The following is a 115,343-nucleotide window of genomic DNA, read 5'->3' as shown; positions in this document are numbered from 1 at the left end:
AGATGATGCCATCCAGCGCGCATTAAATAAATTTGAGGGAATCGGACGAAGGTTCGAATACCATGGTGAGTGTCGAGTTTCCGGTTGGTCAACCGAGACACCGGATGGTGTGATGGTGGTCGATGATTATGGTCACCACCCGTCCGAGGTTGATGCGACTATTAAAGCGGCGCGTCAAGGCTGGCCTGATAAACGTCTGGTCATGGCTTTTCAGCCACATCGATATTCGCGTACGCGAGACCTGTATGAAGATTTTGTCAACGTACTATCGCAGGTTGATACGTTATTACTACTTGAAGTTTATGGCGCCGGAGAAACTCCTATTTCAGGTGCTGACAGCCGTTCGCTCTGTCGCTCTATTCGTCAGCGCGGTCAGCTCGATCCAATCTATGTTTCTGACACGGATGCATTGCTGGAAATTATTGGCGATGTTTTACAACCGGGAGACCTTCTCCTGACTCAAGGCGCAGGTAACGTTGGGCAGTTAGCTAAACGACTGACAAGCGAAGTATTTGATTGTCGAAAGGAGGCTCTATGAAGTCTTCCGACTTTGGTAAGGTAGCTGTGCTGATGGGCGGAAACTCTGCGGAACGAGAAGTTTCGTTGAAATCGGGTCATGCGGTACTGAATGCGTTAATTGCCCAGCAAATTGATGCGTTCGCCTTCGATCCGGCGGAGCGTCCAATTACTGATTTATTGAGTCTTGGTGTCGACCGTGCATTTATCGTTTTACACGGTCGTGGAGGCGAGGATGGCGCAATGCAAGGCGCGCTGCAATCGTTAAACGTACCTTATACCGGTAGCGCCGTTTTAGGTTGCGCATTGGCGATGGATAAAGTGCGTACAAAGCAAATCTGGCAGAGTTTGCACTTGCCTGTTGCTCCGTCAATCGTCATTCGCGTCGGCAGTGCCCAGTGGGATGCAGCACAAATATTGAAACAGCTGGGTGATAAGGTCATCGTCAAGCCTGCCTTAGAAGGCTCATCAATTGGTATGAGCGTTGCGTCCGAAGCCGGCGAGTTAGATGCGGCGATAAGAGAAGCATTGCGCTACCAGAGCGACGTACTGGTCGAACGTTGGATCAACGGGAAAGAATACACCGTAGCACTGTTAAATGATGAGGCATTACCCGTCATACGGTTACAAACGCCGCATCAGTTTTATGATTTTTCTGCCAAATATCAGGCAAACGATACCCAGTATCACTGCCCGGCCGGATTATCTGACGAAGATGAGGGGTATCTGCGTCACTTAGCTGTGTTGGCATTTTCAGCCATCGATGGTCGCGGTTGGGGACGCATTGATGCCATGCGTGATGACGAAGGTCAGTGGTTTTTACTAGAAGCCAATGCAGTTCCAGGAATGACCGAGAAAAGTTTAGTACCTATGGCTGCAAAACAATATGGTCTGTCATTTGAACAGTTAGTCTGGAATATTTTGGCACAGACACTGGAGCAGTAAATGAGCCAACATGCCAAGCTACCCCCGCTAACGCAGTGGAACTTTTGGCTCGGGGTGGTGATTTGTGTGGTGACCATAGGGGGCTTTGTATTTGGCACCTGGTATTTGATGGATGTGCTAGAAGATGAGCAACAAGTACCGTTAGCGCGATTCAACGTACAAGGTCAATTGCAGCAAACGGACGTGGCGGCCATTAGAGAAGCTATATTAGCGCAGCCGCTAGGCAGTTTTTTTACGGCCGATGTGGACCAAATTAGAGCGCGCATTGAGGCGTTACCGTGGGTTAAGCAAGCCTCACTGCGCAAAGTGTGGCCCGATCGATTATCGGTCCATGTGACGGAGCAGACGCCGATCGCTCATTGGAATGGCGACCGGTTATTGAATGCAGAAGGGGATGTATTTAGTGCTGAGCTCGATACCCGCAAGCTACCACAAGCGCTGCCTCAATTGTTTGGGCCAGAGCGCGAGGTAGAGCAAACGCTTACGGCGTATCGTGATTTACAAGGGCTACTGTCGTTAAATGGTCTAAGCATCTCAGCATTACGACTAACGGATAGATTTTCTGTCAATGTCGTATTGACGTCGGGTATCGAGTTAAAACTAGGACGCGAAGCGACGGCAGAACGGATAAAGCGCTTTATTGATTTATTACCGAAGATTAAGTCGCATCCGAACAATGAAAAGCAACGCATAGAAGCCGTTGATTTACGGTATGATACAGGGGTTGCCGTGAGTTGGCAGCCAAAGGAAGCAGAAGAGAGTTAAACAACTATGTCGAAGACCACTGAACGACAAATGGTCGTTGGATTAGATATCGGAACTAGCAAGGTCACTGCCTTGGTAGGAGAGTTGTTGCCTGATGATGATATCAGTGTCATTGGCGTAGGCGTAACAACAGCGCGCGGTATGGATAAGGGTGGCGTTAACGATCTTAATTTGGTTGTGCAGTCGATTCAGCGTGCAGTGGATGAAGCTGAGTTGATGGCTGACTGTCGAATTGCTTCGGTATACCTTAATATTTCGGGTCGTCATATTTCATGCCAGAACGAAAGCGGTATGGTGCCGGTTAATGAGGCAGAAGTAACACAAGATGATGTGGACAATGTTATTCACGCGGCACAATCCGTACCGATTGCGAAAGAACGTCGAATACTACACGTGCTACCACAGGAGTACGTGATCGATTCGCAAGAGAGTATTCGTAGCCCCATCGGCATGTCGGGCGTTCGCATGGAATCAAAGGTTCATATCATCACCTGTGCCAATGATATGGCAAAGAATATCACTAAAGCGGTTGAACGCTGTGGCTTGCAGGTTGATAAGCTGATTTTTTCAGCGTTAGCGTCCAGCATTTCCGTGCTGACCGATGACGAAAAGGATCTGGGTGTCGCCTTAGTTGATATGGGCGGTGGTACCATTGACATTTGTATTTATGCTGGCGGTGTACTGCGTCATACCGCAGTCATTCCGGCGGCGGGCAACCAAGTAACGAGTGATATCGCGAAGATATTCCGTACGCCGACTAATCATGCCGAGCAAATAAAAACCGAGCACGCCTGTGCATTGCGCGGGTTGGTCAGTATGGAAGATACCATCGAAGTCCCCTCTGTCGGCGGGCGACCCGCTCGGATGATGTCTCGTCACACGTTGGCAGAGGTGGTCGAGCCGCGTTACCAAGAGTTGTTCGAGTTAGTTCGCGAAGAGATAGTGCAGAGTGGCCTGGATGAGCAAGTGGCCGCCGGCGTTGTGCTAACGGGCGGCAGTGCAAAGATGCAGGGTTGTATTGAGTTCGCAGAAGAGATTTTTCAGATGCCAGTGCGCATAGGTAAACCGCTCCATATAAAAGGTTTAAAAGATTACGTAGAGGATCCGGTTTATGCGACCGCTGTTGGACTGTTAAAGTACGGTCAAGAAGACGCGACGGCATCGCAACAAGAAAGCAGTAAAACTGACGTGATCGGTATGTGGCAAAAGCTGCAAAACTGGTTTAAAGGTGAGTTTTAATCGCTGGGGTAGCAAGTAAAAGCAGGTAGGGAGAAGAAAAATGTTTGAACTGATGGATAATTACGAAAGTGAAGCCGTCATCAAGGTTATTGGTGTCGGCGGTGGTGGCGGTAACGCCGTCCAGCATATGGTTAAAGAGTCAATCGAAGGTGTGCAGTTCATCGCTGCAAACACCGATGCGCAAGCACTCCGAAACCATAGTGCCGATGTTACTATTCAGCTCGGCTCTGATATTACTAAGGGCTTGGGTGCAGGCGCGAATCCAGAAGTCGGGCGCCAGTCGGCGGAAGAAGACCGCGATAACATTCGTGCGCAACTTGAAGGCGCCGACATGGTCTTTATCGCTGCGGGCATGGGCGGCGGCACCGGTACGGGTGCGGCACCGGTGGTCGCTGAGGTAGCGAAGGAACTGGGCATTTTAACCGTGGCTGTGGTGACCAAGCCGTTCCCGTTCGAGGGTAAGAAGCGTATGGCGGTAGCCGAAGAGGGTATCAACGCCTTGGCACAGAGTGTCGATTCATTGATTACCATTCCTAACGAAAAGCTATTAAAAGTGATGGGGCGTGGTACCACCTTACTCGATGCGTTTAGCGCGGCTAACAATGTACTGCTAGGTGCCGTACAAGGTATTGCCGAACTCATTACTCGTCCGGGTCTGATTAACGTCGACTTTGCCGATGTGCGGGCGGTCATGAAAGAAATGGGTACGGCTATGATGGGCACAGGCGTAGCCAGTGGCGAAGACCGAGCGCAAGAAGCCGCTGAAATGGCTATCAATAGTCCATTGCTAGAAGATATCGACCTTTCCGGTGCGCGTGGCGTTCTCGTCAACGTGACTGCGGGCATGGATATGAGTATCGATGAGTTTGAAACGGTTGGTAATACCGTCAAGGCGTTTGCTTCTGATAATGCAACCGTCATTGTGGGAACCGTTATCGATACTGAGATGTCTGATGAATTACGTGTCACTGTTGTTGCGACCGGTATTGGTGCAGAGCGCAAGCCAGATATCTCCTTGGTCAATAACGCAGCACAAGCACCTAAGCGCGAACCGGCAGCAACTTATCGACGCGATTTAGATCGTAGCTCGGCAGCACCGCACTACGACGAGGAGCAAGAGCCAGCAGCTGAACACAAAGCAGAGCCAGCGCGCAAGCCAGCACCTAAGCAAAGCGCAGAAAAAGAGCTCGACTATTTGGATATCCCAGCGTTTTTGCGGAAGCAAGTGGATTAATGCGTAAAAATTAAGCAAAATTTGCGTCATACATGACATTTATCGTATAATGTCAGACCGCGTTTCGCGCAGCAGATTTGATTGGATAGGTGAATTCGATTAATGATTACACAACGTACACTTAAAAAAGCGATTTCAACCACAGGTGTGGGTCTACACCGCGGCAACAAAGTGAACTTAACTTTGCGCCCCGCGCCGGCCAACACAGGGTTGATATTCCGCCGTGTCGATTTAGACCCGGTGGTGGACATCCCAGCTCGCGCTGATTGGGTACGAGATACCCAGTTGTGTACGTGTTTAATCAACGAAGACAACGTTCGAGTGTCGACGGTTGAGCACTTGCTCGCCGCATTAGCGGGCGTTGGCATCGACAACTTGATTATCGAAGTTGATTCGCACGAGATCCCGATTATGGACGGAAGCTCTCACCCCTTTGTGTACCTGCTACAAAGCGCGGGCATTGAAGAGCAAGCGAGTGCGAAGAAATTTATTCGAATCAAACAGCCTATTCGTGTCGAAGACGATGGAAAGTGGGCGGAACTGCTACCCCATGATGGTTTCCGCATCGACTTTGCTATCGATTTCGACCACCCTGCGATCTCTGAAACCGGTCAGACGGTCTCGATGGATTTCAGTAGTTCGGCGTTTATCAAGGAAATAAGTCGTGCGCGTACGTTCGGCTTTATGAAAGACATCGAATACTTGCGTGCAAACAACCTGGCTTTAGGTGGAAGTTTTGATAACGCAGTGGTGTTAGACGAGTTTAGAGTCCTGAATACAGATGGTCTGCGTTACGACGATGAGTTCGTTAAACATAAAATGTTAGACGCGATTGGTGATTTGTACATGGGTGGCCATAGTATTTTAGGTCACTTGAGAGCTTATAAATCAGGCCATGCGTTAAATAATCAGTTACTACAAGCGTTGCTAGCACAGCAGTCAGCTTGGGAGTTCGTGACATTTGAAGATAAAGCGTCTGAAGCACCCATTAAATATTGGTCACCTTCACTCGCTTGATGTCGAAACATAGCCTGTGCGTATTTGAAAAGGTGCTTAGTGAAAACTATGCACCTTTTTTTATTCGTCTGGCGTTAATTTAGTGCTGTTAGCAATTTGTTCTGCGAGCTTAAGCAGCTGAGTCTTAAGGGGTTCACTGCTTTCCTCAGCGAGCCTTAACAAGCGCTGCTGGCGGCTCATTTCGGGCGAGGTTGGGTCACGCCCCTGAGAGCGGTTGGTAGGATCAATATCGACGCTAAGTGAGTGAACGCTGGTGCCCGTCTCGCAAAAAGTCTTGATTAACCGGGGCGCTAATGCTCGCAACTGAGTCCCTGCTGATGCAGAGCGCGTGCGTACGATAATCTTGCCGTCGCGAATATTAAGCAAATCGCATTCAGCGGCAAGGTTTGCGGGTAGGCTACGTGCAAAGAGTAGTTGCCAATCACGGAGTTGAACGGCAAACTGTGCGTATTGGCTCAACGTGTTATGATCGCGTTGATTATCTAGCCACTGTTTGGTGGTCTTAGGTTTAGAGTTCATGTGCGCTTAGTCGTTGCTGTAAACCCATAATAAGAGAGTACTAATGAGTTTATCAGTCTTTTATAAAGGCTCCAAAATTCGTTTTAGTTTCCGGCTATCGCGGCGTCGATTTTTTTCTTATATCGGCTTAGCTGCGTTAGTGGGTGTCGCTTATTTCAAGCCTTGGAGTTATCAAGGTGTCGATCCGCGTGTGGCACAAGAGAAAATTAGCGAAGAGCAAAAAAACTTGGCGTTACAATCTAAGGCGGTCGCCGATCTGTATAGCGAGACTGAGAAACGTCTCGGCGCGATGACCGTTTATTTGGGCGAGTTGAGAGCGCACATGCGTCGTTTAGACGCGCTTGGTGAAAGGCTCGCGCAAAAGGCGAACCTAAATAACGGTGAGTTCAGTTTTGAATCCGGCATTCCTTTAGGGGGGCCAGAAACTGAAGCGGTCGCGTTGCCCAAATCAAATAGCACAGAAGTTTTAACTGATATTGAGCACATGCTGTCAAAAATTGCTGACAAGCAAAAACAACTCTCGTTACTTGAATCTGTGATGATGAATCACAATGTTAATAGTGAAAGCTTCATTGCAGGTAGTCCTATCAGTAGTGGTTGGCTCTCATCGCAGTATGGTGTGCGTAAGGATCCGTTTAATGGCAAACCCGCGATGCACAAAGGTCTAGACTTTGCCAGTTATGACGAGGATGTAAAAGTCATCGCCACAGGTGCAGGCGTGGTGACTTGGGCCGGTGAACGTTGGGGCTATGGAAACTTAGTCGAAATTGACCACGGGGGTGGTTTGAAGACGCGCTATGGTCATAATGAGACGATCAATGTGCAGGTTGGAGATGTGGTCACCCGTGGACAAGTCATTGCCGAGATGGGTAACACAGGTCGTTCGACCGGACCTCACGTCCATTATGAAGTGCTCCGTAATGGAAAGCAGATAGACCCGAATCGTTTCGTATATCGTTCAGCGGATTAACGGTTCAGTTTGAATCATTAGATGCGGTGGCCTGCAGCTGCCGAATTTTTTAATTTTGAAAAAACAGGATAACTCGTTCTCATGCTAGGCAGTTTGTTCAGAAAAGTATTTGGGAGTCGTAACGACCGTATTTTAAAAACGCTTCAAAAACGCGTGAATCGAATTAATCAACTCGAACCAGAGTTCGAGGCGTTATCAGACGAACAACTAAAAGAAAAAACCACAGAGTTCAGAAAACGTCTTAACGAAGGTGCCAAATTAGATAGCCTTCTTGAGGAGGCATTCGCCACCGTTCGCGAAGCAAGCAAGCGTGTGTTTAAAATGCGCCACTTCGACGTGCAGATGGTGGGTGGTATGGTTCTCGATGAAAACCGTATCGCTGAAATGAAAACCGGTGAGGGTAAAACCCTAACGGCGACTTTGCCTGCGTATCTTAACGGATTGACGGGCAAAGGCGTTCATATCATTACGGTTAACGACTATCTCGCTAAGCGTGATGCTGAGTTTAACCGCCCATTGTTTGAGTTTTTAGGCATGTCAGTAGCTTTCAATATCCCCGGCATGCAGCCGCAAGATAAGAAGGCGGCTTATCAAGCTGATATCACCTATGGCACAAACAACGAGTTCGGTTTTGACTATTTACGTGACAACATGGCATTTTCGCCAGAGGAACGTGTACAACGCGAACTACATTATGCGCTAGTAGATGAGGTTGACTCGATCTTGATCGATGAAGCGCGGACTCCGTTAATTATATCGGGTCCCGCGGAAGATAGCTCTGAGATGTATAAAAAAATGAATGAGCTCGTACCTTTGTTGGTGCGTCAAGAAAAGGAAGACACCGAAGAAGAACGTGGCGACGGTGACTTTACCATCGATGAAAAAGCAAAGCAGTTGCATCTCACTGAGAATGGCCAAGAGCATATTGAGTCATTACTGAAAGAGCGTGGCATGTTGGGCGAGGACGACTCGCTGTATTCAGCCGCTAATATTACTTTACTGCACCACATTAATGCTGCGTTGAGAGCGCACCATTTATTTAGCCGCGATGTTGACTATATCGTTAAAGATGGAAAAATCATCATCGTTGACGAACACACTGGGCGTACGATGGAAGGCCGTCGTTGGTCGGAAGGTTTGCACCAAGCGATGGAAGCCAAAGAAGGCGTTGAAATCCAAAATGAAAACCAAACCTTGGCATCGATTACTTTCCAGAATTATTTCCGATTGTATGACAAGCTTGCCGGTATGACCGGTACAGCGGATACCGAAGCGTTCGAGTTCCAGTCCATTTATGGCTTAGAAACGGTCGTGATTCCGACCAACCGTCCGATGGTGCGCGATGATCGTGCCGACTTGATATATCTAACGACCCGCGAAAAATATGAAGCCATCGCTGAGGATATAGAAGAGTGTCGAAAACAAGGCCGTCCCGTCTTGGTTGGTACCGTCTCTATAGAAAACTCAGAATTGCTTTCGAGCTTGCTGAAGAAGAAAAAGATCCCTCATGCGGTACTTAATGCGAAGTTTCACCAACAAGAAGCCGACATTGTTGCCCAAGCGGGTCGTCCCGGCGCGGTGACCATCGCCACCAACATGGCGGGTCGTGGTACGGATATCGTATTAGGCGGCAACTGGAAATCAGATGTTGAGAAGCTAGAAGAGCCGGACAACGATAAGATTGAGAAAATCAAACAAGAATGGCAAGTGCTTCATGACAAAGTCATAGAAGCGGGCGGCTTACATATCATCGGTACTGAGCGCCATGAGTCACGCCGTATTGATAACCAGCTACGGGGACGTTCAGGTCGCCAGGGTGACCCAGGTTCATCGCGTTTTTACCTCTCTTTAGAAGATCCATTGATGCGGATTTTCGCCTCAGAACGTATGGCGACTATGATGAAGCGCCTTGGAATGAAAGAGGGAGAAGCGATTGAGCACCCATGGGTGACTCGTGCAATTGAAAACGCTCAGCGCAAAGTCGAAGGTCGAAACTTTGATGTGCGTAAACAGTTGCTTGAATATGATGATGTTGCGAATGACCAGCGCCGTGTGGTGTACGAACAGCGTAACGAATTACTCGATGAAGGCGATATTTCAGCGACGATTGATGTAATACGTGAAGACGTTATTAACGCGGTAATTGATGAATACGTGCCGCCGCAGTCGCTTGCTGAGCTTTGGGATCTGCCGAGTTTGGAAGAGCGTCTTCGTGCCGACTTTGATATCGAAGTTGAATTGCAAAAGTCGCTTGATGAGGATGAGCACTTCCACGAAGAAGTATTACGCGAGCGTGTTTTAAATGCGCTAGTCGATGCCTACAAAGAAAAAGAAGCGCTTGTGGGTGCAGAAGTTCTGCGCCGCTTTGAAAAGTCGGTGATGCTACAAAGCCTTGACCAACATTGGAAAGAGCACTTAGCAGCGATGGATCATCTGCGCCAAGGTATTCACTTACGTGGTTACGCGCAGAAGAACCCGAAACAAGAGTACAAGCGCGAGGCATTTGAATTATTCAGTGAAATGCTGGAAAACCTAAAACTTGATGTTGTCACGTTATTGAGCCGCGTCCGTGTGCGCGCGCCTGAAGATGTTGATGCGGTTGATCAGCAACGTAAAGCAGCAGACAGCGCACCGCGAGAGTTCAAGCATGAGCAAGCGAGTGCTACTGCATCAGCCGATACCAATGCAGAATCGGGCGATCAGCAACAACCGGCTCAACGCGGAACGAAAGTGGGCCGCAATGAGCCGTGTCCATGTGGCTCGGGTAAAAAATATAAACATTGCCACGGTAAACTCTAATTATGTCTGATAGTACGACGCCCACAGTTCACGTAGCTGTGGGCGTAATTAAAAATGAGCAAGGCGAGATATTTATCGCCAAACGACTGAACCATCAGCACCAAGGTGGTAAATGGGAATTTCCTGGTGGAAAAGTCGAGCAGGGTGAGTCAGTCACCGAAGCACTCATTCGCGAACTAAAAGAAGAGTGTAATATCGCCGTGACGGACTGTGCACCACTCACGGTTGTCGAACACCAGTACCGTGATAAGCGCGTATTACTTGACGTGTGGTGGGTGCTGTCATATACCGGGACTGCACGCCAGATGGAAGGGCAAGAATTTGTTTGGGCTGATATCGCTCAGCTCGATGCTTATCAGTTTCCTGATGCGAATCAACCCATCGTCGACTGCCTTATGGACGCACAATCCCATTAATAATCATCGTTGGCTGACTGCTCGGGTATTTGAGCCGGCTCGCCAGGAATAGCTTTCTCTTCATTTGCCCACTCTCCTAGGTCGATAAGCTTACAGCGCTCGCTACAAAAAGGACGGTAGGCGGCCTTTTCTGACCATTGGACTGTATCGCCGCAAGTTGGGCAATCGACGTGAGTTGGCATACGCTGTTCCTCTTGTTTACTGCTCATAACATCGAGCAAGTTGAATATCTAAGTCGTGCTGATACGCGTTACTCTGACCACTGTTTAATGTCATCAAACGTACTGTAAAGCGTTGACGGTGACCAGACACAACGGGGTAAACCGCGTCATCGGCGGTTATTTTCATGCGTAGAATAGCTAATGGATCGGCACTTTCCTGCCAAAAACCTTTTTTTGCTCGAACGGTTTCGAAAGGGGCACGCTCTCTCAATAAACCCAGTAGCTGCGACAGTGCGTGTTGAAAATCGGCAAGTTGAGTGCGCCAATGTTCTTGGTGTTCAATTTGACTCGCTGGGCTCTGACTCAGCCATGTTTGTAACTGCGGGAGATCAAACAATGCTTGGTATCCAGGTTGGGAAAATCGCTGTCTCATGCTTGATAAAAACGCATCTTCTTTCAAGGCTTTGACAGATTGAGCCGCAGTGCCAAGTTGTTCTTGAGCCTCTCCAAGCCGATGTAGGAGCAGTGCGACCATCTCCTTATCAACTTGTGGGTGCTTCGACCACTGTTGCACGAATTGTTTCTGCGTGTCGAGATCACGGTTCAGTTCGGTTTTAAGATCAAAGCGTTCAAATAGTTCGAGCAAACCAAATAGGGTATTAAAAAATGGCAGCGCTTGTTGTTCAGAGCCATCGAGCGGCATTTTGATTTGTGAAAACCCTTGCTCAAGCCTCAAGTAGGTACGAAACCGTTCTTGCAAAGGGTATTCATAAATCACGTATGGCACTGATTCCGACATGGGGCTCTCATCCTATTAATCCGACCGACCATGATAATGATTTCGTCGCGGGGTGCAAACAGATTCATTTTTGTGAAGCCAATTCGAGATAGTGTGCGTGCAATTTATCCAACTGATGGTATAAAGCCCGAAGGTCGTCTTCATTGCTAACAATGTCATCGGCTTTGCTAAGGCGTGTCGCGCGATCTATTTGCGACGCAATGATCGCAGCGACTTGTTCTTCGCTGGCCTGATCGCGCTTTTGCGTTCGCGCTAACTGAGTTTGCTCATCGACATCGATAACCAGCACGCGATCACATAATTCATCTAAGCCATTTTCTAGCAGCAAGGGCGCAACTAATACAACATAAGCAGATTGTGCCTGCTCAAGCTGAGCCAGGATTTGTTGACGAATGAGCGGATGCAGTAACTGATTAATCCATGCTTTTTCGTCCGGGTTATCGAACACGCGTTGACGCAATTGACTACGGATAAGGGCACCCGATTCATCGATGACTTCTGGCCCGAAATGCGCCTTTATTTCCTTCAGACCTTCGGTTCCGGGCGCAACCACTTCTCGTGCAATGACATCCGCATCGACGATGGCAATACCTTGCTCCGCAATATAGTCGGAAGCCGCGCTTTTTCCGCTACCGATGCCGCCCGTTAGACCTAAAATAAAACGACTCATTACATGACTCCAAGCCATTGCCAATAGGATTGAAGCAGCGTCTCTCCCCACAGATAACTGATTACCCCCCCGATAGCCAAAAAAGGACCAAAAGGAATGGGCACAGATTGCTTATGCTTAATCGCCACAGCCAGGCCAATCAAAATACCAGCGACGGCGCTAAAAATGACGGTGACAGGGAGTAGGGTAACACCTGTGAAGGCACTGAGTGCGGCTAATAGCTTAAAGTCGCCGTAACCCATCCCTTCTTTGCCAGTAAGTAGTTTAAATACCCAATAAAGGCTCCAAAGACTTAGATACCCAACCACGGCACCGATGATGGCCTGGCTTGGAGTTACAGTGCTAAGTGGGCTGATAGACCAAAGTAAAGCCAACCATAACAGCGGGTAGGTTAGGTTATCCGGTAATAGTTGATGCTGGTAGTCAATCACTGTCATGGCAATCAGTAAGCTGAGAGCCGTGCCGAATACCCAGAAGCTAATCGTTAAACCGAACTGCCAACTGAGCGCGAGAAAAATAAGCGTCGTTGCGACTTCAACTAACCAGTAATAAATTGGAATTGGTGTATTGCAATGACGACACTGGGCGCGCAACACTAAATAACTCAAAATCGGAATGTTGTCATACCACGCCACCGCATGCTGACATTGAGGACAGTGGGAGCCGGGGACCGCAATATTAAACTGTGTTTTCTCGCGTACTGGCTCGCCGGCAAGTTCAGCACATTCATACTTCCACTGTAATTGCAGTTGTTTTGGCAGGCGCGCGATGACTACGTTCAAAAAGCTCCCAACTGATGCGCCGAGTAACCCTGCGATAAGGAGCGCTTGCCAAGAAGTAGCCGCTAATAATACATCCATTTTATGAGTCCTAAGCTAATTGTTGTGTCAGCGAAAAAATCGGTAAATACATCGCCAACAACATAAATCCTATAATGCCCGTTAGTATGATCATCAGTAAAGGGTTTAGCCACACCCTCAACTGCTCACAATAACGTTCGATACGCTGGCTAAAGTCTTGGCTTAAACGTTCTACAGCGTGATCGACGCGACCAATATGTTCTGCTGTTTGCAGGTACGCCTGGATCGTTGGATCGTTAATTTGTACCGTGCTAAAAGATCGAGACCAACTGTTACCTTGATTAAGTGCTTGTGCAATCTTCAGTAATTTACTTTGCATGGGCAGCCACGTTGAGTGATTCGCAACCATTTGCGTAGCGTTGACCGCAGACATACCACTTTGCATCCCTAAGGCAAGGTATTCGAAGGTTGACTGATACACGCTTAGGCGCTTCAGTTTACCCCAAATCGGTAAACGCTGCATTACTGCCTGAACGCGTTGTTTCTGTAACCGATAAAGCACCGTGAAACTTAGTAGCAAAATACCTGTTACGGCGAGTAGGTTAGCGGCAGATTGACGCAACCAAGTAACACATGTAATTAAATACTGGGTTAATGCAGGGAGCGGTTGGCTGTCGAATAGTTGTTGGATGGTGGGTAGTACCCAGGTGACAAACACCGTAATAATAATGAGTGCCATAAAAAGTAGTGCCACTGGATAGCGTAAGGCATTCTTGACCAACGCGCTGATATGCCGTTGTCGTTTCCAACTAGCCACTAGGCTTTGCATGACCAGAGGTAGTTGCCCGGTTTGTTCTGCAACCGCGATACCCGCCTGAGCTGCTTTTAACGCTCGACGCTTCTCAATGCTCAAGGCCTCGGCCAGGCTGATTCCTGCCTGTACGCTGTGCTGCAGGTACTGATAATGTCTTTTGAGTGCTGGTTGATGCGTTTGTTTGGCGACAACCCCCAGTGCTAACGCGAGCGGCAATCCGCCCGTTATCAGCTGTTCTAGGCGATTGAGCGCGAGATACCATTGAGTCGTTGAAAATTGATTATAACGTCGAAAAACGTTCATCTTCGTGACTCCGATAACTTGCCTGAATGAGTGCCTGTAAACTCGGTAACTGATAGTGTTTTAGAATAGTATCGCGATGCGTTTGCGCTAATGACTCGCTATAGCCGCGCAGACGCTCAGGCCACGGCAGTAACTCAAATATGACTTTGACACCGCCTTGCGCCTGCGCGAGCAGTCGCTGGCTTATTAACAGTCTTAATGCGGCGGTCACATCGGTTTGTTGCGCACCTAACTGAACTAAACGACGAATCACATCAATTGCAGTATCGGCATGTATTGAAGCAATGACTAAATGACCAGTTAGCGCAGCTTGTACAGCGATTTTAGCGGTTTCTGCATCGCGGATCTCACCGATCATGATGACGTCAGGATCTTGTCTCAAAAAGGCACGCAAAACCTTTGCAAAACTTAAATTGCGTTGCGAGTGTACCTGCGTTTGCAAAATTCCATCGAGCTCAACTTCAATCGGATCTTCGACACTACATACCCGAAGCCCTGACTCACTTAGCTGTTTGATAATACTGTACATGGTGGTGCTTTTGCCGCTACCTGTCGGGCCGGATACGAGGATGAGTCCTATCGCAGAGGAGAGTTGCTTAATTAAATGATGAAACTGTCTATCGGTGAATCCAAGTTGGTGCAGCGAGGGCAGTTGTTCGGCACTGTATAAACACCGTATAACAAGACTTTCGCCACGATTACCGGGGCATGAGTTGAGGCGAAACCGGGCGCTTGAATCGGGTAACTCCAAGTCAATGCGCCCGTCTTGAGGTTGTTTGCTCTCCGTGACATCAACCTCTGCCATCACTTTTAGCTGAGCAACCAACGTGTCGACATCGTGCTGTGATAAACGGCGTTGTTCAATTAGTCGACCTTGAATACGCAGGCGAATGCGACCACCTTCGCGGAGCGACTCAATATGAATGTCCGAGGCGTTAAGACGGCGTGCATTAGCAAGCACGCTCTGAGCGTTAAGCGCTGAGAGATGAACAGTAGATTGGGTGCGTGCATAGACGCACAGGATGGACTTGGCGTTCATCGCTTTTAAACGAAATGTAATCGTATCGCGTTGCGGCCACGCATCGCGAGTGAGTATCAGAATTCGACCGTGCTGAGTATCAATAAGTTCGGTCAAGGAGCCTTCCGGAAGCCCTAGTTGGCTTATAAGACGTTGGCAGGTTGATGAGTTAGCAGGTAGTTCAGTGTGCCAATAGGAGCCGATATGATGTGCAACAATCATTGCGCGACTCCTTCCACGCATTGGGTTGCAAGGGGTTGGCCCGAGTCGTAGTCCGAGCAACCAAGACGCCAATCAAATACCAAACCGCGGGTATCCGGTGATAAACTTAGTTTAAGCGGTGCTTGATCGACGACAACATTAGCTAAGGTTAGCTGAATGATGCCGCTTGAGGTGACTTCAAGCGACGTTAGCGCCTTAGGTAAAGGATCGGGGATTGGGGGAATACCGCGCTGCCCAGGTCGTGAACAACGGCTCATGTCACTTTCAGTTTGCCAGCACAGTGCCATGGCAAGCTGTAAGCTTTGGGTATGATTTAATGCGGCAGTGACGCGAGCTTGCTGGACATAACGCTGATATGCAGGCACCGCGAGCGATGAGAGAATAGCAATAATGGCAACAACGACCATTAACTCTATAAGACTAAAGGCGGACGAGTACTTTTTCATAATGGCTTTCGAGTAAAGCCAAAACTATGGTATCGCCCGCGCCGTTTGGCAAACGGATTAGTTTGTGCGAGGTTGCCCTATCCGCATCGATAAGTCGATAGCAGTGACGTGTTTAGTCAAAGCACCGCTGGAGATGAAATCGACGCCTGTTGCGCCGAGTGATTGCAACGCTTCATCAGTAATATTGCCCGACACTTCTAACTTGAGTGGTGAACCTGCGGCTTTGTTTTGTGCCACAGCCGCTTCGATATCGCTGATAGTAAAATTATCTAACATGACAATATCGGCACCGGCATCCAGTGCTTGTTGAAACTCCGCCAAGGATTCGACTTCGACTTCGACGGGCTTGCCTGGGTTTAATTCACGCGCCGTTTTGACGGCAGGCACAATACCACCACAGGCGGCGATATGGTTTTCCTTTATCAGATAGGCATCAAATAAACCGATGCGGTGGTTAGTGCCCCCGCCACAGCGAACCGCATACTTTTGCGCCATACGAAGACCTGGAATTGTTTTGCGCGTGTCTAATAGACGCGTATTGAACCCTGCCAATTTACTGACATAAAAAGCCGTTTGTGAGGCTGTCGCTGACAGTGTTTGCAAAAAGTTAAGTGCACAACGTTCGCCTGTTAGTAAGCTGCGGCTGTTGCCTGATAAGTGGCACAAGGTTGTGTTAGCTTGCACCTTGTCGCCGTCGGTGACACACCACTCGATAGCCACATCGGCATCCACCTGACGAAACACCTCTTCGACCCAAGCAGTGCCGCAAACCACCATATCTTCACGGGTGATGATAGTCGCTTCGCTCAGATGATGAGCCGGAATCAACTGTGCCGTAATATCCAGTGTGGGATCCGCCGCTGACAAATCTTCCTCTAGGCTATGAGTGACTTGCGACGCAATAGCATGGCGTTCGGCTTCGGTGAGCTGCATGGGATACTTTACCTTTTGACTGACAATGACGATACTAGGGCACAAACTTTACCGTTTTGCTGAGCCCGTGAAAAGACACACAATAAAAAATCACTGGATTCGAGACGTAAAACACTGTGCTTCACCGCACTATGATGAGCGCCCCGATAAACAGGACATTTCGCTATTGGTCATCCATTGTATCAGCTTACCCGAAGGTTGCTATGGGACGCCCTATATTGAGAAACTATTTACCCAGGGTTTGAGCCAGCAAGAGGGTGATTATTTCGCGCCTTTGACGGGCTTACGCGTATCAAGCCATTTGTTGATTAGACGTGATGGTACTATCGAGCAATACGTGCCTTTTGACAAACGCGCCTGGCATGCCGGCGTGTCCAGTTACGACGGGCGTGAACGCTGTAATGACTTTAGCATCGGTATTGAGCTTGAAGGCACCGATCATTCCCCTTACAGCAAACGCCAGTATCAGAGCTTGGTTGATGTTAGCCAGACAATATTAGACTATTACCCTAAACTGACATTAGACAGAATCACAGGCCATCAACATATTGCGCCCGGCCGAAAGACGGATCCCGGACGCTGTTTTGACTGGTCGTATTATTTGAACGCATTGTCGCGCAAGGACTCTCTATGACACTCATTGCTTTGCTCATAGCACTTAGTATCGAACGGCTTTACCCATTACCCGCGGTATGGTCGATCGACTTTTACATGCAGCGCTGGATGAATTGGAGCCAAACTAAAGTCCGTTACTTCCGGGGACAGTCGGCTTGGGCGTTACTGCTTCAAATATTATTACCTGCTGCTTTAGCTTGGTTATTATTTCATTGGCTTGATAGTGGTTTAGTTAATTTTATTGGCGGCATTATCGTGTTGCTATTGGTGATGAATGCAGGGCCAGAACGACTCGCGTATAAACAGCTATTAAAAACAGCAATGCGAGCGGATAGTGCAGGTTATCAAGAAGCCGCTGAGCAACTAAGTCACTATGCCCATTTACCCGAGGGCACTCCAGTTGAACGCGCCGTAGTATGGCTGAACTTTGTCCACTTTTTGGCACCGATATTCTTCTTCGTCACCTTTGGAATTGCAGGTGTTTTAGCTTATGGCTGTTTGCGGAGTGTCTACCGCGGCACAGTCCAACAGGATTTTGATGAGACCGCACGGGCTCAGGTAGAGCGAGCACTGTGGGCGCTTAATTTTATTCCAGCACGTTTTGCGGCGCTCGGAGCCGCCTTGGTGGGTCACTTTAGTCATGCTCTGCCTGCTGTCATGGCAATGGCGACGAACACTCAAGATGATAACCCCGAGCTATTGCACCAAGTGGTCGAGAAGGCAGAAGGGCGGTCACACCACCCCGATGATCGATCCGATGCTGTCACTCACCAGCTTAATCTGATGAAACGACAACACCTATTCTGGTTTGTTGTCATCGCAGTATTAACCCTGACAGGGACTATCGTTTAGCTTTAATGCCAGTAAACAAAGGTCTGACCAGCTAAATTAATTTGGGGTTTACCGCTGAATGATTTAGAATATCGGGCAACTTTGGTCAGACCAATTTACCGAGGGTGGACAGCACATTGCCTTTTGAACGCATAAAAGTGGCAAAAATTTCCGATCAAATCGTTTCTCAAATCGAGGCGATGATCGTTGATGGCCGTTTTGAAGCCGGGCAAAAGCTGCCCGCCGAACGAGAGCTTGCGCAACAGTTCAGTGTTTCGCGGCAATCGTTGCGGGAAGCGATTCAAAAGCTCGAAGCGAAAGGGTTGTTAGAACGTCACCACGGTGGTGGCACCTTTGTCACCGACAGTGTGAATGAGTCGGTGACAACGCCGTTGTTCGAGTTATTGGCAAAACACCCCGAATCACAATTCGACCTTCTCGAATTTCGTCATGCTCTGGAGGGCATTTCGTCGTTTTATGCCGCTTTACGAGGCACAGATGCCGATCTAGATCGTATCGAATTCAGTATCAATAGCATAATGGATTCACAAACGCGGGCTATCGACGAGCAAGTGCAGTCGCTCGTTAATTTCTATTTACGCATTGCCGAAGCATCACATAATGTGGTGCTTTTGCATGTGGTGCAGGGCATGCGCGAGCTCCTTGCAGAAAACATAAAGCAAAACTTAGAGGTGTTGGCTAACAATCCCTCGGTAGTGGAGCAGTTAAACCAACACCGTTTGCAAATTGCCAAGGCAATTATCAACGGTCAACCGGAGCAGGCACGAGATGCGTGTCATCAACATTTGTCCTATATTGAACAGGCATTGATGGAGATGACAAAAGAGCAATCTCGCATTCGGCGCTCGCTTCGTCGTTCCTGATTGAAACATTGAATGAAAGGAATAGCTATGAGTGAAGAAAACAAACAAGATGTTGACCAGCAAGAAACGCAGGAGTGGCTTGATGCGCTCGAAGGCGTTCTGGACGCCGAAGGTCCGGATCGCGCACACTTCTTGTTGGAGCAACTGATTGATAAAGCGCGTCGTAACGGTGCGTATTTGCCTTACCGTCCAACCACTTCCTACTTAAATACTATTCCGGCAAGTCAGGAACCGACCATGCCGGGCAACCAAACCATGGAAGCGCGCATTCGTTCAGCGATCCGTTGGAACGCGGCTATGATGGTACTAAGAGCCTCGCAAAAAGGCGAAGAGCTCGGTGGTCACATTGCTAGCTTCGCGTCTTCAGCGATGCTTTATGATGTCGGCTTTAACCACTTCTTCCGCGCACCAAGCGACGGTGACGGAGGCGACTTCCTGTTTATTCAGGGTCATGCATCACCGGGCATTTACGGCCGTGCGTTTATCGAAGGTCGTTTGACTCAAGAGCAATTGGATAACTTCCGTCAAGAAGTCGATGGTAAAGGTTTACCGTCATATCCTCACCCGAACTTGATGCCTGATTTCTGGCAGTTCCCGACCGTATCAATGGGCTTGGGTCCAATTCAGGCGATCTACCTCGCCCGTTTCTTGAAGTATTTGACTGACCGTGGCATTAAAGACTGCTCAAATCAACGCGTGTATTGCTTTATGGGCGATGGTGAAACCGATGAGCCAGAAAGCTTGGGTGCGATTAGCCTGGCGTCACGCGAAGGCTTAGATAACTTGACCTTTGTTATCAACTGTAACTTGCAACGCTTAGATGGTCCGGTGCGTGGTAACGGTAAAATTATCCAAGAGCTGGAAGGCACCTTCCGCGGTGCAGGTTGGGAAGTTATCAAGGTAATATGGGGTCGCTACTGGGATCCACTACTTTATCGCGATACCGAAGGTAAGTTGCGTGAGTTGATGGAAGAAACCGTGGATGGTGACTACCAGAACTTTAAAGCAAAAGGTGGCGCATATACGCGTGAACACTTCTTCGGTAAATATCCAGAAACCGAAGAAATGGTTGCTAACTTATCGGATGAAGATATCTGGCGTCTAAACCGCGGCGGTCACGATCCCGTTAAGGTTTACTCGGCCTATCACAAAGCGGTGAACACCAAAGGACGTCCGCAAGTTATCTTAGCGAAGACCGTGAAAGGTTACGGCATGGGTGCGGCAGGCGAAGGTAAAAATATCGCCCACCAAGTTAAGAAAATGGATATGGATGCCATCAAGCATCTACGTGATCGCTTTAACATCCCGTTCAAAGATGAAGAGCTACAAGATCTGCCTTACTACAAGTTTGAGGAAGACAGTGAAGAGCTGAAGTACATGAACGAGCGTCGCGAGGCATTGGGCGGTTACATGCCGACTCGCCGCGCCGAGAGCGATGTTGAGCTCGAGCTACCGTCGTTGAAAGCGTTTGATGCGGTGCTGAAAGGTTCAGGCGACCGCGAAATTTCATCAACGATGGCGTTCGTCCGCGTACTGACGGCATTATTGAAAGATAAGAAAATCGGTAAGCGTGTCGTACCTATCATTCCGGACGAAGCACGTACTTTCGGTATGGAAGGCTTGTTCCGTCAAGTGGGCATTTATGCGCACCATGGTCAAAAATATACTCCGCAAGATGCCGATCAAGTGGCCTACTATCGTGAAGATAAGAAAGGTCAGGTTATTCAAGAAGGTATCAACGAGCTGGGCGCAATGGCGTCGTGGGTGGCAGCAGGTACAAGCTACTCACTTAACAATGAGCCGATGATTCCGTTCTACATCTATTACTCGATGTTTGGTTTCCAACGTGTGGGTGACTTAGTGTGGGCCGCTGGCGACAGCCAAACACGCGGTTTCTTGATTGGCGGTACAGCCGGTCGTACAACGCTGAATGGCGAAGGGTTGCAGCACCAAGATGGACACAGCCATATCTTGTTCGGTACGGTGCCTAACTGTATTACTTATGACCCAACCTACGGTTATGAGATTGCAGTGATTGTACATGACGGTCTGAAGCGCATGTATGAAGACCAAGAGAACGTGTTCTATTACCTAACTGTAATGAACGAAAACTATCATCAGCCAGAAATGCCAGAAGGTGTCGAAGAAGGCATCTTACGTGGTATTTATAAGCTCGACGACGTGAAAGCTAAGAAGAAAGCTAAAGCCGATGTTCAGCTGTTAGGTAGCGGTACGATCTTAGAGCAGGTGCGCAAAGCCGCTGACATCTTGGCAGAGGACTTCGATATCAACTCGACCGTGTACAGCGTAACCTCATTTAACGAGCTGGCGCGTGATGGTCTAGATGTTGAGCGTCACAATATGCTCAATGCTGATAAAGAGCCGAAAGAAGCCTTTATCACTAAGGCAATGAAAGATGCGAAAGGTCCAGCGGTTGCAGCGACGGATTACATGAAGTTATACGCTGATCAAGTGCGTCAGTGGGTGCCGACTTCGTATCGTGTCTTGGGTACCGATGGATTTGGTCGTTCGGACAGCCGTGCAAATCTGCGTAAGCACTTTGAAGTGGACGCTAACCACGTGGTGGTTGCTGCACTTAAAGAGCTTGTTGATGCCGGCGACATTGACGCAAAAGTGTTGAGCAAAGCGATCAAAGACTACGGTATTGACGTCGACAAACTTAACCCACGTAACGCATAAGGAGTATTGATATGGCGGATAAGATTGAACTCAAAGTCCCCGACGTGGGCGGAGAAGAAGTCGAAGTCATTGAGATCCTCGTCAGCGCAGGCGACACCATCGAGAAAGAAGATGGTGTTGTCACAGTCGAGAGTGACAAAGCTTCTATGGATATTCCCGCCTCTGAGGGCGGGAAAATCGTCGAGTTAAAAGTAAAAGAAGGCGACACCATTAAAGAAGGTGACGTCCTCGCTATCATCGAAGCGGCGAGTGATGACAGCGCCGATGAAGAAGCGGACGACAGCGATGATGACAAAGCCGAAGATACGGCTGAAGAATCCTCTTCTGACGGCTCATCTTCTGACGCTTCGGACGACGATGACGATGCACAGGATGACCAGCAGCAGGAAGCAGCCAGTGGTGGCGAGAGCGAAGTCATTGACGTAGAAGTCCCTGATATTGGCGATGAAGAAGATGTCGAAATTATCGAGATCTTGGTCAACAAAGGTGATTCGGTCGAAAAAGAAGATGGCTTGATTACCTTAGAAACTGACAAAGCCACCATGGATGTGCCATGCCCCGAAGATGGCGAAGTGGAAGAAATGCTGGTCAAAGTCGGCGATAAAGTATCGCAAGGTTCTAAGATCGCGAAGTTGAAAGTCACGCGCAGTGGCGGTAGTTCGAGCTCAACCAAAGACGAGTCTAAATCAGCATCGAAATCCGAAGATAAGGCTGAGCAAGCACCCTCGAAGTCTGAGAGCGACGACAAAGAGTCCGCTAAGTCGAACTCTACGCCGACCAGCGAACGTCAGCCGCCTGTGCCGGATCATCCGACCGAGCGTAAAGATGGTTCACCGATTCATGCATCACCGGCCGTGCGTCGTGTTGCACGTGAATTCGGCGTCGACCTATCGCAAGTCAAAGGGACTGGGCCTAAGAGCCGTATCCTCAAAGAAGATGTGCAAGAGTACGTTAAGTACGAGTTGTCACGTCCGAAGGCAGTCGCTGGACAAACGTCCCAAGGCGGTGGTGGTCTGCAAGTAATTGATGGACCTAAAGTCGACTTCAGCAAATTCGGTGAAGTGGAAGAAGTTCAGTTATCGCGCATTCAGCGCAAGTCAGGTCCTAACCTGCATCGTAACTGGGTGACTATCCCACACGTGACGCAGTTTGATGAAGCGGATATCACTGAACTTGAGCGGTTCCGTAAATCGGAAAACGAAGTCGCTAAGAAGCAAGACCTGGGCTTTAAGATCACGCCATTGGTCTTCATCATGAAGGCCTGTGCGAAAGCATTGCGTGAATTCCCGAATTTCAACTCATCGTTGTCAGAGTCGGGTGAAGCCTTAATCATGAAGAAATACGTGCACATCGGTATTGCGGTGGACACGCCGAACGGTCTCGTTGTACCGGTCATCCGTGATGTCGATAAGAAAGGCATTTACGAGCTGTCAGAAGAGCTTGTTGATGTCAGTGCGCGTGCGCGTGACGGCAAGTTGAAAGCAGCCGATATGCAAGGCGGGTGTTTCTCAATCTCAAGCTTAGGTGGTATCGGTGGTACAGCCTTCACACCTATCGTTAATGCACCAGAAGTGGCTATCTTAGGCGTATCGCGTAATGAGATGAAGCCGAAGTGGAACGGTAAAGAGTTTGAACCTAAACTCATGTTGCCATTGTGTCTGTCTTACGATCACCGCGTGATCGATGGTGCAGATGCAGCGCGTTTCACAGCGTATTTGAGCCAAGTTTTAGGTGATATTCGTAAATTGGTGCTTTAAGCACCAATTTTACCGAGAAATACGATCTAAATGGCGTTACAATAACCGCACATTTAGCGTTGACGGACCTCGGTGGGTAGCTCAACCCGCCGTGAATAACAAGGGGTTATCATGAGCGACAAAATTAAAGCACAGGTAGTAGTGTTAGGTTCTGGCCCAGGTGGCTATTCAGCAGCATTCCGTGCCGCTGACCTTGGTTTAGAAACGGTTCTAGTTGAACGTTACAGCACCTTAGGGGGTGTTTGTTTGAACGTAGGCTGTATCCCTTCAAAAGCTTTGTTGCATTTAGCAAAGCACATTGAAGATGCCAAAGTATTGGCGAACGAGGGCGTCGAATTTGGCGAGCCTAAAATCGATTTAGACAAGATCCGTAAGCACAAAGAAAAAGTCGTGGGTCAATTGACTGGCGGTTTAGGTCAAATGTCTAAAATGCGTAAAGTGAAAGTCGTCAACGGTTACGGCAAATTCACGAGCAGCAACACTTTGAATGTAGAAGGTGAAGACGGCAACACCGAGATTGAGTTTGAAAACGCAATCATCGCAGCCGGTTCACAACCTATCAAATTGCCTTTCATCCCACATGATGATGAGCGTATTTGGGACTCTACCGATGCACTGGAGCTGAAAGAAATCCCTGAAAAAATGCTTCTTCTAGGTGGTGGTATCATCGCTCTAGAAATGGGCCAGGTATACAGCTCGCTGGGTTCTAAAGTTGATGTTGTTGAAATGACGGACCAATTGGTACCGCCTGCTGATGCAGACATCATGAAGAGCTTCAACAAGCAAGTGAAAGGACGTTTTGAAAACGTCATGCTAAGCACTAAAGCGACTAAAGTTGAAGCGAAGAAAGACGGTATCTACGTGACCTTTGAAGGCAAAGGTGCACCAGAGAAACCCGTTAAATATGACGTGGTATTGACCGCAGTCGGCCGTGCGCCGAATGGTAAGAAGATCGACGCTGATAAAGCGGGCGTTAAAGTCACCGAGCAAGGCTTCATCGAAGTGGACAGCCAAATGCGTACTAACGTGGACAACATCTTCGCGATCGGCGATATCGTTGGTCAGCCGATGTTAGCGCACAAAGCCGTTCACGAGTCGCACGTAGCGGCCGAAGTGATTGCAGGCAAGAAACACTTCTTCGAGCCGAAGGTAATTCCTTCGATCATGTATACCGATCCAGAAGTAGCATGGGCCGGTGTAACAGAGAAAGAAGCGAAAGAAAAAGGTATCGAATACGAGGCAGTAACCTTCCCATGGTCTGCATCAGGTCGTGCTATCGCCTCAAATGCTCAGCAAGGTATGACTAAGCTTATCTTTGATAAGAACAACCGTATCATCGGTGGTGCAATGTGTGGTTCTAACGCAGGTGAGTTGTTAGGCGAAGTTTGCTTAGCGATCGAAATGGGTTGTGATGCAGAAGATATCGCATTAACCGTTCATGCTCACCCAACCTTACATGAATCAGTTGGCTTAGCTGCTGAAATTCAAGAAGGTTCAATCACTGATATGCCTAACCCGAAAGCGAAAAAGAAAAAGTAACTTTTCGTTTACGGTAAATTATCAGCAAAACGGCAACATTCATCGCGAATGTTGCCGTTTTTCTTTACTTGTCGCCTAATTTTGCGCTAATTTGTTCGAACTTGTAGATATGAGTCGACAAAAACTAAATAACAGGTGACAACCAATGAATAAATTAACTACCGTTGCTCTGAGTGTCTCTATGGCACTTGCTTTAGGCGCATGTTCGCCGCAACAAGAAGCGCAATCGGAACAGTCTAGCCAACAGAAGCCCGCAGCCGAGAAACAACAAGAACAGCAATTAAGCTCGGGTATCGTGCTAGAGAACTTTGATAAAAGCGCGCGTCCTCAAGATGACCTAAATCAGTACGTCAATGGCGCGTGGATGGAAAAAACCGAAATTCCTGACGATCGCTCGTCCGTCGGTTCTTTCTTTGACTTGCGTGAACGCAACCAAGAGCGTCTACACAATATTATTGAGAAATCAGCCAACATGAATGCGGCTGCAGGCACTAACGAACGTAAAGTGGGTGATTTCTTCAACGCGTATATGGACGTTGAGACGTTGAATGAGCTCGGTGCCAAGCCAATCCAGTCGGATCTTGAGTCGATCAACGCGCTTGATAGCTACGAGTCCGTTGCTGAATACTTCGCACACATGAGCCGCATGAGCACGTCAATTCCGTTCGGCTTCTACGTTTATCCGGATGCAAAAGACCCACAAACTAACGCGATGTATGTATCGCAAAGTGGTCTTGGCTTGCCGGATCGTGAGTACTACTTAAGCGACGAAGACAAATTTAAAGAGTTCCGTACCGCGTATGTTGAGTACATCAGCGATGTGATGGAAATGGCTGGCGTTGACAATGCAAAAGCGGCGGCGGAACGTGTGCTAGAGCTGGAAACAAAATTAGCCGAAGCACAGTGGACGCGTGTTGAAAGCCGTAACGCTGACAAAACTTACAACAAAATGACGGCAAGCGAAGTCGATGAATTGCTTGGTAGCTTTGACTTTGCGCGTTATTTGAAAGCCGCTGACTTGAACGATGTCGACAACATGATTGTCAGTCAACCATCGTATTTCGAGAAACTCGGTGAGATGTTCACGGATGTCGATCTGCAGACGTGGAAGGACTATTTATCGTTTAAAGTGATCAACGATGCCGCTTCAATCTTAAGTGAAGACTTCTCCGATCGCCGTTTTGCATTCTATGGTACTACGTTACGTGGCATTCCAGAGCAAGAGCCGCGCTGGAAGCGTGGCGTGGATGCGACTAACAGCGTGTTAGGCGAAGTGTTAGGGCAGGTATACGTCAAAGAATACTTCCCGCCCGAAGCTAAAGAGAAGATGGAAGGCTTGATTGAAAACTTGCGTGCTGCTTACGCAGATTCAATCCAAGGCTTAGATTGGATGACCGACGAAACTAAAGAAAAAGCGTTGGAAAAGCTCGCCAAGTTCGATCCAAAAGTAGGCTATCCAAACGAGTGGCGTGACTACTCAGATTTAGATATTTCTTCGACTGACCTCGTTGGTAACTACAAAGCGTACGCTGAGTTCAATTACAACGAAGAAATCGAGAAAATCGGCGGTCCAGTCGATGAAGAAGACTGGGGCATGACACCACAAACGGTTAACGCTTATTACAGCCCGGTGCGTAACGAGATCGTTTTCCCAGCGGGTATCTTGCAGCCTCCATTCTTTGATATGAATGCTGAGATGGCTGTTAACTATGGCGGCATCGGTGCCGTTATCGGCCACGAAATGGGCCATGGTTTTGATGACCAAGGGTCTAAATATGATGGTGAAGGTAACTTGAACAGCTGGTGGACTGATGCCGACCGTGAAGCCTTTGATAAACGGGGTAAAGCATTGTCAGCGCAGTACAGCGCTTATGAGCCTATCGAAGGTGTGAACATCAACGGTGATCTGACGCTGGGTGAAAACATTGGTGACCTTGCAGGATTAACTATCGCATATAAAGCTTACATGAAATCGCTCGACGGCGAACAAGCGCCTGTGATGGATGGCTTTACAGGTCCTCAGCGTGTATTCATCGGCTGGGCACAAGTATGGCGTGGCAAGTATCGTGAAGATGCGATTCGTCAACAAGTGTTGAGCGATCCGCATTCGCCGGCCGAATACCGTGTAAACGGAACTGTCGTCAACGTACCTGCGTTCTATGAAGCCTTTGACGTGAAGCCTGGTGATGAGCTTTACGTGGCACCAGAGAACCGTGTTACCATTTGGTAATAACTTGAGGATAGGTAGTCGTATACAGTTATGAGAACTATCGTATTGTTGCTATGTATGGCTCTGACAATCGTGAGTGGGGTATTACCCGCTACTCACGCTCAAGCCATGCCGATGACAACAGCGATGACGCATCATGATTGCTGCGACTCTGGTGACGCTCAGCCTAGTGCTGAGCGTCACGCATCTTCATCCGACTGTGAGCAGGACACACACGCCTGCGATAATTGCACACAGCATTGTTTCGCGCATGCGGGACTTCTTTCTATCTCTTCCAATATTCAAGTAACCGCTTACCAAGGTGTTTTTGCAGCACCCATCGCCCAGTTACTTGATGCCTCCGAAGGTATTCTGCGCCCACCTAAGGCTTAACCAACTTTAAATAAAATAGCGTTGGTTTTTTTAATTAGGTGGAAACATGAATACTCGTATTTTATGGATCGTTTTGATCCTATTAACCCCGTTTGTCTCTGCACAAGAGCCGGTTTATGTGTGCCCAATGCACAGTGAAGTCACTCAACACGAACCAGGTAAGTGTCCTATTTGTGGCATGGATTTGGTGCTAAAGGAAAGCCAAAGCATGGATATGAATATGAACCATGCCAAGCAAAGTCCGATAACATCGCCATTATTTGAAATACCCGCCGCTCAACAGCAGGCGATTGGCGTGACAACGACTTCGGTGACCCGAAAGTCGCTTCAACCTGAACTGAGTGTGCAAGGGAAACTGCAATGGGCTGAAAATGAACAGATTCATATTCATCCACGCGCGAAAGGATGGGTTGAGAAGCTGTATGTGGACGTCGAGGGAGAGGCTGTTAATAAAGGCGACCCGCTTTATCAAGTCTATGCGCCAGATTTAGTTGTCGCTCAAGATGACTATTTGCAGTTACTTGATTCTCTGCAACAAGTTGGCTCAGCTGAAAAGCAAACGAGTTTTAAAAACCGTGGTCGCAAGCGGCTCAAATTACTCGGTATGACCGACGAACAAATTGAACGATTAGAGCGAACAAAAGAAACGCGCTACACGGTTGATTACTTTGCACCTCAGTCGGGTTTTGTGAGTGCGCTCAATATTCAAGAAGGTATGTATATCGTGCCAGAACAGTCAGTTATGACCATCAGTGGTGAACAGTCACTTTGGCTCATGCTTGATATACCACAGCGGTATAGTGCGCTGATTAAGTCGGGGCAGATGGTGCATATCGCTTCAAACACTGTGCAAGGTCACTGGATGGGGCATGTTGATTACGTTTATCCAGAGATAGACGAGGCATCACAAACGCTTCGCGCCCGAGTGCCGCTCAGCGTATCAAGTGACACCCTCGCGGTCGGTAGTTGGTTAAATGCTCATGTTGAGCTACCAAAACTTCCCGCAACGCTGGTGGTGCCTGTCTCAAGCTTGATTCAAGTTGCTAAGCAAAACCGAGTTGTGGTTAAAAGCAGTGACCATGAATTCACTGTAAGGGCGGTGAAAGTCGGTCAAATGGTGGGTGATGAAGTCCAGATATTAAGTGGACTCGAAGCGGGAGAAGAGGTGGTCACTAATGGCCAGTTCATGCTCGACTCTGAGGCGTCTTTAAGGGGCCTGTTGCCCGAGCAGTCAGCAGTGATGCCGATGAATCAGCATCAGCATGGAGGCGCGCATGATTAACTTTCTGATAGGACTCAGTTTACGACATCGTTGGCTTGTGCTGTTACTCGCCGCGGCGATAGCACTCGTCAGTCTTCAATCGTTACGCGATACGCAACTCGATGCGATTCCCGATCTATCGGACGTCCAGGTTGTCGTGAAGACCAGCTACCCAGGTCAAGCCCCTGCGGTGGTTGAAGAGCAAGTAACGTACCCCTTGTCGAGTACTTTATTGTCCGTCCCTAACACGAAGTCAGTGCGTGGCTTTTCATTTTTCGGCGACTCATATATTTATATCGTATTTGAGGAGGGCACAGACCCCTACTGGGCACGAAGTCGAGTACTCGAGTATTTGAATCAGGCACAGGCACAGTTGCCAACAGGAGTTCAACCGATGCTGGGACCGGATGCGTCCGGTGTCGGCTGGATTTATCAATATGCACTGGTGGACCGAACAAATACGCATGACTTAGGCGAGTTAACGCGAATCCAAAACTGGTACTTAAAGCAAGGATTGCAGAGTGTTAAAGGTGTAGCTGAGGTAGCCCGAGTGGGGGGGATGGTTGAGACATACCAAGTGGTCGTTGATCCGACGCAACTGCAACGCTATCAAATCAGCCTAGGGGATGTCACAGCAGCGATTCGAAATGCTAATTCAGAGGTCGGTGGCTCAGTTATTGAAATGGCTGAGGCCGAATACATGGTGCGTGGATTCGGTTACTTACAATCTATCGAAGATTTTCAGAGGCTACCGATTGGCCCAGCTTCCTCAAATGATGGTGTTGTTACCTTAGGGGACGTTGCACATATTCGAGTGGGACCTGAATTACGAAGAGGCGTGGCCGATTTAGGTGGGCAGGGTGAAGTGGTGGGGGGCATTATTGTTATGCGCTATGACAGTAATGCGTTAAAGACGATTAACCGCGTAAAGGCTCAATTAAAACAGCTTGCTCAAGGTCTTCCCGAAGGCATCGAGGTCGTAACGACCTATGACCGCTCTGAATTAATCAATGCATCAGTTGATAACCTCAGTAGCAAGCTCATTGAAGAGATGGCGTTTGTCGCCGTGATCTGCTTTATCTTCTTGTTGCATGCTCGCTCGACGCTTGTCGCCGTGATCAGTTTACCGTTATCGGTGTTGATTGCCATTTGGATTATGAACCTGATGGGAATTACAGCGAATATAATGAGTTTGGGTGGTATTGCGATAGCCATTGGTGCTCTAGTCGATGCGGCTATTGTAATGATTGAAAATGCGCATAAACATTTGCAATTATTTACCGACAAGCAACAGCGACAACCTGATTCGTCTGAACGTCAGAAAGTGATACTCGATGCGTGTCGCGAAGTGGGTGGCTCACTGTTCTTTTCGTTGCTCATTATTACCGTTAGTTTTCTTCCTATATTCGCGTTACAAGGGCAGCAAGGGCGCTTATTTGAACCATTGGCATATACTAAAACGCTTGCGATGGCGTGTGCAGCGCTGTTATCGATCACTTTGATTCCAGTGCTCATCGTTTTTTTAATACGCGGTAAAATCCCATCAGAGGAAGGTAATTTTATTACTCGCGTATTAGTTTGGTTCTATCGACCTGCGCTTAATATGTCATTGAAGTGGCCTAAAGTAACGGTGTTACTTGCCATCGCTATCACTGCAAGCGCGGTCTATCCTTGGCAAAAATTAGGCTATGAACTGATGCCTCCCTTATATGAAGGGGATTTAATGTATATGCCGACGACGATGCCTGGCATTAGCGTCGAAGAGGCGTCTGAACTGTTACAGCAGACGGATAAATTGATAGCTCAACACCCTCAAGTTGAGCGAGTATTCGGTAAGATTGGCAGAGCGGATACAGCAACTGATCCGGCTCCTCTTACGATGATTGAGACAAGCATAACCTTAACTCCCGAATCGGAATGGCCCGCGGGAAAGACCATTGAGGATATTAAAGCTGAACTTGACCAGTACGTACAAATTCCAGGCGTAACTAATGCTTGGGTCATGCCGATTAGAACTCGTATAGAAATGCTAGCAACGGGGGTGAAAACACCTTTGGCGATTAAAGTCAGCGGCTCTGATCCGAGCCAGCTACAGCATATTGCGACGCAAATCGAAAACCAGCTGAAGCAGCATCCTGCAACAGGCTCTGTCATAGCCGAACGTGCGCAGTCTGGTCGATATGTCGAAATTTCGCCCAAATTAAAGGAAGCGGCTCGCTATGGGGTTTCGCAAAATGAGCTACAACAACTTATTTCGCAAGCGATAGGGGGGCAGCAAATAGCAACATCTATTCAGGGTGATCAACGGTTCCCGATCAATATTCGTTATCCACGTGCGACACGGGATCACATTGAAAAGCTTAAACAACTTCCTTTTTTCAGTGAGTCTGGTCGTTGGTTAGTGTTGAGTGATATCGCAGATATTCAGCTGACCGCAGGTCCTGCCGTGCTAAAAAGTGAGAACGCACGGCTCAGCAGCTGGATTTTTATTGAGCCGAAGGCGGGCGTGACGACTTCGGAGTTGATTGAAAAAACGACACCTTCTCTTCAATCATTGTCGCTCGCTGACGGTTACAGCTGGAACTGGACAGGGCAATTTGAAGCGATGCAACAGGTTGAGCGAGACTTGCAACTAATCATTCCAATTACATTGGTACTCATTCTTTGCCTGCTTTACGGCGCTTTTAACTCGCTATCGCAAGCGTTAGTTGTTATCGCGACCCTACCTTTGGCGCTAGCAGGTAGCCTTTGGTTTATTTATTTACTCGATTACCAATTATCATTAGCTGTAATTGTCGGAATGATTGCTTTAGCGGGGGTCGCTGCAGAATTTGGTATTGTCATGTTGCTTTACCTTAACCAAGCCTGGAAAGCCCGTAATAACGATGCTTCGCAATTGCTACAGGCAATACTGGATGGGGCGTTAAAACGCGTCCGCCCGAAAGCGATGACAGTATCTACAATCATTGTGGGATTATTACCTATCATGCTTGGAGCCGGTATTGGTAATGACGTTATGCAACGCATTGCCGCTCCGATGGTGGGTGGGATGGTATTGGCGCCGTTGGTGTCGATGGTATTAATCCCAGTTGTATTTTTGGTGTTAAATCGACGTCAAAAAAGGTAGTTAATCAGCGAACCGTTGTTGGCAGATGTGCGGTATTTACAAAATGCTTACAAAATAAACTATTAACAAACAATGGTTTAACAATCGATTGCAATAAAACGTTGCAATCGTTATGGCAAATACTAAAACGCTCATCTATTATTTTTTTCGACTCAAGTGGGTTGCCACTTGAGTCGGCCAAACCCTCCGTGAGGCGGGGACGGAAAGCTTCGGGTCTTCTAAAAATAAAAACGAAGATAGCCGGGTTGCGGAACTTAGGAATTTCGCAAAATGAAAACTTCAGTAAAAACCCTCTTAGTTGCTAGTCTATTCACCACCACCGCAGCAGTCGCTGAACAAATGGATTTAAGCAACACCGATACCACGTCATTTACTGTCAACGGTACCGTTGAGAAAGTCTGTAAAGTGGATAACAGCAGTGGTCCATCAAAAACTATCGCTCTCGACGGCGTTGCTACAGCTGGCTTTGGTGTTGGTTTCTGGTGTAATACTTCTGCAATGCCTACCATCACCTACAGCTCACAAAACGGTGGTGTGTTGGCACTAAACAACGATCCACAAGCCGGCTTCATTCCATACACTATGGATCATGGTTCAGCAGTGGGGGTTTCTCTCACCTCACCTTATTCAATGACTGGCAACGGAAACATGGTCGGTAACAACACCAATGGTGACCTCCATCGCCGTACCTTGAAGGTCTCTCCTGCACCTACAGGTTATGAGCGCGCCGGTGACTATAGTGACACGATCACTGTCACTGTGACTCCGAACTAATTGAGTTTTTCCATATAAGCCATCGCTTTAGGGCGATGGCTTAATTTTCCCGAATAATCTCATGAGTTCAGCCATGTTAAAAAAAGCAATGTTGTGGCTGCTAGTACTGGTTGCTGTGCTGGTAGATGCCTACGAAGTGGAGCCGATGATCGCTGAAATCCAGGCGACCAGCGGTCATAACCGTGTGACTTATCGCGTCGCAAATCCGAGCGACACCACCTTGCCGCTTGAAGTTGAAGTGTACAAACGAAGCTTCGATGACAACCAAGTTGAACAGTTAGTCGAAACCGATGACATTATCGTACTGCCACCGCAGATTGAAGTGGGCGCCCAGTCCTATCAAGTTTTTCGAGCGCAATTTATTGGTGACCCACGTTTAGCTGAGACGCAGTCTTACCGAATTGTGTTTAAGCAATTGCCGCTAAAAAGTGAACCCGATGGCCAACCTGAAATTAACATGGTGTTTAATTTCGCTACACTGCTATTCGTCAATCCTCAACAGGGGGTTGAGGACCTACAACAGAAACTCGAGTGTAATGATGCCGAGATAGGTTGTCAGTTAGTGCTTACTAACAATGGTAACCAAGTGGTTAATCTTAATGGCAGTCAATTGATTATAGATTCAGGTAATGAGCATGCTGTTGAATGGACAATGTATCGCGAGTTACTACCCGTTTCCTATTTAATGCCATCGCATACCATTCGATTAGCTTTGGCGTCGCTTAATGAGCAAGGACGAGTCCAAGATGCGCGCATTGAATTGGCTGATGATCGTTAGTGCGTCTGCTTCGGCTTATGCATTACCTGCTCAATCTCAACAGTATGCCATTGACCTGCCGGTCAGTTATAACGAACGTGATATCAAGGATATTGCAGCGACCATTCAAGCGGGTCAAGTCGTTGCTGTCGTGAAACAGTCATTGCTGAGCTCAATGGGCCGTATGCTGAATGACGACACCATGCATTGGGTAGAGGCTTATCCTGACAGTTTAATCCCCATCACTGCACTGCAAGATCGTGGGATTTTCATCGACTTTTCACCGCAAAATATGAGTCTAACGGCAAAGTTAGCGGGTAGTGCTCTGCGTCCAACTGAGTTAAATTACGGTACTGCGGATTATGTCGTAATCCCCGATAGCACTGCGACTATTGCGAGCTTAAATCGATTTAACCTACTGACGGAGACTGTCGACTCAGACACGCGCTACGCCCTAGAATGGCTCGGTTCGGCAAACGTCGGTGGATACGATGGTGTGAACGCGCGTTGGTCTGCCTTTGCCGATCGAAACGATGAGGGCAATAACGAGTTCTATCGTGGAGAAGTCACACTATTTCACGATAACCCTCAATTGCCATTGCGCTATGAACTCGGCGATTTGACTACCTTTACGAGTGGGCATGTCAGCGGTCTCAATATGGGGGGTATTGGTGTTTCGCGCGCCTACCGTGAGCTTCAACCGCGTCGTGAAATCAGTCCAGGCAACAGTCAGCAGTTCTATCTACCGTCGAGCGCCGATGTTGAGATCCAAGTCAACGGCTTTACCGTCTTACGACAACAATTTAATCCAGGTCGTTATGAGTTAAATGATCTGCCCTTCACAGCAGGCGCCAATGAAGTGCTCGTCGTTGCGACTTTTGAGGACGGCTCCACACAGACATTTCGCTTTGACAACTTTTACAGCGGCGCATTGTTACGCAAAGGTCTTTCAGATTTCTCTTTTCAGCTCGGCTATGCATCGGAATTTGAAGAGTTTTCATATGACTATGGGGATGAACTGACATTCTCTGGCTATTACGATTACGGTTTCTCGGATAGTTTCACTGCCGGTGTGAACCTCGAACTTAGTAGTTTGGGCCATATTGTGGGCACGACGGTCTCCTATGGCTTTGATATCGGTGTCATTACATTGCGTGGCTCACAATCTAAGTTGGATGAATTTAATGGTTATGCAGCGTCTGTGGATGTCGGGTTCTCAGTCTGGGGAAGTGGTTATAATAGCTCGCCTAACCTGCGCTTCAGTTTTGAGAAAAGAGTTGAGTTTGCCCCCACAGTCGCCACGCAGCCACTGACGTTATTTGATGACCGTCGAGTAACGGCAGACTATACTTATTTCTTCAATGATGAATTTGATTTAACCGCCAGTGTGTCGCGCTACGAAGCGGTCGATGGCACAACAATTAACACGGATTCGCTTCGATTCAGTTGGCGTCGTCGCGGCTGGTTACTGAGTGCCGAATATTATCGCAGTAACTTTGTCGATCCATTAACGCAGCAGCAAGATGGCGTGTTTTTGAGCGTTTCATGGAATAGTTATGATTCACGTAGTCAGTTGCGTACGAGGGTTGAATACGATCACCGTAGAGAACAGGCGCAAGCGAGCTTTGGTCGCATTAACCGCAACCGTGTGGGCAACTATGGCTACGAAATCTATGGTATCGATAATCCACAACTACGGGATATTCGCGCCAGCGGTAGTTATACCGGTAACCGCATACGCGGCGAACTGACGGCGTCAAAACTAGAACTCGAGTCGGGCGCTCGTTTTGACATCTATCGAACCTCATTGAGTACAACGCTCGGTTTTGCTGATGGAAGCCTTGGCATGTCGAGTATTGTTGATGCTCCATTCGCGCTGATTAAAAAGCATAAGACACTCGCCGATAGTGATGTCGAGATTAATCCAGATTATTTGGGTGAAATTGAGGCTCGCGCGGGAGAGCATTTAGCAGGATTAGTGACATTAGGCGCGCCGTTTAGTGAAACCAGCCTTGTCGTTAATGTACCTAATGCACCGCTCGGTTATAACTGGGGCCCAGGATTGTATGACTCAAGTGGTGGTAGTGTGACTGGACGCGTCATTACTGTGGGTTCGGATGCCGCTTATTTAGTCTTGGGTTATATCCAAGATGAGTCGGGTCAGCCACTCAGCTTGGAGCGCGGCGAATTGATTGGAAATGGATTGGTGTTGGATGTATTTACCAATCGCAGGGGCCGTTTTGCGGTCGAGGGCATTGCGCCAGGTACTTACCAGTTAGTGATAGGTAAGTATCAAGCAAAAGTAAACTTTAAAGCAGCGGAAGAAAATTTAATTGACGCGGGGGGTATTACCGTAAGCGAGGTGCAACCATGATCAGGTTCATAATCGTACTTATTTTTCTGGGATCAGCTGTGGCACAAGCTGATAGTCGTTACCCACACCAGTGTACGGGTGACTTTGATGTGCAAGTTAATCAATACAACTCGGTAAGGTTTGACGATGAAATTTTACTACCCATAAAAGTGCAGGCATTTCGAGAAGGACGTCCTTGTATCGATAGTTTGATTTTTAGCGCTGTGGATAACGGACCTTTTAAACTCATCGGTGAAGGAGGTGTACAACTCGACGCCACCTTATTGAACACTAACCGCAAGCCTTTGCCCGTGCGTACGGTCGATGGACGTCGTTCTTGGATTGTTGATTACAATGGTCATCAGCATTTAAACCTATGGTTACGTATTGACGCGCACCGCGTGATCACGGCAGGCGCCTACGCCGCTGCCCTGGTGGTTCAATCAAAGGATGGTCATCGTACATTAATGGACAAAGTGGTCGATCTTGGGTTTTACATGCCTGCCGTTGTCAGTATTGAAGTCGCTCGGTCGCACAGTGATTCGGTGCGCGGTCATGGCGGCCACTACCAAGTAGATTTAGGCAGCCTTAATGACGGGCCGCGTGCCGATTGGCGATTAAAAGTGTTTAGTAACAGTCTTTACGACGTATCGATTTATTCGGAGGACCGTGCGTTAGTACATCAGCAAGACAGTAGCAGTCGTATTGCGTATGAGATCCTTTTTGATGGCAACCGTTTTCCCGCGACCACCACCTACCAACGCAGCTACCAGCAAAGTTACTCAGGCAAGCGACGTTTTGATATGGGTATCGTCGTGGATGATGTGAAGTATCAACGCGCGGGTCGGTATCAGGATACCGTTTATGTGACCGTAACAGCAAGGTAGGATCCCTTTTGAGTAAACAGACGTTAAATGCAGGTTTTACCCTGATTGAGTTGATTATTGTTATTGTGGTCATTGGTGTCTTAGCGGTGACGGCGGCGCCTAAGTTTTTTGACTTTGGTACCGCAGCACGGACCAATGCGGTTAAGTCGATGTCGGGTACCTTGACGGAAGCCTCCAAACATATTGATGCTGCGTTGCAGCTACCTAACCGCGTTATATACGTGAATGGCAGTCCGTGGTTAGATGTTAATGGTGACGGCATTATTGAAGCCGATGCCACGTCAGACCAAGAGAATCCGCGTAATAATGTCAGCCGTGACATCAAGCTAATAAAAAATGACGTGGGTCAATTGGGGCCTGATAACTTTGAGGTGGCAAAAATGGTAAGTTTCTCAGAGGATGTCATTATTGAAGTCGGTGAACGTCATCAAACCTATATTGGTTTTGATCGTGATGATGACGGTGAGATAGCCGATGACAACTGTCGCGTTTACTTTACCCAACCGATTAATTCACGCGGCACATTTGTCGCAAATAAAACTGACGGCTGTTAATTGATCATTAAAAAAGCCTCGCAGCAAAACTGCGAGGCTTTTTACTTTGATTTAATCAGGCGCTGCGATTAAGCAACGTTGATAGTCGGGATAATGTTCTCTTTCGCTGCTTTTTCAGCGTCACGGAACGCATCCATTTGGTCAAAGTTTAGATACTTATAAACTTCGCCAGCCATCGCATTAATATCCTGCGCGTACTCGAGGTACTCTTCTGGTGTCGGTAAACGACCCACGATAGCACCGACTGCTGCAAGTTCTGCAGAAGTAAGGTAAACGTTTGCGCCATCACCTAAACGGTTAGGGAAGTTACGCGTTGAGGTCGATAACACTGTTGAGTTTGGCTCCACACGTGCTTGGTTACCCATGCACAGTGAACAACCCGGCATCTCAGTACGAACGCCATTACGTTCGTAAATGTCGTAGTAACCTTCAGTCTCAAGCTGAGCCTTATCCATTTTCGTTGGCGGCGCAATCCATAAGCGCGTGTTCAACGGATCTGAGTTCTTCTCAAGCAACTTACCGGCTGCACGGAAGTGACCGATATTGGTCATACAAGAACCGATGAAGACTTCGTCAACTTTATCGCCAGCGACTTCACTCAAGAATTTAGCGTCGTCAGGGTCGTTCGGACAACAAACGATAGGCTCTTTGATTTCATCAAGGTCGATTTCAATCACTTCTGCGTATTCAGCGTCTTTATCTGCACGCATTAACGACGGGTTCTCAAGCCATTCTTCCATCTTACGCGCACGGCGTTCAAGTGTACGTGCATCACCATAGCCTTCGTTGATCATCCAACGCAACATAGTGATGTTTGAGCGTAAGTACTCACCCACTGACTCTTCTGAAAGGTTGATAGTACAACCTGCCGCTGAACGCTCTGCAGAAGCGTCTGACAATTCGAACGCTTGCTCAACAGTTAGATGCTCAAGGCCTTCAATTTCTAAGATACGACCCGAGAATGCGTTTTTCTTACCGCGTTTCTCGACTGTTAACAAACCGTCTTTAATCGCAAACGCTGGGATCGCATGAACAAGATCACGTAATGTGATACCTGGCTGCATCTTACCTTTAAAACGCACCAATACAGACTCAGGCATATCCAGTGGCATAACGCCCGTTGCTGCAGCGAAAGCGACCAAACCAGAACCCGCAGGGAAAGAAATACCCAGAGGGAAACGAGTATGAGAGTCACCGCCAGTACCTACTGTGTCTGGTAATAACATACGGTTTAACCAGCTGTGGATGATACCGTCGCCTGGGCGCAGTGATACACCGCCACGGTTCATGATGAAGTCTGGCAACGTGTGCTGAGTCTCAACATCAACCGGTTTAGGGTACGCAGAGGTGTGACAGAATGACTGCATGACCAAGTCAGAGTTAAAGCCAAGGCACGCTAAGTCTTTGAGTTCGTCACGGGTCATTGGACCGGTGGTATCCTGTGAACCTACGGTTGCCATTTGCGGCTCACAGTAAGTACCTGGGCGTACGCCCTCCATACCGCATGCTTTACCGACCAGTTTCTGAGCAAGGCTGTAGCCCTTACCACTGTCTTGTGGTTGCTCAGGCGTTAAGAATAAATCGCTTGCGCCTAAGCCCAATGATTCACGCGCTTTTGCAGTCAAACCACGACCGATGATCAAGTTGATACGGCCACCTGCACGCACTTCGTCTAGGATAACGCGCGATGCGTAATCATATTCAGCGATCACTTCGCCCGTTTCGTTTTTGATTTTGCCTTCGTATGGGAAGATGCTGATCACATCGCCCATGTTCATTTTCTCAACGTCGGCCTCAAATACTAATGCGCCCGCGTCCTTCATCGTGTTAAAGAAGATAGGTGCAACTTTACCGCCGATACAGATACCGCCTGCACGCTTGTTTGGCGTACCTGGCATATCTTCACCGATGTTCCACAGTACAGAGTTAGTCGCTGACTTACGTGAAGAGCCAGTACCCACAACATCGCCTACGAATGCAACGGGGTGACCTTTCTTCTTAAGTTCTTCAATTTGCTCGCCGGCATTGGTGATGCCTTCACGCGGCATTTTGTACATCGCCTTAGCGTGCAAAGGAATGTCAGGACGTGACCATGCATCCGGTGCAGGTGATAAATCATCGGTGTTGGTCTCACCCGTTACTTTAAATACAGTCGCTTTGATTTCGTCCGCCATCTTGTCACGGCTAGTGAACCACTCACCTTCAGCCCATGATTCAACGACTTCTTTTGCAAGCGCGTTGCCTGCTTTCATTTTTTCTTCAACGTCGTGGAAGGCGTCGAACATCAAGATGGTGTGCTTAAGCTCTTCAGCCGCAAGACGACCTAATTCAGCGTCATCTAACAACGCGACTAAAGTCTCGATGTTATAGCCACCGTGCATGTTGCCCAACAATTTAACGGCTTGTTCTTTACTGATAACAGGGCTTTCGACGTCGCCTTTAACAACTGCGCTCAAGAAGCCTGCTTTCACATAAGCCGCTTCATCGACGCCTGGAGGTACACGCTCTGAAAGGAGCTCGACTAAAAACGCTTCTTCACCCGCGGGTGGGTTTTTTAGCAGCTCAACTAAATCTGCAACTTGTTCAGCCGTTAATGGCTTCGGAGGGATGCCCTCAGCGGCACGCTCTTCAACGTGCTGACGATATTCTTTTAGCACTCCAGTTACCTCTTGTGTGTTTGCATGAGAAATAATGACTTCACTAGTGGCGGGCATTATACGCATTTTCCCGCTAATTCACACGGCACGCGGCTATAAATCAGACAATGTAGGGTATAAATACTATGAATAACAGAAGGTTTTAGCTATCAACGGTCTTTTCGGCAAATGCTTGCCAAATGGCCTCAGCCGCAGGACCCGGACTGCGTATTGCCGAACGTATAATGTGTACTTCTAAATTGACCCGTTGCACGAACCCCGGAATTTCGATTTGTACCAACTCGCCACTGGCCAAATAAGGTGCGGCCATGTGCATAGGAATCGCCCCCCAACCTAGACCAGCAACGAGCATATCTCGTTGTGTCGCCACGTCACTGGTTTGAATACGTCGCTGACTCGGGAGTTTGAGGATAGCGTCGACATTAATACCGACTTCGAGTACTTGCGGCACCAACATCGGTAGCCCCAACAGTTGCTGCCGATTATCAGGCACACCGCCATTTTCTTTGCCAAGTTGACTATGCATTACAACGACAAGTTGAAAAGGGCTCACTTTGAGTGTCTCAAATTCGCCGTACTGTCGAAACAACGGCAGCCAAGGACAAATCGCGAGATCGGCTTCACCCTGATTAATGCGTCGCAAGGCTCGTAGTTGCGATTCGCCTTCAAAGCGTAATTCGGTGGCGGGAAATTCGCTTTGTACTAAGGTTATGGCATCGAACCAATAACGCGCATCGCAGGTGTGGTCAAAACAAAGCGTTAAATGGGGTTCAGCGCCGGTGCGCAAACGACTGGATAACGTATCCAAGCGCTCATGCTGGCGCAAGACTTCTTCAGCTTGTCGTAAAAACTGTTGACCGTGCGCTGTCAGTTGCAGACGGTAACCGTCCCGATTAAATAGTGCAAAGCCAGCCTCTTGCTCGAGCTTTTTGAGTGCCATACTAATGGCTGACTGGCTACGGTGCAGTTGCTGAGCACTTTTTTGAAGCGAGCCCGAAGCGGCGACGCTCGCCATCATTTTAAGATGCAGTATATTCATTAAAATTGAAGTAGTTAAAAAGATTTTTTCAATATAACTAAATTAAATTTAACGCTAAACTAAGCGATAAGCAAAGTTTTTCCTATTAACTTGCGCCCAATGGGAGTTCCAAAATGAATCGAATGATTGGCTGCATCACGCTATGCACGGCGTTTTTGTTAACAGCATGTTCCGAACCTGCATCCAGCAACGTCTCGGCAGAGAAGCCACCTCGCCCAGTGCGGATCGTCACGGTGCAAGATGCCGGCGGGGAACAACTACGCCAATTTCCAGCCGTCGTTGAAGCCGCCGAAGTGGCACAGTTGACCTTTCGTGTTGCGGGTGAGGTCAAGGAGCTACCAGTAAGGGCGGGCGCCCAGGTCAAAAAAGGCGACCTCATTGCTCGCCTTGACCCGACGGACTACCGTCTGGCGATGGAACAAGCAAAAGCGCAATTCGACTTGGCGTCGTCACAGTATCAACGCAACAAGAAGCTGGTTGCGCAGGGGCTGATGTCCGAGGCGCAGTTCGATCAAATTGAGTCGCAGCTGGCTGTTGCCCGAGCGAATTATGAAACCACCAAGGCTAACTTAGGCTATACCGAGCTACGCGCACCTTTTGATGGTGTAATAGCTCAACGACCTGTTGAGCGCTACGAAAATGTTCAAGCAAAGCAACCCATTGCGACTTTGCAAATAGCCAACGCAGTGGATGTTTCTATCCAAGTGCCGGAAAATCTCTTTGCGCAAGTGAATAAAAACCTTAATTATGAGCCGACGGTAGTATTTGATGCTGCGCCACAAAAACGCTTTGTCGGTCATTTGAAAGAGTGGGACTCCCAGGCAGATCCCGCTACCAACACCTATGAGGTCGTGTTTACCTTACCTCGCCCCGATGAATTGAATATTCTGCCAGGCATGACTGCAACGGTTATTGTCGATTTACGGCAAGTTATGCGCGGCACTCTGGAAGGCGTGTTAGTGCCTTCGACCGCCGTGTTTGATGAGCAAGATAACCAACATTATGTATGGGTCGTCGATGCGCAAATGCAAGTCGAAAAGCGAAGCGTCGAAGTCGGGAACATGACCAACGAGGGTCTACTCGTCACTGATGGGCTCGCAGCGGGTGAGCGTATCGTCAGCGCGGGTGTATACCAACTACAGCCGCAGCAGCAAGTGCGTGAATGGCAGCGTGAGCGGGGGCTGTAATGAATATAGCTCAATACAGTATGGAGCGAAAAACCAGTAGTTGGCTGTTGCTTATTGTTCTACTGGTTGGGGGCATTGTCAGTTTATTACAGCTTGGGCGACTTGAAGACCCCAAGTTTACTATTAAGCAAGCCATGGTAATCACCGCCTACCCAGGCTCATCGGCACAACAAGTCGAAGAAGAGGTTACTTACCCACTTGAAAATGCCATCCAGTCGCTCAGTTACGTCGATAATATTCGCTCGATCTCGAAGCCCGGCCTGTCGCAAATAACCGTTGAAATGAAGTCCACTTATCGCGCTGATGATCTAGAGCAAATTTGGGATGAATTGCGCCGTAAAATCAATGACAGCGCGCGTAATTTACCGCCAGGAACACAACAACCGATCATTCGTGACGATTTCGCTGATGTTTATGGTGTGCTGCTCGCCATTACCGGTGACGGTTATGATTATCAAGACATCGAATATTACGCAGACTTCCTACGTCGTGAATTGGTGCTGGTGGAGGGCGTCGGCAAAGTGATCGCCAGTGGCGAACAGCAAGAGCAGGTGATTGTTGAAGTATCACGGTCTAAGCTCTCAAATGTTGGTATTCCCACGAGTCGTATCGCTAACTTGCTAACCACACAAAATACCGTGGCCGATGCTGGGCGAGTCACGGTAGACGAGGAGCGTTTTCGGATTGCCACAACAGGTGAATTTGAATCCGTGGAAGAGCTTGCTAATTTGGTGATTAGTAATCCGGGAGCCGAGCAACGGATTTACTTACGTGACGTCGCACAGATTTACCGTGATACCAAAGAAATTCCCAGTCATATTGTACGCTTCAATGGACAGCCCTCAATTTGGCTAGGCGTCTCATTTGCAGATAATGTCAACGTGGTTGACGTAGGACAGCGTATTAACCAACGTTTGGACGAGTTGAGCTATGCTCAACCCGTGGGCATGAGCGTGGAGCGTATTTACGACCAGCCACACGAGGTCGAAAACTCGGTCGATAATTTCTTGATGAATTTGGTCGAAGCCGTAGTCATTGTGATTATCGCTCTTTTACTGAGTATGGGCTTTCGCAGTGGGATTCTCATTGGTGGCGTGCTGCTATTAACCGTATTGGGCACGTTCATCTTCATGAATATTTTTGATATCAACCTCCAGCGGGTGTCACTAGGAGCGCTCATCATTGCGCTGGGTATGCTGGTGGATAACGCCATTGTTATTGCCGATGGTATGATGGTCGGTATGCAACGCGGACAAACCAAGCTTAAAGCCGCGGTGACCGTGGTTCGCCAGAATCAATGGCCACTGCTCGGTGCCACCGTGATTGGCATTATCGCCTTTGCACCTATCGGGTTATCTTCTGATGCGACGGGGGAATTTGCCGGAAGCCTGTTTTGGGTGTTGTTGATTTCGTTACTACTCAGTTGGATAACCGCGCTGACACTTATTCCATTCTTAGCCGACCGAATGTATAAAGAGGGGGATAAATTGGCGGCGGATGGTGATGATGTGTATGGTCATCCGGTGTTTAAAGGTTATCGACGTGTATTATCGTGGTGCTTGCAGCATCGTTTGCTGACCATGTTAGCGATGCTGGCGCTCTTGGTCACTTCGGCGGTGGGCTTCAAACAAGTTAAACAGGCATTTTTTCCACCGTCGACGACGCCCATGTTTTACGTCGACCTTTGGTATCCAGAAGGCACTGACATTCGTTTTACGTCTCAGGATGCAAGACGTGCTGAGCAATACTTATTGGCGCAACCAGAAGTCGCCTCAGTTGCGACCACCGTTGGTCAGGGAGCGCCGCGCTTTACCCTGACTTACTTGGTCGAAAAGTCTTACGAAAGTTACGCGCAGTTGATCGTAAGGGTCGCTGACAAAGACACCATGATGAATGTCATGGCAGAGACACGTCAGTATTTAAGAGAACATCACCCTCAGGTCGAAGATAAACTCATACGTGTCAATATTGGTCCAGCAACGCCCGCTAAGATAGAAGCGCGCATCAGCGGTCCTGATCCGGAGGTCTTACGCAAACTGGCTCAGCAAGCTGAGACAATTTTACGCGACGATCCTGGGGCGATGAATATTCGTCATGATTGGCGCCAAAAGACCAAGTTGCTTCGACCGCAATTTGATGAAGCGGCCGCGCGTCGTTTGGGTATTACTAAACAAGATGTAGACCATTTACTCAAAACCAATTTTGAAGGTCGCACCGTTGGCATTTATCGCGACGGAACTGATTTATTACCGATTATCTCGCGCGCGCCGGCGCAAGAGCGAGTTGACTTGGATAACTGGCGCGAATTGCAAATATACAGTCCTGTGCTTGATCGCTACTTACCGCTAGGACAAGTGGTTCAAGATATTAATGTGGTCTGGGAAAACGCCCTGATTATGCGTCGTGATAGAAAACGGACGCTGACAGTGATGGCCGATCACGACGTGCTCGGTAACGAAACGGCGGCGGCTGTATTTGCGCGAGTAAAACCCAAAGTTGAACAGATGGAACTACCACTCGGTTACTCTATCGAGTGGGGCGGTGAGCATGAGGCATCCAATAAAGCGCAGAAAGCACTATTTGGTTCTTTACCACTCGGATTTCTCGCGATGTTCATTATTACCGTATTGTTGTTCAATTCGATCCGTCTAGCGACTGTGTTGTGGACTACAGTGCCCTTATCGATTGTGGGTGTCACCTTAGGCTTGTTAGTGCTGAATATGCCTTTCGGGTTTATGGCACTGTTAGGTTTTCTCAGTCTTTCCGGCATGCTAATCAAAAACGGTGTGGTATTACTTGAGCAGGTAAATGTTGAGCTTGAGGAGGGTAAGCCTGCGTATCAAGCTTTAGTGGATGCTTCGGTCAGTCGTGTAAGACCGGTATTTATGGCCGCTGCAACCACGATATTAGGCATGTTACCGCTATTACTGGATGACTTCTTTGCGAGTATGGCGACGGTCATTATGTTTGGTTTAGGTTTTGCAACGGTACTGACATTGTTTGTCGTCCCAGTGATGTATGCCGTTGTGCAGCGAGTTAAAACACCTAAATCATCGTAGTCGATAACATCGGCTCATAAAAAAGGCTTGCCGTATTTGGCAAGCCTTTTATTTATCTATCAGTCGTCTTGGTTAGGCCGACTTTTGGTCATCAATCCATTGATTAATATGCTGCTCTAACACATCCAGTGGCACACTGCCGTTCTCGAGTATCGCATCGTGGAACTCGCGTAGATCAAAATCACTACCAAGCTCGTCTTCTGCTCGCTTGCGCAGTGCTTTGATTTTCAACTCACCCAGCTTATAGGACAGTGCCTGAGCGGGCCAAGTGATATACCGATCAATTTCAGTTTTCACGTTATGCAACGATAGGGCGGTGTTGCTCGCCATAAAGTCAATTGCGCGTTCACGGCTCCAGCCCATGGCATGCATACCGGTGTCTACCACTAAACGTGCCGCACGCCACATCTCATAGCTTAGGCGACCAAAGTTGCTGTATGGATCTTGATAAAAACCGGCTTCTAAACCCAAATATTCAGAGTACAAGCCCCAGCCTTCACCAAAAGCAGAAATATAAGTTTGCTGGCGATACTCTGGCACATTTTCCATCTCTCCGGCGATTGCATTCTGCAAATGGTGACCTGGTACGGCCTCGTGCAAGGTCAATGCGGGGATTTGATACAGTGGACGACGATCCAATGCATAAGTATTTACCCAATAATAGCCCGCTTGGTCAGCACGGTTTGAGCCTTTATAACGACCGGTTGTGTACTTGGGAGCAATCTCGTCTGGTACAGGCGCAATACCATAGGGCTTACGTGGCAACGTTTTGAATAAGCCCGGTAGTTTACCATCCATCTTTTTAGCGACCAGCGCAGCGGTTGCGAGCAACTCTTCCGGCGTGTCTGCATAAAACTGATCATCGGTACGCAAGAATTCAACGAATTCATCAAAATCACCGTCAAAGCCTGATTCCGCAATTACTTCATCCATTTCTGCACGAATACGCTTAACTTCGCTCAACCCAATTTCGTGGATTTCTTCGGCGGTCATGTCGGTTGTCGTGTAATGCTCGATACGGTTCTTATAAAACGCTTTTCCATTAGGTAAGTCATAAGCGCCGATTGAATCACGTGAGTTCGGCAAGTACTCGGTGACCATAAAAGTAAAGTAGTCATCGTAAGCTGGCATAATCTGGTTATCGATGACGTTTCGCGCTTGTTGTTGCAGTTCAGCCCAAGTGGCATCATCAACAAAGCGAGGTTGTTGTTTGAACGGGTCAAAATAAACACTTTGCTCAGGATCTTGCACAATATAGGCAAGGATACTTTCTTCAAATCCTTCCATCGCTGCTTTCGGTTGCGTGTAGCCTTCCTCAATTGCCTTACGCAGCCAGTTAGTTTGTTGTGTCATGTACCGCTGAATAGTTGCTAGCTTACTAAGGTAGTCGCGATAATCCTGAGTCGACTCAAACCGCGTATTACCTGGCATGAACGCCAATGACGAATGAAATGAGCCCTCTGCAGTGAGTGGCATATAATGAGCTTTAAAGCGATACTCGTCGACGCTATTTTTAAGTGAATATGAGATCATTGCATGGTTAATGCGATCTTGAGAACTGAGCTGGCTGACATCAATCGCATCAAGTTGTGCTAACCACTTTGCGTGCTTCTGATAACGCGCATTAAGTGCCGCTGGGGACATGTCCGGTAATGCCGTTTTGTGGCTTGCTGATAAGTCTTCCCAAACAGTATTGGCCAGTGTATGAAACGACTCGGTCAATGAAGTTTGCTGACTGACTTGATGAGTTTCAGCGTTCGGCGGTGTATGCGATTGGCTTGCACACGATACCAGTGAGACAATACTGGCGGCTAAAATCAATTGGCGCATGATTTTTCCTTGCGATTCTGTGTGATTTACAGGCATTCTATAATGCCTGCAGTTCCGATGAATGTAAAAATAACTAAAACAACGTTTAACTGGAACGGAGATACACTTTGTTTAAAGCGCAATCCGGAATTTGTGACGAGCCTAATCTACATGGACTCACTTTGTTTTGCCATGTCATGACGGATGATGTTGATGTCATGCGTCGCAAAATTGCTCGTATTCCATCGATTATAGATGAACTCAGCGATCGCTTCTCGGAAGCGATGTTGAATGGGTTTATCGCGATTGGCAGTGAGTATTGGGATATTCTTTATCCTGAGCATCGTCCCGAGGGCTTTGGTAGCTTCCCCGAGCTGCGAGAGGGCCATAGAGATGCGCCCGAGCAGGTGTTCGATTTGCTGATTAACCTCCGATCAGATCGCTATGATGCCAATTACTTAGCCGCTCGCACACTTAATGAGTGGTTGGGTTATGATATCGAAATCGCGGAGCATGTTCATAGCTTCCGTTATCTCGATGGCCGTGATCTGATGGGATTCGTTGATGCGCCTGATAATCCACGTGGTTTACGCCGCCGAAATGTAGCGCTAATCGACAAACAACAAAGTGACTTGTTTGAGCACAGTAGTTATCTGTTCGTGCAAAAGTTTAAACATGATTTAAAGCGTTGGGACTATCTCGGTATTGAGCGTCAGGAGCAGGTATTAGGACGTGATAAAGTCACCTCGGAAAAGTTACCCGAGGCCGACATTATCGGTGTCACTCATGCCAGTAAAACGCGCTTGCTTGATAAAAATGAGCAACCTATTCCTTTATTACGGCAAAATATGGCGTGGGGTGATACGCGAGAGCAGGGTATGTTAGCGATGTATTTTACATGCCAGCCAAAGGCCGTAGTGAACTGGCTCAAGCAGCGCTATCAAGAAGATGACTCGAACCAATACGACCCTTTGCTCGATTACACGCAAGCCACAGTCAATTCGGCATTCTTCGTGCCGAGCCGGGCGTTTCTTGCATTGAGTCTAGAACGCTCGGCTTGCTGAGCCCGCGAATCGCTATTTAACTTTCGTTGTCCGGTACGACCGAGTGTGCCTCAAATAACGACTTTACTTTTTCTAAGGTAAAATCGATCTCAGAGACCTTTAACGGCGCGATAAAAATGGTGTCGTCGCCCGCGATGGTTCCAAGTACGCCTTCCTTTTTACCGACAGAATCAAGTAAGCGAGCAATGAGTTGTGCGGCACCCGGGCTAGTACGAATAATGACCATGACATCATTGTGCTGAATATCCAAAACAAGTTGGTTTAATGGTGCTTTAGCCGAGGGCACTGATATTTCGGCGGGTAAACAGTACACCATCTCTTGTTTAGCATTCCGTGTTCGCACTGCACCATGCTTACTAAGCATACGCGAAACCTTGGATTGACTGACATTGCTAAAGCCTTGTTGCTTGAGTGCCTCAACGATTTCACCTTGTGAACCGTAGCGTTCTTCTTTCAATAATGCTTTAAATGCTGCCAGTAGTTTTGCTTGTGTCATGCCCTTCGCCTAGATCAGTTTATTTGTATTTTAAGCCCTATTGGAGTACAGTTTTGCGCCATATCCGCATAACTATTCTATGCTTATGCAGTCACTAATCCAACATAAAAACGGAGTCTGAGATGAAAGTAGCCGTATTAGGTGCGGCCGGTGGTATCGGCCAGGCGTTATCTTTGTTGTTAAAAACTCAACTACCTGCGGGTTCTGAACTGTCTTTATATGACGTTGCCCCAGTTGTTCCTGGTGTAGCGGTTGATCTGAGCCACATCCCAACTGACGTAAAAGTTACCGGTTACGGTAAAGATGATTTAGCGTCGGCGCTTGTTGGTAGCGATATCGTTTTGATTCCAGCAGGTGTTCCGCGTAAGCCAGGCATGGACCGCTCTGACCTGTTCAACATGAACGCCGGCATCGTTAAAAACCTTGTCGAAGGCGTCGCAGATAACTGTCCAGACGCGTGCGTCGGTATCATTACTAACCCAGTGAATACAACGGTTCCTATTGCGGCTGAAGTATTGAAGCAAAAGGGCGTTTATAATAAACAAAAACTTTTCGGCGTAACGACACTTGACGTTATCCGTTCTGAAGCTTTTGTTGCTGAACTGCGTGGTTTGAATCCTGCTAATGTCACTGTGCCAGTAATTGGCGGCCACAGCGGCACGACGATTCTGCCACTGTTGTCACAAGTCGAAGGCGTTGAGTTCACTGAGCAGGAAATCAAAGATTTGACTCACCGTATCCAGAATGCGGGTACCGAAGTTGTTGAAGCGAAAGCAGGCGGCGGTTCTGCAACACTATCAATGGGTCAAGCCGCAGCTCGTTTCTGCTTGTCATTAGTTAACGGATTGCAAGGTCAGGACACTATCGAGTGCACTTACGTTGAAGGTCCTGGTGATAACGCTAAATTCTTCGCACAGCCAGTTCGCTTAGGCAAGAATGGTGCAGAAGAAATCCTATCTTACGGTGAGTTAAGCGCATTCGAACAAAAGTGCATGGATGACATGCTCGACGGTTTGAAAGGCGATATCCAAAAAGGTATCGACTTCGCATCTTAATCGCGAAGCGAACAAAAAAACCGCATGCTTGCATGCGGTTTTTTTATGTTTGATTTATGTGATGAGCCTAATTATGCGACGCGATCAACCGCTAAATGAGTCAGCGCGATCAACGCTTGCTTATAATCTGACTCAGGTAAAACGGCTAAACTCTCCCGCGCCTGCTGCGCCGCCTCAAGCGCTTTTTGACGAGTGTACTCGAGCGCACCCGTGGCGTGCATAGCCGCAAGCACGGTTTCTAAGTGTTCGCGCCCATCACCTTGTTCTATGGCTTCTCGAATCAACTTGCGAGCAGCTTCATCACCATGCCACATCGCGTATAACAGCGGCAGTGTCGGTTTACCCTCAGCGAGATCATCGCCCGCGTTTTTGCCCATGGTTTGACTATCGGATGTATAATCCATCAGATCGTCGACCAATTGGAACGCGGTGCCCAAATAGCGACCATAGTCAGCCAATTGTTCGGTCACTGTGCTGTCTTGTTCGGTAAGCACGCCAGCCAGTTGTGTCGCAGCCTCAAACAACTTCGCCGTTTTGCCATAAATGACATCAAAGTAGCGTGCTTCGGTGGTGTCCGGATCATTACAGTTCATCAACTGCAAAACCTCACCCTCTGCGATCACGTTCGTGGCATCCGCTAAAATACTCAAAATCGTCATTGAGTCGAGCTGAACCATCATTTGGAACGCGCGGGTATATAGAAAGTCACCAACGAGTACCGAGGCTTCATTACCAAATACCGCGTTAGCGGTCTTGCGACCACGGCGCAGTTCCGATTCATCAACGACATCGTCATGCAGCAACGTTGCGGTGTGAATAAATTCGATAATAGTCGCCAGCGATAGGTGGGCACGGCCTTCATAACCGAGTGCACGACATGAGAGAACAGCAAGCAGAGGGCGTAGTCGCTTACCGCCACTATTCACAATATACATGCCCAGTTGATTGATCAGCGCTACATCGGAGCTTAACTGTTCGCCAATGAGCGCGTTAACGCCTTGCATGTCTTTTTGTGCGAGATCGTTAATGGACTTCAGATCCATCATAATATGAGATGCTTTACGTAAATTTAACGGAGATGGGATGTTACAATATATGAGCGTGCGTTGCTAGCCATTGGCAACGACGTTGAATAACTCGAAAAAGTGCGCAAATGAATCATAAAAGAACACCAGAAACTACTTGCGATCCTTTTGTTTATTCAGTAGAATTCGCGACCTATTTTAAATTCGAGTGCCTAATGGCAGTGGAGATTACTATGTACGCAGTATTCCAAAGTGGCGGTAAGCAGCACCGTGTGACTGAAGGCCAAATCGTCCGCCTGGAAAAACTGGAAGCAGCTACCGGAGACGTAGTTGAGTTCGACCAGGTTCTTATGGTTTCTGACGGCAACGATGTAAAAATCGGTGCGCCGTTAGTATCAGGTGGCAAAGTGACAGCTGAGATCGTTGATCACGGTCGTGGCGACAAAGTGAAGATCGTTAAATTCCGTCGTCGTAAGCATTCACGTAAGCAACAAGGTCACCGTCAGTGGTTCACAGAAGTGAAAATCACTGGTATCAACAGCTAATTTAAGGAGTAACGACACATGGCACACAAAAAGGCTGGTGGTTCTACTAAAAACGGTCGTGACTCAGAGAGTAAACGTCTGGGTGTTAAGCGTTTCGGTGGTGAGTCTGTATTGGCAGGCAACATCCTAGTTCGTCAACGTGGTACTAAATTCCACGCTGGTAGCAACGTAGGCATGGGTAAAGATCACACCTTATTCGCGACCGCGGAAGGTAAAGTTTCTTTCGAAACTAAAGGCAGCAAAAACCGTAAATTTATCAGTGTAATCACTGACTAATTTCAGCTGTCTCAAAAGATTTGAAAAGCCCTGCCTTTACGGCAGGGCTTTTTCATATGTGCTAACCTTAGTATCCTCAAGAATTGTTCTAAAAGAAGTCGCTCATGAAATTCGTAGATGAAGTAGAAATCCGTGTGGAAGCCGGTGATGGTGGTAATGGCTGTATCAGCTTTCGCCGTGAAAAATACATTCCCAAAGGTGGCCCCGATGGTGGCGACGGCGGAGATGGCGGCGATGTCTATTTAGAAGCCGACGAAAACCTCAACACCCTTATTGATTATCGTTTTGAGCGCTTTCACCGTGCTGAGCGGGGTCAAAACGGAATGAGTAAAAATTGTACGGGTAAGCGGGGTGAAGATATTACCTTAAAAGTGCCCCCTGGTACGCGTGCGAAAGATATTGATACGGGTGAGGTGATCGGGGATTTAACACGCCACGGTCAGCGCATCATCGTGGCGAAAGGTGGCTTTCATGGGCTAGGTAACACGCGTTTTAAAAGCAGTGTTAACCGTGCCCCGCGACAAAAAACCAATGGTACGCCGGGTGAAGTACGACAACTTCAGCTCGAATTGATGCTGTTGGCTGACGTCGGGTTATTGGGCATGCCCAATGCAGGTAAATCGACCTTTATTCGTTCGGTATCTGCCGCAAAACCTAAAGTTGCGGATTACCCGTTTACCACTCTGGTACCCAATTTAGGTGTTGTGCGACCTGCGGCTCACCACAGCTTTGTGATCGCTGATATTCCGGGTTTGATTGAGGGTGCCGCTGAAGGTGCTGGTTTAGGTATACAGTTCTTGAAGCATTTAGAACGCTGCCGTCTGCTATTGCATCTTGTCGACTTAGCACCATTTGATGAGAGCGATCCCGTTGAACAAGCGCGCGTTATCATTGAAGAGCTGGAGAAATACAGTCCTAAGTTGGCGGAAAAGCCGCGCTGGTTAGTGATCAATAAAGTTGATCTCGTACTCGAGGAAGAACGCCAAGAATTAGTTGATGACCTGGTTGAGCGATTAGGCTGGGAAGGTCCAGTTTATCAAATCGCCGCATTGGAAGGCCGCAATACGCAGCAGTTGTGTCATGATGTCGTCGAGTATATTGATACTTTGCCTTCACCTCATGAAGAAGCGCAAAAAGCGCAAGAGGAAGAAGCCGTCGACTTTAAATGGGATACGTACCATGATGAAGTCTTGGAAGAGTATCAAGATGAAGACGATTTTGATGACGACGATGATGATGACGACGGTGTCGAAGTCATCTACCAAAAGTAATGTCTAAAAAGGGCGACATTCAATGAAAGTTTCTATGATAGCCGCGATGGCGAATAATCGAGTCATAGGAAAGGACAATGCGATGCCATGGCATATTCCTAATGAGCTACAATATTTCAAAAAAGTTACATTAGGTAAGCCGATTGTTATGGGTCGGCGAACGTTTGAATCATTGGGTCGTCCCTTGCCAGGACGTAAGAATATTGTATTAACTTCGCAACCCGATCGACACCAAGACCCCGATAATGGCGTAATTTGGGTGGCAAATGTCGACCAAGCATTTGCCGCCGCTGGGGATGCTGAAGAGTTGATGATTATTGGTGGAGGAAAAATATATGAACTTTTTTTCCCGTATTGCGACCGTCTATATGTTACCGAAATCGAATTAGATGTTGAAGGCGATACATACTTCCCTGATTATCAAAAAGCGCATAGCTGGCAAGAACTTAAGCGGCAATTTGTTGCCGCGTCGGATGATCAAGTACCTGCCTATACTATAAAAGTACTCGACAAAGAAAGTTAATAAAGTGTTGTTTTTTCAAAGCGTTACTCCGACTTGCTTCGTTGATTGGGTCAGCGTTTCATAGTATTATTCGCGGCGAAAAAGTGAACAGTTGTAAGTGATGGGGGTCACACAATGAAATCATTCATCTTAAGTTCGTTAATTGCCGCGACGGCAATTGCGGGCGTATCTTTCAGCGAGCCGGCTAAAGCACAAAATGAACTAGCACTTAGTCTTTGTACGTATGTACAAGGCGATGACACGATGCGTTTGCGGAAGAAGTTACGCGATTCACGTGTACGTATGCGTGACGTATACTCGGGCATTCAGTGCAACGGTCAGTCGTTATTGCAATTTGCAATGACAAACGGCTCAAACGATATCGGCACCTTTATGGTTGGTCGACTTTCAGTTGATGACTTGGCAAGTTCAGGCGATTACGAATGGGCTCAGCAAAATGGTCATGGCAGTTCACCTATTGCGGCGGCGATTAAAGAGCGTGCTGGCTTATAATTATTGAAGCTGTAAAAGATTGCAAAAAGCCTCCACTCTGGAGGCTTTTTTTGTGAACGTTAACAATTTGTTTCGATTCTTCTGTTGCCAAATAGGTGTGATACGAACAGAATATTTGTTCACCGTTATTTCTAGGACTTTTTCATGAACTTAGGTAATGATCGCAGCCCGCATGGAGGGTTAAGTTCGCGCCTGATAAAAACACTTTGTTGCTTGCTGATTGGATTTTGTGCGAGCGTGTCGAACGCGCAGGAGCAGGTCAATTCAACTGACGCGACTCATTGTTTTGTTAAAGGCTTTTCAGAGCGGATGGAGTGTGGTTACATCCAGGTTCCTGAAAATTACGAACAGCCCGATGGCCAACAAATCGATATTCACTACGCGATTATTCCCTCTATCCAAGAGAACGCACAACCGGATCCGTTACTGATTTTAGCCGGAGGGCCCGGTCAAGCAGCGACGGAACTCGCCCCGATGATTGCACGCATTTTCGCCGATGTTAGAAAGCAACGTGACATCGTGTTGATCGACCAGCGCGGCACCGGTAAAAGTAATCCACTGTCATGTGAGGTAAATCGGCCGGATGAGCTGGTGAGATCCGACGATGAGCAAGACCTGTCAGAGCTCGCTGCAGAGTGCTTAGCACAGTATCCTAATGTCGATGTATCGCAATACAATACGCGAAATACTATTCGTGATTTTGAACAAGTTAGACAGGCGCTCGGCATTGGGCAGTGGAATCTATACGGCGGTTCTTACGGAAGCCGTGTTGGGCTGAAATATCTGCAACACGCTTCAAACTCAGTTCGTACTGCGACATTGGATGCCGTCGCGCCCCCCCAAGTGGTGATAGGTCCATTTGGCTTCAACGGCAGTTTGGCATTTGAAAAAATGCTGCAAGATTGCCATCAGCAAAAGCCTTGTATGCAACGGTTTCCTAATCTGAAGCAAGATTATGATCAGGTCATGCAGTCGCTTGATCAGCAGAGTGTTCTTGTAGACACTCAAGATCCGTTATCTGCAGAGCCTATGCAGATTCGCCTGACACCCGGTCGTTTTAGCTCTGTCGTACGGTTGGCGTTGTACAACCCTGCGACTAGACAACTCTTACCTTACGCGATCAGTGAAGCGCGTGCTGCCAACTATAAGCCGATTTTAGGACTTATGGGAGGCACCACCACCGCAGTTCAAAACTCGATATACTTAGGTCTGATGCTTTCAGTGGTATGCCGGGAAGACTTGCCGCGCGCGACTGAGAGCTTGTTAAAGCAGGACGCCAACAATGAGTTTATCGGAGGAAAAACAGGTCAAGCATTTGTCGACTTGTGTCAGGGTTGGCAAACGACGCCAGCGCCGAGCTCCTTTGCGCAGCCGGTTGAGAGCAAAAAGCCTGTGTTACTACTATCGGGTACTCAAGATCCTGTCACGCCGCCACGATGGGCTGATATTGCTGCGCGAACATTACCGAATAGTGTGCATGTAATAGCCCCGTACGCAGGCCATACAATTGCGGGACATACGTGTGCTAATAGGATCGTCGCGCAATTCGTCCGCGCGGGTAGCGTCGAGGCGTTAGATACTCAATGTGTAAAGCAAAGGAAGTTAGCACCTTTTGTGCTCAATGCTAACGGAGAGGGGCTTTAATATGATCGAAGTAAAGTCGATAAGTAAGTCCTTCAAAACAGTAAGCGCATTGAGTGAGCTGACATTCTCGGCTCGTGATGGTGAAATTACCGGTCTCTTAGGGCCGAATGGGGCGGGTAAGACAACTTGCCTTCGCATTATTTATGGATTACTTCGTGCCGACTCCGGGCAAGCGTTAATAGAAAGTGTGGATGCCAACAGATACCCGTTGCAGGCGCGAAGCAACTTGGGTATTTTCCCCGACAAATTTGGTCTTTATGAACGTTTAACAGTACGCGAACAAGTGCGCTACTTTGGCGAGTTACATGGACTACAAGCTGAACAACTTGAGCACAGTGTTGATAACGTTATCGAGCGCCTAGATATCGCCTCTCTGGCTGACAGGAAATCAGCTGGATTCTCGCAGGGGCAACGGATGAAAGTCGCCTTGGCGCAGGCGTTGGTTCACAATCCTAAACATCTGATTTTAGATGAACCAAGTCGCGGTCTTGATGTGATGAGCACGCGGATTTTACGTGATATTTTGCGAGAACAACGTGCGGCAGGCACCTGTATTTTATTTTCCAGTCACGTCATGCAAGAGGTGGCTGCATTGTGCGACCGAGTGGTAGTGATGGCAGCTGGCAAAGTTGCTGCCGAGGGAACGCCGGATGAATTGTGCCAGTTAACCGGTGAAGCCGCCCTTGAAGATGCGTTCGTCAAGATTATTGGCAGTGACGAGGGGATAGCAGCCTAATGAGCGCTTACAAAACGATATGGAAAAAAGAGTTCAAGGATGCGCTCCGCGATAAGCGTTCAGTACTTGCGGCAATGTCGTATGCCTTCTTTGGTCCGATGCTGATGGCGGTTGCATTTTTCTTTTTGATTAGCCAATTAACCGATCCGAGCGATGTCAAAATAAGCATAGACGGTAAGCAATATGCGCCTGAATTGATTGAGCATTTGCGTGAGAATGGAATCGTAGAACGTGACACCGATTGGCCGGCTGAGGTGACACCCATCGAACTCTCGATTCCAGAAAATTGGGCTGAAGCCATTGCCTCCGCCACTCCCATAGCGGTGACATTACGTGCAGACTGGTCCGCGCAAAAGCAGCAAAGTGATATAAAAAGGGTAGAGCAGGCGCTACAAGCCTACTCCGCTCAAATAGCTAATTATCGCCTGATTTTAAGAGGCATTGACCCACGCGTTATACAGCCGGTTCAGGTAGCGAAACAAGACATGGCGACGCGGGGCTCTAAAGCCGCGCTTATTATGGGCAGCGTGCTAGTGTTTATCTTACTTTCGGTATTTTGGTCTGGGATGAATGTCGCGATTGATATTAGTGCCGGCGAGCGCGAACGTAATTCGCTTGAGTTTTTATTGTCTCAGCCAGTGAGTTCGCAGGCGATCGTCATTGGTAAGGTGCTTGCTGCCTCCTGCTTCGCGTTATTTGGAGCCATGCTGTCGCTGATCCTTATTCCTGTTATATTTAGTTTTGTACCGCTCCATCAAATTGGCATGAGCGTTGATTTCAGTTTAGAGATGTTACTAATCATGTTTTTGGCATTAGTGCCATTGGCATTGTTAGCAACGAGTCTGCAACTATTCGTGTCTTTTCGAGCGAAGAACTTTAAAGAAGCGCAAACCTATATTAGTTTTCTGTTGATTATCCCGATGGCGGCGTCGTTCGGTGTTGAGTTCGCGCGTCTGAAAACGCCCGTATTGTACTATTTGCCGCTCACTGGGCAGCATCAAACTTTCTTGTCTTTAATCCGGGGTGAGACAGTGAATTGGTTAGGAGCAGGTGTAAGCGCGGTATTCACGTTAGTAGTGGCCGTGTTATTAACTTATTTAATCGGACGTATGCTAAAGAGCGAAAAAACCGTGTTTGGATTATAAGCATTGTGGGGTGTTAGCCCCACATATCCCGTAGCCGTCCGTAATGATAAAACGCCCACTGTCCAACGCGACGAAAGCCAGCAAACGGAAACGGTTTAAGGTTCGACTGATAATATGGTAGAGCAGGTAACGGCAAACCGCAGGCTTTTTCCGCTAGCCTTTTACCCGCTAAAGCGCTAAAACTAACGCCCGCGCCACAGTACCCCATGCTAGCAAAAACATTGTTGTCGAGTTGCATGATGCGCGGATAATCATCCAAAGACACACTGACCCAACCGCTCCAAAAGTCATCCCAATGCGTGATGTCTTTTAAGGCCGGGAAACTGGCATGAAGTGCGGCGAGTAGACGTTTAGCGTAGCGGGGACTCTCGGCATGGGCGCCTCGAATCGCACCACGACCACCGAATAATAGTCGACCGTCTGGCAGTAAGCGAAAGTAATACTTAAGTACGCGCGTGTCCATGTAAGCGTAGTCGTCTTTGAGCCCCGTCGCATCTAGCTGCGCGCGACTCAGGGGTGGTGTAACAATCACGCTAGAAACCACGGGCAAATTACGTTGTGCAAGGTCAGGGAACAGCTTTTGTGTGGTGTATGCATTCGTAGCAAAGAGTACATCACGCGCCACGATTTCGCCTCGTGCTGTGTGTACTCGCCACCCCTCGTCCGAACGGTGCATTGCGGTCGCCGCACAGTATTCTATTAGCTGTGCGCCTGCTTGATGAGCTTGGCGAGCGACGCTGGCTGCCAACTTTACTGGATTGATCGCAAAGCAATCATCAAACTTCAGACCCGCAAAGCCATGTTGTGTTTTGATGGTCTCGGCAATCTGTTGTTTATTGAGCCATGTCACCGGCTGTTGAATCGAACGCAGGAATTGGTACTGCGAGCTTAGGGCTTTAACCGCCCCTTTATTATGTGCCAGCTTGACGTAGCCACCTTCTCGCAGGTCACATTGATCGGGGCAGTGTTTTACATGCGCTCTGATCCGCTCAAGGGCAAGTTGATGTTCGTTCGCCATTGCGTAGCCGACATCCTCACCGAAGCTATCGTGCCAGTGCTTCAAGCCGAGCCGACCGGTACTTTTCATGACAAAGCCAGCATTGCGGCTTGAACACCCCCAAGCTAGTTGCTCAGCATCGATGACAGTGACTTCACGTCCCTGTGCACGCAGTTCAATCGCTGCATTTAATCCCGTATAGCCGCCACCAATGACGAGTGCATCAGTCGTTTTAGGTAGCTGATTTAAACTCGCTGGCCATTTGACTGAATGACCTGCCCAATAGCCAGCACGTGGCGCTGCGTTGGGGAGCTCGGTGTCATTAAGCGGATCGTACATGGACTAAAGTCGCTCAGATGAAAAATAGAGTATCATTTCACCGGCTTTACAGTAGCAAGTACCATCGCATACCGGGCAGTAATAGCCGTCTTCAATCGAAGCTTGATACCAACGTTTAGCATGCGTAGTTATTAGTTCACCGCCACACGCACTGAAGTAACCATAAGCGCTGTTGTTCGGACTTTGCATCCAGATATGCGCGAGCCCTGCTTCGCAACCGAGCTTTTTGGCGGCTTCAATGCTGGCTGAAAGCAGCTTTTTACCGACCCCCAAGCCACGTGCGTTCTCGGCAACCGCAGCACATTTAAAGTAGCAAATATACTCAGGCGCAACCTGCCATGCGGCAGGTGTACATGCCTCGTCGATAGGCCACTGTCCCGGCGCGACCGTAATCCGAACACCGAGTATTTCGCCTGCCTTTTCCGCTAAGAATGAAAGATTAATGTCACCCGCTGTGCCTGCGTTGAGTAGCGCCGCGAGAGATTCCTCATTCAGGTAGTTATCGCCGTGAACTTCGTTTGCCAAACTAATAACGGCCGCTGAATCAGCGGCCGTTATAGGGCGAATAATCAATTCGTCTTGCATTATTAGTACCGATACTCGTCAGTTTTGAAAGGACCCTCGACCTCAACATGGATGTAATCAGCTTGCTGTTGAGTCAAGCGCGTGATCACACCGCCAAAGCCTTGCACCATGTAACGCGCGACTTCTTCATCGAGCTGCTTCGGTAAGACTTCAACACGCAAGTATTCCTTTTGCTGTTCAATCGACATGTCAGCAAATTTCTGCTGGAACAAGTGCATTTGTGCAAGCACCTGGTTGGCAAAAGAACCGTCCATAATACGGCTAGGGTGGCCCGTTGCATTACCCAAGTTCACGAGGCGACCTTCAGCCAGCAACAATAAGTAGTCGTTGTCGTCATCAGAACGATAGATCTTATGAACCTGTGGCTTAATTTCTTCCCAGCGCCAGTTTTTACGCATGAATGCGGTATCGATTTCGTTATCGAAGTGGCCAATGTTACAGACTACGGCAGTTGATTTGATTGCTGCTAACATGTGGCGGTCACAAACGTTCACATTACCTGTCGTGGTGACCAATAAATCAATGTTACCCAACAGCGCTTTGTTGATCGTGCTACCGTCGTCACTGTTGACGCCATCGATATAGGGCGAGACCACTTCATAGCCGTCCATACATGCCTGCATTGCACAAATCGGGTCGATTTCTGTGACTTTAACGATCATGCCTTCTTGGCGTAAGCTCGCTGCAGAGCCTTTACCTACATCACCATAGCCGATGACCAACGCCTTTTTGCCTGACATTAAGTGGTCAGTCGAGCGCTTAATGGCATCATTCAGTGAATGGCGGCATCCGTATTTGTTGTCATTTTTCGACTTAGTTACCGAGTCGTTGACATTAATAGCCGGTACACGCAACGTGCCTTGCTTGAGCATATCGAGGAGACGGTGCACGCCGGTTGTCGTCTCTTCGGTAATACCGTGGATCTTCTCCAACATTTCTGGGAATTGCTCGTGGATCATCAGCGTTAAATCGCCGCCATCATCCAAAATCATATTCGCATCCCAAAGCTCGCCATCTTTCTTACAGGTTTGCTCTAGGCACCACTCGTATTCTTCTTCTGTTTCGCCTTTCCAAGCAAAGACTGGAACGCCGGCTGCAGCAATGGCAGCGGCTGCGTGGTCTTGGGTTGAGAAAATATTGCAAGAAGACCAACGCACGTCCGCACCGAGTTCAACTAAAGTTTCGATAAGCACAGCCGTCTGAATGGTCATGTGAATACAACCAATAATACGGGCGCCCTTAAGCGGCTTCTCGTCCGCATACTTGCGACGAATAGTCATCAAAGCGGGCATTTCAGATTCAGCAATGGCAATTTCCTTGCGGCCCCAATCAGCCAGGTTAATATCTGCCACTTTAAAATCGGTGAACTTAGGATCGTTTAAACTCATAATGCTACCGTTATCCTTTGCATAAAAAATGGGTGTTAAGCGTAGCTTAGCAGCTTTTCTAAAAGTTGCTGTTGACGCTCTTTGCTCAAGCGCGCGCCGAACTCAGTGACAAGCTCTGCTGCTGCTAAACTGGCGAGTCGACCCGCTTGCTCAAGTTCCATATCTTGAGTAATACCGTATAGCATGGCACCGGCAAACATATCGCCTGCGCCGTTAGTATCGACCGCTTGAACAGGAACGCCTGGAATATGAATCTGACGCTCAGAATCAGCAATTAACGCACCTTCTTTACCGAGTGTGATAGCAACGGTCGATGCGCAGTTTAATAAACGTTGTGCAGCGGCGTGTGGAGCCGTCTCACCTGTCAAAAGTTCGGCTTCTTCTCTATTACAGAACATCAAGTCGACACCGCCATCTAGAATTTCATCGATACCATCGCGGAAGTATTTAACCATCGCGGGATCGGAGCAAGTCATGACAATTTTAGTATCATTTTCGCGGGCAACGCGTTTTGCTTCTGCAATAGCTTCACGGGCGATTTCAGAAGTAATTAAGTATCCTTCGATGTAGAGGTATTTCGCAGCGGCAATTGCCTCAGGATGAAGTTCATGAGTCGACAAATCGGCAGTAATACCAAGATGTGTACGCATTGTGCGCTCGGCATCGGGGGTGACCATCACTAAACAACGACCTGTGGTACCGTCATTATTTTGGCTGGTGAGGTTAGTTTGAATACCGACGTGCTCTAGGTCACGTTGATAAAAATCGCCCGCTTCATCGTTAGCGACTTTACAACAATAAAAAGCTGAGCCACCAAACTGTGCAAATGCGACCAACGAGTTAGCCGCAGAGCCACCGCCACATTGCTTTTTAAGGTCACCCATCGTACTGAGCTCGGCGATCAGTTTATTCTGATCCTCTTCCTCAATGAGTGCCATCATGCCTTTTTCCAAATGGTGTTTGGCTAGGAAGTCTTCGCTGACTTCAAATTCCTGATCGACGAGTGCGTTGCCGATGCCAATTACATCAATGGTTTTCATAATTACTTTCGGTTGCTTATTAGGGCGCACAGTATATACGAACTCGACCTCAGGGTCGATAAATGAACAAAACCAAACACAGAAAAACCTGCATGATTATTATTATATCGAGCCAAATACCTGTTAAATAAAGCTTATTTTGTACTATTTGGGGTGAAAGAGTGCCATCGAAGCGTGTACGACTGAGCCGTTTATGGTGGTATTTTTGCGGGCCACCGAGACTCAAGTTGTACAACCGACTTTGTGAATCTAACCACATAAACGCACCGAGCGACAAGCCTTGACCTTGTCGTAGCGCCACTGCTGGACGTCTTCTTATGAGCCAAAGCCACGGTCGTAAAAGTAAGGCAGGTACGACTAAAACCAGTGATTCAATTGTCTGATAGAGCACTTGAGCGGCGCGACCAAAGTGCTGGTAGCATGGGGCGGGCACAGGCCATAAGTGATGGCATTCGATAATTAGGCGTATCGCGAGTGCGGCGATAGGTCCCGATACGTACCAAGCAAGTAAAGGCGCGAGTACATTAACAACGAGAATCCGCAAACGAACCTCAAAAATTGCCTTGGCGAGGCCTATTTGACTGAGCTGTTCGCAGTCAAAGGGGACGAATCGACTCACGATAGCTCGAGCGGCACGTTTTTGCCCTTTATTCAGCGCCATAGCGGCGAGTTTTGTCTGATTTAATGTACGTTTGTATTTAATTGCAAACCAAAGCCAGACAACACCGGTTAGCTCATGCAATTCGGCACTCATTTGAATGATGCTCACGGGAAGCAAACATATTAGTAGCAAAAGCCCAAGCAACAAGGCTCCAGCGACAGTTTGCTGGGTGTTGCCGTGGGCTTGGTGACATACCTTATCTGTCAGAAACTTGGCAAACAAGCGGAAGATCGTCAGGGGATGCCAATGTTCTGGCAACGAAAAAAAGCGCTCAATAATGAGCGCTAATGTGGCCAGTACGATAGGGTGATAAACCCAAGAGAGCAAGTGTGCATCCATACACGAAGTCTTACAAATGTCGGCTTAAGCTGCAATAGGTGATTCATGACCGTGCTTGCCATGGTGTTCGCCCGTTGCTGGACGTTGTTGATCACCTGGGATAGCCGCTTTAATATGCTCCGCCTGCTGAATTTTAGCGTGTATATACTGCTTTAACTCTGCCACGCGATAACCCGGTTGGGCTTTAAAGCGGAGAAATGGCAGGCCCGCAGCACCGAGCGCATTCTTCAAAAATAGATTACGTTTTTGCTGGTTCAGCTGTGGCGATGCAGGCTCGAGCTCGATCACGGCTTTGATTTCCATTGTCTCAATATCACACAATACGTAATCGAGGATTCGTTGACTTGCCTTGGTCTGCGCATCCTTTTGAGCAGCGCGAGAAAGACCGCTTTTGACGGAAACAAGATCACTCAAGCGAACTTTGGTAAAAATCCTAAAGTCGTCACTGACGGCTTTATCAAGTAATGTCAAAAATTGTGCTTCTTGTGCTGAGCAAAAAGTGACATCCTTCATCTTGTAAGGATAGGGGACATAGCTTTCTGACATGCGACTCGCAACAACAGCTACAGCAATTAATACAACAACGAACAGTAATAGAATAATTTCCATCGTGACACCTCAACAAAAGTTTGACGGATGATTTGCTGAGATATTTACTGCAACTAGTGTGCCAAAAGTAAAAAAGCTTGGCGGTTGCCAAGCTTTTTAATCGCGCATTCGATGATTTTAGCCTTATGAGCTATAACCACCTTTCACACCTTTAGTGGTCACACTCACTGCGTCATGCGCATGTAATGATTCATAATGATTAACGCGTACCCAGAAGTCTTCAAAGATAGGCATTTGAACAAGACGGTGCTGTAATCTGCGTGATGCATCTTCGCAGAACATCAAGTTCTGCCCATTTAGACGCGCAAACTCTTGCTCATCTTCACGCTTAACCGCTGCTTGAACGGGTGTCTTAAGCGCGTCTTCAATCGCATCGATCAGTGCAACAATCGGGAATTCTTCTACGCTATCGCTCAGCGCTACTTTGACTTGCGCTGTGGAGCGCTGACTGTGTGGCGTTGCAACGATGCCTTCGGTAGTCCCAAGCCATTGATGGATAGTCGCCTTATCAATATGCTCTTGCTCGGCAAACTTTGCATCGAATGCTTCTTGGATAAGTTGACGAGCCAATGCGGCCGAGCATGGGCATGTTGACGAATAGGGCACATCAACCGCCAACTCAAGATTCAGGTGACCTTCATCATAGCGACCTGTTAAACTGACCGGATAGGCTTTCCATCCTTTTTTGCGGCTAATCAGTGATTCACGACGAAGGTGATAATCAAAATCAAACTTGATGAAGGCGCGATCACTGATGTCTTGATGGCTTTCAATAAAGTCACGTAACAATTGCTTCAAAGAAGCGTGACTTAACTCACCTTCGGTTGATAGTTGATCCAAAAGAAGATAAAGGCGAGACATGTGAATGCCTTTAGCTTTTGGGTCTTTTAAATTAACAAAAGCTTCAACGTGAGCTGCAACAGGACGCTCTGATGCGTCAGAAGCTGCAACCATCATAGGTACTTCGATATTGCTCATGCCTACCCAATCTAAGGTCCCTTCAGTCTGGGCCTGTGTTTGGTTGGCTACGTCGGGCATACTGTTCGGCATTCGTTTGGAACTCCGCTCTTTCTTCAATTTATCAAGCATAAACTCTAGGTCCGGTAGTATATCTTAGATAGGGGGATCATTTCATTCCCGAAGCTAAAAATTAATCAAATAAAACCGATTAAAGGTATCGGTTGACTCAATGTACGATTACGCACAGGATAAGGTTTTAGATTCGAAATGGATAACTTATGACAAATTCGGATGTAATCGATACCGAACTGCTGCAACAATACTACGAGTCGCTGGGCGAAGATGGATTAGAAATGACGCTAAAAACCTTTGATCAAGTGATACAGGGTTATGCAAGCCTATTGCACGAAGCCGCGACGAAGAAAGACGAGGCACAGTTGCGCTCACAAGCGCACAAAGTCAAGGGAGCCTGTCGTTCCGTAGGACTCAAGGCTTTGGCCGTATATATGGAAAACCTTGAGAAGGAGTCGTGGGGTTGGCCAACCGCGGAGCAGTGGCTAGTAGAGTGGGCTGACAATGTGATCCCACACCGTCAGCAGATTCAACAATGGCTAGAGCAACAGTCTCATTGAGACTCTTGCTCTACCTCGCCTATAAACCGATAACCTTCACCGTGAATGGTGGTGATTAAATTGGGCGTGTCTGGATGTGATTCAAAATGACGACGAATGCGGCGAATAGCCACATCGACAGTTCGGTCATTAGGACGTAAGTCACGGTCCAACATACGTTTTACGAGTGTCTCACGGTCCAGAATACGGCCAGGGTTCGTTAAGAACAGTTCAAGCGCGCGGTACTCACTCTTGGGCAATCTAAACATTTGATTGTCGGGAGAGTATAAGCAACGGCTGTCACTGTTTAAACGCCAGCCGTGGAAGTTAAATTGTACACTATCGTTATCGACGGGGCTGCTTGAACGTGACGATTCGATACGACGGCACAAGTTACGAACACGAATAGTCAGTTCTTTAGGGTTATATGGCTTGATTAGATAATCGTCTGCACCAAGCTCCAGCGCAAGTAGACGATCATCTTCGCTGTCTCTTCCTGTTAAGAAGATAAGGCCAATGTTATCTCTTTCACGTAAAGACTCTGCAAGCTCGAGACCGTTTTTACCCGGAAGGTTAACATCCATGATAACAACATCGATACGCTCTTGACGCATGATATTTTCCATTTGCAAGCCGTCAGCAGCGTCAAACACTTCATAACCTTCTTGCTGAAAAAGTCGTGTTAATGTTTGGCGAGTAACCACCTCATCTTCAACAATTAAAAGTCTGGCGTTCATAAAGCAATGCGTTCCTAGCAATGAGTTCGAGTGACGAATTAAAATGTATTAAATACAGTTCTATTGATGCCACATTATGACTTTTGTTCAAAAATTTTCAACAAAAACCCCAGTTAAGTTTGATTTTCGCACGATTTGACCGGAAAACGAACAATAAATTCAACGCCGTGATTAAGTTCGCTAAAAAAGTGTATCTGACCGTCTAATACCTGGGTCACTAAGTTATAGACAAGGTGTAAGCCTAAACCACTACCGCCAGAGCCGCGCTTTGTTGTGACGAAAGGATCAAATATCTTTTTACCGATCTCATTAGGAACACCTTTGCCATCATCGCGATAAGTGATTTCGAGTTCGCTTTCACGTCGTTCAAATAAAATGTTAACTTTTCCTTGTTCGCGGCGATCAAATCCGTGCACCATCGAGTTGGTAATTAAATTTATAAGTATTTGGTTCAAAGGTCCGGCTTTAGTGACCACACAAAGTCCTGGGTCGAAACTAATCTCAATTGGAAATTTTTCGATGTCAAGTCGACGCGGCTTAACCGAAATCAGCAAATCGCGAGTGAACTGTTCAATATCAATCGCTCTATCGATTTCAGTAGATTGGTCGACAGCCACTTGCTTAAAGCTTGTTACAAGATCCGCTGCGCGATTTAAATTGCGATAGATAATGGATAGATTTTCTGTGCAGTCTTCAAGAAAGCGAGCAAACTCATTGGTTGAAATGCGCTTTTCATCGAACTTTTCACGCATGACCTCCAGCTTATCTTGTAGCAGCGTTGAAGCGGTGACCGACAAGCCGATAGGCGTATTTACCTCATGGGCTATGCCGGCCACTATATCGCCGAGAGATGCCATTTTTTCCGACTCAACCAGTTGTCCCTGATACTTATGCAACTGTTCGAGTGTGGTGAGCAGTTCCTGGTTTGATTCGCGTAGTGCTTTTGTTCGTTGAGTGACTTGTTGCTCAAGCTCTGCGTTCAACTGACTGGCTTCTCGTTCCGCCTTTTGTTGGCGTAAAATATGATGTTGTACACGCTCGAGCATGATATTGAGGGCATTACCTAATTCATTGAACTCATTAACGCGAGATTCCGGCAAGCGAAGACCGTAGTCTTTGTTTCGCGATATCTGTGACACAATGTCAACGATCCTATCAAGCGGTTGACTTAATATACGGCGTAAACGCAGCGCTAATAATGTGCACATGAGCAGCGTTAATACAAAAACAGTGCACGCGACCGCAATCGAACGTAACTTGAAGAGTCTTAATTCGTCGGCACTTGCGCGCAGATATACGTAACCGACGACTTGACCATCCAGCTGTATCGCTTGGGCAACCTCAATATAATCGTCTTGTAAACGGGGTGCGGTTAATCTTTCTATTTGTGCAAACTTAGCAGGAATGGGGGCGAGCCCTTCCTTGTTATAACTTGAGAAAAAGCTCAAGTCGCCGCTGACAGTATCAATTTTATAGATATGCACATGTTGAATAAATTGGTTGTTGCTCAACGTCGCGAGCCGCCGTTGTTCAGCGGTGTTATCGCTAAATGCTAAGTTTTGCACTGCGTGCGCGGCAATCATTCGAGCATCGGATTCACTGCGTTCCAAAAGTGCTTGACGGTATTGGCTAACTTGGCTGAATAGATTGATACTGAAACCGATAGCAAGGGCGACAACGGTAATCAATAGAACAATGTAGATTAAGCCTCTTTTGAGCGAAATGGTTTGCATTATTTTGCTGTATAAACGACTTTGTTATCCTGTTTAGACTATGTTATCAAATGGTTAATGAGTGTGCATCTAAATATCAATGTATTCAGCGCGAAGATTTGTATATTCAACTTAAGCGTTTGCTTAGTAACACTTTAAACTTGCCATTATCAGCCAGTTCATCACAATGACCGAATACCTGCCGCATGTGTTCTGGCCACGGTAAGAACCGGTTCGCAACAATGACCAGTGTGCCGTTCGGTGCGAGTTTCTTAAATGCCTGTTGAATAAATTGCTCACCAATGTCGTAATCGGTGCGTAATCCGGTATGAAATGGGGGGTTGCTAAGGATCCAATTAAATGACCCATCGCTAAGGCTTGATAGACCGTCAGCGAGTATTAAACGCCCGTGGATGCCAAGCTTCTCCCAGTTCATTTGCGTACTCGCAATGGCCATTGGACTAACATCGGATGCTGTCAGTTCGACGGCGAACTTCTGTGCGACGAGTGCGCCAATGACACCGCATCCACATGCAAAATCAAGCACGTTGCCATGAATCGCCTCGGGCAAATGTTCAAGTAACAATGCAGTACCTGCATCCAGCCGGCCTTGGCTAAAAACTCCCGGGTACGCACTGAATGAGGCAGAAACACCTCGCCAATCCACATCGAATCCACTCAGTGCAGGTGCCTCTGAATCCGTCAACGGCTTTGTTAGGACGCGGGTTTGAAATAGTTGGCAATGATTACCCGAGGCAAGTTTTTGTGCTTTTAAAAAGGCGGGAGGCAATTTTTTTACCAAGCTAGTAACACCGCCGCGTTTTTCGCCGACGATCAGAATGCGAGCGGACGGGGCTTGAAGGGACAGTTGGTGCAGTATCCATTGATTAAGAGACTGCTCCTTCGCAACCACCAACAGTATCAACTGATAAGCCTCGAGCTTTGGGGATAGCGCCTGAGTATAGGCATGTGAATAATGCATCGCATGACCCGCATGCAGACACCACGCGTTGTCGAACAGGGTTGCTAATTGGCTGCCATCGGGGTGTATCACTAAACGCTTATCGCGAGGAGTGGACAGCCACTCTGCATCTTGGTGACGGCTGAGTAGCCGAGCTACGGCATCAGAGGTCGATTGAGCGGGCATAAGTTATCTGAGGATATCCATTCGTAGTTCATGATCTTTAAGTAGTAACAGTGTACCACCTCGATGTTCCTTGATGCGCAGTTTTTTATGATCGTATTCGAGTTGAACACCAGGAAATACCTCTTTTGCTGCCATAATACGCAGTGTCGTATGATTTTTTAGCGAAGCGCGCATAACTTTGAGGTCATTCTGTATACTGCGTAACCTTTCAAGCTCCGACTTAGCGCCCGTTACAAGTGAGTGCTTCAGTGACTTTTGTTGCTCACTATTGGCAAGCGACTGGCAGCGTGTAATACCTTTTTCTACTCTTCTTAAGCGTGAGGTTATCGCGCGTAATTGATGATATAACTGGCTCAGTGCCTGTAAGGTGCTGATTGGTGGCGGTGGTACACTGAGTATAAAGCGAGTGAGTGTCCCTGCTCGAGCGCCCAATTGGCCTGCACAGATGTGGGCACAGGTCTCAAAGGTTCCGCCGATGATTTTTCCTCGAGCCGAGTTATCTTGCCCACCGATAAATGCCTCCCCATGACACACAACATGACAGTGAGTCAGTTGTCGGTCGATAGTCAGCGACTGATTACATTTTAAAAAAGCATACTGTGCATAGGCACACCAGATCGAATCATTGGCATGAAGTTTGGATGATAAGTGGGGGATATAAGCCTCATCACTTTGTAAACGTTGCTCATCTTCTGATGAGATGTGGCCAATGCAACCCTTACGAACGGTAATACTGCCACCAGCGAAAAGGTGAGCGGAATCAACATAACCAGCTACGGTGATATCACCCGTGCATTCAACGCGCATGCCTTCTGTGACGTTACCAGTAACAATAACACTGCCTTTGAACTTCACATGGCCGGTAGAGACATCAACGGTTTTCAGGGTAAGTACATCATCAACACTGGCAGAGTTGTGCGTAAACCAAGGCATCCCTGTGCGTGCGGCAATAATTGTCATTGGGTCATTGTCATCAAAGCGAGCGCCTTCCCCAGGCGCCATGTCAGTATCTTCGCCGTCGAAGGCTTCGATGACATCACCTTTTACCGTGCAGCCGTGGCGACCCTTAGTCGGAGGATGTTTGCGCAGTAAAGGATCACCTTCCAACACCGTGATTTGTTCACCTAAATCACGCATGTCCACCGTTCCATCTTCGCGCGCTTGCGGACGTAAAACACGTTGCCGAGCATCGTCGACCAGTCGTTCAAACCAGGCATTATGCCCATTTTTCGCGGTCACGCCTCGGGCAATAATGGCATCAAAATGACTGCCCGGCTCGACGTTTTTGGCATGGTTGATGATTTTGTCGACCATTTTTCGCTTTATACCCGCTACGACTCCAGCGCCTTTGAGCGCTTCGAGGACATCTTGGCGTTCGATGGGCGTACCGCCTTGTGCGGCGTCACAGCTTAAGGTGGCGGTCATGTGGTCATCGCTGATTATCACGTATAGACGGGCGTCTTCCAGCGTTGCGATACGCTCGGAGTACCGGCTAGAGGGTGTCTGTTCACTCAGTTGCCATTGCTTAAAGTTTTTTATGACTTGTTCAAAGACATTTTCATCAACCAACAGCGCCTCAGCAAAACGGCTCATTTCAAAAGCCGTCTTGATCTGCTCCGCGGTCGTGTCCTTTGCCGATTTTAAAACACTGACGTAGACATCATTGGCGGAGCGCTCGAATTGTATCGCTCTGCTGGACTCTGGCATAACATTTTGTTCGAATGTTTATTGTTATTGTTATATCGACTGATAATAGCGAAAAATAAACAAGATTGCGCTTATTTTAATCAGTTATTTTGTGTTAAGTATTCTTTAATCTCATCAAGGACTTTTGATAACTCAAATTGTATACTGTCGAGTGCTTTTATTCTTGAGTCATCACTCATGCTTGTCCAGTTCTTAAATGCGCTTTCTGTTAGCTCGCTAAGAGACTGAGCACCTATGGTCGCACTCAGTCCTTTCAGAGCGTGGAGTTCTTGATAGAGCCCATCACTTGCGATGCTGTGATGCTGACAAAGGCGATTTGCGTATTGTTCACAAAAGGCCTTTAGCACAGCTTGGTAAATATTCACTTGTCCGTCGCAGTGGCGCAAACCGCGCTGAAAATTCATTGAGCAGTCAGTCATTTCATTCATAAGTTTCAGTAAAAGAATCTATAATATCGGTCGCTTCTTCTAAACTGTCTGACTCGAATTGTGCGATGTTAAATAGTGCTTCGCCTTCGTTTGCAACAGGGATGTTAGTACAGCCGATGATAATACCTGGCACGGGGGAGGTGATCACATCGACATCGTCACCATGCGGGCTGGCAATGTGTGCTAAAACTTGTTCAGGTTGCACTGTTTGCCCGAGTTCAACTTTGCGAAGCACCAAGCCATCTTTTTCGGCGCGTACCCAAGTAGAACGGCTTGAAATGACCGGCGATATTCTTCGGCCTTGGCGTCGTCCTTTAAGCATTTTGAGGTGCTTAAGTACATTAATAACACCAACCACGCCTGAGTTTATAGAGGCATCGTCAAATCGCAGCGCCTCGCCCGCTTCATACAAAATAAGTGGAATTCCTAAACTATTGGCTAACGCGCGCAAGGAGCCGTCCCGCTCTTTTGAATTGAGAATGACCGGAGAACCAAAGGCTTTTGCCATTGCCAAAGCACTCTCGTTATCAATGTCGACACGAATTTGTGGCAAATTACTGCGATGGATGGCACCGGTGTGCAAATCCACAATGTGCGAAGCCTTTTGGACAAGTTCCTCGTTAAAGAGGTGGGCAATACGGGAGCCTAAAGCGCCCCGTTCGGAGCCAGGAAAACAACGGTTGAGATCTCTTCGATCCGGTAAGTAACGAGATTGCTGAATAAAGCCAAATAGATTGACGATGGGCACAACGATGAGCGTGCCAGCAAGTTCCAATGGGTTAATGCGCTGAATGATTTGCCGACAAATTTCGATACCGTTCAGTTCATCGCCGTGAATTGCGGCGCTTAATAGTAGTACGGGGCCTGGCTTAACACCATGAAAAACATCGACTCTTAGGTCGAGCGGCGCATCGTTATATAAACGCGCTGCTGGCAAACGTACATGCTGGTGACTACCTGGCTCAACCCGACAGCCTGCCAATTCAAACACCGCCATACGCGGCTTTCTCGCTGCCATTAGCCGCGTCCCTTAGTGCGCGTTTTATGAGCTTTGGCATTCTTTTCCATGAATGCAATAATTTGACTCGCGACATCTTTTTCGGTCGCCGCTTCAATCCCCTCAAGTCCTGGAGATGAGTTAACTTCCATGACCAGTGGGCCGTGGTTAGAGCGTAACAAATCAACACCCGCTACATTAAGACCCATGGTCTTGGCGGCTTTAACCGCTGTTGCGCGTTCGGCGGGTGTCAGTTTAATCAGTGATGCGCTACCCCCACGGTGTAAATTAGAGCGAAACTCTCCCTCTTTTGCTTGGCGCTTCATAGCTGCGATGACTTTATCGCCGATAACAAAGCAGCGAATATCGGCGCCACCGGCTTCGCGAATATACTCTTGCACCATAATGTTTGACTGTAGTCCCATAAACGCCTCGATAACACTTTCAGCGGCTTGCCGGGTTTCTGCTAAAACGACGCCAATGCCTTGTGTTCCCTCGAGCAATTTAATGACTAGAGGCGCACCACCGACCATATCAATGAGATCAGGAATATCCTGAGGCTGACTCGCGAAACCGGTTGTGGGTAAACCGATCCCTTTGCGAGAGAGTAACTGCAGTGAGCGCAACTTGTCGCGGCTACGGGAAATCGCTACCGATTCATTCAGCGGGTAGGTTCCCATCATCTCAAACTGACGCAATACGGCAGTACCGTAGAAAGTCACGGAAGCACCGATACGAGGTATGACACAATCGTAATAAGGTAATTCCACACCATGTTTATGAATTGATGACTCTCGCGCATTGATGTTCATATAGCAGCTTAACGGATTTAGCACGTCGACGTCATGACCACGCGCTTTCGCAGCTTCGATTAAGCGACGTGTCGAATAAAGTTTGGAATTTCGAGATAGAATGGCGATTCTCATGGGCGCTCTCCTAGTTGATGAGCCAGTTCTGGATTTACCATAAACCGCTTCCGCATAGCTTGTCGACCTAGCAGCATGCGAAACTTCATAGTATCGCGGTTGGTTAAAGTGAGTTCAACGGGTCCATCAAACTGACCAAGACACAGTCGTGTTTTTATGACGTAGCGAACTTCCGTATGACCGCCGGAATCAGTGACTTCACGCTGGTCATGAATAGGGGCTTCAAAGACATGCTCCTCAACACTGTCTTGATGCGGATGAACATGGACACGAAGCCAAGGCTGTTCATCCTTTTCAAAAGGCTCTAATTTGAATGCATGCAAACAAGACGTCTTGGCACCGGTATCAACTTTCATGTGAATTGCATCAATCCCGATGTCGGGCAACTGCCCCCATTCTTTCCAACCTAAAACTTCCATTAAAATCTCCATTCGATATACGCAGCGCTTAATTACACTATATTCAAATAAAGGCAAGAAAAATTTGTCGTGGCGCGTGCATTTTTGTATTGATCAAAATCAGCCTATATTCCGTTACCTTAGATCACGCGATAAATAATTGAAACGAGGAACCTAAACATGGCGGCTTGTCCATCATGCGATTGCCAGTCTGAACTAGGCTTTGACATCAAAATGGCTTTTCAGCCGATAGTGAACGTGCACAGTAAAAACGTGTTTGCGTTTGAAGCCCTAGTAAGAGGCTCTAACGGAGAAGGTGCCGGTGAGGTATTATCTCGAGTCAATGATTCGAACAAGTATACCTTTGATCAAACGTGTCGGATGACGGCAATAGAGACCGCTGCTCGCATTCAATTACCGTCGAAAGTGAGCATTAACTTCATGCCTAACGCGATCTATGAACCCGAGACATGTCTTGCGCAAACGCTCAAAACAGCACGTAAAACTGGATTGCCACGTGAAAATATTATTTTCGAAGTGACCGAGCACGAGAAGGTCGAGAATCACAGTCTACTCGTTGATGTATTCAAAACCTATCGTGAACATGGCTTTTTAACAGCCATTGATGATTTTGGTGAGGGGTATGCTGGACTAAACTTGTTAGCAGACTTTCAACCCGATTTACTAAAAATCGATATGAAGTTGATTCGAAATATTCATGAGGATCGCATCAAAAAGGCGCTGTTTGCAGCGGTTCAGCGTGCCGCAGAAGAATTAGACATCACGCTTGTAGCAGAAGGCATCGAAACGATAGAGGAATACTACTATCTTAAGTACAACGGCGTTGAGCTCATGCAAGGCTATTTGTTTCAAAAGCCGGAAGTCGAGGCTTACACAATCCCCGACTTCGAGCGTTTAACGCGTTAACGGGTATTGTCCAGTTTCGCTTCTTGTCGAGATGCCTGCAGTCGTTGCAGATGACTTCTAAATTCATAGATGTCTCGATCAAGTGCGTTTGCGCTGACATAAAGATCGTAACCGAGTAGTTCGCGCATTTGTTCCATGCGGCGACCAAAGACTGCGATAAGCCCCTTATAAACACGTCCCTCTGAGCTGACAAAACGCTCGGGTATATCAAAGTACTCACTGTAGTCAGCTTGTTCTGGACGCTCGTGACGCAACGCCATGGTCATCAACTGGCGTTGCTCAAATAAGATAGCAGACGCTAAGCGGGGCGAAATGGTTTGCAAAATTGCATCGTTGTTGTAAACACGAAAGCCTAAAAACGGCGCGTCCTCGAGCTCCATTAAGCGGTGCACTCGGGGAATATCGAAACGCACTACATTGTCCCAATCCAATTGCCACTCGCCTTTTCGGTGAATGTAACGAATGGTGTCTGGGGTGATGGCTAATGATACGGGGGGCTCAATCAGCTTTCCTACGCCAAGTAGCAACAAAATACCAGCCGCAGCACCGATGACCACAGAAATGCCAACGGGAATATCATCTCGCACTAAATGCATAAAAACCAAAAGTGCGATGAGCCCTATCGCAACAGCACAGAACGTAATGGCATTACGCTTTGCTTGTGGGGTGACGTTAAACTGCATTAAACACCTGTTCTAGTATCGCTCGGGTAAATGTTTTCTTTAAATAAAAGCCCCGCGGACGCACCTGGATCATCTGACCGTTGGGTCCGACCGCCTCAGTGAGCGCGCTACCATCCGCAGCCTTCGGGCGAATTTGCAAAAACTCGCCTTGTCGTGCTGTGATCGATTCGACCTCACCTAATGCAATACGATCCATATGTTCTTCCCAATCCGACTGCAAGGCTTGCTCTTGTTCGTTTGTTGGACGCCACAAAAAAGGCTGACCGACGACGCGTTTTGCTAAAGGAACGGCTCGACGTCCATCGATGGGTAACCATAATACACAGCTTAACTTATTACGTACGTTACTGTTTAACCAGTTCAACCCAGACGTATTTAGCAACGGGGCAACACATACAAAGGTCGTTTCCAATGGTTGGCCTTGTTCATCGACGGGTAATGTTTTTAGCTCTACACCCAGATCAGGAAAGTCCTGCAGCGGCTTAGATCCCGCACTGGCGCCTAAGTGTTGTTCGAGCATCATGCCCACCCAACCTTTATCCTTCTTTAAATCGTTGGGCATGTGTAAGTTGGCTATCTTTGCTAACTGGGCGAATGATTGTCCTGTTAGCCGATTTGCGCGCTGTAATAGTTCGTCTACAGAGGTTGGCGTCGGTACTGTATAACGCATTTGATTTGCCCCAAGTCGCCCTTTATGGAAGAATCACTTTATCAAAGAATAATTGAGGATGCTCGCGTGATAGATGCTGAAGGATTCCGAGCAAACGTAGGAATCGTCATCTGTAACGGGCATGGGCAGGTATTTTGGGCTCGCCGTATTAATCAGCATAGCTGGCAGTTTCCGCAAGGCGGCATAGATGATGGTGAGACCCCTGAACAGGCGATGTACCGAGAACTTTGGGAAGAGGTCGGTCTCAAGCCAGAGCAGGTAGAAATTCTGTACACCAGCCGTCACTGGTTTCGCTATCGTTTACCCAAGCGGTTAATTCGGCGAGAACAACGGCCCATGTGTGTTGGACAGAAACAAAAATGGTTTCTGTTAAAACTGAAGTGTCGTGAAGAAGATGTCGACGTTTTACAATCCGGACACCCGGAGTTTGATGGCTGGCGCTGGGTCAGTTTTTGGTACCCTGTGCGTCAAGTCGTCTCGTTTAAACGTGACGTTTACCGACGCGTGATGAGAGAGTTCGCTGCGTATGCAATGCCCAGTCTGAACACCCCAAAGACCTCGAACCGCCATGCTCGGCATGGTCGTTCAAATAGACGGAAGCGTTAATGATGCTGGTGACGCTACAGCGGATCGTCGAAAGTGTGAATAAAGCGGCTGACTTTCAGCTGGCGCTTCGCACGATGGTGTCTCAAGTGCGCTCGGCACTTGAGACAGACAGCTGTAGCGTATTTTTAGCCGATGCCCAAGCCCATCAATACGTGATGGCGGCAAGTGATGGTTTAGCGGATGCGTCTGGCGAGCCGATTCGAGTTGATTTTGGGGATGGTATTATCTCGCTCGCCGCGCAACGTGAAGAGCCACTGAATATTGCTGATATCAGTAATCATCCAGCTAACAAAGAACTACTAGACTCGAATGAGTCGCAGTACCGCGCGTTACTGGCAGCGCCCATTATCCATCGCCGTAAAGTGCTGGGGATTCTTGTTGTTCATCAAAGTGAGGCGCGTCACTTTACGCGTGAGGAAGAGGCCTTTGTCGTGACATTGGCGGCACAGTTATCGGTCGTCATCGCACACGCAAATACTAAGGGTCTACTCACCGATGAGCACTCGCCTTGGGTGCACAGCATTCAAGCTTTGCCTGGCTCGCCGGGAGTAGCGATTGGGGATGCGTATGTTGCGCGACCCGAGGTCAGTTTAAAGGAAGTATCACCGCAAAAAACCGACCGTCCGCTACATGAAGTACGCAAGTTTCGACAGGCCGTCGCGCGTACCCGTGCTGAATTAAAGCAACTTGCCGAACGTATGTATGGTCAGGTGCCCGACGATACTTTGGCAATATTCGATGTCTATCAAGGTATGTTGGATGCGGCAAGTTTAGGCAATGCCGTTGAAGCAATGATCGGACAAGGGTGGCGAGCACAAACCGCGTTAAAGCACGTGGTCGAAGAGTTTGTTGATCAGTTTGAAGCACTCGAGGACTCTTATCTTCGCGAGCGTGCGACGGACGTGCGAGATATTGGGCAAAGAGTACTCATGCACTTGCAGCAACGTCAACGTAAGCGGCGAGCGTTTCCCGAGCAAGGTATATTGGTCGCCGACGAGGTGACAGCGTCAATGTTGGCGGAGCTACCACGCACCAAAATTGCTGGCATCATCTCTTTACGAGGCTCAAGTAACTCGCATGCCGCGATTATGGCACGAAGCATGGGTATTCCCGCTGTCTTAGGCGTGGATGATATTGAATTACATTATTTCTCCGAAAAAATCCTGATTGTTGATGGATATACGGGCGAAGTCTACATTAACCCGCCGCCGCAAGTGCGCGAGCAGTATCAACACTTAGCTGATGAAGAAGAAGAGCTGAAATCCATCGTTGCAGAACATGCGCATTTGCCAGCACAAACGCAAGATGGACAACGTGTCAGCCTGCATCTCAACTTGGGACTCGATATTCATCAGGAGCACTTAAAACACCTCAATATTGATGGTGTAGGACTGTATCGCTCTGAAATCCCTTTCATGATGCGCGAACAATTGCCGACAGAGGATGAACAGGTTGAAATGTATAAGGAAGTATTGGATTGCTTCCCAGACCAGCCTGTCATTATGCGGACTTTGGATGTGGGGGGTGACAAGCCGCTGCCCTACTTACAATTACAGGAAGATAATCCGTTTTTAGGATGGCGTGGGATTCGACTCACACTCGATCACCCAGAGATATTTTTGGTACAAATTCGAGCGATGTTACGAGCGAGCATCGGGCGCAGTAATTTACGTATTTTGCTACCGATGATTACCAGTGTGAGCGAAGTGGAAGAGGCTTCACGCTTACTTAAACAGGCTTACTTTGAAGTTGCAGAAGAGCAAGGTTGCGCGGTCGGTGTTAACTTATTTCAACCTCAGTTGGGCGTTATGATAGAGGTACCCGCTGCGATTTATCAGCTCCCCATGTTGGCAAGCAAAGTCGATTTTTTCTCGGTGGGCAGCAATGATTTAACCCAATACTTACTTGCCGTCGATCGCAATAATCGGCGTGTTGCCAGTCTGTACGATGCCTACCATCCTGCCGTACTTGCCAGCCTCGATGAAATTGCACGACGGTGTGAAGAGCTCGGCAAACCTGTCAGCGTCTGTGGTGAACTCGCCGGTGACCCGGGTGGAGCTTTGTTACTTGTGGCGATGGGTTATCGACAGTTAAGTATGAACAGTTACAACGTCGATCGTGTCCGCTGGATTTTGCGGAACGTACGTTCGAGTACATTGCAGGTGATGTTGGCTAAAGCATTACAGGCGCGTAGACCTGAGCAAGTTCGAAGCATGATTTCAGAAAAAATGGAAAGCATGGGCTTGGGTGGTTTTGTAAGGGCAGGGAAATAGCATATGGAACTTACAGTCATTGTTTGGTGCCTATTGGGCGGTGTGCTGGCCGGGACCTTAGCGGGTTTACTGGGTATTGGTGGTGGCTTAGTTATTGTGCCGCTGCTCGTCTATCTTGCGCCTGAATTAGGTATTGAGCCGGCATTAGTGATGCCGACTGCAATTGCAACGAGTTTGGCTACGATTTGCATGACAACCGCGAGTTCGGCCTTTAGCCATTATCGCTCGGGCTTACAGGAGCGCTTTTGGGTCGTCCGCGTGTTACCCGGATTGTCGTTAGGCGCGATGGTAGGGGCATTTTTAGTGACTGCTGTCGACCCGCACTGGCTGAAAATGTTGTTTTCGACGGTATTGGTGGTACTCGCCATTCGCATGTCTTTACCGCAAAGTAAACGCGAAGTGAACGCTAAACATATTAAGCAGCGTTGGTTAAGCGTGGGTTCAACAAGTATTGGTGTTATCTCAGGGCTCGTTGGCATCGGCGGCGGTGCATTAACGGTGCCTTTTTTACAGCGTTGCGGGTTGTCTGTGCGACAAGCTATTGCGATATCTTCGCTAGGCAGTTTTATCATTGGTTGTAGTGCGGTACTCATTTTTATTATCAAAGGGTACAGTTCGGGTGTAGCGCATGGTGCATTAGGTATTATTCATGTACCCGCGTGGCTAACCATATCGATTGCGTCAGTCATTTGTGCACCAGTAGGCGCTAAGCTGGCGCACAGTTTGCCGGTCAAACAGTTGCGGCGTATATTTGCAATTTTCCTCATTATTGTGGCTATAAAGCTGATATTTTTTTAAGGAGTGAGTAGTGCCACTAAACGAATACACGCAGTTCCCTGATATTGATCCTGTGATCTTCAGCATAGGCCCGTTAGCCATCCACTGGTACGGTGTAATGTACTTATTAGGGTTCGTTTTTGCTTTGTGGTGGGGTGGACGACAAGCTGAGCAATCGCCAAATTGGACGCGTGACAAATTCTCGGATCTCGTGTTTTGGTGCTTTCTAGGTGTTTTGGTCGGTGGCCGCATCGGCTATGTGATTTTCTATCACTTTGACCTGTTTATGGCTGACCCGCTGTATTTATTTCGAGTGTGGGAAGGCGGCATGTCTTTCCACGGCGGTCTGCTAGGCGTTATTGCAGCGATGTATCTTTATGCTCGCGTAACGCACCGACGGTTTTTGGCGGTCGGTGACATGATTGCGCCACTCGTGCCGATGGGATTATTCTTTGGACGGATGGGTAACTTCATCAACGGCGAACTGTGGGGACGTGTAACGGACGTGCCTTGGGCAATGATTTTTCCATCGGGTGGGCCCGTGCCGCGACATCCCTCACAGCTTTATGAAGCCGCATTAGAGGGGTTACTTTTGTTTGCGCTACTGTGGTGGTTCCAACGTAAGCCACACGGCACCGGCGCGGTCAGCGGTTTATTCTTACTGGGTTACGGTATAGCGCGTTTTACCGTCGAATTTTTCCGTGAGCCGGATGCGCATTTAGGCCTTCTCTCCTTGGGCATGTCGATGGGACAATGGCTTACAATTCCGATGATTATTTTAGGTATCGGACTGCTGATTTACGCGCAAAAAAATAGCTCAAAAGCATAGGTCGATAATGAAACAATATCTTCAACTGTGTCAGCGTATTATTGATGACGGAGAGTGGGTGCACAACGCCCGGACCGGGATCAACTGTTTGACGGTGATTAACGCCGATTTAGAGTACGATGTCGAGCACAATCAGTTTCCTCTCATTACTACGCGTAAAAGCTATTACAAGGCTGCTATCGCTGAGCTACTGGGCTATCTGCGCGGTTATGACAGCGCTGCGCAATTTCGCGATATCGGCTGTAATACGTGGAACGCCAATGCCAATGAAAACGCCAGCTGGCTAGCCAATCCTCATCGCAAAGGGCCCGATGACATGGGGCGTGTTTATGGTGTTCAAGGCCGCGCTTGGCAACGACCGGACGGTAGCCAGTTTGACCAACTGCAAAAGGTCGTTGATGACTTAACTCAGGGCATTGACGATAGAGGCGAGATCGTTACGTTTTATAACCCCGGCGAGCTCGACATGGGATGTTTGCGTCCGTGTATGCATACGCACACTTTTTCGCTACTGAATGGCAAATTGTATTTGACGTCCTATCAGCGCAGTTGCGATGTCCCACTTGGGTTGAACTTTAATCAAATTCAGTGTTTTGTGTTGTTAGCGCTAGTAGCGCGTATTACGGGACATAAACCGGGTAAAGTGTTTCACAAAATCGTCAACGCGCACATTTATGAAAATCAACTTGAGCTTATGCGCGATGTGCAACTAAAGCGGGAGCCGTATCCATCGCCACAACTGCATATTAATCCCGATATTAAAACGCTGCAGGATATTGAAACTTGGGTGACGAAAGACGATTTCTCGATTGAGGGTTATCAGCATCATCCGCCGATTAAATATCCATTTGCAGTCTAATGACCAAAGGTTAAACAAATGACGTTGAAGGTGACCCTATGTGATGACTCACGGATGGCGCGCAAGCAGCTGATAAAAAGTTTACCCAAGGACTGGGATGCAACCGTGTATCAAGCAGAGCATGGCGAACAAGCATTGCAGCGGATCGAGAACGGCGAAGCGCAATTACTGCTGCTCGATCTGAATATGCCGGTGATGGACGGCTATGAGGTGCTCGAGCATTTAGCGCAGTATGAACGTGACTGCGTCGTCATTGTCATTTCTGGTGATATTCAACCCGAGGCCTATCAACGCGTAATAAAACTCGGTGCACTCGCTTTTGTAAAAAAGCCATTCAAAACGACAGAAATAGCTCAACATCTACAACAGTTTGGTCTGTATCAGCCCGGCAGCGGTCATTTGCAGGAGGCGAGCGAAGTTGAAGTGGCAGCCAGCGCGTTGGACGTCTATCGCGAAGTGGCCAATGTTGCCATGGGCCAAGCAGGTGATCATATTGCCCGCGTATTAAATCAATTTATTGAGCTACCGGTGCCCAATGTTAACTGGATAGCCCCGTCAGAGCTACACATGGCGCTGCAATCCATTGATCAAGCGGAGCGTGTATCGGCGGTCAGCCAAGGATTTGCAGGGTCGGGTATTTTAGGCGAGGCGCTCACGTTGCTCACTGATACGTCAGTGGAAGACGTGCGTAAGTTATTGGGCGAACAGCTTTCGGGTACTGAACAGCAGCAGCGCATTGAAGCATTGATGGATATTGCTTCGATTATTACCTCCGCGTGTCTCAACGGTTTAGGTCATCAATTGCACGTCGAATTTACCGCATCGCAACCGGTGTTACTGGGGCAGCATAAATCCTTAGCAGATCTGCTGAGTCAGCCACAACAGCGTTGGCAAAAAGTACTAGCGATAGAGATTGGTTATCAGCTACCCAAACATCGTATTGGTTTTGATTTGCTTATTTTGCTGCCCGAAGATGCGGTGCTACGTCTCGACCAGCAGGTCGCCCACTGGTACGCGGACTGAGGAGACAGCGATGAGTGAGATGGATGAATTACACGCTAAATTAAGCCTGCTAGGCGCCATTGATATCGGTATCGTAGTACTAGACCGTGATTATCGCGTACAAATGTGGAATGAGTTTATGACCAACCACAGCGGTCTGCGGCCCAGCCAAGTTCGTGATAAAATCTTGTTTGAATGTTGTCCCGAGATCGATGAGCACTGGTTTCGCCAGAAAGTGGAGCGCGTGTGGAACTTAGATGCTCGCGTGTTCATTACTTGGGAACAGCGACCCTATGTTTTTCGATTTCGACATAGTCGTCCCCTGAGCGGTCAGCAACAGTGGATGCAACAGAATATTACCCTAATGCCACTGCATGATACGCGTGGCGAGATATTTCAGGTAGGACTGATACTTTATGACGTCAGCGAGCAAGCAACCCGCACCGAATGACCAAGCCCAAGGTGGCGTTGAGCGCGTCTACGGACGCAAAGCACTGAATACATTTCGTAACCAACACATTGCTATTGCCGGACTCGGTGGCGTAGGTTCGTGGGCCGTTGAAGCGCTCGCACGCAGCGGCATCGGTGAGTTGACGTTGATCGATCTGGATGATGTCTGTGTGACCAATATTAACCGCCAGCTTCCAGCAGATTTTAACACCATTGGACAGCTTAAAACCGAGGTATTGGCGGATCGGGTACGTGCGATTAACCCCGCATGCAAGGTCAATATTGTTGACGATTTTTTACTAGAAGAAAACTTTGCTATTCATTTACGGGGCGTTACCGCGGTATTGGATGCTATTGATAGCGTTAACACCAAGGCTGCTTTAGTAGCGCACTGTAAGCGTAATAAACTGCCATTAGTGGTCTGTGGCGGTGCGGGAGGACAAATAGATCCAACCCAAATTCGTGTAGCGGACCTGGCAAAAGCAAAACAGGACCCGTTGTTGGCTAAGGTGCGCTCTAAACTGCGCCGTGATTTTAATTTCTCCAAGAATCCTAAGCGCAAATGGGGCGTTGACTGCATTTATTCCGAGGAGCAGTTACGGTATCCCTGGGTCGCGGGAGAGCATGAGGGTGAGGTTACGCTTCAAAAACCCGGTAGCGGCACCATGCAAATGAACTGCAGTTCTGGTTTTGGTGCAGCCATGGTGGTGACTTGTAGCTTTGCCATGTTTGCCGTATCAACTTTGCTCAAGCGCATTGAGCGACGCGCTGCTTGAGTACTTTACTCACGTTGTATAAACCATTGGCTCTAGACGGCGTCAGTTGTTGTGTGAGGCCGTAGTTGGCGAATAATTCATCAATGTCGAATTGTGCAATGTCCGTTGCGCTATGGCCATCGAGCTCCGCTTGAATCAGAGCGAGCAGGCCCTTCACAATGCGTGAGACACTGTCAAACCGCACGGTAATACGACGGCTATCACTGCAGTCTAAATAGAGCCATACCGTTGCTTCACAGCCCCCAACTTCATGGGCTTTATCACGATATTGTTCGGGCAACGCTGGCATCGTTTTGGCAAGTTCGATAAGCTCACGATAGCGCTTTTCCCAACCGATAGGTTTGCGTGAAGGCTGTATCACTGTGTAAACTCCTGATTACAACAAATTTCTGTTATTGTCGCATAACTTGTGAGATAGCCTCCAGTCTAGGATAATAGCGGAGTTAACAAATTTTAAATCCAGGTAACTTAGATCAGTTCCAACAAAAGGAAAGTGACATGAAAATACTTGTCGCGGTGAAGCGCGTCATTGACTACAACGTCAAAGTACGTGTGAAGCCAGATCAGTCAGACGTCGATTTGGCTAATGTCAAAATGGCGCTTAATCCGTTCTGTGAGATTGCAGTCGAAGAAGCTGTGCGCTTGAAAGAAGCAGGTACAGCCGATGAGGTTGTAGTGGTATCTATTGGACCCAAAGCAGTGCAAGAGCAATTGCGTACCGCATTGGCGTTAGGTGCTGACCGCGCTATCCAAGTTGAAACCGACGATATGCCGGATTCACTTTCAGCCGCAAAAATTCTTAAAGGCGTTGTTGAGCGTGAAGAGCCTGACATGATCATTTTAGGTAAGCAGTCGATTGACTCGGATAATAACCAAACCGGTCAAATGCTAGCTGCACTTACTGATATGCCTCAAGGCACATTCGCATCGAAAGTAGAAGTGGCTGATGGTCACGTTTCTGTAACGCGCGAAGTTGACGGAGGCTTACAAACGGTGAAGTTGGCTCTGCCTGCAGTCGTCACGACTGACTTACGTTTAAACGAACCGCGTTATGCTTCGTTGCCGAACATCATGAAAGCAAAGCGTAAGCCACTTGAAACTGTTTCAACCGACGACTTGGACGTTTCGGTAAAACGTACTGTGAAGCTACTCAAAGTTGAATCGCCAGCAGAACGTAGTGCGGGCGTTAAAGTGGCAGACGTAGATGAGCTTGTCGATAAACTGAAGAATGAGGCCAAAGTCCTATGAGCATCTTAGTGGTTGCAGAACACGACAATACCGCCGTAAATCCTGCCACGCTGAAAACCTTGGCGGCGGCGAAAGCCATTGGCGGTGATATTGATGTATTAGTCGCAGGTAAAGACTGCGCAACGGTCGCTGATGAGCTCGCAAAAGCTGAAGGCGTCAACAAAGTAGTGTTGGCCGACAATGCCGTGTACGAACATCAGCTCGCAGAAAATGTAAGCAAGTTAGTTGCCGATTTGGGCAACGACTACAGTCACGTGCTCGCGCCGGCCACAACAACGGGCAAAAACTTTATGCCGCGTGTGGCTGCATTGCTCGATGTGGCGCAAATTTCTGACATTATTGCGGTTGAATCTGCGGATACGTTTAAGCGTCCGATCTACGCAGGCAACGCGATTGCGACCGTGCAAGCCGAAGATGCCATTAAGGTGATTACGGTGCGGGCGACTGCTTTTGATGCGGTGGCAAGCGAAGGCGGTTCGGGCTCGGTTGAAGCGATTGATGCGGTCTTTGATAACGACAAGTCTGAATTTGTCGGAGAACAATTAGCCGAATCAGAGCGTCCAGAATTGACCGCCGCCGAAATCGTTATTTCGGGTGGTCGTGGTATGCAAAATGGCGAAAACTTTAAATTGATCGAAGATATCGCTGACAAACTAGGCGCTGCTGTGGGTGCGTCGCGCGCCGCTGTAGACGCAGGCTTTGTACCGAATGATATGCAGGTAGGTCAAACCGGTAAGATCGTTGCGCCACAATTGTATATTGCCGTCGGTATCAGTGGGGCTATCCAACACTTAGCGGGTATGAAAGACTCAAAAGTGATCGTCGCTATCAACAAAGATGAAGAAGCGCCTATCTTCCAAGTGGCTGATTATGGTTTGGTCGCTGATTTATTTGAAGTCTTACCTGAGTTAAACGAAAAACTCTAGCTATTCTCGCCTTTAATGACACGGTCGATTACCGCTTTTTAACAATCGACCGTGTCAATTTCGATACTTTTCGACCTGATGTACTTGCATATTTTTAACTCATCGGACATGATTCAATCATCACCGCCGTAAAAGTCAAAAACATTAGGTGGATCACAATGAAAAGAAGAACAACTATGTTAAAAAAATTACCTCTCGCGTCAGCCATCGCGCTGGCATTTGCTTTGCCTGCGCAAGCCGCGGACTTTGAAGTTGGCGATTTCGACGTTAGCTTTACCTCGATTCTTTCTTACGGTGCTGCATGGCGCATGGAAGATCCATCGCTGCGTTTGATCCACCCAGGTAACCGCGAAGGCGGCATGGCCGGGTCAAGTGTCGGTGATGACGGTAACCTTAACTTCGATAAAGGTGACTTGGTTAGTTCTGTATTCAAAGGCGTACACGATTTAAGTATCGACGGCGGCGATTACGGTGCGTTTATTCGCTTCAACTACTGGTATGACTTCGTCATCTCTGAAGAGAATATGCCGCATGGTCATCCGGGTAACAACTACTACCCTGACACAAAGCTTAACGACGATGTGTTCGACGATTACTCGCAAGGGAGCGGTATTGAGTTACTCGATGCGTTTGTCTTCGCTAATTTCGATTTAGGTGATATGCCCACCAGCTTGCGCGTAGGTCGCCAAGTATTGAGCTGGGGTGAGAGTACCTTTGTCTTCAATGGTATCAACGACATCAACCCACTTGATGTAAACGCCGCGCGTCGTCCCGGTGCAGAAATCAAGGAAGCGCTGCTGCCTGTGGGTATGGTCAGCCTCAACGTGGGCTTGACCGACAGCTTGAGTCTCGCAGCGTTTTATCAATACGAGTGGGACAACACCAAGCTTGATGGTTGCGGCACATTCTTCTCGAGTGTCGACATTATCGGTGGCCCAGGTTGTGGCAAAGTGACGCTGAACCCACAATTGGTCCCAGGTGACCCAGACAGTTACTTAAGTGACCGCGAATCGGTAGAAGCGGGCGCTTATATTGGTAGTAACCCACGTCTTGAAGCCTCTGACAGTGGTCAGTGGGGTATGAACCTGCGTTACTACTCAATCGACCTCGATACCGAGTTCGGTTTGTATTTCATGAATCTGCATAATAATACGCCAATTATCTCAGCGTATAACTGGACCGTTGATCCTGAGCAATTCATGGATGCAGCGGATCGTCAGAACCCTAATTACACCTATGCAACGCCGAACGGTTACCCTATCGATGGTCCTCGTTTGGTTATTGAATACCCTGAAGATACAGAGTTGTACGGTGCAAGCTTCAGTACTAACATTGGTCTTTGGTCAATTGGCGGTGAGTATAGCTATCGCAAAGACATGCCTGTACAAATCAACACCACAGAGATCTTAACAGCGGGTTTGCGTCCTAACGTACCGAGTACCTTTGGTGACCGTGTACAAAGCACTGAACTAGGTGGTTTAGCTCACGGGTATGACCGGTTGGACGTGAGTCAGGCGCAAGCCAGTTTCGTTCGTTTCTTCGATCGTTTCATGGGCGCTGACCGCATGACCTTCGTGGGCGAAATCGCAATGAACCAAGTACATGACCTGCCGGGCTTAGAAGAGCAGCGTTACGGTCGTTTACCGTTATTTGGTAAGTGCCTATTACCGAGTGAAGTCGGTCCAACAGCAGCAGGTAACTGTGAAGGCTTTGTGACAGAAAACTCTTGGGGCTATCGCACACGCCTACAATGGGAATATTTGAGTGTTTGGAACGGTTGGAGCTTAACGCCAACGCTTCAGTTTAATCATGACGTTGACGGTTACTCTCCAAACAGTAACTTTATTGAAGACCGTAAGTCAGTCGGTCTAAATTTAGCGGCTGATTACTTGTCGACTTATAAAGTGACATTGGGTTATACCCAGTACACAGGTGGCGACTTTGATGCGACTACCGATCGTGACTACGCATCAGTAAGTTTCTCATACGCATTCTGATGATGCCGTCAGTTTGTACAAAAAGCATGCTTATTTAGCTTGCATGTTTAACGCACTAACGCTAAAACCGTCTCTTATGAGGCGGTTTTTTATTTGTAGGCAACACGGAGAGAACACGCATGAAAAAGTGGCTAATGGGAGCGGTAGCGGTGACGTTGTCGGCCAGTGCCGTTGCACAGACGGAGCGCACGTTGCAGTTACAGAATGTCTTTGATCTCGAGTATGCAGCGTCGCCCGCATTGCATCCAAGTGGAGACTACGGTGTGTTTGTGCGTCAATCGATGGACATTAAGCATGACCAAAAAACAGGGCGTCTGTGGACGGTAAAACCGAACGGTGACATCCGCCCGCTTACGGGCGATTCTGCTCATGAGTGGAGTCCTGTTTGGTCACCCGATGGCAAACGGCTCGCTTTTATCTCGGACGCTTCGGGGAGCCCACAAATTGCAATTTATTGGACCGACACGGGCAAACATGCGGTTGTGAGTGAATTGACGCAAACGCCGAGCTCGTTGAGTTGGTCGCCCAACGGTGACTATATCGCGTTTAGCCAATTTACTCCGATTAAGTCGGCAGCCCCTGTGTCGTTGCCGGGTAAGCCGGAAGGCGCTGACTGGACCGCGCCTCCGCAGTTCGTTGACAAAGATAACTACCGTTACGATGGTGGCGGTTACGTCAGTGATGGCTATCAACAAATTTACGTGATCAGTGCCGAGGGCGGCACCGCGCGTCAAATCACCGATGACGAGTATAATAATGGTGGTGATCTGGAGTGGTCAGCGGACGGCAAACAAATTTATTTCTCGGCAAACCGCCGTAGCGATGCGTTTCGCCAACCGATGAACAGTGAAATTTATGCGGTTCAAGTCGACACGGGGCAAGTACGTACTCTAACTGACCGCAATGGTCCTGATGGTGCGCCAAAACGTTCGCCTAACGGCGATTGGCTCGCCTTCATTGGCAATGACGATAACGGCATGAGCTCACAGATTTCACGTCTTTACGTGATGTCCGTGGATGGTACCCAGTCACGTGTACTGACGTCGGAATTAGATCGTAGTGTGACAGGTTTCGCATGGGACACTGACGGTGAGGGTATTTACTTTACATACGATGATAAGGGTGTTGGTCAATTAGCGCGCACTGATCTTGACGGTGACTACGAGCCGTTAACGGGTCGTGTTGGCGGTTTATCTTATGGTCGTCCTTATGGTGGCGGTGACTTTTCAGTCGCAGGCGATGATCAAGTGTTATATACCTTATCAAACCCATTGCGTCCTGCCGATTTAGCATGGTGGGATGATGGCGACAGCCAACAAGTCACACAACTTAATGAAGATGCGCTCGGTCATAAGCAGCTCGCGCAGGTTGAAGAAATCACCTATAAATCGTCAGTGGATGGCCGAGATCTACAGGGCTGGATTGCTTATCCCCCCAATTTCGATAAAGATAAAGACTATCCATTAATTTTAGAAATTCACGGTGGCCCCCATACAAACTACGGTCCACGCTTTTCCGTAGAGGTACAGTTGTACGCAGCGGCAGGATACGTGGTGCTATATACCAACCCGCGGGGTTCAACCAGTTACGGTGATGACTTTGCCAATGAAATACACCAGAACTACCCCAGTCATGACTATGATGACTTGATGGATGGTGTGGATGCCGTTATCGATAAAGGCTTTATCGATGAAGACCAATTATATGTCACCGGCGGTAGCGGCGGTGGTGTATTAACCGCTTGGATTGTCGGACACACCGAACGTTTCCGTGCCGCGGTGGTGGCGAAGCCTGTTATCAACTGGTACAGCTTCGTATTAACGGCGGATATGTATAATTACTTCTATCAATATTGGTTCCCTGGTTTACCATGGGAAAATCTCGAGCAGTATATGAAGCATTCGCCTATCAGTTACGTAGGCAACGTCACGACGCCCACTATGTTATTAACCGGTGAACAAGATTATCGAACGCCGATTTCAGAGACTGAGCAGTACTATCAGGCGCTAAAATTAGCAGGTGTTGAGACAGCGATGGTACGAATTCAAAATTCTGGACATAGTATTTATGCGCGCCCGAGTAACTTGATGAGTAAAGTAGCCTACATTTTGTATTGGTTTGAACAGCACAAATCAGACGACTAACGCTATATATCCTCAAAAAAGCCGGCATGAACGCCGGCTTTTTCGTATCTCAATATACCTACTGGATACTTTCTAAGTAGCGATTCACCGCATACTCTGGCGTCACTTTATCGCGTAATGCCCACTGATCATGGTCAATGGTTACGGGCTCGTTTAGCATAGCCACTAAACGCTCTGCCAGTGCATTCGGGTCATTCATCGGTACCAACCAATCTTCTAAAATACCCTCAGCGATTTCGGTCGGACCACACTGACACCGTGTTGAAACAAACGGCGTGCCACACACAACAGACTCGACGAGTACGTTAGGAAGACCTTCAAAATCTGAACTTAACGCCAAACATTGGGCTCGTTTAATCCAAGGAAACGGATTGTTTTGGAACCCTGGCACAATCACGTCATCGTGTGCATCAAACCGATCAAGTAACCGGCGTAGCTTTTTATCTTTGCGGGTTAATAACACTAACTTAACGTCGGGTCGGTGTTGGCGAACCTGCTTAAATGCGGCGAGCAACACATCATGACGTTTTGCTTTGGCGCAACGTCCAATATGGATGACATAGGGCGTATCAGGGAGCGCATCGTGAGTCTGTGCGGCCTGATGCTGGATATCTTCCCAGTCAATAGGGTTGTGGATCGACTCGACGGTACCAAGGGGGAGCCAATCATCAGCCGCTGAGTATTCGCGTGCTAATTCGTCAGATACGGCAATAACGTGTTGATCCTTGAGTGACAACTTCTTGCGTTTTAATCGCCAATGTTTTAACCAGCTCATACGGCGTGCGGTAGCCATCTCGCCTTCGAGGGAGGTATGCACCACATAGCGCTTGGGGATATCACGCGGCAAGCGACGGACCACCCAATGTGCTTCATCCAGATGGGCAAACAGTGCGCTAATACGGGTGTTGCTGTCTCCCTCTATTGTTTTTAAGCAGCGTTCAAGAGAGGCGACCATTTGCCTTGATTTACCCAGTAAATCAATATTCTTGGTATTCTCAAATGGAAGCATGTGAATATTGGTGAGCCGCTCGATGTCGTAGACACCTTTAGTACACAACACGACAATGTGGTGGTCAATTCCACGCTTGAGAAACTGTTCATGTAAGCGTAGGCACACTTTTTCAGCACCACCGCCTGTTAAGGTTGGTATAACAGTTACTATCGTCGTCATTGATGACTCGCCTTTTTTAATTTAAATTTGATAGATTCTTTTAGCTTTGTCCAACGGCGCTGCTTGAGGTCTTTGCGTTGGGCCATTTGCTGAATTTCACTTTCGGCATCACTCACGTTGGCGACATAGGGCACCAAGCCTTGAACCTTTATACCGAGTTCCCACTCCCATTGCAGATCAACATCAATGGCACGGAAAAAGGGTGGACGATGACTGAGCAGAGTCTCCGCCCCCTGAAAGCTAACTGCTTGTGCGACCGTGCCTGTGGGCGCTTTGGGATAATCTACAAGTGTGAAGCGGTCGAGTGCTGTTCGCGTTTGGTAAGGACGCTTTTTAAAGGGGTTAGCCAGCTTAATATAGTCCCATTCATTGCTATGAGTGAACTGTTCGATAGCATTGATAGCGTGAGGAAATTGATCGTCTAAGACTAAATCGTCTTCAAGAATAATGGCGAAATCGAGTTTGTCGGTAATAATCCGTCTCCAACACTCAACATGGCTGAGGTAGCATCCAATTTCACCAATCGTCAAATTATAAGCGGTTCGTCGTTCGGCTTGCTCAGTATCAAACGCCGCATCGATCTCTGCTCCCGTGAGCTTTGAACCATCCACCGCTGATACTCGCTCAAACGGCACATTGAGCCGATTCAGTTGTTGCGCGGCTTTTTCCAAGCGCTCGGTAGAGCGATCTAAGTTAATCAAGAAAATTTTCACATTCATCAGCGGCTTGATCCTTGCTGTAGATCTCTGAAGAGATTGAGATAGTGTTGGCTCATCTGAGTTTGCGTGTAATGCGATAGGGCGTCTTGACGGGCCGATAGCGCAAGACGGTCGCAGAGTGAATCGTCTTTTACCAACCGCTCAAGTTGGTCAGCTAAGTGCTCCGCGTCTTGGTGCCGATGTGTCAGACCGTTGCTGTCTTCAACAATGACTTCTTGTACACCGGGTACCTGGCTACCAACGACCGCACATCCAGCCGCCATGGCTTCGATCAAAGTCAGCGGCATTCCCTCATAATGAGTACACTGCACAAAAATACGTGTGCTTTTTAGCAATTCCGGCACGTCTGAACGAAAACCCGCAAACTCAACTTGAGATTCCAGACCTAATGTTTGGACTTGTTGTTTGAGCCCATCAACGATACGTGGCTTACCCTTGCCAATGAGGTGCAGCTTAACGTTTACATGGCGCTGCTGCAAAATGGCGATCGCCTCGATGAGAGTACGATGGTCCTTTTGCTTTGCAATACGCGCTACCATGATAATGTCATTTGGACGCTTTGATGCTGGTACGGGTTCATCGATGAAAGGGTCGGGCTTAATGCCATTGCTAATCGCTATGCATTTGTCAGCGTCATAACCTCGCCTGAGGAGTACTTGGCGGACACCTTCTGAACAGCCAACAATGGCATCTGTGACTGTATTTAGTTTACGCGATAGCCAATAGCGAAACCGGGTGTAACGCTCTTTGGTGTTGTGTTCCACTTGAACGATATGCGGCACACCCGCCAAGTAAGCCGCCAAGCGGCCCCACAAATGTTCACTGAATCCATGGGCGACAAAAACATCAGGTTTTAACTGGTGACAAAGACGTACGAGTGCGAAGACGGTTGTAAGGTGTAGCCAGTTATTAACGACATACACGTGAATACCTTCCTGCCTGAGTGCTTCGACCCGCTGTTTGGGCATGTGGCTTTTCTTTCGAAGCACTAGAATGCTCTCTACGTCGGGCTCGTGCTGCGTCGCACGCACCAAAGATAGAGCGACCTGCGTAGCGCCGCCGGAAAAACCACCCGTAACAAAATGAATGACTCGCAAAAACGATGTACCTTTTAAAACCTAGCTAGTGAGTGGCATTATAAGGCAAAGTGAATCATCAAGTAAGGTCGTATCATGGCAAAAGCGTGGCAGCCACTCCTGGCAGAGGAAAAGCAAAAAGAATACTTTGTGCAACTCATGCAGCGTGTCGAGCAGGCGCGAGAAACAGAGGTTATCTTTCCACCCGAATCGGAGGTGTTTAATGCGCTTAAGTTGACGGCTCCCGAGCACGTTAAAGTCGTCATTTTAGGGCAAGATCCTTACCATGGGCCTGGACAAGCGCATGGTTTGAGCTTCTCGGTACCTGAGGGGGTCAAATTACCACCCTCACTACGGAATATTCTCAAGGCAATTATACAAGACTATCCGGAAGCGCAAGCACCCACTCAGGGTGATTTAACGGCTTGGGCACAACAAGGTGTTCTGCTACTCAACACGGTACTCACGGTGGCACAGGGTCAGGCACATAGTCACGCAAATTGGGGCTGGGAAACCTTCACCGACACAGTGATTGAGCGCTTAGCTAACGAGTACGACAACATCGTATTTATGTTGTGGGGCGCTCATGCGCAAAAAAAGGCAGCACTTATCCCGGATGATAAGCACTGCATATTAAAGGCACCTCATCCGTCACCATTATCCGCTCATCGTGGCTTTTTCGAAGCGCATCACTTTGTGCAAGCCAATCAATACCTCATGGCGCACGGACGGACACCCATTCAATGGGCGCCGGGTATCAGCGTCGATTAACTTCACGATGAAACTGTTTGATAGCCGCAAGCATGTGCAGCGCGATCAAACTTGGTAGCACGTAAGTTGCCAGGATCTTGTGTATTTCTTCGGCTGGTTCATGAAGCCATGACCAACCGGAGAGATCAATAAGCCAAGTAGTTTGTGAAGAAAGAGCGATCCCTTCGCCTTCGGTGAATAAGTATAAAGGACCGGTGATGAGCACGACTAAGAGTGTCAGTAACATCAAGCTTTGTAATCCTTTAGCGAGCTTAAATGTTGTTTGCTCATCGGGCTCTGGCGCGCGAAAGCCTGCGAATGCTCTAAATCCAATGCGCACTAATAAGAAGAGCCCAAGATAAAAGCCTGTCGTTACATGAATGCCTTCAACGGCATGTTTAAAGGTGCGTTCGTCGGCAAATACCATCATAAAGCCGAGTGTTAACATGATTGAGAGTGCGATTACAGTGAGCCAGTGCATAAACTGTGCAAGCGCAGAGTAATGTGTGGATGTATTCATGAGTTTAACCTCGTTGATTCACTTTGCTTTAGCCTATGCCGTGAAACTTAAATTTATCTTAATTAGAGCAACTTTCGTTTAACTTATTCCTTACAAGTGTCTATATTATGATCCATGTCATGTAAGATTCATGCGCAGTTAACATATTTGAAACAAACTGCTTTTATTCTTGCAAAAAGTGTGATATTTAATCATATGTGAACAAATTGTTGGGCAGTTTGTTTTGTGCGCTAATCCATAATTATAATGATACTGAGAGGTAGTCATGGACCATTCAGAAGAGCTTCAGAAAGTAAGTGAAAAATCATCGAAAGGACGCACAAGTAAGCGTAGGTGGCGTGAAATAGAACAATTAAAAGAAAAATACCTCTTACGCGAGGAGCTCACCGATATCGATTCTTCGTTTGATATCGATTTGGAAGAAATCGAGCTTCGTTAAAAGAAAAAGGCCGGCAAATTTGCCGGCCTTTGTCGTTCTTATCATAGCGTTTAGTCGTTGCTTTCTGGCTTTTTACGCAGTTGTGCAAGCATCTGCTTGAGCACCTTAGGTGCGCCGGCCACGATATGGCCGCTTTGAACATAATTGTGGCCACCTTCAAAATCAGTCACGATGCCGCCTGCTTCTCGTACAAGGAGGTCACCGGCCATCAAATCCCATGGCTTCAAGCCAAGCTCGAAGAAGCCATCGTAACGACCCGCGGCAACATAGGCGAGGTCGAGGGCTGCAGCACCAGCACGGCGCATATCCGCACAACGCTCAAATAAGCGACCAAACATCGCCTGATATTCATCGTAGCGATGTTTTGCTTTAAAAGGGAAACCTGTTGCGAGCAATGCACCATTAAGTTCTGTTAATGGTGATAAACGTAACCGACGGCCATTAAGCTGAGCGCCCGCGCCACGTGATGCGGTGAATAGTTCTTCGCGTACAGGATCGTAAACGACGCCTTGTTGCACCGTTCCTTTATGAACGACAGCAATAGAAATACAGAAGTGGGGAACACCGCGCAAGTAATTTGTTGTGCCGTCCAACGGATCGATAACCCACTGAAAATCGTTATCTTTACCCGTTTGCGTGCCGCTCTCCTCAGCGATAATACCGTGTTCAGGATAAGCCTTTTTAATGGTATTGATGATCGCTTGTTCAGCCGCCTTATCCATTTCAGATACCCAGTCGTTTGGGCCTTTGGCGGTTGCATCGATAGGTTGACCCTGATCGAATTCTTTAAGCAAAATTTTACCGGCTGCACGCGCTGCGCGCACCGCAATGTTTAACATCGGATGCATTTTCAAATTACCTGTGCTGTGAAAGAACGAATTTTAAGGTCGCGCATATTACCAGTGTTGAGGTAGAATGCGCAACTTTTCTACACTGGTTAAAATTAGATAAAGGCACTGTCATGCTCGATAACGTTCGAATTGTACTGGTGAATACCTCACATACTGGCAACATCGGTTCCGTCGCACGGGCGATGAAAACCATGGGTTTTAGCGATCTAGTATTAGTCGACCCGGTTTCGGAGCCGGACAGCCATGCATCGGCACTCGCCGCTGGCGCTACCGATATCTTAGCTAACGCGCGTATTGTTGAACGACTCGACCAAGCGATAGACGACTGTGGATTAGTACTTGCTACCAGCGCCCGTAATCGTACCCTTGACTGGCCGTTGCTCGGTCCGCGTCAAGCAGCAGGGCAGGTGTTAAGCGAAGCACCGAAATACCCTGTCGCCATCGTATTTGGTCGTGAAAACAGCGGTCTCACAAACGAAGAGTTGCAGCAAAGCCATTTTCATTTACATATCCCGACCAACCCCGACTATGGTTCGCTGAATTTGGCGATGGCCGTTCAAACCGTGTGCTACGAAGTGCGCATGCAGTTCCTTGAACAGGACGAAATGCCTGAAGTTACTCAAGCGTATCCTCGCGTTGAGGCACTCGAGCAGTTTTATCAACATTTAGAGTCGACGCTGACAGATACGGGCTTCATTATTCGCCAACACCCAGGGCAAGTTATGACCAAGTTGCGACGCTTATTTAACCGTGCGCGCCCCGAGGAAAACGAACTCAACATCTTGCGCGGTATCCTAGCTTCCGTGGATAAGCAAACGAAAAACTCGGGTTCTTAGAATACTTGACTAATTTAGTCGGAAAAGTACACTAATTAGGAGAACGATCACACTGAGTTATTAGAGGGGGAGATTGATGCGCCTGACTTCAAAAGGTCGCTATGCAGTGACAGCGATGCTCGACGTCGCGATGTTTGCAAAGCAAGCACCCGTGCCCCTAGCAGATATCTCAGATCGCCAAGGCATTTCGTTATCCTATCTCGAGCAACTCTTTGCTCGCTTACGTAAGCGGGGATTGGTTCATAGCGTGCGAGGACCTGGAGGTGGCTATCGCCTTGGGCGAGATGCCGACTCAATCTCTGTCGGTGCGGTGATCGATGCCGTTGACGAGTCTATCGACGCGACCAAATGCCAAGGCAAAGGTAATTGTCACAACGGTGAGCAGTGCCTGACCCATTCACTCTGGGAAGGGCTCAGTGATCGTATCGCACAATTTCTGGACGGCATTACCCTCGCCGAACTGATGGCCACTAAAGAGGTGGCGCAAATTGGCAACCGCCAAGTGGGTGACAACAACCAGAAAATAGAGCTCAATGTGCTGTAATAGCGGAGAGTTGTTTTGAAACAGCCTATCTATCTTGATTATGCGGCAACCACGCCCGTGGATAAATCCGTCGCAGATGCCATGATGAAGTACTTAACAGCGGATGGCGTTTTTGCCAATCCGGCATCGCGCTCGCACCGCCTCGGTTGGCAGGCGGAAGAGGCAGTCGACATCGCGCGAAATCAAGTTGCGGATTTAATCAACGCCGATCCGCGTGAAATCGTTTTCACCTCGGGTGCGACAGAATCGGATAATTTAGCATTAAAAGGTGTCATGCATCAGGCGCGTAACAAGGGAAAGCACCTAATTACGGTGGCGACAGAGCACAAAGCCGTTATTGATCCGGCATTGCAGCTTGAGCGCGAAGGTTTTGATGTGACGTTTTTATCGGTTGATAAAGACGGCTTGATAGATAGCCAAGCATTACAACAAGCGATGCGCGAGGATACGGTATTAGTCAGTGTGATGCATGTAAACAATGAGCTGGGTGTTATTCAAGATATCCCAGCGATCAGTGCATGTTGTCGGGAAAACAACGTACTTCTGCATGTCGATGCTGCGCAAAGTGCCGGTAAACTGCCACTTGATGTAGAACAACTTGGTGTAGACTTGCTTTCTATATCGGCACACAAAATGTATGGGCCAAAAGGAATAGGTGCGCTCTATGTGCGTCGTAAACCTAAAGTACAACTTGAGGCTGAAATGCATGGGGGTGGGCATGAACGCGGCATGCGTTCGGGTACCTTGGCGACCCATCAGATTGTTGGTTTAGGCGAAGCGGCGCAGCTTGCCCGTCAACGCTTAGGAGATGATCGTGAACATTACCGTGCGTTGAGCCAGTTGTTTCTCGATAAATTATTAGCGGAGCCTGGCATTAAATTGAATGGTGATGTATCGCAACGCGTACCCAATATCATGAATTTACGCTTTGCTAATGTAGAAGGTGAGTTATTGCTGATGTCGTTAAAGGACTTAGCGATTTCTTCAGGGTCAGCCTGTACATCCGCGAGTGTAGAGCCTTCTTATGTGCTGCGCGCGATTGGTTTATCCGATGAACTGGCACATGCATCGCTCAGGTTTAGTTTGGGCCGCGACACCACCTTGCAGGAAATGGAATATGCCGCGGACCATGTACTGAACACCTATCGCGTGTTAGCTGCGCAGTAATTCAGCGAAGGTTTTACGGAATTTTGCCAGCTTAGGTGAAATAACCGCTTGGCAATACGGGTTCTCCGGATTGCGATTAAAGTAATCATCATGGTAATCCTCGGCACTGTAGAAGGTGTCGAGCGGTGCAACTTCTGTCACAATCGGATCTTCAAACACCACATCATTTTCGAGTTCATCAATGAGTTCAAGCGCGATCTGTTGTTGCTCGTCATCATGATAAAAGATAGAAGTGCGGTATTGTGTGCCCACATCGTTACCTTGACGATTCACTTGCGTGGGATCGTGCAAGGTAAAAAAGATTTCCAAAATCTGACGATAACTAATAATCGACGGATCAAAAGTTAACTGTACAACTTCCGCATGACCGGTATCGCCATTGCAGACCTGTTTGTAGGTCGGATTCTCGGTTGTGCCGCCAGTGTAACCTGACTGCGCCGATTCAATGCCTTTAAGTTGATTAAATGCGGATTCAATACACCAAAAACATCCACCGCCTAGGGTAGCTTTTTGGAACTGGGTCGTATTCGACATCTGACGGACTCCTTTTGGACGTCTATAAGGCTAAACGTTTTTCGATAGTAGCTGAGAACGAGTTAAAAAACAATCAATAGATATTCGATTTTTTCTGAGATCTAACGTATAATTCGCGCGGAAATTTTCACCTCTGGTTAAATACCCATTTTGGAGTAAAAAAGATGGCTTTAGAGCGCACTTTATCAATTATTAAGCCCGACGCGGTTGCGAAAAACTTAATCGGCGCAATCTATAATCGTTTCGAAAGCGCAGGTCTGCGTATCGTAGCGTCAAAAATGATGCACTTGAGCAAAGAACAAGCTGAAGGCTTCTATGCAGAGCACAGCGAGCGTCCTTTCTTTGGCGCGTTAGTTGAATTCATGACTTCAGGTCCAATCGTAGTTCAAGTATTGGAAGGCGAAGAAGCTATCCTGAAAAACCGTGAAATCATGGGTGCAACGAACCCAGCAGACGCATTGGCAGGCACGCTTCGCGCAGACTATGCTGAAACTATCGACGAGAACGCAGTACATGGTTCTGACGCAGCTGAAACTGCAGCACGCGAAATCGCGTACTTCTTCAGCGATGAAGAGATCTGCCCACGTACTCGATAAGTCTTACGCAAGACTGATCGTTTAACGAATAAAATCGTGCGCCCTTTGGCGCACGGTACTTTTTAGATACAGGAAATTTATGACCAACGCTATCGATAAAAAAGTGAATCTTCTAAACCTGAACCGCGATGGAATGAAAGCCTTTTTCAAAGAGATGGGCGAAAAACCGTTCCGTGCCGATCAGGTCATGAAATGGCTCTATCACTTTTGTGTCGACGACTTTGATGAGATGACCAATCTCAACAAAGGACTACGCGAGAAGCTCAAACAATGTGCTGAAATTCGCGCACCAGAAATTCGCGAGCAGCAGCAATCGAGCGATGGCACGATTAAATTCGTCATGACATTGTTTGATGGTCAAGATGTTGAAACTGTTTGGATCCCAGAACGTGACCGCGCCACCTTGTGCGTTTCATCACAGGTAGGCTGTGCTCTTGAGTGCACTTTCTGCTCAACGGGCCAACAAGGTTTCAACCGTAACCTCAACGTAGCGGAAATCATTGGTCAGGTGTGGCGTGTTAATCAGCTACTCGGGGCCTATGGTAAAACAGGTATCAAGCCTGTGACTAACGTCGTCATGATGGGCATGGGCGAACCGCTGCTCAATCTCAACAATGTGGTGCCAGCGATGGACCTCATGATGGATGATTACGGTTTTGGTTTGTCTAAACGTCGAGTTACCTTGAGTACCTCAGGTGTGGTACCGGCATTGGACAAGCTACGCGAGCAAATCGATGTAATGCTCGCTATTTCGTTGCATGCGCCTAACGACGAGCTGCGCAATGAAATCGTACCGATTAATAAAAAGTACAACATCGAACAGTTTTTAGCGTCGAGTCGTAAATACGTTGAGCAGTCAAAAGCTCAGCATAAAGTGACGGTTGAGTATGTCATGCTCGATCACGTAAACGACTCGATGGACCAAGCGCATGAGCTCGCTCGTACGCTTAAAGATACACCGAGCAAAATCAACCTGATTCCGTTTAATCCATTCCCAGGTTCCGACTATGGTCGTTCGAGTAATTCGCGCATTGACCGTTTCGCTAAAGTATTAATGGACTATGGTTTTACTGTTATGGTTCGTAAAACTCGAGGCGACGATATCGATGCCGCATGCGGTCAGCTCGTAGGCGATGTTATCGACCGCACTAAGCGTATCCTAAAACGTCAGCAAGCGCAGCGCGGCGGTGATGCTATTCAGGTTAAGTCAGACTAGACAGTGATGAATACCTATGCCTTGAGTGACTAAGTAAGGAGTAACTTCAATGCATAGGTTTATCCTAGGAGCGATAGGATTTGCTTTAACGGCCTGTTCTGTTTCCACTGATGAAACGGTAGTGGATGCCCATTTGAGAGCGGGAATGGCTTATTTAGCCCAGAACCAGCTTGACCACGCCGAACGGCACTTTAAACAGGCATTTTTGGCAGACCCAAAGCGAGTAGACACTGTGTTAGCCCTAGGACACTGGTATTTACGTAAAGAACGTGTCAATTCTGCGTTGCTACTTTACCAAGAAGCATTATCATGGCAACCTATGAGCGGAGTTCTGCACAACAACTATGCCGTAGCGCTGTGTCTATCAGGTCAGCAGCAAGCCGCTCAGCGTGCATTTGCGCAAGCCCAACGATTAGGCGCGCAAGCGAGCCAGCAAAATCACTGTGCACAACATCACTAGAATGTAATTCGCTCAACTTTAGTTAAACTAGGGAACGATCCAAAGATCATGACTGCCGATAATTCATCTGCAAATAACAACTCAAGCGCAGACTCAAATAACGAAGAACTAATGTCGTCGCAAGAGCAATCACGTCGCCCCATTGCAGGTCCGGGACACATTCTTAAAGAAGCGCGTGAGGCAAAATCGATGACGCCTCGCGAGGCCGCTGATCGTTTACGTTTGCGTTTACAGGTCATTGAACTGATTGAAGCAGATGACTATGACACCTTTTCAACGACCACCTTTGTCAAAGGCTACCTCCGTGCTTACGCCAAATTGTTAGGTGTTGATCAAAGCAAAATTGATGAAGCTTACAAATCCCTGAATATCCAAGAACCTGAAAGCACGCCGATGCAAAGCTTTTCGCGTCGAGTAAAACATCAAGAGAGCGATAACCGATTGATGATGATCACTTGGCTAGTGGTTGTGGTCGTTATCGCGTTGGTAATTTGGTGGTGGCAAGACAGTGATTTGAGCTTCTCGAAGTTGAGCAATGATGTCGAACAAGCGGTTACTGAACAAACCGACTCAGCGCAACAAGAGGACAGCACAGATACACCGACTCTGCGTCAATCAAATCAGGCGCAAGAAGCCACTTCGAGCGAACAGCCATTGCTTGAATCTGAAGTCAGTGCTGCCGATGCAAGTACTTCATTAAGTATTAATGATCCTGCCCAACAGGATGAAATGAGCCCAGACACGATTGAGCAACCTGTCGCAGAGATGCCAGAAACGTCATCAAACCAACAAGTCACATCCGAAGCGATGTCGGAGGTGGCGCAAGAAAGTGATGCGAACGAACCGCGTGAAGCACGCACCGCAGAGCAAAATACTGCGTCAGAACCTGAGCCAACAGTGTCGGCGAGCAGCGACGCTAACTCAGTATCTGGCGGCGATGAAGATGAAGCAGACAATACCGCACTAGCCGCCGATTTAGTGATGGAGTTCAGCGAAGAGTGCTGGGTAAAAGTTGAAGACGCCGATGGTGAAGTGCAAGCGATTGGTACAAAAGCACAGGGCTATCGTATGCCGGTACCTGGTAAAGCGCCGTTTTCGGCGACCATCTGCAAGCCCGCCGCCGTGACTATTACCTATGCAGGTAATGCGTTAGACTTATCAAATTATCGTCAAGATCGTGTCGCACGATTAACGATTCCTTCAAGTAATTAAAAGACCGAGTGTAAGCCGTTATGATGCACGAAAATCCAATTAAGCGCAGACCTTCCCGTCGGATCTATGTAGGTAATGTGCCGATTGGAGACAATGCGCCCATTGCTGTTCAGTCAATGACGAATACTGAAACGACGGATGTTCAAGCGACTGTTGAACAGATAAAACGTATTGCAGCCGCTGGTGCTGATATTGTTCGTGTCTCTGTGCCAACGATGGATGCAGCAGAGGCGTTTAAGCTGATTAAGCAACAAAGCCCTGTTCCCCTTGTTGCCGATATTCACTTCGATTACCGCATCGCACTTAAAGTGGCTGAATACGGCGTTGATTGTTTACGAATTAACCCGGGCAATATCGGTCGTGAAGATCGTATTCGCGCAGTTGTAGACGCCGCGCGCGACAAAAATATTCCGATTCGTATCGGTGTGAACGGCGGTTCGTTAGAGCGTGAATTGCAAGAGAAGTATGGTGAACCGACACCGGAAGCGCTCGTTGAATCAGCTATGCGACATGTTGATATCTTGGACCGTTTAGACTTTCAAGATTTTAAAGTCAGTGTTAAAGCATCCGATGTGTTCTTAGCGGTAGAATCGTACCGTCTTTTAGCGAAGCAAATCGATCAACCCTTACATTTAGGTATTACCGAAGCCGGTGGCCTTCGCAGTGGTTCGGTTAAGTCGTCCATTGGTTTAGGCATGCTGTTAGCAGAAGGCATTGGCGACACATTACGCGTGTCACTTGCCGCGGATCCTGTCGAAGAAATCAAAGTGGGTTTCGATATGTTGAAATCGCTGCGTATTCGCTCGCGCGGAATCAACTTTATTGCCTGCCCCAGCTGTTCACGGCAAGAGTTTGACGTGATTTCTACGGTGAATGCGTTGGAGCAGCGACTCGAGGACATCACCGAGCCGGTGGATGTTTCTGTGATTGGCTGTGTGGTCAATGGTCCCGGTGAAGCATTGATTTCAGAAGTCGGTCTTGCCGGTGCCAAAAGCAAGAGTGGTTTGTATATTGGTGGTGAGCGCCAAAAACTGCGGCTCGATAACAATGATCTCGTGGATCAATTGGAAGCTCAAATCCGTGATCGCGTAGAATATATAAAAAAGCATCGCATTGATGTAAAAGAAATCGACAACTGATTTTACCCGCCGTCGTAAAGACTCTATAATACGCGCTTATTTTGTAGGCTAAACGGAAGAGTAACCGTGGCAAAGACCATCCAAGCAATTCGAGGAATGAACGACCTGTTACCAGAGCAGACAGCTGCTTGGCAACAGGTCGAGGCGATAATCCGTCAAGTTGCCGCAAGCTATGGCTATCAAGAAATACGCATGCCAGTGCTTGAGAGCACGGCACTGTTCAAGCGTTCGATTGGTGAAGTGACCGATATCGTTGAGAAAGAAATGTACACTTTTGACGATCGGAACGGTGAGAGTGTGACCCTGCGTCCCGAGGGCACGGCGAGCTGTGTGCGAGCCGGTAACCAACATGGTTTGCTGTACAATCAGATTCAACGTTTGTGGTACATGGGCCCCATGTTTCGCTACGAGCGTCCACAAAAAGGGCGTTATCGCCAATTTCATCAATTTGGTATTGAAACTTTTGGCCTTGAAGGTGCCGATGCCGATGCTGAAGTGATTCTCTTATCAGCTCGACTTTGGAAAGCTCTGGGTATGGCCGATCAAGTTGAGTTGCAACTTAACTCGCTTGGTTCAAATGAAGCGCGGGCACGCTATCGTGATGCGCTGCGTGACTATTTAGAGCAATATAAGAGCGAATTAGACGAAGACAGTCAACGCCGACTCGACACTAACCCGCTACGTATTTTGGATTCGAAAGATGCCAATACGCAGCAACTGTTAGAACAGGCACCTAAGTTATCGGACTACTGGGACGAAGAATCCAAGCAACATTTTGATGAGTTAAAAGCTCGCCTCGATGCAGCAGGGATTTCCTATGTATTCAACGAACGTCTTGTGCGTGGTCTTGATTACTATAACCGCACCGTGTTCGAATGGGTCACTACCGCTTTAGGCGCGCAAGGTACCGTGTGTGCGGGTGGCCGTTACGATGGCCTGGTTGAGCAATTAGGTGGTAAGGCAACACCGGCTGTTGGCTTTGCCATGGGCATGGAACGTTTAGTTCTGCTGCTCCAAGAACAAGAGAAACTTGCACCGCGACGTGCCGTTGATGCCTATTTAATGCCTTTAGGTGAAGCTGCGGAACTTAACGCTCAAGCTGTTGCCGAAAAGCTGAGAAATGAACTACCGGACCTGCGCATCGTGGTGCACAGCGGCGGCGGTGCAATGAAAAAGCAAATTAAGAAAGCCGATAAATCCGGCGCTGAAGTGGCGCTGATTTTAGGCGAGAATGAATTAGAAAATAATCAGTTAACGGTCAAACCCTTGCGGACGACTGATGACCAACAAACACTTGGTTGGGGCGAACTGGTCGTTGCGCTCAAACCATTGACACAAGAATAGGGGTGTCCTGTGGATCAAACAGAAGAACAACAAGTAGAACGAATTAAAGAGTTTTGGGCCGAACACGGTAAAGGCATCATCGCAGGTGCGATCATTGGCTTAGGCTTGTTCTTTGGTTGGCGCTATTATGATAAAGCGACCATCGAAGCGCAAAACACCGCATCACGCGGCTACGAAGCGGTCGTGAGCCAGCTCAATGCGGGTGAAGAAGGTGCGATAAGTAATGCACAAAACTTCATTAAATCGCATCAAAATTCGCAATACGGTTATCTAGCAGCGTTGCAGCTCGGTCGTTTTGCCGCGGATGAAGGTGATTTAGCAACAGCGGTCACATCGTTCCAATCCGTGATTGATGGTGGTGCTGATGATAATCTAGCAGCGATTGCGCGTGTTCGTCTGGCGCGTGTGTTGGCAGCACAAGCGCAATATCAGCCTGCGCTCGATGTTCTTAACGTTGAACTACCAAAAGCGTATTTGGCATTCGCTAACGAAATTAAGGGCGATGTATACGTTGCTCAAGGCGATACGGCAAAAGCACGTGAAGCTTATGAAAAAGCACTCAACAGCGACGGTTCGACTCTGTCTCCAGCGGTAGAACTCAAACTCAACAGCTTGGCGAAGTCATAATGCAGTCTAAAACAGCGATGAAATCTTTATTTCGTACCAGCCTGATTGCCTTAGCAGGGCTTTCATTGTCGGCGTGTTCTCTTTTCGGTGATGACGACGAAGAAATCAAAGTCGCTCCGTTACAACCAGTCAGCCAACAGGTCGATACACGGATCAAGTGGGAACGTTCGGTCGGCGATGGCATCGGCGATTATTTTTCACGGCTCAACCCAACGGTAGCCTATGGCAAGGTATTTGCCGCCGATAGACAGGGCCTTGTTAAAGCGTTTGATAAAGAAACCGGTGAAACCCTGTGGCAAGTTAATTTACATAGCCTGATAGAAATTAACGAAGGTTCAGACGATAGCTGGTTTGGAGGCTTGTTTGCTTCACCCTTCCCGGCTCGTATCGCCGGTGGCTTAGTCGCTCAATATAATAAGTTGTTTTTGGGCACCGAAAACGGTGATGTTGTCGCACTAGATACCGAAACAGGCAAACTTGTTTGGCATGCTGAAGTGGGCAATGAGGTCACATCTGACCCAGCCGTGGGTGATGGTATGGTTGTGGTGCACACAACCGGCGGCAAAGTGATTAGCCTCTCGGCTGACACCGGTGAACAGAACTGGACTTTCGAATATCAGACACCCACCCTAACTTTACGCGGCGCTTCGGCACCAACGATCGTAAGCGGTGGTGTGATTTTAGGTGATGCATCAGGCAAAGCTTCGGTCTTAATTGGCACTAGCGGTCAGCAAGCTTGGACGCAAACGGTGGGCGAGCCGACCGGTGCCACTGAGCTAGAGTCGTTAGCAGATATTGATGCCAACCCAGTGGTCGTGGGCGGTGTGATTTATATGATCGCTTATAACGGCGAACTCGTTGCGCTAGAGCTGCGTTCGGGTGAAGTGCGTTGGAAGCGTGATTACAGTTCTTATGAAAATCTCTTAGTCGACACGGGTAGCATCTATTTAACCGATGCGGATAGTCACGTGTTTGGGCTGGATATTCAAGGTGGTATTGAGCAGTGGAGCAATAACGAGCTGTTTGGAAGAGCACTCACCGGACCTAAGAAAGTAGGTAATTATTTAGCTCTCGGTGACTTTGAGGGTTACCTCCACATACTCTCGGCAAACTCGGGAGAAATAGTTGGTCGTATGGAATTGGGCGGAGATGGAATTTACGCGCAGCCAGTATCCGACGGCAACACTCTTTACGTACAAACCCGCGATGGCGACTTATACGCTATCGAGGTAAATTAGGAAATCGCTATACATGTTACCTGTCGTGGCCTTAGTAGGTCGACCCAATGTAGGCAAATCTACATTATTTAATCGTTTAACTCGAACTCGGGATGCGCTGGTAGCAGACTTCCCGGGCTTGACCCGTGATCGTAAGTATGGCCAAGCCAATTACGACGGTTATCAGTTCATAGTTGTCGATACCGGCGGTATTCACGGTGATGAAGAGGGTATTGACGAGGTGATGGCTAAACAATCGCTGCAAGCGATTGAAGAGGCTGATGTTGTCTTGTTTTTGGTCGATGCACGCGACGGCGTCACCGTAGGTGATCAAGCGATCGCGACTCATCTGCGTAAACAAAAGAAAAAAGTTTACTTAGTTGCTAACAAGATTGATGGAATCGATGCGGATTCTGCAATGGCAGACTTTTATTCGCTGGCACTAGGTAACCTCTATGGCATCGCGGCGGCGCACGGGCGCGGTGTTGAACATTTGTTGGATTCATGCTTTAAGCCGTTAGCCGACGACTACCCAGACGTTATCGTGCCGGATGAGCCGGATAGCGAAGATCTGGAGCACGACGAAATTGATTACGATGCGTTACCGTTAAAGCTTGCTATTGTTGGGCGGCCAAATGTAGGTAAGTCAACACTCACTAACCGTATTCTTGGTGAAGATAGAGTGGTGGTGTTTGATATGCCTGGCACTACGCGTGATTCAGTCTACATCCCCATGGAGCGCGATGGACGAGAATATGTCTTGATCGATACCGCAGGTGTGCGGCGTCGGGGGCGTATTGATGAAGCGATTGAAAAATACTCAGTGGTTAAGACCCTGCAGGCAATCGAAGATGCCAACGTAGTTTTAGCGGTTATTGATGCACGGGAAACCATCAGCGACCAAGATCTTAACCTGATTGGTTTTGCGCTGAACGCCGGTCGTTCGATCGTGATCGCTGTCAATAAATGGGATGGTTTGCAGCAAGACCATAAGGATGAAATTAAACGGGAACTCGATCGTCGCCTAGGCTTTGTCGACTTCGCCCGTTTGCACTTTATCTCAGCGCTACATGGTACGGGCGTTGGTCACTTATTTGAGTCCGTTGAAGAAGCTTATAAGAGTGCGACGCAACGTGTGTCGACCTCTAAGTTGACCAAGATTATGGAGATGGCACAAGAAGAGCATCAGCCGCCATTGGTTGGGGGGCGTCGAGTGAAACTGAAATATGCGCATGCTGGGGGTTATAACCCACCGCGTATCGTGATCCACGGTAATCAGGTTACTCGCTTGCCAGGTTCTTATCAGCGCTATTTAACGAACTATTTCCGTAAGGCGCTTGGGGTCATGGGAACACCGATTAAAGTTGAGTTCCGAGAGCCGAAAAACCCGTACGCCGGTAAGAAGAACAACCTGACGCTATCGCAGCAACGCAAACGTCGTCGGTTGATGAAGTTTGTTAAGAAGAGCAAATAGCACAAAAAGAGGTCCTCAGGACCTCTTTTTTTATCCATGCGTAGCCGCGCGGCTACGCAAAGTCTTCGTCTTTAAAAACATATTCCGTCAGACAGTAGTCGCAGGTCATGACAATCTCGCCATCCTGCTCAAGGATCTGTTTAAGCTCGTCAACAGGGACTGACGCCAATGCCTCTAATGTGCGCTCTTTCGAACAGCCACATACAAAGCTAACCGGTTGCGATGGATACATATGTACGGTTTCTTCGTGATACAGACGATGCAGCAGTTGTTCAGTCGGAAGTGTAAACAATTCTTGTGCGGTCACGGTCTCGGTCAAGGTCGCCAAGTGCTCAAAGCCAACCATGTCTTTCCCCGAGGCAGGCATGCGTTGTAAAAACATACCCGCAGCATGCTCGCCATCGGCGAATAGCCAAACGCGGGTCGACAACTGTTCAGACTGTTCGAAGTAGTCTTGAATAACCTCTGCGAGTGAATCGGCGTCGGCACTGACAACGCCCTGATAGCGCTCGCCATCTTGCGGAGTCAAGGTAATAATCAGTTGCCCGCGGCCAATCAGGCTGCGTAAATCAGTTTCACCAATATCAGCGCGCACCCGAGCAATACCGCGTAGTTCTAATGCATGGTTACCATTAACAGCGACAAAATTAACCGGTCCATCGCCTTGCAGTTGCACCGCAATATGACCTTCAAACTTGAGTGTCGCAGTCAGCAACGAAACGGCCGCCATCATTTCACCAAGCAACTGTTGTACCGCCGGATGATACTGATGTCCTTTAATTAAGCTTTGGTAACTACTGGTCAATTGCACCATCTCGCCGCGTACATCTTGCTCTGCAAAGCTGTAGCGCGCGAGTTGATCGGTTGGATAGTCAAGCTGGGTTGTCATGTATTACCACCATCTTTCATTTTAATCAGTTGCCGGCGTTGTTTCTTATCCGGACGTTTGTCGGGATGTGGGTTGTAAAGCGCATTCAACTTACGCGCCTCAGCATTCTGCTCGCGTTTCTCTATACTCGCTTCAGACTCTTGGTAAAGTGATTGTGCCTCAGGCGCTCCCCGTCGTTGCTCGCTCAGCCCCAATACTTCGACCTCTTTGCTGTCAAAGCCTTGTCGTAAGGTAATTCGATCACCTATCTGCACGAGCTTAGAGGGTTTACTGCGTTTACCTGCAACGTGTACTTTGCCAGATTGAACCATCTGACGTGCAAGCGCCCGCGTTTTATAAAAGCGCGCTGCCCAGAGCCATTTGTCGAGCCTTACACCACTGTCTTGTGTCATAAAATCGTCACGAAAATATTATAAAATTAGTGTTAATCGATTGTTGACTACTCGTGCCTACGCTACAATGCCAAAACATCAAATTACTATAATTCGACGATGCGAGACTAGCGCTAGCCATCAAGTTGCGTATATTGTATCAAATTCCTATACGGATGTAGTGCATTGCTTCGGTAAAACAACAACGATAAAAGTGAATTAAATTGATAAGCCTAACGCCATCAACCCAGAACGCGAGTCAGTGGATATCCCGCTCGATCACCTTAGTAACGGTGCTTTTGTGGATATGGGTCGTCATTGTTGCTGCGCAAGCAACGTGGTGGTTTGTTACGCCCACGCCAGAGACTCAGCAACGTCCAGACGTAGACGTGCGTTCACAAAGTCGCGACAACCAAAGTGTCGATCTCGCTCAGTTACAGCAATTGCCTATTTTTGGCCGTCAGCAGGCCGGTACCCAAACGCATGGTAATGATTATGCAAACGCACCTAAAACGTCATTGAACGTGCGTTTAGTCGGAGTCTCTGCCAGTTCGCGCCCCGAGCGGTCAGCGGCTATTATTGAGCAGGCGGGTAAGCAATCGACCTACATTGTCGGTGATACGATAGGGCGAAGCCGTGTCAGTGTGGAACAAATCCTTGCCGATCGTGTCATTCTCGATAACGGTGGGCGTTTAGAAACATTGCAATTAGAGGACATTGGTGAAGACCGTCCAGCATTATCGTTAGTTGTCGAAAGTAGTGATAAAACTGACGCTAATGAACCGAAAGACACCGCGAACGCATTGCAAAGAGTTAAACAAGATCCGGGTCAACTATTAGACTACGTTTCTATCACACCCGTTTTAGAGCAAGGTAGCTTACAAGGCTACCGCCTTTCGCCTGGTAATCAGGCCGATATATTTTATCAAGCAGGCTTTCAGGAAGGCGATTTAGCCGTCGCAATCAACGGTTATGACTTGACCGATATGCAACAAGCCTCAGAGTTGAGCAGCCAATTACAGGACGCAACCGAAGCAAATGTGACGGTGCTACGTAACGGCGAGCGTATCGAGCTGAGTCTGCAGCTTCCTAACCAGCAGGAATAATAATTATGACAGTTACCCGTTTTGGTCCAAAAACATGGTTGAGTGCGCTGGCCATTGCAGTCGGTTCGGTATCAATGACGATGCCTGCGCCGTCAATTGCGCAAGAATACGCCGCTAGTTTTAAAAATACGGATATTACTGAGTTTATACAGGTGGTCGGTCGTAACTTGGGTAAAACCATTATTATCGATCCGAATGTGCGTGGCACCATCGATGTGCGTAGCTACGATGTAATGAACGAAGATCAGTATTATCAATTCTTTTTGAATGTCCTAGAAGTGTATGGCTTTGCTGCGGTGCAGATGGATTCGGGGGTGATTAAAGTTATCCGTGATAAAGACGCTCAACATGCGCCTTTGCCGGTGGTTGCGGGTGACCAAAACGAACAAGGCGACACCATGATCACTCGGGTGGTGCCGGTAGAAAACGTCTCAGTGCGTGAGTTGGCACCGTTATTACGTCAGTTAAACGACCAAACGGGCGGCGGTATGGTGGTAAGCTATGACCCCTCCAATGTCATCATGATGACAGGTCGTGCCGAGACGATTTCACGTTTGGTGCAAATTATCGAACGTGTTGATAAAGCCGGTGACCAGGATGTCGACATCGTGGAACTGCAGTATGCTTCGGCACGTGAACTGGTAGGGATTGCGCAAAATTTATTTGAAAAAGCGAATGCCGATGGCACTCCTGCATTATTGATTCCGAAAATTGTCGCCGATGAACGCAGTAACAGCGTTATTGTCAGCGGTGAGCCGCGCGCACGTTCTCGGGTTGTTAAATTGATAAAGCAACTCGACCAAGACCTTAAAACTGAGGGTAACACCCGCGTTTACTACCTCAAGTATGCGCGCGCCGAGGAAATGGTCGAAGTATTACAAAACGTCAGTCAGTCGATCAAAGCGGAAGAAGCGAAACAAACGGGCCAGAATTCGGTACGAAACCGTGCTGATAACAGCATCAGTATCAGTGCGCATGAATCCACTAACACTGTGGTAATAACCGCCGAACCCGACATGTTAGCAGCGCTTGAGAACGTAATCCGTGATCTCGATATTCGTCGAGCGCAAGTGCAAGTCGAGGCGATTATCGTCGAGGTATTAGAAGGCGATAATGTCGATTTTGGTATTCAATGGATCAGTGAAAATGGCGGCTTAGTTCAATACAATACGGGTAACCAAGTTCCGATCGGTAGTTTAGCCGCAGCAGCATACCAGGCTCGCCCGCGCGAGGGTACATCTGTGACTACTGTCAACGATAATGGTCAAACAGTGACAACGACCAATCCCGAAGAGCGTGGCAATTTAGAGCTTCTAGCGAACTTGCTTGGCAACGTAAACGGAATGATGTTTGGAACAATCCAAAATGATTGGGCGGCGGTTGTTCAAGCTGTTTCACAAGATACCAACTCTAATATCTTAGCCACACCAAGTATTGTTACAGTTGATAACGAAGAAGCCAGTTTTCTCGTCGGTCAGGAAGTACCAACGATCACAGGCTCCACACTCGGCAATGATAACCAAAGCCCATTCCAAACAGTGGATCGCCAAGAAATCGGTATTAAGCTCAAGGTCACCCCGCAAATTAACGAGGGTAATGCCGTACAAATGGTGATAGAACAAGAAGTCTCGAGTCTAAGTGGCGCAACATCGGTCGATGTTATCGTGAACAAACGCGAGTTAAAGACCACCGTGATGGCTGAGGACGGCGAAACTATCGTTTTAGGCGGTTTGATAGATGAGGATGTCCAAGAATCGGTATCGAAGATTCCATTACTTGGCGATATTCCCTTTATCGGTCGGTTGTTCAGTTCAACCTCAACATCCACACAAAAGCGCAACTTGATGGTATTTATCCGGCCAACTATCGTTCGTAACGGTAGTAAGCTCTCTGATATCAGTAAGCAAAAATACAACTACATGCGAGCACTACAACTCGATCGTCGGTCTCGTGGTGTGGCACTGATGCCTGACAAAGAAACACCAGTGATGAACGACTGGAACAGCGATTTAACCTTGCCGCCGAGCTTTGAGGAGTACCTCAACGAAAAGGGCGCGATTAAAGAAGAGTTAAAAGAGCAGCAAGATGACTGATGCCAGCAATATTGCCACAAAGCGCTTACCTTTTAGCTTTGCTAAGCGTTTTGGTGTTGTGGTTGAAGATGGCGAGCCGCCCGTCGTGCATCATCGCGACGGCGCGTCAGCAGAGACGCTACTTGAGGTACGGCGTCGTTTAGGCGAGGTATTTACCTTACAACGGCACGATACCGAAGCATTTGAGCGTTTGTTGACCCAAGCCTATCAGCGCGACTCATCCGAGGCGAAACAACTGATGGAAGATATCGGCAATGAGTCCGATTTATTCTCATTAGCGGATGAGCTGCCGCAAACCGAAGATTTATTAGAGAGTGAAGATGACGCGCCTATTATCAAACTGATCAACGCGATGTTGAGCGAGGCGATTAAAGAAGGTGCATCAGATATTCACATCGAAACCTACGAGAAGCAGTTAACCATTCGCTTTCGTATCGATGGCGTTCTGCGTGAGGTGCTGACACCTAATCGCAAGCTGTCTTCATTGTTGGTTTCGCGTATTAAAGTTATGGCGCAGCTGGATATTGCCGAGAAGCGAGTGCCACAAGATGGTCGTATCTCTTTACTGATTGCCGGACGTGCCGTCGATGTGCGGGTTTCGACTATGCCATCGAATCACGGTGAGCGCGTGGTGCTGCGTTTGTTAGATAAAAACAATGCCCGTCTTAATCTAGAGCAACTCGGTATGACAGAAGCTAACCGCGAAGTATTCGCCGAGCTGATCCATAAACCTCACGGTATTATCTTGGTTACCGGTCCTACCGGCTCGGGTAAGTCGACCACGCTCTATGCCGGACTGACCGAAATTAATTCGAAAGACCGCAACATTTTGACGGTTGAAGACCCGATAGAATATGCAATTGATGGTATCGGGCAGACGCAGGTTAATCCGCGTGTTGATATGACCTTTGCGCGGGGCTTACGTGCGATTTTGCGTCAGGACCCTGATGTCGTCATGGTCGGTGAGATTCGCGATATCGAAACTGCACAAATTGCTGTACAGGCTTCATTAACCGGTCACTTGGTTTTGTCGACGCTGCATACTAATACCGCAGCAGGCGCGATAACACGCTTAGAAGACATGGGCGTAGAGCCATTCTTGTTGTCTTCAAGCCTACTCGCGGTGTTGTCACAGCGCTTAGTAAGGACCTTGTGCCCAGACTGTAAGCAGCCGCATCAGGCAGATGAAAAAGAGCGGGCGCTACTTGGTGTGACCGATTCAGCGTTGACGATTTACCGAGCGCAAGGTTGCGAGAAGTGCAACCAGACAGGTTATCGCGGACGCACGGGCATACACGAACTCATCGAAGTGGATGAGCACGTACGTGAGCTCATTCATAACGGTCACGGCGAGCAATCCATTGAACGCTATGTGCGTAAGAATACCCCGAGCATTCGCAGCGATGGCTTGGCGAAAGTACGCCATGGCGTAACCACCCTTGAGGAAGTTTTGCGCGTGACGCGCGAGGAGTAATCTGTGGCGGCTTTTGAGTATCATGCGCTGGCGGCAGATGGGCGTAAGAAAAAAGGCATCATCGAAGCAGACACCATTCGCCAGGTGCGTCAGCAATTACGCGATCAAGGGCTCATCCCTATGGATGTTATGCCCGCCGCCGAACAAGAACACAAGAAAGGCCAGCAGCAAAGTCGTTGGCGTCGTGTACGCCGTGTCAAAGCACAAGATCTTGCGCTGATTACCCGTCAGTTATCGACCTTGGTCAACTCGGCTTTACCGATCGAACAGTGTTTGCTCGCCGTGGCAGATCAAAGTGAAAAGCCACGCATGAAACAACTACTTATGGCGGTGCGCAGTAAAGTAGTCGAAGGTTATGGTCTGGCGGAGGCGATGGCGGAATATCCCGGCGTGTTCGATTCGCTCTACACAGCGATGGTCGCGGCCGGTGAAAAGTCAGGCCACTTGGATCAAGTCCTGGATGAGTTAGCCGATTACACCGAACAACGCCAGCATATGAAGAGCCAGTTGACGCAAGCCTTGGTGTATCCAGTGATGCTGACACTAGTGGCGATCAGTATTGTGATCTTTCTGCTAGTGTCTATTGTGCCGCAAATCGTGCACAACTTTTCTACCCTCGGACAGACGTTACCACCCACCACTCAATTTATGATTGGTTTATCGGAGTTTTTGCAGAACTGGGGCTTGTTTATCTTAGCCGGAATTGTGGTGTTAGTGTTTGCCTTTAAGCAATGGTTAAAGAAGCCCGAACATGAGCTTAAATACCATAAACGGCTGTTAAAGTTGCCGTTGCTAGGTCGAGTGATTCGGGGCGTCAGTACTGCACGTTTCGCGCGTACCTTGAGTATACTTACATCATCGGCAGTGCCGTTACTCGATGGGCTTAAAATTACCGCCACGGTGATTGGTAACCGTGCGATCAGAGAAGCCGTGGACGAAGCGGCAACGCGGGTACGTGAGGGGGCATCACTGCGTGCGGCATTGCAAGAAACCGGTTTGTTTCCACCAATGATGCTCCACATGATCGCCGCAGGTGAGAAATCCGGTGAGTTACAGCAAATGTTGCGACGCACCGCAGATAACCAAGACAGAGAATTTGAATCATTGGTGCAAATATCACTCAAAGTCTTTGAGCCGGTGCTTATCGTTTCGATGGCCGGGATTGTATTCTTTATTGTATTGTCAATTATTCAGCCAATTTTGCAGTTGAACCAGAGTATAGGGTTTTAAATATGATGCGTAAAAATCAAGGTTTTTCATTGGTCGAAATTATGGTGGTTATCGCCATCATCGGTATTCTAGCTACCATGATTCTACCCAATGTGTTGGGCAGCCAAGAGCAGGCGAATAAACAGAAAGTAACAGCAGATTTAGTCTCGCTTGAGAACGCGTTAGCGCAATATCACTTAGATAACGGCATGTTTCCAACCACAGAACAAGGTCTAGAAGCCTTGGTGGAGCGGCCTAACGTTGATCCGCAACCGCGCAACTACCGCAATGGCGGCTATATTCAACGTCTGCCGCAAGACCCGTATGGTAACGACTATATGTTACTTAACCCCGGTGAGTACGACGATATCGATATTTTCTCACCCGGTCCCGATCAACAGCCAGGCACTGATGATGATTTTGGTAACTGGATGATCGGACAAGACAACGAATCCAACTAAGTAATGCGCTCATCGGCGTGCAAGCCATCAGGGTTTACCCTTGTTGAGATTCTCGTGGTGATGGCGATCGTGGGTTTGATTGCTGCATCGGTGGTATTTACTGTGCCGAGCATGACCCGCGATGAAACCACGCCACAAACCGCCGCCGCCACACTGAAAGCCCAGCTCCAGTGGGCGCGGGAACGCGCGATGATAGAGCAACGTCCGCTCGGGTTGTTACTTAAGACCGAAGGGTATGAGTTTTTAAGGTGGCAGCAAAGCGAAGAAGGCTGGCGTTGGCAAGCGGTCAATGAGAAGGGTTTAGCCGCTCAGGATTACCAAGATAACCTCAGTCTCGAATGGCGTATCGATGAGCCGCCCTTTATTGCGCAAGAAAAGCAGTTAGAAAACACCCTGTTTTCGCCGTCTGATGATAATGACGACGAAGAGCAGCCGATGCCTCAGTTGCTGATACTGCCGACAGGCGAGTTGACACAATTTTCGATTCAGTTTGCCGCGCCCTTTGGTACCGAACCGAGCTACTGGTTAATTGCTGATAGCGCTTGGACCACTCGCATAGCAGATAGTGATGAAACGCAATAATCGTGGTTTTACATTAATCGAGGTCATGGTTGCCATCGCCATCTTTGCGATGGCGGCACTGGCGGCTGTGTCGGCTGCAAGCGGTCACCTTAATAGTTTAAGCACCATCCAACAGCGCACCTTTGCCCAGTACGTAGCGGCTAACCGACTGACCGAACTGAATCTAACAACCACCTGGCCGCTTAAAGATAATCAGCGCGGTAGTGAACGCCAAGGCGGCGTTGAGTGGCAGTGGCGGCAACAAGTGGTTGAAACGGTCACACCCAAT

At 48.1% G+C, this 115,343-nt stretch carries 111 protein-coding genes and 1 riboswitch (2 of these 112 cut by a window edge); of the genes, 71 read left to right on the top strand and 40 right to left on the bottom strand.

Translation table 11 applies throughout. The annotated features are described in order from the left end of the window. From murC to lpxC, 6 genes are all read left to right on the top strand, one after another. Positions 1-538, top strand: partial view of a UDP-N-acetylmuramate--L-alanine ligase gene (murC, locus tag AWU56_RS00760; protein WP_272977432.1) — the 3' end only. It extends 932 nt beyond the left edge of the window; only the last 538 of its 1,470 coding nucleotides appear in the window; the start codon falls outside the window, past its left edge; its stop codon occupies positions 536-538. Then, entirely contained in the window at positions 535-1,461 is a 927-nt protein-coding gene (locus AWU56_RS00755) for a D-alanine--D-alanine ligase (protein ID WP_272977433.1), read from the top strand. The genes murC and AWU56_RS00755 overlap by 4 nt, the downstream gene beginning before the upstream one ends. Beyond that, positions 1,462-2,226, top strand: a complete 765-nt coding sequence (locus tag AWU56_RS00750) for a cell division protein FtsQ/DivIB (RefSeq protein WP_006956767.1) — start codon at positions 1,462-1,464, stop codon at positions 2,224-2,226. It abuts the gene before it with no gap. Positions 2,227-2,232: 6 nt separating this feature from the next. Then, positions 2,233-3,465, top strand: coding sequence for a cell division protein FtsA (ftsA, locus tag AWU56_RS00745; RefSeq protein WP_006956766.1), 1,233 nt, complete (start codon positions 2,233-2,235; stop codon positions 3,463-3,465). Positions 3,466-3,505: 40 nt separating this feature from the next. Further along, positions 3,506-4,699, top strand: coding sequence for a cell division protein FtsZ (ftsZ, locus tag AWU56_RS00740; RefSeq protein WP_286681498.1), 1,194 nt, complete (start codon positions 3,506-3,508; stop codon positions 4,697-4,699). Positions 4,700-4,801: 102 nt separating this feature from the next. Beyond that, positions 4,802-5,716 (top strand): UDP-3-O-acyl-N-acetylglucosamine deacetylase, encoded by a 915-nt coding sequence (gene lpxC / locus AWU56_RS00735; RefSeq protein WP_006956764.1) that lies wholly within the window; start codon positions 4,802-4,804, stop codon positions 5,714-5,716. 60 nt (positions 5,717-5,776) lie between these two features. On the opposite strand, the gene AWU56_RS00730 is transcribed toward lpxC, so the two are convergent. Next, the gene (locus tag AWU56_RS00730; RefSeq protein ID WP_286681497.1) at positions 5,777-6,235 is read right to left on the bottom strand and encodes a DciA family protein; all 459 of its coding nucleotides are present in this window, start codon (positions 6,233-6,235) and stop codon (positions 5,777-5,779) included. Between the two features lie 43 nt (positions 6,236-6,278). Here AWU56_RS00730 and AWU56_RS00725 point away from each other — a divergent pair, with 43 nt between their 5' ends. The 3 genes from AWU56_RS00725 (at position 6,279) to mutT (ending at position 10,420) form a co-directional block, all read left to right on the top strand. Beyond that, entirely contained in the window at positions 6,279-7,205 is a 927-nt protein-coding gene (locus tag AWU56_RS00725; RefSeq protein WP_286681496.1) for a M23 family metallopeptidase, read from the top strand. Between the two features lie 81 nt (positions 7,206-7,286). Further along, positions 7,287-10,004: a preprotein translocase subunit SecA gene (gene secA, locus AWU56_RS00720; protein ID WP_286681495.1), complete on the top strand. Its 2,718-nt coding sequence runs from the start codon at positions 7,287-7,289 to the stop codon at positions 10,002-10,004. A 2-nt stretch (positions 10,005-10,006) separates the two neighbouring features. After that, positions 10,007-10,420, top strand: a complete 414-nt coding sequence (gene mutT / locus AWU56_RS00715) for an 8-oxo-dGTP diphosphatase MutT (protein ID WP_006956760.1) — start codon at positions 10,007-10,009, stop codon at positions 10,418-10,420. On the opposite strand, the gene yacG is transcribed toward mutT, so the two are convergent. From yacG to nadC, 8 genes are all read right to left on the bottom strand, one after another. After that, positions 10,417-10,602, bottom strand: coding sequence for a DNA gyrase inhibitor YacG (gene yacG, locus AWU56_RS00710; RefSeq protein WP_040488200.1), 186 nt, complete (start codon positions 10,600-10,602; stop codon positions 10,417-10,419). The genes mutT and yacG overlap by 4 nt on opposite strands. Before the next feature lie 16 nt (positions 10,603-10,618). Further along, complete coding sequence (gene zapD, locus AWU56_RS00705; protein ID WP_286681494.1) at positions 10,619-11,380, bottom strand: cell division protein ZapD; 762 nt, start codon at positions 11,378-11,380, stop codon at positions 10,619-10,621. Between the two features lie 64 nt (positions 11,381-11,444). Further along, positions 11,445-12,050, bottom strand: coding sequence for a dephospho-CoA kinase (gene coaE / locus AWU56_RS00700; protein WP_006956756.1), 606 nt, complete (start codon positions 12,048-12,050; stop codon positions 11,445-11,447). Then, entirely contained in the window at positions 12,050-12,910 is an 861-nt protein-coding gene (locus AWU56_RS00695; RefSeq protein ID WP_006956755.1) for a prepilin peptidase, read from the bottom strand. The genes coaE and AWU56_RS00695 overlap by 1 nt, the downstream gene beginning before the upstream one ends. A 10-nt stretch (positions 12,911-12,920) precedes the next feature. Continuing rightward, positions 12,921-13,967, bottom strand: coding sequence for a type II secretion system F family protein (locus tag AWU56_RS00690; RefSeq protein WP_006956754.1), 1,047 nt, complete (start codon positions 13,965-13,967; stop codon positions 12,921-12,923). Further along, positions 13,945-15,207 (bottom strand): GspE/PulE family protein, encoded by a 1,263-nt coding sequence (locus AWU56_RS00685; protein WP_006956753.1) that lies wholly within the window; start codon positions 15,205-15,207, stop codon positions 13,945-13,947. The genes AWU56_RS00690 and AWU56_RS00685 overlap by 23 nt, the downstream gene beginning before the upstream one ends. Continuing rightward, complete coding sequence (locus AWU56_RS00680; RefSeq protein WP_286681493.1) at positions 15,204-15,653, bottom strand: pilin; 450 nt, start codon at positions 15,651-15,653, stop codon at positions 15,204-15,206. Before AWU56_RS00680 ends, AWU56_RS00685 begins: the two co-directional genes overlap by 4 nt. A gap of 57 nt (positions 15,654-15,710) precedes the next feature. Then, the gene (nadC, locus tag AWU56_RS00675) at positions 15,711-16,586 is read right to left on the bottom strand and encodes a carboxylating nicotinate-nucleotide diphosphorylase (protein ID WP_286681492.1); all 876 of its coding nucleotides are present in this window, start codon (positions 16,584-16,586) and stop codon (positions 15,711-15,713) included. A gap of 25 nt (positions 16,587-16,611) precedes the next feature. On the opposite strand from nadC, the gene ampD reads away from it, so the two are divergent. From ampD to AWU56_RS00600, 15 genes are all read left to right on the top strand, one after another. Next, complete coding sequence (gene ampD / locus AWU56_RS00670) at positions 16,612-17,220, top strand: 1,6-anhydro-N-acetylmuramyl-L-alanine amidase AmpD (RefSeq protein ID WP_286681491.1); 609 nt, start codon at positions 16,612-16,614, stop codon at positions 17,218-17,220. Then, positions 17,217-18,053 carry a regulatory signaling modulator protein AmpE gene (ampE, locus tag AWU56_RS00665; protein ID WP_286681490.1) on the top strand — a complete coding sequence of 279 codons (837 nt, stop codon included), beginning with the start codon at positions 17,217-17,219 and terminating at the stop codon, positions 18,051-18,053. The genes ampD and ampE overlap by 4 nt, the downstream gene beginning before the upstream one ends. 116 nt (positions 18,054-18,169) lie before the next feature. After that, positions 18,170-18,916, top strand: a complete 747-nt coding sequence (pdhR, locus tag AWU56_RS00660; RefSeq protein ID WP_286681489.1) for a pyruvate dehydrogenase complex transcriptional repressor PdhR — start codon at positions 18,170-18,172, stop codon at positions 18,914-18,916. Positions 18,917-18,943: 27 nt separating this feature from the next. Then, complete coding sequence (gene aceE / locus AWU56_RS00655) at positions 18,944-21,616, top strand: pyruvate dehydrogenase (acetyl-transferring), homodimeric type (RefSeq protein WP_286681488.1); 2,673 nt, start codon at positions 18,944-18,946, stop codon at positions 21,614-21,616. An 11-nt stretch (positions 21,617-21,627) separates the two neighbouring features. Next, the gene (aceF, locus tag AWU56_RS00650; protein WP_286681487.1) at positions 21,628-23,373 is read left to right on the top strand and encodes a dihydrolipoyllysine-residue acetyltransferase; all 1,746 of its coding nucleotides are present in this window, start codon (positions 21,628-21,630) and stop codon (positions 23,371-23,373) included. 111 nt (positions 23,374-23,484) lie between these two features. Next, positions 23,485-24,912, top strand: a complete 1,428-nt coding sequence (gene lpdA / locus AWU56_RS00645) for a dihydrolipoyl dehydrogenase (RefSeq protein ID WP_071463103.1) — start codon at positions 23,485-23,487, stop codon at positions 24,910-24,912. A gap of 145 nt (positions 24,913-25,057) precedes the next feature. Continuing rightward, complete coding sequence (locus AWU56_RS00640) at positions 25,058-27,142, top strand: M13 family metallopeptidase (RefSeq protein WP_006956737.1); 2,085 nt, start codon at positions 25,058-25,060, stop codon at positions 27,140-27,142. 57 nt (positions 27,143-27,199) lie between these two features. Next, positions 27,200-27,514, top strand: coding sequence for a hypothetical protein (locus AWU56_RS00635; protein WP_286681486.1), 315 nt, complete (start codon positions 27,200-27,202; stop codon positions 27,512-27,514). 46 nt (positions 27,515-27,560) lie between these two features. Continuing rightward, positions 27,561-28,796, top strand: coding sequence for an efflux RND transporter periplasmic adaptor subunit (locus AWU56_RS00630; RefSeq protein ID WP_006956734.1), 1,236 nt, complete (start codon positions 27,561-27,563; stop codon positions 28,794-28,796). Next, complete coding sequence (locus tag AWU56_RS00625; RefSeq protein WP_286681485.1) at positions 28,789-31,902, top strand: efflux RND transporter permease subunit; 3,114 nt, start codon at positions 28,789-28,791, stop codon at positions 31,900-31,902. Before AWU56_RS00630 ends, AWU56_RS00625 begins: the two co-directional genes overlap by 8 nt. Before the next feature lie 166 nt (positions 31,903-32,068). Next, positions 32,069-32,155: riboswitch (cyclic di-GMP riboswitch) on the top strand. Positions 32,156-32,172: 17 nt separating this feature from the next. Beyond that, positions 32,173-32,676 (top strand): Csu type fimbrial protein, encoded by a 504-nt coding sequence (locus AWU56_RS00620; RefSeq protein ID WP_006956728.1) that lies wholly within the window; start codon positions 32,173-32,175, stop codon positions 32,674-32,676. A gap of 73 nt (positions 32,677-32,749) precedes the next feature. Beyond that, positions 32,750-33,454 (top strand): fimbria/pilus periplasmic chaperone, encoded by a 705-nt coding sequence (locus AWU56_RS00615; RefSeq protein ID WP_286681484.1) that lies wholly within the window; start codon positions 32,750-32,752, stop codon positions 33,452-33,454. Continuing rightward, on the top strand, positions 33,423-35,807 hold the full coding sequence (locus AWU56_RS00610) for a fimbria/pilus outer membrane usher protein (RefSeq protein WP_286681483.1): 2,385 nt from the start codon (positions 33,423-33,425) through the stop codon (positions 35,805-35,807). The genes AWU56_RS00615 and AWU56_RS00610 overlap by 32 nt, the downstream gene beginning before the upstream one ends. Next, a complete protein-coding gene (locus AWU56_RS00605) occupies positions 35,804-36,673 on the top strand; it encodes a hypothetical protein (protein WP_286681482.1) in 870 nt (289 codons plus the stop codon). Before AWU56_RS00610 ends, AWU56_RS00605 begins: the two co-directional genes overlap by 4 nt. 8 nt (positions 36,674-36,681) lie before the next feature. Next, the gene (locus tag AWU56_RS00600) at positions 36,682-37,227 is read left to right on the top strand and encodes a prepilin-type N-terminal cleavage/methylation domain-containing protein (protein WP_286681481.1); all 546 of its coding nucleotides are present in this window, start codon (positions 36,682-36,684) and stop codon (positions 37,225-37,227) included. Positions 37,228-37,295: 68 nt separating this feature from the next. Here AWU56_RS00600 and AWU56_RS00595 read toward each other — a convergent pair whose 3' ends face one another. After that, positions 37,296-39,884 (bottom strand): bifunctional aconitate hydratase 2/2-methylisocitrate dehydratase, encoded by a 2,589-nt coding sequence (locus tag AWU56_RS00595; RefSeq protein ID WP_286681547.1) that lies wholly within the window; start codon positions 39,882-39,884, stop codon positions 37,296-37,298. Between the two features lie 142 nt (positions 39,885-40,026). Next, positions 40,027-40,923: a LysR family transcriptional regulator gene (locus tag AWU56_RS00590; protein WP_286681480.1), complete on the bottom strand. Its 897-nt coding sequence runs from the start codon at positions 40,921-40,923 to the stop codon at positions 40,027-40,029. 113 nt (positions 40,924-41,036) lie between these two features. Here AWU56_RS00590 and AWU56_RS00585 point away from each other — a divergent pair, with 113 nt between their 5' ends. Together AWU56_RS00585 and AWU56_RS00580 are read left to right on the top strand one after the other, a co-directional pair. After that, positions 41,037-42,110: an efflux RND transporter periplasmic adaptor subunit gene (locus tag AWU56_RS00585; RefSeq protein WP_286681479.1), complete on the top strand. Its 1,074-nt coding sequence runs from the start codon at positions 41,037-41,039 to the stop codon at positions 42,108-42,110. Beyond that, complete coding sequence (locus AWU56_RS00580; RefSeq protein WP_272978586.1) at positions 42,110-45,169, top strand: efflux RND transporter permease subunit; 3,060 nt, start codon at positions 42,110-42,112, stop codon at positions 45,167-45,169. The genes AWU56_RS00585 and AWU56_RS00580 overlap by 1 nt, the downstream gene beginning before the upstream one ends. Positions 45,170-45,241: 72 nt before the next feature. Here AWU56_RS00580 and AWU56_RS00575 read toward each other — a convergent pair whose 3' ends face one another. Beyond that, a complete protein-coding gene (locus AWU56_RS00575; RefSeq protein WP_286681478.1) occupies positions 45,242-46,999 on the bottom strand; it encodes a DUF885 domain-containing protein in 1,758 nt (585 codons plus the stop codon). A gap of 107 nt (positions 47,000-47,106) precedes the next feature. Between AWU56_RS00575 and AWU56_RS00570 the strand changes: the two genes are divergently transcribed. Next, positions 47,107-48,042, top strand: coding sequence for a Dyp-type peroxidase (locus AWU56_RS00570; RefSeq protein WP_286681477.1), 936 nt, complete (start codon positions 47,107-47,109; stop codon positions 48,040-48,042). Between the two features lie 16 nt (positions 48,043-48,058). On the opposite strand, the gene argR is transcribed toward AWU56_RS00570, so the two are convergent. After that, complete coding sequence (argR, locus tag AWU56_RS00565) at positions 48,059-48,538, bottom strand: transcriptional regulator ArgR (RefSeq protein WP_272978592.1); 480 nt, start codon at positions 48,536-48,538, stop codon at positions 48,059-48,061. Positions 48,539-48,660: 122 nt separating this feature from the next. Here argR and mdh point away from each other — a divergent pair, with 122 nt between their 5' ends. After that, positions 48,661-49,593 carry a malate dehydrogenase gene (mdh, locus tag AWU56_RS00560; protein WP_006956704.1) on the top strand — a complete coding sequence of 311 codons (933 nt, stop codon included), beginning with the start codon at positions 48,661-48,663 and terminating at the stop codon, positions 49,591-49,593. A 71-nt stretch (positions 49,594-49,664) separates the two neighbouring features. On the opposite strand, the gene ispB is transcribed toward mdh, so the two are convergent. After that, positions 49,665-50,636 (bottom strand): octaprenyl diphosphate synthase, encoded by a 972-nt coding sequence (gene ispB, locus AWU56_RS00555; RefSeq protein ID WP_286681546.1) that lies wholly within the window; start codon positions 50,634-50,636, stop codon positions 49,665-49,667. Positions 50,637-50,851: 215 nt separating this feature from the next. On the opposite strand from ispB, the gene rplU reads away from it, so the two are divergent. The 8 genes from rplU (at position 50,852) to AWU56_RS00515 (ending at position 57,250) form a co-directional block, all read left to right on the top strand. Further along, positions 50,852-51,163 (top strand): 50S ribosomal protein L21, encoded by a 312-nt coding sequence (gene rplU, locus AWU56_RS00550; RefSeq protein ID WP_006956702.1) that lies wholly within the window; start codon positions 50,852-50,854, stop codon positions 51,161-51,163. Positions 51,164-51,181: 18 nt separating this feature from the next. After that, the gene (gene rpmA, locus AWU56_RS00545) at positions 51,182-51,439 is read left to right on the top strand and encodes a 50S ribosomal protein L27 (protein ID WP_006956701.1); all 258 of its coding nucleotides are present in this window, start codon (positions 51,182-51,184) and stop codon (positions 51,437-51,439) included. Positions 51,440-51,543: 104 nt separating this feature from the next. After that, a complete protein-coding gene (gene cgtA / locus AWU56_RS00540) occupies positions 51,544-52,710 on the top strand; it encodes an Obg family GTPase CgtA (RefSeq protein ID WP_286681476.1) in 1,167 nt (388 codons plus the stop codon). A 22-nt stretch (positions 52,711-52,732) separates the two neighbouring features. Beyond that, positions 52,733-53,233: a type 3 dihydrofolate reductase gene (gene folA, locus AWU56_RS00535; protein WP_006956699.1), complete on the top strand. Its 501-nt coding sequence runs from the start codon at positions 52,733-52,735 to the stop codon at positions 53,231-53,233. A gap of 114 nt (positions 53,234-53,347) precedes the next feature. Continuing rightward, a complete protein-coding gene (locus tag AWU56_RS00530) occupies positions 53,348-53,725 on the top strand; it encodes a DUF3718 domain-containing protein (protein WP_286681475.1) in 378 nt (125 codons plus the stop codon). A gap of 144 nt (positions 53,726-53,869) precedes the next feature. Next, a complete protein-coding gene (locus tag AWU56_RS00525; protein ID WP_286681474.1) occupies positions 53,870-55,369 on the top strand; it encodes an alpha/beta hydrolase in 1,500 nt (499 codons plus the stop codon). A gap of 1 nt (position 55,370) precedes the next feature. Further along, a complete protein-coding gene (locus AWU56_RS00520; RefSeq protein ID WP_006956890.1) occupies positions 55,371-56,105 on the top strand; it encodes an ABC transporter ATP-binding protein in 735 nt (244 codons plus the stop codon). Continuing rightward, on the top strand, positions 56,105-57,250 hold the full coding sequence (locus AWU56_RS00515; protein WP_286681473.1) for an ABC transporter permease: 1,146 nt from the start codon (positions 56,105-56,107) through the stop codon (positions 57,248-57,250). Before AWU56_RS00520 ends, AWU56_RS00515 begins: the two co-directional genes overlap by 1 nt. Positions 57,251-57,263: 13 nt before the next feature. On the opposite strand, the gene AWU56_RS00510 is transcribed toward AWU56_RS00515, so the two are convergent. From AWU56_RS00510 to folE2, 7 genes are all read right to left on the bottom strand, one after another. Beyond that, positions 57,264-58,586 (bottom strand): NAD(P)/FAD-dependent oxidoreductase, encoded by a 1,323-nt coding sequence (locus tag AWU56_RS00510; protein ID WP_286681472.1) that lies wholly within the window; start codon positions 58,584-58,586, stop codon positions 57,264-57,266. 3 nt (positions 58,587-58,589) lie between these two features. After that, positions 58,590-59,171 carry a GNAT family N-acetyltransferase gene (locus AWU56_RS00505; RefSeq protein ID WP_286681471.1) on the bottom strand — a complete coding sequence of 194 codons (582 nt, stop codon included), beginning with the start codon at positions 59,169-59,171 and terminating at the stop codon, positions 58,590-58,592. A 2-nt stretch (positions 59,172-59,173) separates the two neighbouring features. Beyond that, positions 59,174-60,559, bottom strand: a complete 1,386-nt coding sequence (gene ahcY, locus AWU56_RS00500) for an adenosylhomocysteinase (RefSeq protein WP_006956886.1) — start codon at positions 60,557-60,559, stop codon at positions 59,174-59,176. 35 nt (positions 60,560-60,594) lie between these two features. Then, positions 60,595-61,599 carry an adenosine kinase gene (locus AWU56_RS00495; RefSeq protein ID WP_286681470.1) on the bottom strand — a complete coding sequence of 335 codons (1,005 nt, stop codon included), beginning with the start codon at positions 61,597-61,599 and terminating at the stop codon, positions 60,595-60,597. Between the two features lie 49 nt (positions 61,600-61,648). Next, positions 61,649-62,599, bottom strand: coding sequence for a cobalamin biosynthesis protein (locus tag AWU56_RS00490; RefSeq protein WP_286681469.1), 951 nt, complete (start codon positions 62,597-62,599; stop codon positions 61,649-61,651). Positions 62,600-62,623: 24 nt separating this feature from the next. Further along, positions 62,624-63,208 carry a DUF2726 domain-containing protein gene (locus AWU56_RS00485; RefSeq protein WP_286681468.1) on the bottom strand — a complete coding sequence of 195 codons (585 nt, stop codon included), beginning with the start codon at positions 63,206-63,208 and terminating at the stop codon, positions 62,624-62,626. Between the two features lie 123 nt (positions 63,209-63,331). Next, the gene (gene folE2 / locus AWU56_RS00480) at positions 63,332-64,258 is read right to left on the bottom strand and encodes a GTP cyclohydrolase FolE2 (RefSeq protein WP_286681467.1); all 927 of its coding nucleotides are present in this window, start codon (positions 64,256-64,258) and stop codon (positions 63,332-63,334) included. A gap of 188 nt (positions 64,259-64,446) precedes the next feature. Between folE2 and AWU56_RS00475 the strand changes: the two genes are divergently transcribed. Beyond that, positions 64,447-64,800, top strand: a complete 354-nt coding sequence (locus AWU56_RS00475; RefSeq protein ID WP_286681466.1) for an Hpt domain-containing protein — start codon at positions 64,447-64,449, stop codon at positions 64,798-64,800. On the opposite strand, the gene arcA is transcribed toward AWU56_RS00475, so the two are convergent. The 8 genes from arcA to AWU56_RS00435 all read right to left on the bottom strand — a co-directional run bounded on the left by arcA (position 64,794) and on the right by AWU56_RS00435 (position 72,852). After that, the gene (gene arcA, locus AWU56_RS00470) at positions 64,794-65,516 is read right to left on the bottom strand and encodes a two-component system response regulator ArcA (RefSeq protein WP_006957035.1); all 723 of its coding nucleotides are present in this window, start codon (positions 65,514-65,516) and stop codon (positions 64,794-64,796) included. The genes AWU56_RS00475 and arcA overlap by 7 nt on opposite strands. 113 nt (positions 65,517-65,629) lie before the next feature. Beyond that, a complete protein-coding gene (locus AWU56_RS00465; RefSeq protein ID WP_286681465.1) occupies positions 65,630-67,249 on the bottom strand; it encodes an ATP-binding protein in 1,620 nt (539 codons plus the stop codon). A 106-nt stretch (positions 67,250-67,355) separates the two neighbouring features. Beyond that, positions 67,356-68,375, bottom strand: a complete 1,020-nt coding sequence (locus AWU56_RS00460) for a class I SAM-dependent methyltransferase (protein WP_286681464.1) — start codon at positions 68,373-68,375, stop codon at positions 67,356-67,358. 3 nt (positions 68,376-68,378) lie between these two features. Beyond that, positions 68,379-70,082, bottom strand: a complete 1,704-nt coding sequence (locus tag AWU56_RS00455; RefSeq protein ID WP_286681463.1) for a flagellar assembly protein A — start codon at positions 70,080-70,082, stop codon at positions 68,379-68,381. An 80-nt stretch (positions 70,083-70,162) separates the two neighbouring features. Next, on the bottom strand, positions 70,163-70,486 hold the full coding sequence (locus tag AWU56_RS00450) for an Hpt domain-containing protein (RefSeq protein ID WP_286681462.1): 324 nt from the start codon (positions 70,484-70,486) through the stop codon (positions 70,163-70,165). A 16-nt stretch (positions 70,487-70,502) separates the two neighbouring features. Then, the gene (locus AWU56_RS00445) at positions 70,503-71,528 is read right to left on the bottom strand and encodes a succinylglutamate desuccinylase/aspartoacylase family protein (RefSeq protein ID WP_006957040.1); all 1,026 of its coding nucleotides are present in this window, start codon (positions 71,526-71,528) and stop codon (positions 70,503-70,505) included. After that, positions 71,528-72,433, bottom strand: a complete 906-nt coding sequence (gene rimK, locus AWU56_RS00440; RefSeq protein ID WP_006957041.1) for a 30S ribosomal protein S6--L-glutamate ligase — start codon at positions 72,431-72,433, stop codon at positions 71,528-71,530. The genes AWU56_RS00445 and rimK overlap by 1 nt, the downstream gene beginning before the upstream one ends. Beyond that, entirely contained in the window at positions 72,430-72,852 is a 423-nt protein-coding gene (locus tag AWU56_RS00435) for an ATP-dependent zinc protease family protein (protein WP_286681461.1), read from the bottom strand. The genes rimK and AWU56_RS00435 overlap by 4 nt, the downstream gene beginning before the upstream one ends. Positions 72,853-73,011: 159 nt before the next feature. Between AWU56_RS00435 and AWU56_RS00430 the strand changes: the two genes are divergently transcribed. Further along, positions 73,012-73,758, top strand: a complete 747-nt coding sequence (locus AWU56_RS00430; protein WP_272977664.1) for an EAL domain-containing protein — start codon at positions 73,012-73,014, stop codon at positions 73,756-73,758. Here the strand turns inward: AWU56_RS00430 and AWU56_RS00425 are convergent. Next, positions 73,755-74,441 carry a DUF2982 domain-containing protein gene (locus AWU56_RS00425; RefSeq protein ID WP_006957020.1) on the bottom strand — a complete coding sequence of 229 codons (687 nt, stop codon included), beginning with the start codon at positions 74,439-74,441 and terminating at the stop codon, positions 73,755-73,757. The two genes, AWU56_RS00430 and AWU56_RS00425, sit on opposite strands and share 4 nt — an antisense overlap. Next, positions 74,431-75,111: a DNA mismatch repair endonuclease MutH gene (gene mutH, locus AWU56_RS00420; protein ID WP_272977665.1), complete on the bottom strand. Its 681-nt coding sequence runs from the start codon at positions 75,109-75,111 to the stop codon at positions 74,431-74,433. The genes AWU56_RS00425 and mutH overlap by 11 nt, the downstream gene beginning before the upstream one ends. A 66-nt stretch (positions 75,112-75,177) precedes the next feature. On the opposite strand from mutH, the gene rppH reads away from it, so the two are divergent. The 8 genes from rppH to tcdA are packed head-to-tail and all read left to right on the top strand — an operon-like array spanning position 75,178 to position 82,683. Next, complete coding sequence (gene rppH / locus AWU56_RS00415; RefSeq protein WP_006957022.1) at positions 75,178-75,717, top strand: RNA pyrophosphohydrolase; 540 nt, start codon at positions 75,178-75,180, stop codon at positions 75,715-75,717. A 2-nt stretch (positions 75,718-75,719) separates the two neighbouring features. Beyond that, positions 75,720-77,990, top strand: coding sequence for a phosphoenolpyruvate--protein phosphotransferase (gene ptsP / locus AWU56_RS00410; protein WP_272977676.1), 2,271 nt, complete (start codon positions 75,720-75,722; stop codon positions 77,988-77,990). A gap of 3 nt (positions 77,991-77,993) precedes the next feature. After that, entirely contained in the window at positions 77,994-78,788 is a 795-nt protein-coding gene (locus tag AWU56_RS00405; protein ID WP_272977666.1) for a sulfite exporter TauE/SafE family protein, read from the top strand. Positions 78,789-78,798: 10 nt separating this feature from the next. Next, positions 78,799-79,596: a prolipoprotein diacylglyceryl transferase gene (lgt, locus tag AWU56_RS00400; RefSeq protein WP_286681460.1), complete on the top strand. Its 798-nt coding sequence runs from the start codon at positions 78,799-78,801 to the stop codon at positions 79,594-79,596. Positions 79,597-79,603: 7 nt separating this feature from the next. Further along, entirely contained in the window at positions 79,604-80,455 is an 852-nt protein-coding gene (locus AWU56_RS00395; RefSeq protein ID WP_286681459.1) for a thymidylate synthase, read from the top strand. An 18-nt stretch (positions 80,456-80,473) separates the two neighbouring features. After that, complete coding sequence (locus AWU56_RS00390) at positions 80,474-81,478, top strand: response regulator (protein WP_286681458.1); 1,005 nt, start codon at positions 80,474-80,476, stop codon at positions 81,476-81,478. A 10-nt stretch (positions 81,479-81,488) separates the two neighbouring features. Next, positions 81,489-81,908 (top strand): PAS domain-containing protein, encoded by a 420-nt coding sequence (locus tag AWU56_RS00385; RefSeq protein WP_071463145.1) that lies wholly within the window; start codon positions 81,489-81,491, stop codon positions 81,906-81,908. Further along, positions 81,874-82,683, top strand: a complete 810-nt coding sequence (gene tcdA, locus AWU56_RS00380) for a tRNA cyclic N6-threonylcarbamoyladenosine(37) synthase TcdA (protein ID WP_272977670.1) — start codon at positions 81,874-81,876, stop codon at positions 82,681-82,683. Before AWU56_RS00385 ends, tcdA begins: the two co-directional genes overlap by 35 nt. Here the strand turns inward: tcdA and AWU56_RS00375 are convergent. Continuing rightward, on the bottom strand, positions 82,655-83,044 hold the full coding sequence (locus tag AWU56_RS00375; RefSeq protein ID WP_272977671.1) for a SufE family protein: 390 nt from the start codon (positions 83,042-83,044) through the stop codon (positions 82,655-82,657). The two genes, tcdA and AWU56_RS00375, sit on opposite strands and share 29 nt — an antisense overlap. A gap of 137 nt (positions 83,045-83,181) precedes the next feature. On the opposite strand from AWU56_RS00375, the gene AWU56_RS00370 reads away from it, so the two are divergent. The 4 genes from AWU56_RS00370 to AWU56_RS00355 all read left to right on the top strand — a co-directional run bounded on the left by AWU56_RS00370 (position 83,182) and on the right by AWU56_RS00355 (position 88,998). Then, entirely contained in the window at positions 83,182-83,931 is a 750-nt protein-coding gene (locus AWU56_RS00370) for an electron transfer flavoprotein subunit beta/FixA family protein (protein ID WP_006957031.1), read from the top strand. After that, positions 83,928-84,857 carry an electron transfer flavoprotein subunit alpha/FixB family protein gene (locus AWU56_RS00365; RefSeq protein ID WP_272977673.1) on the top strand — a complete coding sequence of 310 codons (930 nt, stop codon included), beginning with the start codon at positions 83,928-83,930 and terminating at the stop codon, positions 84,855-84,857. The genes AWU56_RS00370 and AWU56_RS00365 overlap by 4 nt, the downstream gene beginning before the upstream one ends. 176 nt (positions 84,858-85,033) lie before the next feature. Beyond that, on the top strand, positions 85,034-86,854 hold the full coding sequence (locus AWU56_RS00360) for a DUF1302 domain-containing protein (RefSeq protein WP_286681457.1): 1,821 nt from the start codon (positions 85,034-85,036) through the stop codon (positions 86,852-86,854). Positions 86,855-86,973: 119 nt separating this feature from the next. Next, on the top strand, positions 86,974-88,998 hold the full coding sequence (locus AWU56_RS00355) for a S9 family peptidase (protein ID WP_286681456.1): 2,025 nt from the start codon (positions 86,974-86,976) through the stop codon (positions 88,996-88,998). A gap of 58 nt (positions 88,999-89,056) precedes the next feature. Here the strand turns inward: AWU56_RS00355 and AWU56_RS00350 are convergent, their stop codons facing one another. From AWU56_RS00350 to AWU56_RS00340, 3 genes are read right to left on the bottom strand one after another with little or no spacing between them, the layout of a single operon-like run. Beyond that, on the bottom strand, positions 89,057-90,169 hold the full coding sequence (locus AWU56_RS00350) for a glycosyltransferase (RefSeq protein WP_286681455.1): 1,113 nt from the start codon (positions 90,167-90,169) through the stop codon (positions 89,057-89,059). Continuing rightward, on the bottom strand, positions 90,166-90,888 hold the full coding sequence (locus tag AWU56_RS00345; RefSeq protein WP_286681454.1) for a glycosyltransferase family 25 protein: 723 nt from the start codon (positions 90,886-90,888) through the stop codon (positions 90,166-90,168). The genes AWU56_RS00350 and AWU56_RS00345 overlap by 4 nt, the downstream gene beginning before the upstream one ends. Continuing rightward, on the bottom strand, positions 90,888-91,985 hold the full coding sequence (locus tag AWU56_RS00340; protein ID WP_272978716.1) for a glycosyltransferase: 1,098 nt from the start codon (positions 91,983-91,985) through the stop codon (positions 90,888-90,890). Before AWU56_RS00340 ends, AWU56_RS00345 begins: the two co-directional genes overlap by 1 nt. Before the next feature lie 75 nt (positions 91,986-92,060). Here AWU56_RS00340 and ung point away from each other — a divergent pair, with 75 nt between their 5' ends. After that, positions 92,061-92,735 carry a uracil-DNA glycosylase gene (ung, locus tag AWU56_RS00335; protein ID WP_272978714.1) on the top strand — a complete coding sequence of 225 codons (675 nt, stop codon included), beginning with the start codon at positions 92,061-92,063 and terminating at the stop codon, positions 92,733-92,735. On the opposite strand, the gene AWU56_RS00330 is transcribed toward ung, so the two are convergent. After that, entirely contained in the window at positions 92,722-93,234 is a 513-nt protein-coding gene (locus tag AWU56_RS00330) for a cytochrome b/b6 domain-containing protein (RefSeq protein ID WP_286681453.1), read from the bottom strand. The genes ung and AWU56_RS00330 overlap by 14 nt on opposite strands. Before the next feature lie 265 nt (positions 93,235-93,499). Between AWU56_RS00330 and AWU56_RS00325 the strand changes: the two genes are divergently transcribed. Further along, positions 93,500-93,673 (top strand): DUF3545 family protein, encoded by a 174-nt coding sequence (locus AWU56_RS00325; protein WP_006956962.1) that lies wholly within the window; start codon positions 93,500-93,502, stop codon positions 93,671-93,673. 50 nt (positions 93,674-93,723) lie between these two features. Here AWU56_RS00325 and suhB read toward each other — a convergent pair whose 3' ends face one another. Continuing rightward, positions 93,724-94,521, bottom strand: a complete 798-nt coding sequence (gene suhB / locus AWU56_RS00320) for an inositol-1-monophosphatase (protein WP_272978711.1) — start codon at positions 94,519-94,521, stop codon at positions 93,724-93,726. Positions 94,522-94,634: 113 nt separating this feature from the next. Between suhB and trmJ the strand changes: the two genes are divergently transcribed. The 3 genes from trmJ to AWU56_RS00305 all read left to right on the top strand — a co-directional run bounded on the left by trmJ (position 94,635) and on the right by AWU56_RS00305 (position 97,071). Beyond that, positions 94,635-95,360, top strand: a complete 726-nt coding sequence (gene trmJ, locus AWU56_RS00315) for a tRNA (cytosine(32)/uridine(32)-2'-O)-methyltransferase TrmJ (protein WP_286681452.1) — start codon at positions 94,635-94,637, stop codon at positions 95,358-95,360. Positions 95,361-95,436: 76 nt separating this feature from the next. Beyond that, positions 95,437-95,904, top strand: a complete 468-nt coding sequence (iscR, locus tag AWU56_RS00310; RefSeq protein WP_006956955.1) for a Fe-S cluster assembly transcriptional regulator IscR — start codon at positions 95,437-95,439, stop codon at positions 95,902-95,904. A 15-nt stretch (positions 95,905-95,919) separates the two neighbouring features. Further along, a complete protein-coding gene (locus AWU56_RS00305) occupies positions 95,920-97,071 on the top strand; it encodes an IscS subfamily cysteine desulfurase (RefSeq protein WP_272978707.1) in 1,152 nt (383 codons plus the stop codon). On the opposite strand, the gene msrA is transcribed toward AWU56_RS00305, so the two are convergent. Next, positions 97,057-97,605, bottom strand: coding sequence for a peptide-methionine (S)-S-oxide reductase MsrA (msrA, locus tag AWU56_RS00300; RefSeq protein ID WP_006956951.1), 549 nt, complete (start codon positions 97,603-97,605; stop codon positions 97,057-97,059). The two genes, AWU56_RS00305 and msrA, sit on opposite strands and share 15 nt — an antisense overlap. Before the next feature lie 164 nt (positions 97,606-97,769). On the opposite strand from msrA, the gene ndk reads away from it, so the two are divergent. The 9 genes from ndk to der all read left to right on the top strand — a co-directional run bounded on the left by ndk (position 97,770) and on the right by der (position 106,890). Then, on the top strand, positions 97,770-98,201 hold the full coding sequence (ndk, locus tag AWU56_RS00295; protein WP_006956949.1) for a nucleoside-diphosphate kinase: 432 nt from the start codon (positions 97,770-97,772) through the stop codon (positions 98,199-98,201). 79 nt (positions 98,202-98,280) lie between these two features. Beyond that, complete coding sequence (gene rlmN, locus AWU56_RS00290; protein WP_006956946.1) at positions 98,281-99,417, top strand: dual-specificity RNA methyltransferase RlmN; 1,137 nt, start codon at positions 98,281-98,283, stop codon at positions 99,415-99,417. A 49-nt stretch (positions 99,418-99,466) separates the two neighbouring features. Beyond that, a complete protein-coding gene (locus tag AWU56_RS00285; RefSeq protein ID WP_116287568.1) occupies positions 99,467-99,877 on the top strand; it encodes a tetratricopeptide repeat protein in 411 nt (136 codons plus the stop codon). Positions 99,878-99,925: 48 nt separating this feature from the next. Further along, a complete protein-coding gene (locus AWU56_RS00280; protein ID WP_286681451.1) occupies positions 99,926-101,089 on the top strand; it encodes a RodZ domain-containing protein in 1,164 nt (387 codons plus the stop codon). 20 nt (positions 101,090-101,109) lie between these two features. Further along, the gene (gene ispG, locus AWU56_RS00275; protein WP_286681450.1) at positions 101,110-102,228 is read left to right on the top strand and encodes a flavodoxin-dependent (E)-4-hydroxy-3-methylbut-2-enyl-diphosphate synthase; all 1,119 of its coding nucleotides are present in this window, start codon (positions 101,110-101,112) and stop codon (positions 102,226-102,228) included. 66 nt (positions 102,229-102,294) lie between these two features. Then, positions 102,295-103,572 (top strand): histidine--tRNA ligase, encoded by a 1,278-nt coding sequence (gene hisS, locus AWU56_RS00270; RefSeq protein ID WP_286681449.1) that lies wholly within the window; start codon positions 102,295-102,297, stop codon positions 103,570-103,572. A 9-nt stretch (positions 103,573-103,581) separates the two neighbouring features. Continuing rightward, entirely contained in the window at positions 103,582-104,199 is a 618-nt protein-coding gene (locus AWU56_RS00265; RefSeq protein WP_006956937.1) for a YfgM family protein, read from the top strand. Then, positions 104,199-105,437 carry an outer membrane protein assembly factor BamB gene (bamB, locus tag AWU56_RS00260; RefSeq protein ID WP_272978700.1) on the top strand — a complete coding sequence of 413 codons (1,239 nt, stop codon included), beginning with the start codon at positions 104,199-104,201 and terminating at the stop codon, positions 105,435-105,437. The genes AWU56_RS00265 and bamB overlap by 1 nt, the downstream gene beginning before the upstream one ends. 13 nt (positions 105,438-105,450) lie before the next feature. Further along, positions 105,451-106,890, top strand: a complete 1,440-nt coding sequence (der, locus tag AWU56_RS00255; protein ID WP_006956933.1) for a ribosome biogenesis GTPase Der — start codon at positions 105,451-105,453, stop codon at positions 106,888-106,890. A gap of 52 nt (positions 106,891-106,942) precedes the next feature. On the opposite strand, the gene hslO is transcribed toward der, so the two are convergent. Both hslO and hslR read right to left on the bottom strand, forming a co-directional pair. Continuing rightward, positions 106,943-107,779, bottom strand: coding sequence for an Hsp33 family molecular chaperone HslO (hslO, locus tag AWU56_RS00250; RefSeq protein ID WP_286681448.1), 837 nt, complete (start codon positions 107,777-107,779; stop codon positions 106,943-106,945). Next, the gene (gene hslR, locus AWU56_RS00245; RefSeq protein ID WP_006956928.1) at positions 107,776-108,171 is read right to left on the bottom strand and encodes a ribosome-associated heat shock protein Hsp15; all 396 of its coding nucleotides are present in this window, start codon (positions 108,169-108,171) and stop codon (positions 107,776-107,778) included. The genes hslO and hslR overlap by 4 nt, the downstream gene beginning before the upstream one ends. Positions 108,172-108,374: 203 nt before the next feature. Between hslR and gspC the strand changes: the two genes are divergently transcribed. The 7 genes in view from gspC to gspI are tightly spaced (at most 5 nt apart) and all read left to right on the top strand, a layout consistent with a single transcriptional unit that may run on beyond the window. Beyond that, complete coding sequence (gene gspC, locus AWU56_RS00240) at positions 108,375-109,256, top strand: type II secretion system protein GspC (protein ID WP_286681447.1); 882 nt, start codon at positions 108,375-108,377, stop codon at positions 109,254-109,256. A 5-nt stretch (positions 109,257-109,261) separates the two neighbouring features. Further along, positions 109,262-111,349 carry a type II secretion system secretin GspD gene (gspD, locus tag AWU56_RS00235; protein WP_006956925.1) on the top strand — a complete coding sequence of 696 codons (2,088 nt, stop codon included), beginning with the start codon at positions 109,262-109,264 and terminating at the stop codon, positions 111,347-111,349. After that, complete coding sequence (gene gspE, locus AWU56_RS00230) at positions 111,342-112,823, top strand: type II secretion system ATPase GspE (protein ID WP_286681446.1); 1,482 nt, start codon at positions 111,342-111,344, stop codon at positions 112,821-112,823. The genes gspD and gspE overlap by 8 nt, the downstream gene beginning before the upstream one ends. 3 nt (positions 112,824-112,826) lie before the next feature. Then, on the top strand, positions 112,827-114,053 hold the full coding sequence (gspF, locus tag AWU56_RS00225) for a type II secretion system inner membrane protein GspF (RefSeq protein WP_006956923.1): 1,227 nt from the start codon (positions 112,827-112,829) through the stop codon (positions 114,051-114,053). Between the two features lie 2 nt (positions 114,054-114,055). Next, positions 114,056-114,493 (top strand): type II secretion system major pseudopilin GspG, encoded by a 438-nt coding sequence (gene gspG / locus AWU56_RS00220; protein ID WP_006956922.1) that lies wholly within the window; start codon positions 114,056-114,058, stop codon positions 114,491-114,493. Positions 114,494-114,496: 3 nt separating this feature from the next. Next, positions 114,497-115,075, top strand: a complete 579-nt coding sequence (gspH, locus tag AWU56_RS00215; protein WP_286681445.1) for a type II secretion system minor pseudopilin GspH — start codon at positions 114,497-114,499, stop codon at positions 115,073-115,075. Beyond that, on the top strand, positions 115,062-115,343 hold the 5' portion of the coding sequence (gspI, locus tag AWU56_RS00210) for a type II secretion system minor pseudopilin GspI (RefSeq protein ID WP_286681444.1). 120 nt of this gene lie beyond the right edge of the window; the window shows 282 of its 402 coding nt (coding positions 1-282); the start codon lies at positions 115,062-115,064; the stop codon falls past the right edge of the window. Before gspH ends, gspI begins: the two co-directional genes overlap by 14 nt.

Source organism: Idiomarina sp. T82-3 (genome assembly GCF_001577655.1).
Lineage (GTDB): Bacteria > Pseudomonadota > Gammaproteobacteria > Enterobacterales > Alteromonadaceae > Idiomarina > Idiomarina baltica.
Note: the sequence above shows the minus strand (reverse complement) of the source record. Positions and strands in the feature narration are given on the sequence as shown.

What these genes read in the sequence shown, in the direction of transcription:
- AWU56_RS00755 (WP_272977433.1), top strand. Translation starts at nt 535, where the DNA reads ATGAAGTCTTCCGACTTTGGTAAGGTAGCTGTGCTGATGGGCGGAAAC.
- AWU56_RS00750 (WP_006956767.1), top strand. Translation starts at nt 1,462, where the DNA reads ATGAGCCAACATGCCAAGCTACCCCCGCTAACGCAGTGGAACTTTTGG.
- ftsA (WP_006956766.1), top strand. Translation starts at nt 2,233, where the DNA reads ATGTCGAAGACCACTGAACGACAAATGGTCGTTGGATTAGATATCGGA.
- ftsZ (WP_286681498.1), top strand. Translation starts at nt 3,506, where the DNA reads ATGTTTGAACTGATGGATAATTACGAAAGTGAAGCCGTCATCAAGGTT.
- lpxC (WP_006956764.1), top strand. Translation starts at nt 4,802, where the DNA reads ATGATTACACAACGTACACTTAAAAAAGCGATTTCAACCACAGGTGTG.
- AWU56_RS00730 (WP_286681497.1), bottom strand. Translation starts at nt 6,235, where the DNA reads ATGAACTCTAAACCTAAGACCACCAAACAGTGGCTAGATAATCAACGC.
- AWU56_RS00725 (WP_286681496.1), top strand. Translation starts at nt 6,279, where the DNA reads ATGAGTTTATCAGTCTTTTATAAAGGCTCCAAAATTCGTTTTAGTTTC.
- secA (WP_286681495.1), top strand. Translation starts at nt 7,287, where the DNA reads ATGCTAGGCAGTTTGTTCAGAAAAGTATTTGGGAGTCGTAACGACCGT.
- mutT (WP_006956760.1), top strand. Translation starts at nt 10,007, where the DNA reads ATGTCTGATAGTACGACGCCCACAGTTCACGTAGCTGTGGGCGTAATT.
- yacG (WP_040488200.1), bottom strand. Translation starts at nt 10,602, where the DNA reads ATGCCAACTCACGTCGATTGCCCAACTTGCGGCGATACAGTCCAATGG.
- zapD (WP_286681494.1), bottom strand. Translation starts at nt 11,380, where the DNA reads ATGTCGGAATCAGTGCCATACGTGATTTATGAATACCCTTTGCAAGAA.
- coaE (WP_006956756.1), bottom strand. Translation starts at nt 12,050, where the DNA reads ATGAGTCGTTTTATTTTAGGTCTAACGGGCGGCATCGGTAGCGGAAAA.
- AWU56_RS00695 (WP_006956755.1), bottom strand. Translation starts at nt 12,910, where the DNA reads ATGGATGTATTATTAGCGGCTACTTCTTGGCAAGCGCTCCTTATCGCA.
- AWU56_RS00690 (WP_006956754.1), bottom strand. Translation starts at nt 13,967, where the DNA reads ATGAACGTTTTTCGACGTTATAATCAATTTTCAACGACTCAATGGTAT.
- AWU56_RS00685 (WP_006956753.1), bottom strand. Translation starts at nt 15,207, where the DNA reads ATGATTGTTGCACATCATATCGGCTCCTATTGGCACACTGAACTACCT.
- AWU56_RS00680 (WP_286681493.1), bottom strand. Translation starts at nt 15,653, where the DNA reads ATGAAAAAGTACTCGTCCGCCTTTAGTCTTATAGAGTTAATGGTCGTT.
- nadC (WP_286681492.1), bottom strand. Translation starts at nt 16,586, where the DNA reads ATGCAGCTCACCGAAGCCGAACGCCATGCTATTGCGTCGCAAGTCACT.
- ampD (WP_286681491.1), top strand. Translation starts at nt 16,612, where the DNA reads ATGACGATACTAGGGCACAAACTTTACCGTTTTGCTGAGCCCGTGAAA.
- ampE (WP_286681490.1), top strand. Translation starts at nt 17,217, where the DNA reads ATGACACTCATTGCTTTGCTCATAGCACTTAGTATCGAACGGCTTTAC.
- aceE (WP_286681488.1), top strand. Translation starts at nt 18,944, where the DNA reads ATGAGTGAAGAAAACAAACAAGATGTTGACCAGCAAGAAACGCAGGAG.
- aceF (WP_286681487.1), top strand. Translation starts at nt 21,628, where the DNA reads ATGGCGGATAAGATTGAACTCAAAGTCCCCGACGTGGGCGGAGAAGAA.
- lpdA (WP_071463103.1), top strand. Translation starts at nt 23,485, where the DNA reads ATGAGCGACAAAATTAAAGCACAGGTAGTAGTGTTAGGTTCTGGCCCA.
- AWU56_RS00640 (WP_006956737.1), top strand. Translation starts at nt 25,058, where the DNA reads ATGAATAAATTAACTACCGTTGCTCTGAGTGTCTCTATGGCACTTGCT.
- AWU56_RS00635 (WP_286681486.1), top strand. Translation starts at nt 27,200, where the DNA reads ATGGCTCTGACAATCGTGAGTGGGGTATTACCCGCTACTCACGCTCAA.
- AWU56_RS00630 (WP_006956734.1), top strand. Translation starts at nt 27,561, where the DNA reads ATGAATACTCGTATTTTATGGATCGTTTTGATCCTATTAACCCCGTTT.
- AWU56_RS00625 (WP_286681485.1), top strand. Translation starts at nt 28,789, where the DNA reads ATGATTAACTTTCTGATAGGACTCAGTTTACGACATCGTTGGCTTGTG.
- AWU56_RS00620 (WP_006956728.1), top strand. Translation starts at nt 32,173, where the DNA reads ATGAAAACTTCAGTAAAAACCCTCTTAGTTGCTAGTCTATTCACCACC.
- AWU56_RS00615 (WP_286681484.1), top strand. Translation starts at nt 32,750, where the DNA reads ATGTTAAAAAAAGCAATGTTGTGGCTGCTAGTACTGGTTGCTGTGCTG.
- AWU56_RS00610 (WP_286681483.1), top strand. Translation starts at nt 33,423, where the DNA reads ATGCGCGCATTGAATTGGCTGATGATCGTTAGTGCGTCTGCTTCGGCT.
- AWU56_RS00605 (WP_286681482.1), top strand. Translation starts at nt 35,804, where the DNA reads ATGATCAGGTTCATAATCGTACTTATTTTTCTGGGATCAGCTGTGGCA.
- AWU56_RS00590 (WP_286681480.1), bottom strand. Translation starts at nt 40,923, where the DNA reads ATGAATATACTGCATCTTAAAATGATGGCGAGCGTCGCCGCTTCGGGC.
- AWU56_RS00585 (WP_286681479.1), top strand. Translation starts at nt 41,037, where the DNA reads ATGAATCGAATGATTGGCTGCATCACGCTATGCACGGCGTTTTTGTTA.
- AWU56_RS00580 (WP_272978586.1), top strand. Translation starts at nt 42,110, where the DNA reads ATGAATATAGCTCAATACAGTATGGAGCGAAAAACCAGTAGTTGGCTG.
- AWU56_RS00575 (WP_286681478.1), bottom strand. Translation starts at nt 46,999, where the DNA reads ATGCGCCAATTGATTTTAGCCGCCAGTATTGTCTCACTGGTATCGTGT.
- argR (WP_272978592.1), bottom strand. Translation starts at nt 48,538, where the DNA reads ATGACACAAGCAAAACTACTGGCAGCATTTAAAGCATTATTGAAAGAA.
- mdh (WP_006956704.1), top strand. Translation starts at nt 48,661, where the DNA reads ATGAAAGTAGCCGTATTAGGTGCGGCCGGTGGTATCGGCCAGGCGTTA.
- ispB (WP_286681546.1), bottom strand. Translation starts at nt 50,636, where the DNA reads ATGGATCTGAAGTCCATTAACGATCTCGCACAAAAAGACATGCAAGGC.
- rplU (WP_006956702.1), top strand. Translation starts at nt 50,852, where the DNA reads ATGTACGCAGTATTCCAAAGTGGCGGTAAGCAGCACCGTGTGACTGAA.
- rpmA (WP_006956701.1), top strand. Translation starts at nt 51,182, where the DNA reads ATGGCACACAAAAAGGCTGGTGGTTCTACTAAAAACGGTCGTGACTCA.
- cgtA (WP_286681476.1), top strand. Translation starts at nt 51,544, where the DNA reads ATGAAATTCGTAGATGAAGTAGAAATCCGTGTGGAAGCCGGTGATGGT.
- folA (WP_006956699.1), top strand. Translation starts at nt 52,733, where the DNA reads ATGAAAGTTTCTATGATAGCCGCGATGGCGAATAATCGAGTCATAGGA.
- AWU56_RS00530 (WP_286681475.1), top strand. Translation starts at nt 53,348, where the DNA reads ATGAAATCATTCATCTTAAGTTCGTTAATTGCCGCGACGGCAATTGCG.
- AWU56_RS00525 (WP_286681474.1), top strand. Translation starts at nt 53,870, where the DNA reads ATGAACTTAGGTAATGATCGCAGCCCGCATGGAGGGTTAAGTTCGCGC.
- AWU56_RS00520 (WP_006956890.1), top strand. Translation starts at nt 55,371, where the DNA reads ATGATCGAAGTAAAGTCGATAAGTAAGTCCTTCAAAACAGTAAGCGCA.
- AWU56_RS00515 (WP_286681473.1), top strand. Translation starts at nt 56,105, where the DNA reads ATGAGCGCTTACAAAACGATATGGAAAAAAGAGTTCAAGGATGCGCTC.
- AWU56_RS00510 (WP_286681472.1), bottom strand. Translation starts at nt 58,586, where the DNA reads ATGTACGATCCGCTTAATGACACCGAGCTCCCCAACGCAGCGCCACGT.
- AWU56_RS00505 (WP_286681471.1), bottom strand. Translation starts at nt 59,171, where the DNA reads ATGCAAGACGAATTGATTATTCGCCCTATAACGGCCGCTGATTCAGCG.
- ahcY (WP_006956886.1), bottom strand. Translation starts at nt 60,559, where the DNA reads ATGAGTTTAAACGATCCTAAGTTCACCGATTTTAAAGTGGCAGATATT.
- AWU56_RS00495 (WP_286681470.1), bottom strand. Translation starts at nt 61,599, where the DNA reads ATGAAAACCATTGATGTAATTGGCATCGGCAACGCACTCGTCGATCAG.
- AWU56_RS00490 (WP_286681469.1), bottom strand. Translation starts at nt 62,599, where the DNA reads ATGGATGCACACTTGCTCTCTTGGGTTTATCACCCTATCGTACTGGCC.
- AWU56_RS00485 (WP_286681468.1), bottom strand. Translation starts at nt 63,208, where the DNA reads ATGGAAATTATTCTATTACTGTTCGTTGTTGTATTAATTGCTGTAGCT.
- folE2 (WP_286681467.1), bottom strand. Translation starts at nt 64,258, where the DNA reads ATGCCGAACAGTATGCCCGACGTAGCCAACCAAACACAGGCCCAGACT.
- AWU56_RS00475 (WP_286681466.1), top strand. Translation starts at nt 64,447, where the DNA reads ATGACAAATTCGGATGTAATCGATACCGAACTGCTGCAACAATACTAC.
- arcA (WP_006957035.1), bottom strand. Translation starts at nt 65,516, where the DNA reads ATGAACGCCAGACTTTTAATTGTTGAAGATGAGGTGGTTACTCGCCAA.
- AWU56_RS00465 (WP_286681465.1), bottom strand. Translation starts at nt 67,249, where the DNA reads ATGCAAACCATTTCGCTCAAAAGAGGCTTAATCTACATTGTTCTATTG.
- AWU56_RS00460 (WP_286681464.1), bottom strand. Translation starts at nt 68,375, where the DNA reads ATGCCCGCTCAATCGACCTCTGATGCCGTAGCTCGGCTACTCAGCCGT.
- AWU56_RS00455 (WP_286681463.1), bottom strand. Translation starts at nt 70,082, where the DNA reads ATGCCAGAGTCCAGCAGAGCGATACAATTCGAGCGCTCCGCCAATGAT.
- AWU56_RS00450 (WP_286681462.1), bottom strand. Translation starts at nt 70,486, where the DNA reads ATGAATTTTCAGCGCGGTTTGCGCCACTGCGACGGACAAGTGAATATT.
- AWU56_RS00445 (WP_006957040.1), bottom strand. Translation starts at nt 71,528, where the DNA reads ATGGCAGCGAGAAAGCCGCGTATGGCGGTGTTTGAATTGGCAGGCTGT.
- rimK (WP_006957041.1), bottom strand. Translation starts at nt 72,433, where the DNA reads ATGAGAATCGCCATTCTATCTCGAAATTCCAAACTTTATTCGACACGT.
- AWU56_RS00435 (WP_286681461.1), bottom strand. Translation starts at nt 72,852, where the DNA reads ATGGAAGTTTTAGGTTGGAAAGAATGGGGGCAGTTGCCCGACATCGGG.
- AWU56_RS00430 (WP_272977664.1), top strand. Translation starts at nt 73,012, where the DNA reads ATGGCGGCTTGTCCATCATGCGATTGCCAGTCTGAACTAGGCTTTGAC.
- AWU56_RS00425 (WP_006957020.1), bottom strand. Translation starts at nt 74,441, where the DNA reads ATGCAGTTTAACGTCACCCCACAAGCAAAGCGTAATGCCATTACGTTC.
- mutH (WP_272977665.1), bottom strand. Translation starts at nt 75,111, where the DNA reads ATGCGTTATACAGTACCGACGCCAACCTCTGTAGACGAACTATTACAG.
- ptsP (WP_272977676.1), top strand. Translation starts at nt 75,720, where the DNA reads ATGCTGGTGACGCTACAGCGGATCGTCGAAAGTGTGAATAAAGCGGCT.
- AWU56_RS00405 (WP_272977666.1), top strand. Translation starts at nt 77,994, where the DNA reads ATGGAACTTACAGTCATTGTTTGGTGCCTATTGGGCGGTGTGCTGGCC.
- AWU56_RS00395 (WP_286681459.1), top strand. Translation starts at nt 79,604, where the DNA reads ATGAAACAATATCTTCAACTGTGTCAGCGTATTATTGATGACGGAGAG.
- AWU56_RS00390 (WP_286681458.1), top strand. Translation starts at nt 80,474, where the DNA reads ATGACGTTGAAGGTGACCCTATGTGATGACTCACGGATGGCGCGCAAG.
- AWU56_RS00385 (WP_071463145.1), top strand. Translation starts at nt 81,489, where the DNA reads ATGAGTGAGATGGATGAATTACACGCTAAATTAAGCCTGCTAGGCGCC.
- tcdA (WP_272977670.1), top strand. Translation starts at nt 81,874, where the DNA reads ATGACGTCAGCGAGCAAGCAACCCGCACCGAATGACCAAGCCCAAGGT.
- AWU56_RS00370 (WP_006957031.1), top strand. Translation starts at nt 83,182, where the DNA reads ATGAAAATACTTGTCGCGGTGAAGCGCGTCATTGACTACAACGTCAAA.
- AWU56_RS00365 (WP_272977673.1), top strand. Translation starts at nt 83,928, where the DNA reads ATGAGCATCTTAGTGGTTGCAGAACACGACAATACCGCCGTAAATCCT.
- AWU56_RS00360 (WP_286681457.1), top strand. Translation starts at nt 85,034, where the DNA reads ATGTTAAAAAAATTACCTCTCGCGTCAGCCATCGCGCTGGCATTTGCT.
- AWU56_RS00355 (WP_286681456.1), top strand. Translation starts at nt 86,974, where the DNA reads ATGAAAAAGTGGCTAATGGGAGCGGTAGCGGTGACGTTGTCGGCCAGT.
- AWU56_RS00350 (WP_286681455.1), bottom strand. Translation starts at nt 90,169, where the DNA reads ATGACGACGATAGTAACTGTTATACCAACCTTAACAGGCGGTGGTGCT.
- AWU56_RS00345 (WP_286681454.1), bottom strand. Translation starts at nt 90,888, where the DNA reads ATGAATGTGAAAATTTTCTTGATTAACTTAGATCGCTCTACCGAGCGC.
- ung (WP_272978714.1), top strand. Translation starts at nt 92,061, where the DNA reads ATGGCAAAAGCGTGGCAGCCACTCCTGGCAGAGGAAAAGCAAAAAGAA.
- AWU56_RS00330 (WP_286681453.1), bottom strand. Translation starts at nt 93,234, where the DNA reads ATGAATACATCCACACATTACTCTGCGCTTGCACAGTTTATGCACTGG.
- AWU56_RS00325 (WP_006956962.1), top strand. Translation starts at nt 93,500, where the DNA reads ATGGACCATTCAGAAGAGCTTCAGAAAGTAAGTGAAAAATCATCGAAA.
- suhB (WP_272978711.1), bottom strand. Translation starts at nt 94,521, where the DNA reads ATGCATCCGATGTTAAACATTGCGGTGCGCGCAGCGCGTGCAGCCGGT.
- trmJ (WP_286681452.1), top strand. Translation starts at nt 94,635, where the DNA reads ATGCTCGATAACGTTCGAATTGTACTGGTGAATACCTCACATACTGGC.
- iscR (WP_006956955.1), top strand. Translation starts at nt 95,437, where the DNA reads ATGCGCCTGACTTCAAAAGGTCGCTATGCAGTGACAGCGATGCTCGAC.
- msrA (WP_006956951.1), bottom strand. Translation starts at nt 97,605, where the DNA reads ATGTCGAATACGACCCAGTTCCAAAAAGCTACCCTAGGCGGTGGATGT.
- ndk (WP_006956949.1), top strand. Translation starts at nt 97,770, where the DNA reads ATGGCTTTAGAGCGCACTTTATCAATTATTAAGCCCGACGCGGTTGCG.
- rlmN (WP_006956946.1), top strand. Translation starts at nt 98,281, where the DNA reads ATGACCAACGCTATCGATAAAAAAGTGAATCTTCTAAACCTGAACCGC.
- AWU56_RS00285 (WP_116287568.1), top strand. Translation starts at nt 99,467, where the DNA reads ATGCATAGGTTTATCCTAGGAGCGATAGGATTTGCTTTAACGGCCTGT.
- AWU56_RS00280 (WP_286681451.1), top strand. Translation starts at nt 99,926, where the DNA reads ATGACTGCCGATAATTCATCTGCAAATAACAACTCAAGCGCAGACTCA.
- ispG (WP_286681450.1), top strand. Translation starts at nt 101,110, where the DNA reads ATGATGCACGAAAATCCAATTAAGCGCAGACCTTCCCGTCGGATCTAT.
- bamB (WP_272978700.1), top strand. Translation starts at nt 104,199, where the DNA reads ATGCAGTCTAAAACAGCGATGAAATCTTTATTTCGTACCAGCCTGATT.
- der (WP_006956933.1), top strand. Translation starts at nt 105,451, where the DNA reads ATGTTACCTGTCGTGGCCTTAGTAGGTCGACCCAATGTAGGCAAATCT.
- hslO (WP_286681448.1), bottom strand. Translation starts at nt 107,779, where the DNA reads ATGACAACCCAGCTTGACTATCCAACCGATCAACTCGCGCGCTACAGC.
- hslR (WP_006956928.1), bottom strand. Translation starts at nt 108,171, where the DNA reads ATGACACAAGACAGTGGTGTAAGGCTCGACAAATGGCTCTGGGCAGCG.
- gspD (WP_006956925.1), top strand. Translation starts at nt 109,262, where the DNA reads ATGACAGTTACCCGTTTTGGTCCAAAAACATGGTTGAGTGCGCTGGCC.
- gspE (WP_286681446.1), top strand. Translation starts at nt 111,342, where the DNA reads ATGACTGATGCCAGCAATATTGCCACAAAGCGCTTACCTTTTAGCTTT.
- gspG (WP_006956922.1), top strand. Translation starts at nt 114,056, where the DNA reads ATGATGCGTAAAAATCAAGGTTTTTCATTGGTCGAAATTATGGTGGTT.
- gspH (WP_286681445.1), top strand. Translation starts at nt 114,497, where the DNA reads ATGCGCTCATCGGCGTGCAAGCCATCAGGGTTTACCCTTGTTGAGATT.